This window comes from Massilia arenae (assembly GCF_008014745.1).
Lineage (GTDB): Bacteria > Pseudomonadota > Gammaproteobacteria > Burkholderiales > Burkholderiaceae_D > Telluria > Telluria arenae.
In genome coordinates, this window is sequence record NZ_VPFD01000014.1 from 57,672 (window position 1) to 139,301 (window position 81,630).

General features: G+C 62.7%; 67 protein-coding genes and 1 pseudogene (1 of these 68 cut by a window edge). 19 read left to right on the plus strand and 49 right to left on the minus strand.

The features are described 5' to 3' along the window. The 4 genes from FVD38_RS13555 to FVD38_RS13570 form a co-directional block, all read right to left on the minus strand. Positions 1 to 690, minus strand: partial view of a sensor histidine kinase gene (locus FVD38_RS13555; RefSeq protein WP_147935290.1) — the 5' portion only. 471 nt of this gene lie to the left of the window's left edge; the window shows 690 of its 1,161 coding nt (coding positions 1-690); its start codon is at positions 688 to 690; its stop codon lies off the left edge, out of view. A 382-nt stretch (positions 691 to 1,072) separates the two neighbouring features. Then, positions 1,073 to 2,554, minus strand: a complete 1,482-nt coding sequence (locus tag FVD38_RS13560; RefSeq protein WP_147935291.1) for a SulP family inorganic anion transporter — start codon at positions 2,552 to 2,554, stop codon at positions 1,073 to 1,075. Between the two features lie 426 nt (positions 2,555 to 2,980). After that, complete coding sequence (locus FVD38_RS13565; RefSeq protein WP_147935292.1) at positions 2,981 to 3,607, minus strand: tyrosine-type recombinase/integrase; 627 nt, start codon at positions 3,605 to 3,607, stop codon at positions 2,981 to 2,983. Positions 3,608 to 3,686: 79 nt separating this feature from the next. Continuing rightward, a complete protein-coding gene (locus FVD38_RS13570) occupies positions 3,687 to 4,712 on the minus strand; it encodes a LysR family transcriptional regulator (protein ID WP_229493645.1) in 1,026 nt (341 codons plus the stop codon). Between the two features lie 105 nt (positions 4,713 to 4,817). On the opposite strand from FVD38_RS13570, the gene FVD38_RS13575 reads away from it, so the two are divergent. The 5 genes from FVD38_RS13575 to FVD38_RS13595 all read left to right on the plus strand — a co-directional run bounded on the left by FVD38_RS13575 (position 4,818) and on the right by FVD38_RS13595 (position 8,364). Continuing rightward, positions 4,818 to 5,921, plus strand: coding sequence for an alkene reductase (locus tag FVD38_RS13575; RefSeq protein WP_147935349.1), 1,104 nt, complete (start codon positions 4,818 to 4,820; stop codon positions 5,919 to 5,921). A gap of 65 nt (positions 5,922 to 5,986) precedes the next feature. Beyond that, complete coding sequence (locus tag FVD38_RS13580; RefSeq protein ID WP_147935293.1) at positions 5,987 to 6,373, plus strand: nuclear transport factor 2 family protein; 387 nt, start codon at positions 5,987 to 5,989, stop codon at positions 6,371 to 6,373. A 123-nt stretch (positions 6,374 to 6,496) separates the two neighbouring features. Continuing rightward, positions 6,497 to 7,243, plus strand: a complete 747-nt coding sequence (locus tag FVD38_RS13585) for an SDR family oxidoreductase (RefSeq protein ID WP_229493646.1) — start codon at positions 6,497 to 6,499, stop codon at positions 7,241 to 7,243. Between the two features lie 31 nt (positions 7,244 to 7,274). Then, positions 7,275 to 7,724, plus strand: a complete 450-nt coding sequence (locus tag FVD38_RS13590; RefSeq protein ID WP_147935294.1) for an SRPBCC family protein — start codon at positions 7,275 to 7,277, stop codon at positions 7,722 to 7,724. A gap of 52 nt (positions 7,725 to 7,776) precedes the next feature. Next, entirely contained in the window at positions 7,777 to 8,364 is a 588-nt protein-coding gene (locus FVD38_RS13595) for a flavin reductase family protein (protein ID WP_147935295.1), read from the plus strand. Positions 8,365 to 8,716: 352 nt separating this feature from the next. On the opposite strand, the gene FVD38_RS13600 is transcribed toward FVD38_RS13595, so the two are convergent. From FVD38_RS13600 to FVD38_RS13610, 3 genes are all read right to left on the minus strand, one after another. After that, on the minus strand, positions 8,717 to 10,246 hold the full coding sequence (locus FVD38_RS13600) for a UvrD-helicase domain-containing protein (protein ID WP_147935296.1): 1,530 nt from the start codon (positions 10,244 to 10,246) through the stop codon (positions 8,717 to 8,719). Then, a complete protein-coding gene (locus tag FVD38_RS13605) occupies positions 10,243 to 12,003 on the minus strand; it encodes an ATP-dependent nuclease (RefSeq protein ID WP_147935297.1) in 1,761 nt (586 codons plus the stop codon). Before FVD38_RS13605 ends, FVD38_RS13600 begins: the two co-directional genes overlap by 4 nt. A 1,054-nt stretch (positions 12,004 to 13,057) precedes the next feature. Then, on the minus strand, positions 13,058 to 14,917 hold the full coding sequence (locus FVD38_RS13610; RefSeq protein ID WP_187271581.1) for a replication endonuclease: 1,860 nt from the start codon (positions 14,915 to 14,917) through the stop codon (positions 13,058 to 13,060). Between the two features lie 772 nt (positions 14,918 to 15,689). Here FVD38_RS13610 and FVD38_RS27090 point away from each other — a divergent pair. Further along, entirely contained in the window at positions 15,690 to 15,908 is a 219-nt protein-coding gene (locus FVD38_RS27090) for a helix-turn-helix transcriptional regulator (RefSeq protein ID WP_147935352.1), read from the plus strand. A gap of 138 nt (positions 15,909 to 16,046) precedes the next feature. Here FVD38_RS27090 and FVD38_RS13625 read toward each other — a convergent pair whose 3' ends face one another. From FVD38_RS13625 to FVD38_RS13655, 7 genes are all read right to left on the minus strand, one after another. Next, the gene (locus tag FVD38_RS13625) at positions 16,047 to 17,249 is read right to left on the minus strand and encodes a GIY-YIG nuclease family protein (RefSeq protein ID WP_147935299.1); all 1,203 of its coding nucleotides are present in this window, start codon (positions 17,247 to 17,249) and stop codon (positions 16,047 to 16,049) included. After that, positions 17,242 to 19,362 (minus strand): DEAD/DEAH box helicase, encoded by a 2,121-nt coding sequence (locus tag FVD38_RS13630; protein ID WP_147935300.1) that lies wholly within the window; start codon positions 19,360 to 19,362, stop codon positions 17,242 to 17,244. The genes FVD38_RS13625 and FVD38_RS13630 overlap by 8 nt, the downstream gene beginning before the upstream one ends. Continuing rightward, positions 19,359 to 22,157, minus strand: coding sequence for a class I SAM-dependent DNA methyltransferase (locus tag FVD38_RS13635; RefSeq protein ID WP_147935301.1), 2,799 nt, complete (start codon positions 22,155 to 22,157; stop codon positions 19,359 to 19,361). Before FVD38_RS13635 ends, FVD38_RS13630 begins: the two co-directional genes overlap by 4 nt. Positions 22,158 to 23,748: 1,591 nt before the next feature. Beyond that, a complete protein-coding gene (locus tag FVD38_RS13640) occupies positions 23,749 to 24,378 on the minus strand; it encodes a hypothetical protein (protein ID WP_147935302.1) in 630 nt (209 codons plus the stop codon). Positions 24,379 to 25,036: 658 nt separating this feature from the next. Beyond that, positions 25,037 to 25,840: a DUF4198 domain-containing protein gene (locus FVD38_RS13645; RefSeq protein ID WP_147935303.1), complete on the minus strand. Its 804-nt coding sequence runs from the start codon at positions 25,838 to 25,840 to the stop codon at positions 25,037 to 25,039. Further along, positions 25,837 to 26,331: an EF-hand domain-containing protein gene (locus FVD38_RS13650; RefSeq protein ID WP_147935304.1), complete on the minus strand. Its 495-nt coding sequence runs from the start codon at positions 26,329 to 26,331 to the stop codon at positions 25,837 to 25,839. Before FVD38_RS13650 ends, FVD38_RS13645 begins: the two co-directional genes overlap by 4 nt. 26 nt (positions 26,332 to 26,357) lie before the next feature. Beyond that, complete coding sequence (locus FVD38_RS13655; protein ID WP_147935305.1) at positions 26,358 to 28,721, minus strand: TonB-dependent hemoglobin/transferrin/lactoferrin family receptor; 2,364 nt, start codon at positions 28,719 to 28,721, stop codon at positions 26,358 to 26,360. A 289-nt stretch (positions 28,722 to 29,010) separates the two neighbouring features. Here FVD38_RS13655 and FVD38_RS13660 point away from each other — a divergent pair, with 289 nt between their 5' ends. After that, the gene (locus FVD38_RS13660) at positions 29,011 to 30,051 is read left to right on the plus strand and encodes a proline iminopeptidase-family hydrolase (RefSeq protein WP_147935306.1); all 1,041 of its coding nucleotides are present in this window, start codon (positions 29,011 to 29,013) and stop codon (positions 30,049 to 30,051) included. A gap of 83 nt (positions 30,052 to 30,134) precedes the next feature. On the opposite strand, the gene FVD38_RS13665 is transcribed toward FVD38_RS13660, so the two are convergent. The 4 genes from FVD38_RS13665 to FVD38_RS13680 form a co-directional block, all read right to left on the minus strand. After that, the gene (locus FVD38_RS13665) at positions 30,135 to 31,430 is read right to left on the minus strand and encodes a PQQ-dependent sugar dehydrogenase (RefSeq protein WP_147935307.1); all 1,296 of its coding nucleotides are present in this window, start codon (positions 31,428 to 31,430) and stop codon (positions 30,135 to 30,137) included. Next, complete coding sequence (locus tag FVD38_RS13670) at positions 31,427 to 31,858, minus strand: DUF2231 domain-containing protein (RefSeq protein WP_147935308.1); 432 nt, start codon at positions 31,856 to 31,858, stop codon at positions 31,427 to 31,429. The genes FVD38_RS13665 and FVD38_RS13670 overlap by 4 nt, the downstream gene beginning before the upstream one ends. A gap of 138 nt (positions 31,859 to 31,996) precedes the next feature. Then, entirely contained in the window at positions 31,997 to 33,610 is a 1,614-nt protein-coding gene (locus FVD38_RS13675; protein ID WP_147935309.1) for a GMC family oxidoreductase, read from the minus strand. 180 nt (positions 33,611 to 33,790) lie between these two features. Next, positions 33,791 to 34,246 carry a hypothetical protein gene (locus tag FVD38_RS13680; RefSeq protein WP_147935310.1) on the minus strand — a complete coding sequence of 152 codons (456 nt, stop codon included), beginning with the start codon at positions 34,244 to 34,246 and terminating at the stop codon, positions 33,791 to 33,793. A gap of 164 nt (positions 34,247 to 34,410) precedes the next feature. Here FVD38_RS13680 and FVD38_RS13685 point away from each other — a divergent pair, with 164 nt between their 5' ends. The 5 genes from FVD38_RS13685 to FVD38_RS13705 all read left to right on the plus strand — a co-directional run bounded on the left by FVD38_RS13685 (position 34,411) and on the right by FVD38_RS13705 (position 39,753). Next, positions 34,411 to 35,337 carry a hypothetical protein gene (locus tag FVD38_RS13685; protein ID WP_147935311.1) on the plus strand — a complete coding sequence of 309 codons (927 nt, stop codon included), beginning with the start codon at positions 34,411 to 34,413 and terminating at the stop codon, positions 35,335 to 35,337. 56 nt (positions 35,338 to 35,393) lie between these two features. Continuing rightward, positions 35,394 to 36,494, plus strand: a complete 1,101-nt coding sequence (locus FVD38_RS13690; RefSeq protein ID WP_187271582.1) for a GAF domain-containing protein — start codon at positions 35,394 to 35,396, stop codon at positions 36,492 to 36,494. 67 nt (positions 36,495 to 36,561) lie between these two features. Continuing rightward, on the plus strand, positions 36,562 to 37,464 hold the full coding sequence (locus FVD38_RS13695) for a FecR family protein (RefSeq protein WP_147935313.1): 903 nt from the start codon (positions 36,562 to 36,564) through the stop codon (positions 37,462 to 37,464). Positions 37,465 to 37,466: 2 nt separating this feature from the next. Continuing rightward, positions 37,467 to 38,348: a Tll0287-like domain-containing protein gene (locus FVD38_RS13700; protein WP_147935314.1), complete on the plus strand. Its 882-nt coding sequence runs from the start codon at positions 37,467 to 37,469 to the stop codon at positions 38,346 to 38,348. Then, positions 38,341 to 39,753 carry a serine/threonine-protein kinase gene (locus tag FVD38_RS13705; RefSeq protein ID WP_222706920.1) on the plus strand — a complete coding sequence of 471 codons (1,413 nt, stop codon included), beginning with the start codon at positions 38,341 to 38,343 and terminating at the stop codon, positions 39,751 to 39,753. The genes FVD38_RS13700 and FVD38_RS13705 overlap by 8 nt, the downstream gene beginning before the upstream one ends. Before the next feature lies 1 nt (position 39,754). On the opposite strand, the gene tagF is transcribed toward FVD38_RS13705, so the two are convergent. The 19 genes from tagF to FVD38_RS13800 all read right to left on the minus strand — a co-directional run bounded on the left by tagF (position 39,755) and on the right by FVD38_RS13800 (position 64,325). Further along, positions 39,755 to 40,360, minus strand: a complete 606-nt coding sequence (gene tagF, locus FVD38_RS13710) for a type VI secretion system-associated protein TagF (RefSeq protein WP_222706921.1) — start codon at positions 40,358 to 40,360, stop codon at positions 39,755 to 39,757. Further along, positions 40,357 to 43,863 carry a type VI secretion system membrane subunit TssM gene (gene tssM / locus FVD38_RS13715; RefSeq protein ID WP_147935315.1) on the minus strand — a complete coding sequence of 1,169 codons (3,507 nt, stop codon included), beginning with the start codon at positions 43,861 to 43,863 and terminating at the stop codon, positions 40,357 to 40,359. Before tssM ends, tagF begins: the two co-directional genes overlap by 4 nt. A 7-nt stretch (positions 43,864 to 43,870) precedes the next feature. Next, positions 43,871 to 45,220 (minus strand): type IVB secretion system protein IcmH/DotU, encoded by a 1,350-nt coding sequence (gene icmH, locus FVD38_RS13720; RefSeq protein ID WP_147935316.1) that lies wholly within the window; start codon positions 45,218 to 45,220, stop codon positions 43,871 to 43,873. A gap of 1 nt (position 45,221) precedes the next feature. Beyond that, the gene (gene tssK / locus FVD38_RS13725) at positions 45,222 to 46,562 is read right to left on the minus strand and encodes a type VI secretion system baseplate subunit TssK (RefSeq protein ID WP_147935317.1); all 1,341 of its coding nucleotides are present in this window, start codon (positions 46,560 to 46,562) and stop codon (positions 45,222 to 45,224) included. After that, positions 46,559 to 47,926: a type VI secretion system-associated FHA domain protein TagH gene (gene tagH, locus FVD38_RS13730; protein ID WP_147935318.1), complete on the minus strand. Its 1,368-nt coding sequence runs from the start codon at positions 47,924 to 47,926 to the stop codon at positions 46,559 to 46,561. The genes tssK and tagH overlap by 4 nt, the downstream gene beginning before the upstream one ends. 93 nt (positions 47,927 to 48,019) lie before the next feature. Continuing rightward, on the minus strand, positions 48,020 to 50,002 hold the full coding sequence (locus FVD38_RS13735; RefSeq protein ID WP_222706922.1) for a type VI secretion system Vgr family protein: 1,983 nt from the start codon (positions 50,000 to 50,002) through the stop codon (positions 48,020 to 48,022). A 147-nt stretch (positions 50,003 to 50,149) separates the two neighbouring features. Continuing rightward, positions 50,150 to 51,310, minus strand: coding sequence for a hypothetical protein (locus FVD38_RS13740; protein ID WP_147935319.1), 1,161 nt, complete (start codon positions 51,308 to 51,310; stop codon positions 50,150 to 50,152). A 160-nt stretch (positions 51,311 to 51,470) separates the two neighbouring features. After that, positions 51,471 to 52,166: a YopT-type cysteine protease domain-containing protein gene (locus FVD38_RS13745; RefSeq protein WP_187271583.1), complete on the minus strand. Its 696-nt coding sequence runs from the start codon at positions 52,164 to 52,166 to the stop codon at positions 51,471 to 51,473. Between the two features lie 107 nt (positions 52,167 to 52,273). After that, positions 52,274 to 54,949, minus strand: a complete 2,676-nt coding sequence (gene tssH, locus FVD38_RS13750) for a type VI secretion system ATPase TssH (RefSeq protein ID WP_147935321.1) — start codon at positions 54,947 to 54,949, stop codon at positions 52,274 to 52,276. Between the two features lie 19 nt (positions 54,950 to 54,968). Continuing rightward, positions 54,969 to 55,934, minus strand: a complete 966-nt coding sequence (tssG, locus tag FVD38_RS13755) for a type VI secretion system baseplate subunit TssG (protein ID WP_229493647.1) — start codon at positions 55,932 to 55,934, stop codon at positions 54,969 to 54,971. Positions 55,935 to 55,969: 35 nt separating this feature from the next. Beyond that, complete coding sequence (gene tssF / locus FVD38_RS13760; protein ID WP_147935323.1) at positions 55,970 to 57,868, minus strand: type VI secretion system baseplate subunit TssF; 1,899 nt, start codon at positions 57,866 to 57,868, stop codon at positions 55,970 to 55,972. Continuing rightward, positions 57,865 to 58,371 carry a type VI secretion system baseplate subunit TssE gene (gene tssE / locus FVD38_RS13765; protein ID WP_147935324.1) on the minus strand — a complete coding sequence of 169 codons (507 nt, stop codon included), beginning with the start codon at positions 58,369 to 58,371 and terminating at the stop codon, positions 57,865 to 57,867. The genes tssF and tssE overlap by 4 nt, the downstream gene beginning before the upstream one ends. Before the next feature lie 6 nt (positions 58,372 to 58,377). Further along, complete coding sequence (locus tag FVD38_RS13770; RefSeq protein WP_147935325.1) at positions 58,378 to 58,869, minus strand: Hcp family type VI secretion system effector; 492 nt, start codon at positions 58,867 to 58,869, stop codon at positions 58,378 to 58,380. Positions 58,870 to 58,977: 108 nt separating this feature from the next. Next, on the minus strand, positions 58,978 to 60,483 hold the full coding sequence (gene tssC, locus FVD38_RS13775; RefSeq protein ID WP_147935326.1) for a type VI secretion system contractile sheath large subunit: 1,506 nt from the start codon (positions 60,481 to 60,483) through the stop codon (positions 58,978 to 58,980). Positions 60,484 to 60,486: 3 nt separating this feature from the next. Beyond that, positions 60,487 to 61,011, minus strand: coding sequence for a type VI secretion system contractile sheath small subunit (tssB, locus tag FVD38_RS13780; RefSeq protein WP_147935327.1), 525 nt, complete (start codon positions 61,009 to 61,011; stop codon positions 60,487 to 60,489). A 29-nt stretch (positions 61,012 to 61,040) separates the two neighbouring features. After that, the gene (gene tssA / locus FVD38_RS13785; protein ID WP_147935328.1) at positions 61,041 to 62,069 is read right to left on the minus strand and encodes a type VI secretion system protein TssA; all 1,029 of its coding nucleotides are present in this window, start codon (positions 62,067 to 62,069) and stop codon (positions 61,041 to 61,043) included. Positions 62,070 to 62,137: 68 nt separating this feature from the next. Beyond that, a complete protein-coding gene (locus FVD38_RS13790) occupies positions 62,138 to 63,010 on the minus strand; it encodes a PP2C family protein-serine/threonine phosphatase (RefSeq protein WP_147935329.1) in 873 nt (290 codons plus the stop codon). Beyond that, the gene (locus FVD38_RS13795) at positions 62,992 to 63,711 is read right to left on the minus strand and encodes an anti-sigma factor (protein WP_187271584.1); all 720 of its coding nucleotides are present in this window, start codon (positions 63,709 to 63,711) and stop codon (positions 62,992 to 62,994) included. The genes FVD38_RS13790 and FVD38_RS13795 overlap by 19 nt, the downstream gene beginning before the upstream one ends. After that, a complete protein-coding gene (locus tag FVD38_RS13800) occupies positions 63,708 to 64,325 on the minus strand; it encodes a sigma-70 family RNA polymerase sigma factor (RefSeq protein WP_147935331.1) in 618 nt (205 codons plus the stop codon). The genes FVD38_RS13795 and FVD38_RS13800 overlap by 4 nt, the downstream gene beginning before the upstream one ends. Positions 64,326 to 64,607: 282 nt before the next feature. Here FVD38_RS13800 and FVD38_RS13805 point away from each other — a divergent pair, with 282 nt between their 5' ends. After that, complete coding sequence (locus FVD38_RS13805) at positions 64,608 to 65,366, plus strand: RNA polymerase sigma factor (RefSeq protein WP_147935332.1); 759 nt, start codon at positions 64,608 to 64,610, stop codon at positions 65,364 to 65,366. Here the strand turns inward: FVD38_RS13805 and FVD38_RS13810 are convergent. From FVD38_RS13810 to FVD38_RS13820, 3 genes are all read right to left on the minus strand, one after another. Continuing rightward, positions 65,323 to 66,294 (minus strand): LysR family transcriptional regulator, encoded by a 972-nt coding sequence (locus tag FVD38_RS13810; protein WP_147935333.1) that lies wholly within the window; start codon positions 66,292 to 66,294, stop codon positions 65,323 to 65,325. The two genes, FVD38_RS13805 and FVD38_RS13810, sit on opposite strands and share 44 nt — an antisense overlap. Before the next feature lie 86 nt (positions 66,295 to 66,380). Beyond that, positions 66,381 to 67,172: an SDR family oxidoreductase gene (locus tag FVD38_RS13815; protein WP_147935334.1), complete on the minus strand. Its 792-nt coding sequence runs from the start codon at positions 67,170 to 67,172 to the stop codon at positions 66,381 to 66,383. Continuing rightward, positions 67,169 to 67,504 carry a nuclear transport factor 2 family protein gene (locus FVD38_RS13820; RefSeq protein WP_187271585.1) on the minus strand — a complete coding sequence of 112 codons (336 nt, stop codon included), beginning with the start codon at positions 67,502 to 67,504 and terminating at the stop codon, positions 67,169 to 67,171. The genes FVD38_RS13815 and FVD38_RS13820 overlap by 4 nt, the downstream gene beginning before the upstream one ends. A 118-nt stretch (positions 67,505 to 67,622) precedes the next feature. Here FVD38_RS13820 and FVD38_RS13825 point away from each other — a divergent pair, with 118 nt between their 5' ends. Next, complete coding sequence (locus FVD38_RS13825; protein WP_229493648.1) at positions 67,623 to 68,546, plus strand: LysR family transcriptional regulator; 924 nt, start codon at positions 67,623 to 67,625, stop codon at positions 68,544 to 68,546. Between the two features lie 10 nt (positions 68,547 to 68,556). On the opposite strand, the gene FVD38_RS13830 is transcribed toward FVD38_RS13825, so the two are convergent. Together FVD38_RS13830 and FVD38_RS13835 are read right to left on the minus strand one after the other, a co-directional pair. Next, positions 68,557 to 69,351: an alpha/beta fold hydrolase gene (locus tag FVD38_RS13830; protein ID WP_147935336.1), complete on the minus strand. Its 795-nt coding sequence runs from the start codon at positions 69,349 to 69,351 to the stop codon at positions 68,557 to 68,559. A gap of 198 nt (positions 69,352 to 69,549) precedes the next feature. Then, the gene (locus tag FVD38_RS13835; RefSeq protein WP_229493649.1) at positions 69,550 to 70,653 is read right to left on the minus strand and encodes an NAD(P)/FAD-dependent oxidoreductase; all 1,104 of its coding nucleotides are present in this window, start codon (positions 70,651 to 70,653) and stop codon (positions 69,550 to 69,552) included. A gap of 220 nt (positions 70,654 to 70,873) precedes the next feature. Here FVD38_RS13835 and FVD38_RS27210 point away from each other — a divergent pair. The 3 genes and pseudogenes from FVD38_RS27210 to FVD38_RS13850 all read left to right on the plus strand — a co-directional run. Next, positions 70,874 to 71,290: pseudogene (locus FVD38_RS27210) on the plus strand (flagellin N-terminal helical domain-containing protein); the annotation flags it as partial. Between the two features lie 561 nt (positions 71,291 to 71,851). Next, positions 71,852 to 72,109: a flagellin gene (locus FVD38_RS27215; protein WP_370660639.1), complete on the plus strand. Its 258-nt coding sequence runs from the start codon at positions 71,852 to 71,854 to the stop codon at positions 72,107 to 72,109. Positions 72,110 to 72,194: 85 nt separating this feature from the next. After that, on the plus strand, positions 72,195 to 73,058 hold the full coding sequence (locus FVD38_RS13850) for a hypothetical protein (protein ID WP_147935337.1): 864 nt from the start codon (positions 72,195 to 72,197) through the stop codon (positions 73,056 to 73,058). Here the strand turns inward: FVD38_RS13850 and FVD38_RS13855 are convergent. Genes FVD38_RS13855 through FVD38_RS13885 form a run of 7 tightly spaced genes read right to left on the minus strand, consistent with a single transcriptional unit; the run spans position 73,055 to position 79,415 of the window. Beyond that, positions 73,055 to 75,148 (minus strand): flagellar biosynthesis protein FlhA, encoded by a 2,094-nt coding sequence (locus FVD38_RS13855; protein ID WP_187271586.1) that lies wholly within the window; start codon positions 75,146 to 75,148, stop codon positions 73,055 to 73,057. The genes FVD38_RS13850 and FVD38_RS13855 overlap by 4 nt on opposite strands. 5 nt (positions 75,149 to 75,153) lie before the next feature. Next, the gene (gene flhB, locus FVD38_RS13860) at positions 75,154 to 76,293 is read right to left on the minus strand and encodes a flagellar type III secretion system protein FlhB (RefSeq protein ID WP_147935339.1); all 1,140 of its coding nucleotides are present in this window, start codon (positions 76,291 to 76,293) and stop codon (positions 75,154 to 75,156) included. Continuing rightward, entirely contained in the window at positions 76,283 to 77,074 is a 792-nt protein-coding gene (gene fliR / locus FVD38_RS13865) for a flagellar biosynthetic protein FliR (protein ID WP_147935340.1), read from the minus strand. Before fliR ends, flhB begins: the two co-directional genes overlap by 11 nt. Further along, entirely contained in the window at positions 77,075 to 77,344 is a 270-nt protein-coding gene (gene fliQ / locus FVD38_RS13870) for a flagellar biosynthesis protein FliQ (RefSeq protein ID WP_147935341.1), read from the minus strand. It abuts the gene before it with no gap. A 30-nt stretch (positions 77,345 to 77,374) separates the two neighbouring features. Further along, the gene (gene fliP / locus FVD38_RS13875; RefSeq protein WP_147935342.1) at positions 77,375 to 78,139 is read right to left on the minus strand and encodes a flagellar type III secretion system pore protein FliP; all 765 of its coding nucleotides are present in this window, start codon (positions 78,137 to 78,139) and stop codon (positions 77,375 to 77,377) included. Then, positions 78,136 to 78,486 carry a FliM/FliN family flagellar motor switch protein gene (locus FVD38_RS13880; RefSeq protein WP_147935359.1) on the minus strand — a complete coding sequence of 117 codons (351 nt, stop codon included), beginning with the start codon at positions 78,484 to 78,486 and terminating at the stop codon, positions 78,136 to 78,138. Before FVD38_RS13880 ends, fliP begins: the two co-directional genes overlap by 4 nt. 5 nt (positions 78,487 to 78,491) lie before the next feature. Further along, positions 78,492 to 79,415, minus strand: coding sequence for a FliM/FliN family flagellar motor switch protein (locus tag FVD38_RS13885; protein ID WP_147935343.1), 924 nt, complete (start codon positions 79,413 to 79,415; stop codon positions 78,492 to 78,494). Positions 79,416 to 79,745: 330 nt separating this feature from the next. Between FVD38_RS13885 and fliE the strand changes: the two genes are divergently transcribed. Together fliE and fliF are read left to right on the plus strand one after the other, a co-directional pair. Further along, positions 79,746 to 80,099: a flagellar hook-basal body complex protein FliE gene (gene fliE, locus FVD38_RS13890; RefSeq protein ID WP_147935344.1), complete on the plus strand. Its 354-nt coding sequence runs from the start codon at positions 79,746 to 79,748 to the stop codon at positions 80,097 to 80,099. A gap of 24 nt (positions 80,100 to 80,123) precedes the next feature. Further along, on the plus strand, positions 80,124 to 81,630 hold a 1,507-nt coding region (fliF, locus tag FVD38_RS13895), incomplete at its 3' end, for a flagellar basal-body MS-ring/collar protein FliF (RefSeq protein ID WP_147935345.1).

Here is an 81,630-nt window from a genome sequence, read left to right on the forward strand (position 1 = left end):
GATCTCAAGCGCATCAAAGTGGTTGATCTCCAGTTGTTCAGTTTTGACGGGGGCGGCATTAATGGCGTCCAACTGTTCTTGGAGCATCGACTCAAGTCGTCGCGCCTGATCGACGATTTTTCCAGCGATTTTTATTACGTCGCTATGACTTGATTTAGATAGCAATTGCGCAGCAGTCATTATTACTGACAAAGGCGTACGCATGTCGTGGGTTAGGCTTGCAGCGATCCTTTCCCGGAACGCCGACTGAATCGCGGCAAATTCGGACACTGCTTCGCGGATGGCCTGGTCAAAGGAACGCGTGATGATTGTCAGCTCCTCCGATGTGAACAATACATGGCGAGATGCGCACACTTCGTGCAGGCAATCGCGCAGGATTTGGTACTCCTGCACTACTTCGGCCGTTTTATACTCAGTCGTACGAGCCCGCTCAGCACCATGTCCCGCTGCGGCCGACGTATTGCTGGCTGCATTTTCGCGCCCAATGGCAGGCGAGAGCGCTTCGACAAGGTTGCCATAAAACATAGGAAGCGTGTCGAGCAGAATGGGGTGGGCAACGGCGGCGGCACCGATCAATCTTGCGCGAACTCGGCCCTCCCATTCAGCAAACACATCCTCTCGCACGGCAAGAACCTGGCGGGCAGTGACGCTCAGTTGAATTTTGGCATTAGTGAGGTCTGTTGAGAGCATATATGGGAATAGAGTTGCTTAATTGGCATGCGCAAAGTGGGTAGGAACAGCAGCTCGGATACACCTGGCAGAGAGCAATAGCGGATTGTACAAGCAACTGAGGATGGCGCGGGTAGCTGCGCCCGGTAGTGGATGTGACGACGCTGGCCGACTGGCAGATTCTGACTACTCGAGGCGGTATCGTTTAAAACGACGTTGATCGGTTAGATTGAGGCCTACGTCCTACAAATAAAGCGGGAATTAAATCGCCTTACGAACGGCTGCTTTTGGCCGAATCCGGCTGTTCATCTGAGCATATCAGGCCACCAGGGCGGAAAAGTCGCGGACTGTCACGAAGGGCTGGAACCGACCCAAAGCAGCCCTTCACCAGCAGGTGTCAAGGCTAATGGCCGACTAGCACATCATGACCGTCATGCTTATTGTGGACACCGAATTTGTCGACCAAGGTGGCACTTGCTTCGTTGAGGCCCTGCACTTCTACTTGCGCACCGAGCCTGCGGAATTTGAACACAACCTTATCCAAAGCGCTGATTGCAGTGATGTCCCAGAAATGTGCACCGGTAAGATCGATGTGTACTTTCTCCAGGGCCTCGGTGTAGTCGAACGAATGAACAAGCTGATCCGAGGAAGCGAAGAAGACCTGTCCTGCCACGTGGTAGCGGCGAGTGCGACCAGTGTCGTCAATCTGGGAGCTAACATCCAAGAGTCGGCTGACCTTCTGAGCGAAGAAAATACCGGACAGCAGGACGCCAGTCAGGACGCCTTTCGCCAGGTCATGGGTTGCCACAGTAACGGTGACCGTAGCAAGCATCACGACGTTGGAGCTGAGCGGGTGCTCACGCAAATGGCTGATCGAGCCCCAGTTGAATGTTCCGATGGACACCATGATCATCACCGCGACTAGCGCTGCCATCGGTATTTGCCTGACCCACTCTCCAAGAAACACTACCAGGATGAGGAGCACGACGCCGGCCGTTAAGGTCGAAAGCCGACCACGCCCACCGGACTTCACGTTAATGACCGACTGACCGATCATCGCGCAACCCGCCATGCCTCCGATGAAACCGGTTGCAATGTTTGCTACGCCCTGGCCTACACATTCCCGGTTTTTGTCGCTTTTGGTGTCAGTGAGATCGTCGACGATCGTGGCTGTCATCAGTGACTCAAGCAGCCCTACGACCATTAAGGTCGCCGAGTATGGAAGGATGATCTGGAAGGTTTCGAGATTGAAGGGCACGTTCGGAATCAGGAAGGATGGCAGGCTATCCGGGAGCTGCCCCATGTCGCCGACGGTACGTATATCCAGGCCGAGTGCGATCGAAGCCCCCGTTAGTACGACGATTGCAACCAGCGGAGACGGGATAGCGCGCGTTACATACGGCAAGCCGTAGATGATGGCCAGACCGGCTGCAGTAACGGCGTACACGTGCCAGGAAACGTTCGTCAGCTCGGGCAACTGGGCCAGGAAGATCAGGATGGCGAGCGCATTCACGAAGCCGGTTACGACCGAGCGTGAGACGAAACGCATCAGCCGGCCAAGCTTAATCCATCCCGCAGCAATTTGAAGAGCCCCGGCAAGGATCGTCGCTGCGAGCAGGTAGTCGAGGCCATGGGCTTTTACCAGGGTAACCATGACGAGGGCCATTGCTCCAGTAGCGGCCGAAATCATGCCAGGACGGCCACCGAAGAAGGCGATCAGGGTCGCGATGGAGAATGAAGCGTACAGGCCAACTTTCGGGTCAACGCCGGCAATAATGGAAAAGGCAATCGCTTCTGGGATGAGTGCGAGTGCGACAACAAGACCTGCAAGTAGGTCATTGCGAATGTTAGAAAACCAGTCTTGGCGAATTGTTCGGACAGACATAAATTTACCTTCTTCTCAAGCGGATATCGCTGAGTACAGATGAATGAGCACGGTACGCGAATGCGTACGCACAGGGGATCTGGAACGAGCATTGAGAGCACGATGCCGAAGGCGGCATCGGTCAACCTGTCGGAGAGAAGGTGTCTTACGGAGGAGTAACGGAACAGAAATAACCGCGCGGCAGACCTACGCCTGGGTAGGAAGGCTCATCTCGACCGAGACATGGACCAGCGCAATCAGCGGCGTGTTTCGCGCGCGAGATCGTGTCGGATGTACGGAAGTGATTGGTCATAGTCCGCCATTTTGCACTGCAACATAGGCGTAGTCAAGGCAAGCCTAAATGCCCGCTAATGGCCGAAATCAGCCGGTGGTTGCCAAGCCGATTTCGCCGACAGTTGGCGGCCGACCAGGGCCAGCAGCAGCGCTCTACGCCTCGGTTTGCTCAGCTATCTCAAGTGCATCATCGACTTCGATGCCGAGGTATCGTACTGTACTTTCCAGCTTGGTATGTCCCAAAAGTAGCTGAACCGCACGAAGATTTTTGGTCCTTCGATAGATTAGTGTCGCTTTCGTTCGACGCATTGTATGTGTGCCATAAGCCATAGTATCGAGCCCGATCGACTCGACCCATCTCCTGACGATGCGCGCGTACTGTCGCGTGGACAAATGTGGCGATTCTGTCACCCTGCTTGGAAAGAGAAAAGAATTGTTGGAAAGCTTGGCTTGATCAATCCACGCCAGCAACGCCTGCCTTGTGATATCAGTGACCTCAAACTGCACTGGTCGATGCGTTTTACGTTGCATCACAATCGCACGGTGCATGATGCTGCGCCCCTGTGCGATATCGCTGACTTTTAAACTCAGTAAGTCGCAGCCTCGGAGCTTACTGTCAATGGCAAGGTTGAACAGGGCAAGGTCCCTGACTTTTCCGGTTAGCTGGAGGCGAATCCGGATCGCCCATATCTCCTTCAACTTCAACGGTGTCTTCTGGCCTACCAGTTTCCCCTTGTTCCAGGCCGCTTGATGAGACGGTGTTTGCGTGTTCGGTTTCATGAGGTCCTCCTGTGGGATCGGACCTCATTCTGGCGTACTCATACTGTAGTGAAGAACGGCAGCACCCGACCCAAAGCAATCATTCGACGGCAGTACCTGACGAACGAGCGCCCTTACCCGAGCCACGCTGTTCGAGGCTTGCAAGGTGGTTGGCATCCTTCATGAAATCGACAAACGCGCGTAGCTTCCCGGGCATATGAGAGCGATGCGGGTAATAGATATGGAACGCGTCGTCTGACGCGCTGTCTTCCATCAAAATGCGCTCCAACGATCCGGCAGCTATTTCCTGACGCACGAAATCTTCGTAAGCGAAGGCAATCCCGGCACCGCGAACCGCTGCATCAACTACCGAGTGCATGTCGTCGAATATTAAGCGGCCTTGCACGTCGATGTGAACCATCTGGCTGCCCACCTGGAATTTCCAATCGAACAGCCTGCCACCGAACGAATAGCGCTGCCGGATGCAGTCATGCTCGAGCAGATCCTCAATCCGCTCTGGGCACGAACGCTCCCGAAAATAGTTTGGTGCTACCAGCACGACACGTCGTTGCACCCCGCCGAGTTGCACAGCGACCATATCGTTTTGAACCTTCCGGCCCAATCGAATGCCGGCGTCGAACCCGGCGCTGACAATATCGCTGAGTTGATTGTCCAGCGATATCTCCAGATTGATCGCTGGGAATGCGGCGAAAAACGCATCGACATGCGGTTCGACCAGAATGCGATAAGCCACGTATGACAAATTAATTCGCAGCAAACCCGAAGGCCGATCCGCTCCGTGGCTCACCTGAGCTAGGGCGCCGCGAATGCTTGCAAGCGCCGGAGCAATGGACGCGTTTAATGCAGTCCCGGCCTCGGTCAAGCCGACGCTGCGTGTGGTGCGGTTGAACAACCGCACGCTGAGTTGTCCTTCAAGAATTTTGATCGTACGCGACATCGCTGTAGGCGTTACCCCCAGTTCCGCAGCGGCCTTGGCAAAGTTAAGCAGCCGGGCAGCCGCCTCGAACGCCATGAGACCTGGCAGGTGGATTGGTGTCAGTGCCAAGGCGTCACTACCTACCGCCGACATTCGAGCCGATTTTCTAATTATGTCGTTTATGGTCATTCGGTATCTCTATTTATGACGATTTACTTCATTATCAATCATCTCTAAAGTGGATGTATAGCGAACTTTACTGCGGCGCTTCACTACTAACGAGGAACCATGACGATGCTTGACAACAGCTTACTTACCGATCTCTTCACTCCCAGCAGTTTCGGTGCGATATCTACTGCAAACCGCATTGTCATGGCTCCTGTCACGCGCAGTCGTTACGGTGAAGACGGGGTACCTGGTGCCTTGCACGCGACGTACTACGCCCAGCGCGCCAGTGCTGGTTTGATCGTATCGGAAGCGACTAACATTTCGCCACAGGGGCGCGGCTATGCCGCAACCCCCGGCATCTGGAACGATGCGCAGGTCGCAGGATGGAAGCAGGTTACCGATGCGGTTCACGCTGCGGGCGGCAAGATTGTTTGCCAGTTGTGGCACGTGGGCCGTTTTTCCTCCGTGGAACTACAGCCTGATGGCGGCGCACCGGTGGCTCCGTCGGCGATCAAAGCCGAAGGCAGCACTTATACAACTGAAGGATTCGTGCCGGTTTCGATGCCGCGTGCGCTAGAAACCAAAGAAATCGCCGACATCATCGCGCAGTATGTACACGCTGCGAAAAATGCTCTGCGTGCAGGGTTTGACGGTGTTGAAGTGCACTCGGCCAATTGTTATTTACTCGACCAGTTCTTGCGCGACTCCACTAATCACCGCACCGACCAGTATGGAGGCGCCCGGGAAAACCGCGTGCGCTTGACGCTCGAAGTTACAGAAGCAGTCGTAGCCATTTGGGGTGGAAACCGTGTTGGCATCCGTTTGTCGCCTGTCACACCAGATGTTGGTAACACACCGCTCGACAGTAACGTCATGGACACCTATGGCCACCTGATCGGAGAACTCAACCGGTTCGAGCTGGCGTATCTGCATGTCGTCGAAGGTGCAACCGGTGGCTCCCGTGCAGTGCCGGAAAATGTCGACCTCGACCAACTGCGGGCTATGTTCACCGGTCCCTACATTGGCAATAACAATTACGACCTGAATCTCGCCATCGATCGACGTGCGCAAGGAAAGATTGACGCTGTGGCATTTGGCCGTCTGTTCATCGCCAATCCGGACTTGGTGGAGCGTCTGCGTCGCGGGAAGGACCTTACCATCGCACCACGCGAGTCTTACTACAACGGCGGTGCAAAAGGGTTCACGGACTGGCCCGTCGCCAGTTTGTGAGGATTTACGCCAAGGCGGGCGCACCGTCCATCAGCTTTCAAGTCAATCACTTACCGGAGTAACACATGAGCAAAAATATCAAAGCCGTACCAACAGCCGATTACAACAGCGTCATCGCCGTCGCCCAAAAATACGTGGACGGCCTGCGTGCCGGAAGCGTCGAGCAGGTTGCCGAGGCATTCCATGACGACGCCGTTATGTACGGTTTCACCAATGGTCAACTCTTGGGCGGGCCAATTGACAACCTGTACAAATTTGTCACGCAGAACGGGAAAGCGCCGAAGATCACTACGCGCCTGGACGTTTTGGCGATCACGCCTACTACTGCCGTCGTACGTGTGGACATGGAACAGGATGCCATCGGCGCAGACTACAACGACTACCTCACGTTGATCAACATCGCCGGCAACTGGAAGGTCATCGCGAAGGTGTACCACCAGTTTGAAGGCTGACGTTACTTGGGCGGGTTAGTTTGCCTGCCCCTTCATTCCAACGCCCGATAGTTTAAACGGCGGCATCGCCCACACTGCCGTGTGCGCCCTGGTGCCAGGCCTCTGCCAGCAATCAACAGGAACATGATGAATTATCTTAAAGACAAAACCGTAATTATTACTGGCGCCTCGTCCGGCATCGGTGCTGCGAGCGCGCGTGAGCTTGCGACGCACGGGGCGAGGATCGTCATTGCTGCACGTGATGCCGAAGGCGTCGAAGCGATGGTAGACGAATTGAGAGCGAGTGGTGCGCAAGCCCATGGTTATGTATGCGATGTCACCAGCCGCGCCGAGATGGCCGCGCTCGCGCAGTTCGCTCAAGACAGCTTCGGATCGGTCGACATCTTGATCAACAATGCCGGGTTGATGCTGTTTTCCAATTGGACCGATGTAGCGATCGACGATTGGGACAAAATGGTTGATGTCAATATCAAGGGTTACCTGAATGCTATCGCAGCGATTCTGCCGTGGATGATGAGGCAGGGCAGTGGCCAAATCCTCAACATGGATTCAGTGGCAGGGCATCAGGTTGGGCCGGCTGCGGGCGTCTACAGTGCGACCAAGTTCTTCGTACAAGCCATGACGGAATCAATGCGTAAGGAACTCGGTGTGCATCACGGCATCCGCGTGAACACCGTCAGTCCTGGAGTGATCAACACTGGTTGGGCAGATAAGGTCACCGATCCTGAAGGGCGGAAAGCGGCACAGGAGCTGAACAAAATCGCGATATCGCCCGAAGATATCGGCCGTGCTGTGGCCTATGCACTCAACCAGCCAGCCAACGTCACCGTGAATGACCTGATCATTTCGCCTACTCGCCAGGATTGGTGACCCGTTCAAAAAATCAGACAAGAAGAATTCTATGACTTCAATTTGCTACAACGCCGTGGTTGACGCCGACTCCGCTCAAACCTGGAGCGTGATTAAACAATTTGGCGGCATCAGCCTGTGGCATCCAGCCATCCAGGAAAGCGTAATCGAAAGCGGTGGACCGGACGGCCTGGTTGGATGTGTTCGCCGCCTGACACTGCAGGGAGGTGCACTGCTGCGCGAGCGCCTATTGGCGGTCGATGATAGTCAACTGAGCTTTACCTACTGCTTTGAAGAAGCACCGTTGCCGGTCGATAATTATGTGATGACGGTTAAATTGATTCCGCTCACTGATCAGACTAGCACCGTCATTCAGTGGATGGCTCGCTTCGACCTACGCGAACCAGACCCACAAGGCGAGCTGCTTGAGAGCATGCGCGCATTGATCGTTGGCGGTCATAACAGTTTAGGAGCCTATCTGGCCCAGTCGTCTGCAATCTGATAGACGGTTCCGGGCACTTTTTACCGGGCCAGAATAACTGGAGAAAATAATAATGAACTCCCATATTGTTGCCGTACCTCTGGACAAGGCTTTTCGCTTGATTAACCATGGCCCGACCGTTCTGGTGTCGGCGCGTTACGCCGGCATCGACAATGTGATGGCGGCATCGTGGGCGTGTGCACTGGACTATGCACCTCCCAAGCTAACCGTGGTTCTCGATAAGACCGCCAAGACGCGTGAACTTGTGGAAAACAGTGGTCACTTCGTGATCCAAGTGCCTACGGTGGCTCAACTCAATCTGACTTATCAGGTTGGGCATCGTAGCTTGTCTCAACAGCCTGAGAAGCTCGCGCGGAGTGGAGTCGAAGTGTTCGGCATTGACGGACACGACCAACCCTTTGTGGCCGGTTGCTCGGCCTGGCTCGCCTGTCGTCTGATACTTGAACCTCACAACCAGGATTGTTACGACTTGTTCATCGGCGAGATTGTCGGTGCATGGGCAGACAACCGGGTGTTCAGCGACGGACATTGGAATTTTGAAACCGCCGACCCTGCCTGGCGCAGCCTGCACTATATCGCTGGCGGTCACTTTTACGCTATTGGTGAGGCAACTGACGTCCGCGCGCAACTCGAAGATTGAAGCGTAGCGAACGGTAAGCGGCTAAGTACCTCACCCGTGCCTGTCAAATTCGTAATGACCGGTCACACGGCGAGGCGGAGCGAACCTAATCTCCGCTGGCCGATACCCTTGGCGCCATGGGCTACGTCCGCTTTTGGCCGAAAGCAGACGTATTGTAGCGTCCGCTAACGACCTATTGTGTTGAAAAACTCACGGCCAAGAGCGAGGCTCCTAGATTCATTCCTGAAATTATATACAAACTATACCTACTGGAACTGAGCCAATCGGAACATTTTTAATGACCTATTGAAACACTTGCGAGCGCAATATTCATCTTTTCGTCGCTGAAATAGGTATTAATACAATTCTGTACTCAACTTAATTTGAGGAGAGGGCTGGGGTTAGATGATGGGACTACTAGGGTCAGGCTCTTCTTGGCTCTGCTGAGCGCAACATACAGTTTGGACCTTGCGTACAAAGTTGAAGAGAACTGTGTTTTATCGCAGGCCATCAGCATGGCGTGGTCGCACTCCAGCCCTTTCGCCTTGTGGATACTGCTGAGTACCTTTTCCGGAGGAGATGGGCGAGAGTAGGAGCGCATACGCGACAACTCAGCAAAACCTTCATCGACTCCCGTGAACTGGCCGATTTGCGTAGCGTCACGGAGTTCAGAACGACGGTCGACCTTTACTGTGTCAAAGCCCGCAGCGCCTTCGTTCACCAAGGTGCGTATCATCAAAAGCGCTTCAGACACTCCGGTATGCGTTGGGTTCTTCAGAAGACAACGCGCGACCGTCTGTATGTTCGCGGGCTTCCCCATAGTGGGACGGGCTGCACCCGTGAGAATTTCTTGGATAAGCCTGTCACCGTGACTTGTTGGACTGAATCCAGCGGCGACGCTGCCCATGAAAGCAATCACGCCATGCGCCAGCTTTTCTGCATTCCCCTGACCCTCGCGCACCGCCTGCACAAGGTTACCTAATGCCTCCCGCGTGTGCCCTTCCCAGATTGGTATCGATCTCCACCAAAATGCCCGGAGGGCTGTCACCAACTCATTCTGCGAGGCCAGAATCATCAGTTGCGAGTTGGCTCGCAGAATTTCATCGATCGGGGCCCGGTGCTGCTTGGTTAGTTGGTAGCCAGTGCGTTTGAGGGATATGTTGTTCCCTTCTAGAATTTTGACCGATGAAGGCAGATCTCGCCTCAGGTCGATTGGCGCCCCGTCTTCCAAGTTCTCCCGTGCCTGGATAATCCACTTCCCAAGGCGAGAGCAGCCGCCGTCCCAGCGGTGAGGGATAACCAACTTTCCGCCTGCACCCAGCGCCTTCAACGCATCCCAACGTGTGCGATCTCTACGCGCAGCCTTGTCGCTCTTGGCTCCGTAAATCCGCTGCATGGGGTCACCAAAAATCCGGACTGCCGCACCAGCACACAACAGAGCCATAACCACATCGTGCTGATCAACACTGGAGTCCTGATATTCATCGCAGATGATGACCGGGTATCGTCGAGCAAGTGCACGAGCCACCATGGGCTGATGGCGAAGAAATCCGGCTACCTTTGCGGCCATGATCTCAAAACCCTTTCCACCGTCCTGCCAAGCCCATGAGGTTAAATTTCGGGGTAGTTCTAGCGGCCTGTGATATGCCAGTGCAATTTGCGCGATTAAAGCGTCGATGGTCTTAATTTCCACGCGAGAGCCGGCACTCTTAGTACGACTGGCAAACACAGAGCAAGCGGCGTGGGTATGCGTCAGAATCAGCAACCGTCCAGTGCCAAGGGTATTCACGACCTCATGGCCATAGGCGGCCCCTTGAAACGTCTTGCCGCAACCGGCAGCAGCCTCGATGATGACCAGTTGCTCGCGTGATCGAAGAAGCTTGGCGACGGCCTCGTCGCTCATAGATCCAGCTCTTCTAAAGCCGGCTTTCCCGCGAGCGTCAGCACCGCGTTGATCAATGGCAGCAATTTCGGCTCAATGTCATTCCACCCACCCAGTGCGACCATTCTCTCGGCTAGTTCCCGCCCTCCGTCGGTGGACTTGAACCATTGTTGCGAATGCTTCTTCCAAGCTTTATCTTGTCCATCGGGGGCGCCGTGCTTGCTCCCAGTCGCGGCTGCAATGATCAGGCTGCGCCAACTCCGGTCCGCCGCTCTCAGCGCCGTGTCTATCGCTTCTGGCGTCTTGTCTTGAAGCCCTAGTCGCTCGGCCAGTGTGCGGAGGCGGTAACTGTCCAGCTCGCCCTCAGAATCCTTGAGAAGTTCGATCAGATTTTCCTCGGGAACTGCCCGGATGACGTTATCTTCAGTGCAGCCTTTCGGCCATTGATACAGACGCTCTTTGAGCTTTTCCTTCAGCCTAGCCCAGCGTTGCGGAGCGGTCCCTTCGTCATCCACCAGGCCAGCAAACACAAGTCCGGAAGAAACGAGCGTCTCAAGTAGGTCCAAGGTTGCATCATTTCCTTGTCCGTCGCAGACCCGAACGCCGTGATCGAGCGGGTTGCCCTGGAAAGCCTTCTCCAACAGATACTGCAGGAAACCGACTTCGGTCGGCCCTTCTGCGATGACGGCAACGCGTGCTAAAAACGTCTCGGGGTCTCGCCGCTGCTGCGGACCGATTTTGTTGCGCGGTAGAGCACCGATAGTCCCAAGACTGTCCAGATACCAAAGATCCGCATTCTCGGCGCAGGTTATCGCGACAGGGCTGTGGGTCGTTAGGAAAATTTGTCCGTGCTGTTCGGCCAGGATGTTGATCAACTTTCGTAGACGATGAGGTTCTAAGCCACGCTCTATTTCGTCGATGAGCGTGACGCTTGATTCCTTCTCGGTTACAGAAGCAATTTCAAGTGCTGCCATGCGGCGTGTACCGGCTCCCCAAGTGCTCAGAGGCAATGCTACTCCATTCTTGTTCGCCAGCAAACCGATCAGCGCTCCGATAGAAAGTCCTTGGCTAGTCGTGAGTCCTAGCTTTAGATCACTAGGAAGCGCTGCACCTGCCATGCGCGTATCCAACGAACTAATTGACTCCCTGCCCTTGTCATTAAGCGCATTGTGCAAGTCGAGCTCTGACACCTGCTTTCCGATGCGTGCCCGCAGGGCGTTGTCGGCGAGCAATCGATCCAGAGCCGACCCGAAGACGAGACGCAAGTCCCGATCGTTACGTTCGTCTGCACCCATTCGGACCAGCCCAATATGACGTCGAACAGCGGTGGAAAAATAAGTGAACTCATCGTTAGGTTGGATAACCTCCCATGCAAGTTCCAATTCAGTAGTCCCTCGAACGCGGAGCCGGTACACCGCTTCAGCAAGTATCGGAACCCCGCTATCTCCGTCCGCAGATGGGGCCACAGCATCCCGCCCATCCCACGCCCATGGCCAGACGAAAGTATTCTGTGAACCGATCTCGCTTGCGTCAGGCAGCGACATAACAGCCTCGATGACAAATTCCTGCGTACTGTCCCGAAGCCAGTAATCAGCCTCCGAGATCACCGCAGTGTTCGATGGCTGAAGCAGTAAAGCGATTGCTTCAAGAATGGTCGTTTTCCCTACGTCACCTCCACCCAGGATGACGTTCATACCTTCAGCAGGAAGCCATGTCAGGGATTCGATACCTCTGAAGCGCTGGATAGTTAACTTGCGAATCCGTGCTGTCGATGCCATGTAGCTCCTTATTCCCAAAGCACTATCCAATTGACGCTGAGCTTATAGCTGTTTCGAGCCGGCGACAAGCCGTCAGTTGTCAACGGACTGTCGTAAACGACACCCTAAATCAACCTCTTACGTGCTTATACTCCGCGACCTTGGCGGTAAGCGGTTCAAGGGGTCGCGCGTTAAAAACAGCTTGAGTTTTTATTGTAAACCTTAAGATCTTGTTTACGCCCAGCCTAAGTCTTTGAATTTAATAAGAAAAGTGGTGTCAATTGTGCCGTTATTAGAGAGGTGATGTGCCTTCGTTAGAGAGGTACGGTGCCATCGGTAGAGAGGTAATGTGCCATCGTTAGTGAGATGTGCCATCGTTAGAGATTTCGGTGCCATGGTTAGAGAGAAATTGTGGATAACTTCAGCGCGCATCGAAACTCTATATAAATCCCTTAAAATTCATTGCCTTACGTTAGCATCTACCAGACTTATCCACAATTCGCATTCTCTAACAGTGGCACAATTCGCTCTAACGATGGCACTGAATTCTCTAACCATGGCACGCAAATTTGCTGACCGGACCCTCATTACTAGTATAAAATACAATAAATCGCCATTATTATGCATAACTTTTTACGCTGCCAAATTCACAATTGAGAGGTGAAATCACAGGATTTCAAAACGAAAGAAACTTTCTTTTTGTTGCTGCAACACAACAGGTTGGGCGCTTGGGACCTTTCGCTCATCATGTCGTCTTTGAGCGGCTAACAGAACCTCTTCTTGTTTTGAGAGCGTCAAGACTCTAAGCAGACGCCACGCCATGCAAACTTGGATAACTAGGAAAAGTTTTCCTTTTGAAACTTCTTTCGTTTTTTTATATTTACTCGAATTCGCCGTAAAATCATCGTTTTTTCGTGAGCACAAAAAAAGAATAGCCTATTTTTTTGAGATAACTTACCGCACCAAAGATAAAGCGCATTATTTACGTAATGAATTTCCAAACCTTTTTGCACCCGCACAACGACAAATAGCCGGCTAGGCCGGCAATATTTAAAATAACGATTTCTGGCCCTAGCTAAGTGACAAACTCTGTTGTTCTGCTTGAGATCGAAAAATCCCCGAATAAGCTGGGAATCTTCGTTTCGAAGGACCACTTGTCCAGCCTTGTCTTTATAGTCGCCACCACTCTCGCACAATTTCCCCGAACGCTCTTAGCAGATGCGCTATTAAGATTACTCTCGGGCTTTTTTTTATTCGCTTTTTTTAACAGCCTTATTCCGATGGTTTTTTTAATGACATCCCCGTATTTATTAACGCCCGCCTCTACTAAACGACTGATAACGTAATTTTTTCTATTTCTCTTTCCGTTCCGAGAAGCATCAAGCCCACCCAATGCCTCCAAGAATTTATACGCGTCGCCTCGTTGCTCACATCCTCTTGGAACCCGTCCTTCTGCGCTTCCACCACGCGCCATCAGCCACAATTCTTTTAAAAACCAGTGTGCTGGGGGCTGCTGCATACGCCTAAACTGATCCCAGACGGTCAGGCACTTTGCGACGCCAAAGAGTTGACCTTGGTTCATTCCCCAAATTGCCCGGTAGGCGTCGACGCGCATTATCCCATCATCTGGTTCGGAGTGACCTTCGCTTCTCCCGTCGATTACTTCAGCCTTCTCCTTCAGTTTTTTTGGTAGTGTACCCATTACGTATTTCATAACATAAGAAGCAGCTTTACTGCGCTCCGGATCAATCCTAGAAAGTTCAACCTGCGCTCCGACTCCTTCGGCCGCACATGCTCTCCACTTCCCTGCAGCAAAATCATCTCGATTTTCGTAAATAATATCTGTTGTGGTGATTGCGCCATCATTTGGCACTCGAACTTTTAATTTCAACGGAAAGTAACGCATTACCGTCAGCAATATTTTTTTTTCGTGCTCGGGACGGTATATAAGCCAGGTGTGATAATGTGGGCAGGCGTCACCATGCGGTTCAGTTGCTCGAAAACCGCTAAGTCGAATTCCGATCCTATGCAAATCTCGCATGACGGCTTGCCAACGCGTACAGAACGATTTATGTGCTGCCCTTGGTGATTTTCCGTTCCAGGTGTTTGTCCCGAATTGTGGGTTTGGATGCCATTCCGGCTCAAGCGTTATTGTCAACATGGCGGAGCTGAGTTTCGATTTCTCGGCAAGTTTCTCCATCGCTTTGACGAAGCTGTAAATTCTTGCGAACTTTTGCTCTGGCGTCTTTACGACATCTTCTAAACGAATTCGCTTCGTAACAGAGGTGCAAGGCGTCGCAGGATTACAGTCACGTACAAGCACAGTGTTCCTGATCCATATTTTCTGTTTATTCAGCTGTTGCTTCCGTGCGTCCACCCCGAGATCCGAGGCATAACATTCCGCTGACTTTCCAAGCTTGCCGAGTCGAAGGAAAAATTGTTCCCGGCTTCTGTCTACAGCGACTGTGATGCATCTACGCCAGAATGAAGCGCTGCATATTCGGGCGTACTGGGACTCGGGTGTAGAACCGGGGATGTCGTGGCCAAGAAATTTCCGGGCCTCCTGTAATCTGGCGTCGCGGTCGCCCCCCGCTAATTCGGCCATAGAGACGGCGAGCTGCTTAATCTGTGCTCGGCTTAGATCGATATACCTAGCAATCTTTCCTTCAGCACTAGTTATCGCTGCGACCCGCCTGGCAACCTCGCGGCGTATATCACTCAGTTCGCTCTCATCCTGCCTACGAATGGAATTTGGGATATCACTTTCTTTTTCGTAAGCAGATCCGTAACGCTTCTTTAGCAATGCGCGAATTTGCGCGGATTGGTACTGCTCTACTAGCTCAGCGACACCGATACGAGTGCTGTGACCTCGCACCTGGTGAAAATTTGCATTGGTAACGTGATCAACTGATGCTTCCAGCTCGAGCTTGTTCATTTTCTGCCCCATGTGATCACCTGACGACCATCTCAATGTCCGTAAAAACAAGTGGCAGTTGGCAAGGGTCAGCTTTTGATTGTTTTTCCCGTAATATGGCTGGCTTCCGGATAGGCAACGCGTTGAACTCAGGATCTTGGAAATGTTCTCGGGTTGAGGCAGCTTCTAAGCCCGGGATTTCCAACTGCGCCATTCGGTAGAACGCTAGCTGAATTGATTCATTAGCCAATTTCGCGCCCGGGAGCGCGCGGCGAATTGAACCTTCAAAGGTGGGTCTTTTGGCAACTAACGCATTTCTCATCGCAATTACTCCTAAATATCGAGCAATTACGATAGCAATTTTTTGAGCGTAGTTGGGCCCAAAATCGAGCAAACCCAGATTTTTCGTTGAATAACCTTGATTATTTAGCAGGCCGCTACTGGCCGGGAGGAAGTATGAAAATTATTTCAAATTAAAACGAAACATATTTCGTTTTATCGAAAACTCTTAATTGATGTTATTGAAACTCTGTTGGAAATTGGCGAAAAAACACGGGTGTTCATTAGAAACTCATTTCTGTTCAACCATTCCCGTTATTTTCCTTATAGAATTCGACCAGATTTACAGAACTGCTGTGACGCAGGTCTAGCGTTGTAAGCGTACCTGATCATCAAGTTCTTCCAGACTAAGATTACTTCAATAAGCAATGACAAATATTTATTTGTATTTCACTTCTATAATTAACGCTAAGCGTGCAATTACGATAAACGGGGGATCGTGATGGACTCGTTCATGCTGCTGTGTTGGAAGCATAACAAAATTTGTTTAACTCTACAGGAGACCTGTGATGAGATGGGGATTAAGCTCGGAACTGCATACAATATGATAAGTCGGGGAAACTTCCCTCTCCCCATTCGAAAACAGGGACGGCAAATTATTGTTGACGTACGTGATTTGGGGGAATATTTCGATCGCCAGCGAGATGTGGCACGGGAGACTTTTGGCAGTTAGCCAAATTGATCTATTTAGCATTCGACAGGACGCGTGAGGCGTCCTGAAGACGTGCAGATAAAGCCTGTCAGACAATCCCTATGGACCTAACCAGCTGAAGCGTGACCGATGGTGTGACGTCGGCGGCCGCGCACGCTTCTAAGTTCTCACTACCAAGCGAGCAGTTTGAGGATCATACGTTATATCGGTAATCGAACCATCCCGAATGTAGCGCACGGCTTCATCGATTACATGAAGTGGGACCAAGAACCATTCTTTCGGCTTCACAGGATGCCCAAAGCGGTCTTCAATGCTCAAGTCGAGCTGTGCCGCCCCGAACAAGCGGTGGAAAATATTTTCTAGTTTAGTACGGCTTACGTTGTGCAGTTTGAAGGTGGCGACTATTTCTACATCAGCTAATAAATAGGTTGCATCTTTTCCCGCACCTGCTATGCGAGTTTCAACTCGGCCACCAGTAACACCAATTTTGTGGATCAGCTCGCGATGCTCGACAACGAATGGATGGCTAGACAGACTACGTAAAACATAGATTGTTCCGGTCTCGATGTCGTCTGGCTCTGCAGCGCTACCAAACAGTGGGCCATCATCCTTAGGGATCAGGCGACGGCCTACACGTGTATTTCCGTCGGGGTAGAGTGAACGTGACAGTGAGCGCAGCAACAGGTTGCTCTCAGTTTGGTTGTCAAAAACCACTCGCAGTCGTGGGTTGTTGCGTCCATCCTTGGTCTTAATTCCTTCGTACATTTCGGCCACGTAGGCTGTCTGGCCCTCGATGACAAAGAAATCCCTTACTTCGATACTGGCATTCTTAATGAAGGGCTTGGTCATCCATGTGCCAGCCTTAAGGCCAGCTTGAGCTTCCTCGAATAAAGGCTTGAAGCGATCGAAATCCGCGCAGGGCGTGCGGTCGGCAATTTCTTCCGCCGCCTTTATTTCTACATAGGACCGCACGTGGCGCAGCACAGTGATGTCGCTCTGACTAGCAGGATCGGTGTCAATCCCCAACTCAGCCAGTAGCGCATCTTCGTCCAAGTCGTCTACGTTGATTATGGTCGTGCCCGCACCCGCACCGGAAAGCAAGCCGGCGCTATCTAATCCGGCCAGCAGAGCTTGCGCTTCCGGCAGCTTGCGTAGCTGATCCAAGCGGATGGCATACCTACGCTCGAAGATGTCACGGTCTTCGCCAGGGAGTGGGACGCGTCCATTTTCCCTATAGAAGTGCAGAACCTCCTCAAAACCCGCGATGATACGTTCCTCGCGCGGGGTGTGACTGGATGCTTTGAGTGGGGTGACTTCTACCCCCAGCGCGTTTAGCAAATCGTCATCATTCATATCAGCCATTATTAGATACTCCCTGCGCTTGAGCTGCCTTGGCCTGCGCACGGTAACGAGCCAGTGCAGCCACGCCCTCCGCCATGCGCTTTTCCCATGCGTCGGCAGAGTTGATGTCGGGCAGGCGCCCACGCTCGGTTTTGAACTGTAAGGCGCGTTTGGCCATCTCCCGGGCTTCATCTTCAGGGATATTTATCCTCTTGGAGGCAATGCTAGCTTGCACCTGGCGCAGCGATTTCTCATCCATCGCCTTCGCTAGCACCGCATACGCGGCATCGAAGGGATTGATGCGATCGATCAGGTCAATGTCCAGGTCGCGAACATTGATGAACTTTCGGACCCCGTCTAGCAATGCAGTAGTTCCCTGTGGCGTGACGCTACCGTTGGCATCAGCATGCGCCAACGCTAACTTGGCCTGCTGCGTGATGTTCATGGCGGCGACGGCGTGTTGTCGAATGGCCTCTTGATCGGTCTCGCTCAAGTCCGGATAACGCTCCCGCACGATCTTGCCCATGCGTAGCTGGGTAATCTCTTCGGGCAAAGTGTTATCCTTGTCGAACAGGCCACGTTCGAGCACAGTCTTATCTTGCAAGAAACTCGTTACGACTTCGTTCAAATCTTCCTTGCAGATGCGAGTAGCCTCAGTGCTTTGCGGGGTTGTCAGCCCATTAATCTCGACGTGATATTGGCCTGTCTCCTGGTTTACACCGATGTTGTGCGCGCCCTCTTTATAGCCATCTTCACCGTAATCGAAGCCTTCCTTTGGGCCAGTGCTTTTCGGGGTGAATTCGTAGCGAGGGGCCAGCACTTGTTCCATCAGCAGACTGGCAGAAATTGCTTTGAGCATGTCGTTAACCGCTTCGGCCACAGCGGATTGATCGGCCGCAGGTTCGGCGATCAGGTTAGTGAAGCGAGATCGTTCCTTGCCTTCAGCGTCACGGGTGGCGCGCCCAATGATTTGTACGATTTCGGTTAGGCTACTCCGGTAACCAACAGTCAGTGCATGTTCACACCAAATCCAGTCAAAGCCTTCCTTCGCCATGCCCAGCGCAATGATTACATCCACGCTGTCGCGATTGTCCTTCTGCGCCGGGTCTTTCAATGCGGTAAGGACTTTGGAACGCTTGGCTGGATCGCTGTCATCAACCAAGTCCGCTACTTTCAGAGTACGTCCATCAAGGGCTTGAACCAAATGGAAGCCAGTAGCTGGGTCAGTGCCTTTCCACTCTCCCAGGCCATGCATAATTTCATTCACCTCGCGTTCTTTATCTTTGAGGCTTTCACGGGCGTTCACGTTAGGAATATGAACAATGGTTTTTAGTGCTGGGTCTAATACTTTGCCGATGGCATTAACATACGGGCCAGTATAGAAGAAGTAGCCAATGTCCAGCGACTTGAGCCAGCGATAACCATTGAGCTGTTCGTAATAGGTGTATGTGATCGTCTCGAATTTGGCCTCATCAGCCGGACCCAACACCGCTTCGCTGTCTCCACGAAAGTAGGACCCGGTCATGGCCACCAAATGCACCTTGTCCCGTGAAATAAACGCGCCCAACTGACTGCCGAGCTTATTGTCCGGGTTGCTGGACACGTGGTGGAACTCGTCGATAGCGATCAGGCGGTTGTCGAACGCTTGGATGCCCAACTCTTCGACAGCAAAGCGGAACGTGGCATGAGTGCAGACCAGCACCTTGTCGGTGCTCTCAAGGAACTTCCTCACGGCATCGACCTTGGACTTTGCGACACGTGGCTCGTCCACGCCGGGAGCATTGCAAAGGTTCCACTGCGGGGATACCTGCCAGTCCCAATAGAATCCATGTTGACTCAGGGGCTCATCAGCAAAGCTGCCACCAATGGATCGCTCCGGCACCACGATGATGGCTTGCTGTAAGCCTTGGCTGTTGAGTTTGTCCAGTGCGATAAACATCAGTGCGCGGGACTTGCCTGATGCCGGTGGTGACTTGATCAGCAGATACTGCTCTCCGCGCTTTGCATAGGCGCGCTCTTGCATGGCTCGCATACCCAGCGCATTAGCTTTGCTGGAAGCCCCCGTACGCGCTGTGGTGATGGACACCGTTGGCACGGTATAGGTATTAGTCGGGTTCTGGGTTTGCTCGCTCACGCTGTTTTGCTCCTAGTCGCTTTCGTTGCGGGCTTGGCCGTCGCCAGTGCCGCCGTCATCTTTGAATACAGCTCAAACAGTTTTTCAAGTCGCTCGGTGTCGTTTTTGAAGCGACGGCCAATGTAAACACGTTCCATGACTTCGTCGTTGCGCTCATGCGCGCGGCGGAGGTTGTCAGGCATTTTGCCCGGTTCATAAAGGTCGCCAACCGTCGCTGGAAAATGCGTTTCACGGGCCAAAAGAATGTCCTCGGCACAAGCGCGTAGATCGATCTTGTTCTGCTCGGTAAGTATCGGAACAGGGAAAGTGTTCCAACCTAGAGTATTGGAATAACGATAGCGTGTTTCAAGCTTGCCACACACGGCTCCAATCCATACTAAGTGCAGGCGAGACGCGAGTAGTGCCAAGTTCCAAAGAGGGGCATCGTAGAGAGCAAGGGCCTGATCCTGAATGATTGCATTGGCGTTTAAAAGTCCGACAGGTAAGTATTCCCGATTTTCTGAACTTACACGCGGCATCACCAGGGTATGAAAGTCGCTCGTTATTTGGTCTCTGAATCGCCAAGGCTTCTCCGCAAGTTTCTGCGCAGCCTTGTCGTTCTTCGCAGCTTTTCGTGCTTCTGCTGATGCGACAAATTTCTCCTGAAGTATAGGAATCGACGCAGCGTCGCTCGCCTTGCAATCTTCGACCCAAAGACACGCCCGAGGCGATGAATTGATAAACTCTTGACCACCGAATAATGGACGGATGAACTGTTCCGCTTCAGGAGACTTTGCGATAATTTCTCGGGCTTCACCAATCGAGAATATTAAAGGACCGCCGTAATAGGGATGGTTTCCGAACTGCATTGTCGCGACGTCCGAAATTGGACGGCTTTGAGGTTCAATCCAGACAGTTGGCCCAGCGGCCAAGTAGGGATTGATGTTCTCAGCCTCCTTAACGACTGAATCGCCTGAACTGGCAACAGCGAACAAGCGACGAATCTTGTTTTGGGGCCTTGCGATGCCGACAATTACGACTGTCACGCCGGCATTATGGCTCGCTAGGTTTGCCCATTTAAAAGACACATGTGCAAAGATAATCTGGCTTCCTGTCTGAAACACATTCGGCCACAAAATCGGGACTTGCTGGCCTTGGCAAATCGAGTTTGTCGCAACGAATGCGGCCGTTGCCTCAGTCTTTGTACCGTAGTCAGCTGCCTTCATAAACCAGCCTGCCACATAGTCCAGTGACTTCCAATTAGTCACACGGCGATCGAAGATCGCGCCCAAGTCCCTTTTTTGCGCTTCCGATTGCCACTTACTCCCTAAGTACGGCGGATTTCCACAAAGGTAGGTCTCGCCACCTTCGTTCTCGAAGTCGATTTCCACTTGATTGAGAGGCGTGCCGAATAGGTCATCGGCGATCAGTTTCACACCCGTACCGGTCGGGGGGCAAACGCTTAACCAGTCGAGCCGGAGCGCATTGCCACAGACAATCCAATTCTGCGCATCCAACGGTAGGAATTCCGCGAGCGCATCTTTCTGCCCACGATACAGAACATCACATTGAAACTCGGCAATTATAAGGGCTAACCGCGCAATCTCTGCCGGAAAATCGCGTAGCTCAATGCCTCGGAAATTGGTCAGCGGGAGCTCGCTACCAAGATGTAATTCCCCCCTTCGGCGGTTAATTTCAGCTTCAATCTCACGCATTTGTTTATAGGCGATGACGAGGAAATTACCGGAACCGCAGGCCGGATCGAACACGCGGATGCGCGCCATGCGTTTGCGCAAATTTAATAGTTTGCGTTCGTTATCACCAGCTTCAGCCAGCTGCGCACGCAATCCATCTAGGAACAATGGGTTCAATACCTTCAGGATATTTGGCACGCTGGTATAGTGCATTCCTAATGCCCCGCGCTCGGCGTCGTCGGCGACAGCTTGGATCATGCTGCCGAAGATGTCTGGGTTGATCTCTCTCCAGTTAAGGCTACCTGCATGCAGTAAATAGGTACGCGCCATACGGGTAAAACAAGGCACTTCAGTGTTGCCGGAGAACAGGCCTCCATTTACATAGGGGAAGTTATTGGTCCAGTTCGGCAGCCGGGGCATGGCATTGGCCCGTTCGGTGACTTTAACGTTCATGGCGCGGAATATAGCTTCCAGCACCTCATGAGTATTGGAGCCATCACGCTCGCCCATCTGCTCGACGGTTTGGGTAAAAAGACTGATGCCGCTGAAGATTTCAGTATCTTCGGCAAAGAAACAGAAAATTAGACGTGCCATGAAATGGTTCATATCATGGCGGCGCTCGCTAGTAGCCCAGTCCGGGTTCTCACGCAGAAGTTCAACGTACAGTTTATTCAGGCGTCCGGTTGCCCGCACGTCGATGGGGTTGTCCTTGATCTCCTGGATGGTAGAGATACCCGCCAACGGCAGGAAGAAGCCGAAGTGATTGGGTAAGTCTGCGTAGTCGCAGTTCGTGGTTTCGCCGTTGGATAACTCCTCTGCCTCAACCGTTTGCCCATCTGTCGCGAGGATGAATTTCGCCTTGGCTTTCGCGGTGGTCGGGCTGTCACGCAACGCTCGCAGGGTATGGCCGACGGTACCGGTCTCGCAAGAGGCGATATGGATGTGGTTACGCAGAAGCACACCGCCGGTCACATTCGAGGTGTTGTTATTTCCTGAACGCAGACGCTTGAGTGTCGTGTCCTTATGGCCGAAAGCGCCCAGAAACTCAAATGGGAACTCTTTTTGGTCAAACGGTTGTTGTGCTAAGTCTGAAAGTGCGGCTTCGATTTCTACTGCATTCATGGAGCGTTCTGATTATTCGCCAGCGCACACCCGCATAGGATGTTGCCTAAAAGACATGGATTGGAGGGGGGGGGAATGCCTGTTATCTTAACATTCTGTTGCTGGGAAACGAACCTTTTCGACCCTCTACTCGCGGTAGTAGGATGTGAAGCTTGGCGCCAAGACAAGGCCGAGCCAACATCTTCGTGACTTGGAATTGGAAGTCGGACGTTAGCGAGGCGTTTCGCAGATCAGACAGACAAAGTGGTTGCTTGTTAGACAATTATTCAGTAACGGTAATTTTTATTTATCTACTAGTAGTATGAACATGCGGCTCTGCCATTGTCGCATTCGTTGCAATAGGCAATATCGTTGTCGCATCTCGTCCCTTGCGAATGGCATACAGTACCTGGCCCAGCACGGGGAGTAAGTCACTTGAATCAGGTGATGAGCATCTAAGCATTTCTTCGAGGAGGCGATCGACAAAATCACCCCAGAGGTTGCTGGGCTTTCGTTGAGCGAGGTGCCCCATTCCCGTGAACGACGATCGTCGGCTCACCACTCCAAGTCATGCAGCACCCTGCACGCGCTTGCTCTAGGGCCGGGTTCACATCACACTCCTCTTCTCTCCACTTTTGACTCACGTGTTCTCACAAGTTGTAAGCACGCCATGTTTCGAGCTCATTCCGGCTAACAACTTCAGAACGAAGGGCTGGGAGTCGAGTTGTACGGGCGTGTTAATTCAAGTCGAGCTGCCTAGGCTGTCCCGATTAACTACAAGCAGGCCATCACGCTGATTAAGGCATTGGCACAGAGGTATCAGTGCAAACTCCCCCCCTTGGCACAAAACTGGCACAAAAACAGGTAATTTATTGACTCGCGGGGCAAATTCGACTTAATTCGGTCCAGTCCATCATCGGGGCGACTGACAGGCGGCGCGATGGCTGGACGGGGGCTGGGGCGATGCCCGGAATGGTCGAGGTGGTGCTCATGCTGGGAGGGTGTGGTCGCCAGTAAGAAGGCGACAGATACTGTCGGGAACCCGCAATGATAAGCCAAAGCTGCACGGATCGCACACTTGGTGCCGAACTGTTTCGCGACCACCTGGTTAGCGGATCGTCCCCGCGAGTGTAGCCGGCCTGAGCGCCGACTGCCACACTGACTACCCTGTCAATCCAAACAACATGGATAGTTCAGCTTGTGTCCGAATGTCAGACCTGACACCGGTCCTGATGATAAGCCAAAGCTACAAGGACCGTACAGTTGGTGACGAACAGTTTTGCAAACTCCCCACTAACTGATCGCTCGCTGGAGTGCCTGGCCTAGGCGCCAACGCAAAAACTGACTGCCCGGTCAACCGGAGCAGCAAAGATTGTTGAGCCTGAGTCCGAATGTCAGACGCTGCCGTCTTGCTCGGCATGAGCACGGCAACAGGCCAAACGCACCGCTCGATCGGAAGTTTCCAGTGGAGATGGCGAGCAGCCCGTTGATAGAAGATATCCGCGATGTCGCCGAGGCGCTGGCCGAGCTGCGAAGCAGCACCAAGAGATAACAGACAAAGCTAAAGGAAGTGGCAAAGGACAGCGCAGCTCGCGCCATCCAAAAAGAGAACTTATTTGAGCGAAATAATATTGCCATTAGCCTTTGCTGACGAGTCGGACCCGGCCGTTCCACGATCAGCCAACATGCGATATTCGGCTGTGCCCTTGTCTGTTTTTATTGTGCCCGAGATTGTGTACAACTGCAAATCGCCTGACACACTATAATCATTATCAGTATTATCGATCTCGAAATTCAATTCAACAGTACTCATATTAATCGCAATATCCATCATCTTATTAACAATAATGGTTATCTGCTCGTCGGTAAGCCCCATTGAATGCATAGTGTCTTTAGTCTTGCTATAACTTGCTGATGCGCCTCCACCAAATATAGACCATACACTGATGTTAGCGCTTACGTTGGTTTCTTCGTGTTCCTTCACCTCGTTCCTCTGTGTTGCGCTAAGCATTGACATCACTAGTTCATTCAACGTAGCAACATCATTAGAGGTCATTGCTAAAGTCTGAATCTTTGCTGTCAGCGTGCCGCGTGTATGAGCAGGAACAGTATAGGAAAGTCCTGTAAACGACCCGACACCTTGCGCATCAACGTCAAAGGCTGTTTTAACGTCTTCAGGCAAATCTTTCAACAGACCGGTCTTATCCGGGAAACTAAAACTCACAACAGCAGACGTGTTCATGGCAATTCCTTCAGCTAGAAGTAACGGAAGCTACGCTTGAAATCTCCTCAGTTCATCTTATTTATAGTTGAAAAGTCGATTTCTTTAAGGATATTAGCATTGAAAACCATAAAAAAATAATTATAATTTAGTTGCCGCTAAAAAATTATAATTTAACAGGGAATTAAATTTATATCCAGCACTTATTTAATAATTACGAACTCGCGTCTGTTCTGATGAAAATCCAAGTTACGGAACGGAGATGCTCTTTGAAACCGCATTTATGCTGGTTTGTTTGTCCGCAGGGAAGAGGGCCAGGTCTGACATTCCGGACACGAGCTCTGCATAGATGCGCGATTGCTGAGGTTGTGTCTGAATGTCAGACCTGACACCTGTCCTGTGACACCTGTCCTGGACACCTGTCCTGACCCGGAGGGGCGTTTCAGGATTGCGCTCGAGTCTGCTTTTGGAGTCCGGAGACGATCTGGTTCTGGTCGCTGACGTAACTTCGTCAGCGACATCGGCGGGGGATGGGAGCCCTACTTCGGCCAGGCCTACACAGTCTTCGCGTGGCGCGCCGCGCACTCCGCATGGGTTAGGGTCGCAGGCTCCCGTGACACCGCACCTCTGCGTGCCCACCGCGAAAAGGCGAAGGGACGCAGAAAGCGCAGTCAGCCAATCATTGATCCAGCACGCGGAACGTCAATGTGTAATTGTGGCCGTAGCTCGGCGCAGCAGCACCGGCCGGTGCGGGCGCCCGGTGCCGGACCAGCGCGAGATAGATACCCGCTTTCGCCAACGGCAAGACGGCTTTCCCCTGGGAGTCGGTCGAGATGTTCTGCACGGTGCTCTGGCTTGCCAGGTCCATCGGAGAACGATAAATGCTGACCTTCTGGTCCACCAGTGGTTTGCCGTCGAACTGCACGACGAATTCGAATTTTTCGTTGACAACCAGGTCGCTCGGATGGGTGATGGCGACGATCTCCAGTCCCTTGCCCACCGGCGCCAGCGCTTTCTCCGATGGCTTGTCGGCAGTGACGTAGGCCTCGGAAATCGACAGCGACTGATAATGGGCCAGCAACTTCGCATCGGCAGGCATGACCTGCTTCGGATCCCTTGCAGACTCGGTCTTGCCGTTGCGCTCCCAAGTGCGAAACACGGCGCCCAGCCGCGGTCCTGTGCTCAGGCGATACGTCCCCTTTTCGTCGGGAAGTCCTTGCTCCGCCACCGTCCGCTGCTTGAACTGATGGATGTCGCCGAAGGGAATGCGCTCCCCCTGCGGCGTGACGATCGAAAACGCCGTGCTGCCGAACGCAACGTCTGAAACGAAGAACTTTTCAGTGAACCCCGCCTCGACACCGATCGAGCCCTTCGGCTGAACGTCGAAGTTATTTGGTAATAAGAAGGGCGTATGCGCCTGCGCTGCGCCGGCCACGAGCCACGCTGCCAACAGCAGCGTGCGCAGTGATGTTGCGGGCATCATGGCTTGGCTCCATCGGCCTGATCGACCTTGCCGTCGCCGTTCTTGTCGTTTTGCTTGAACGTCTTTTCGGCGATCGCGATGTCTTCTTCCACTGTCAATTTGCCGTCCTTGTCGGTGTCCAGGATCTTGAAGCGCACATGGGCCTGCTTGATCGAGCTGGCGTACCGTTCGTCCTGCGCCTTGCCGGCGTATTGCTGCTTCAGGCGGCCTTCGTATTCGGCCACGTATTCCTCTTCGCTCAGCCAGCCGTCGCGATTGACGTCGGCCGCCACAAAGCGCTGCTTGCGTACCGTGTCGTATTCTTCCCGTGTTACGACTCCGTCGCGGCTGGCGTCGTAGCTACCCATAAATGCCGCCAAACCGTGTCCGCCAGCGGGCGCCGTGGGACCCTCTGCTGCCCCCACTGGAGCGGACGCCGTCATTGCGACCACCATGACGGTCATGGCGAGACGAAAACCGTGTTTGCCGAGCTGGATATTCTGCTTTTTCATGCTTGCCTCGTTTGTGTTGAATAAAATTAGAACGCCATGCGCAAGGACATGGCCACCGTACGGCCCGGTTCGGTCAACAGCTCGATGTCGCGCCGGTCCCGTGCAACAGAAGGCTGCAGATTGCGGGAGCTCGAGTAATCCCAGTAACGCTTGTCGCCCAGGTTGTAGAAGCCGGCGTCGAGGCGCAGGTTCTTGTTGACCTGCCAATAACTGACCAGGTCGAAGGTGGCACGGCCCGGCACCCGGAACAGCGCCGTGGTGGAATCGCTCAAAGCCGGTCCGGCGTTGGTGTAGGCATCCCGGTTGGTCGCCACGGCCTGCTTGCCGGCGACGAAAGTGCCGACCAGATTCAGTCCCCATGCTTTCAGTGGTGCGTCGTAACCGGCGCCGATGACCGCCTTGCGCGGCAACACGGAATCGAGTGGGACGTCCTTGTCGCCGGCGTAGTTCGATTTAGCGGTGCCGCGACTCACCCCAATGGCCCAGGTCGTATAAAAACCCTTGGCGTATGGACTCCATTGCCCGTGTTCGAGCCGGGTGCTGAGTTCAAAACCATAGATCTTGGCGTCGTCGCGATTTTCCGCCTGGTAGATGGTGCCGATGTGCGCGGGCACATTCGTGAACATGCTTGGGAACGTGGAGCGGATATAGCGCGTGTAGGCGATGAAATCCTTGTACTTCGTGTAGAACACTGACGTCTGCAATGCCACGCCCGGCGTTGGCTTGCCCTTGATGCCGAGTTCGACCGCATCGCTGGTTTCCTCTTTCAGCGTGCGGTTGCCGACCAGCGCATACTGGTTGCCCGTGGCGTAATTGCTGGCAAGGTTCCAGGTGCCGAAGATCTCGCCGGCCGAGGGCGCACGTCCGCTGCGTTTGTATTGCGCATACGCCAGCACGTTCGGCATCATGGCGTAGCTCAGGCCGAGACTCGGACTCCAGATGGTATTGCTGGGGCTCCCGTACATCTTTTCCACGTCGGCTGGCGTCAGGATGCCCGTGGCAAAATTGCCCAGGTCACGCATCTTGATCCGGACATAGTCGCCACGCACGGCCGGCGTCACCACCAGGCGACGCCCTCCCAGGTCGAACTCGATGTCATCCTGTACAAACAATCCTGCCCGCACGGTCGTCGTGTCGGGCTGCGGCTTCATATAGCCGGCCACATTCCACGGCCGCTCGACATCCTGCGTCGATGCATTGATGCCATAGCTGAGATGGTGCCGATCCAGCCGCTTCGTGACGACGCTCGACACGCCCCAAGTCGCCGTCTCGTTCTCGGAAACATTACGCACACTGGCGTTGGTCGACAATGTCGTCGTGTCCGTCGTGTCTTCGGTATCGGTGCTCTGGAAGTACAGTCGCGAATCCGCCTCGTCGGCCCAGCTGTTGTTTGGCCTCCATTGATGCGTCAACTGCAGCGTGTTGCGAGCGGTCTTGCTGTGCTGCTGAGAATTTTCGGTGATGACGCTGCTGTTCGTATCCCAGCCATGGAACGATGTGTCGTTCCTGCGCCGGTACAAGTCGGCCGACAGCTCGAGTCGATTGGCGGCATCGATGCGCACTCCGCCCTTGAGCAGGAAGGCATCGGAATCCCAGTCGTTGGGCATGCTGTCGACGATATCGCTATTGTTCCGGGTCGCGTGCCCGTCGCGGCGCGAGTAACTGACCAGGCCGTCCAGGCTGCCGCTTCGGCCTGCCGCAGTCAGGCTCTCGTTCCAGGAGCGGTCGGCCGAGTCGTAGCCAACTTTACCACCGTAGTAATGAACCTTACTGCCGCGCAGATAGTCGTCGGCGGACTTGGTCTTGAAGCTTACCGCCCCGCCGATGCCGCCTGCCGACCGCTTGGCCGAGGTCGTGCCGAACAGGATGTCGGCCGAGGAAAACATTTCGGGATCGATGAAGTCGCGGCCGACACCGAAAGTATTGGCGCCCACGCGGCTGACGTACGGACGGCTGGTGGCGTCAGGCATTTCAATGCCATCGATGTCCATCCCGACACGATTGCCCTCGATGCCGCGGATGTTATAGCCAGTGGAACCGGACCGGTCGAAGGTGCTGCGATTGCGCGTCGTACCCGACGCAGTACCGGGAGCGGAAACCAGCGGCTGGTTGCGCACCACGTCTTTCAGATTGTTGGCTCGCTCGAGGTCGTCGCCACTGACCGTCGCGGTGGTCCCTGCGTCAGTCGATGCCTGCCCGACGATGTCGATCCGGGGCATCATTTCTGCGACGCCGGAGGGCATATGGGCATCCTCTTGGGCAAATGCGGACGTCATGAGCAAGGCGGAGATCGCGCAAGCCAGAACGGCGCGTTCCGGAAGCGGCGTCGGACGATGGGCCCCAACCAGGCCCCGCTCGGGGGTTGAACCCTTTACGGCATATCTATTCATGTCATCTCTCTCAGGCGAATAAGTAGCCAGCTACCTCCTCTCTTCTTGCAAGGCTTTCTAGCTGGAAAAACAATTATATGTTTAATGAGAATGATTTTCATTATCATTCGCATTATTATTCTCATTTGAGTTTTCGCATCCCCTGGCTGGTTGCATCGAAAAACGCCATGCCCAGCCATACGAAGATTCGATTTCACTACCCGCCCCGCATGCCTCACCATGCCTGATTCGAAATAACACCGCCGCCCCCGGGCGGCATGCCCTCCCGGCATCTTGACTAACTCCTGACATGAAAAACATCCTGATCGCCTGCCTCCTCGCAGGCCTGGGCCTGGCCAGCGCCAGCGCCGCCGAACCATCCCGGCAAGAACAGCAGCTCGCCAAGCAGGCCCTCCCCGGCGTGCGCATGATCCCGATCCACACGCCCAAAGGCGATTTCAAGGTCTGGACCCGCCGCATGGGCGACAACCCGACCGTCAAGGTGCTGCTTCTCCACGGCGGTCCCGGGTCTACGCACGAATACTTCGAAACCTTCGACAATTACTTCCCAGGCGCGTCGATCGAGTACTACTACTACGACCAACTGGGGTCATGGTTCAGCGACCAGCCCGACGACCCGTCGCTGTACACCGTCGAGCGCTTTACCGACGAAGTGGAGCAGGTGCGCAAGGCGCTTGGCCTGGACAAAGACAATTTCTACCTGCTGGGGCATTCCTGGGGCGGCATCCTGGCCATCGAATACGCCCTCGCCCACCCTGGCAAGCTGAAAGGCCTGGTGATCTCGAACATGATGGCCAGCGCGCCGGCCTATAACGCCTACGCGAAAAACGTGCTCGCGCCGCAGATCGACCCGGCCGTGCTGGCCGAGGTGCGCAAGCTCGAGGCCGAGGGCAAGACCGACGATCCGCGCTATATGGAACTCCTGATCCCGCATTTCTACGAACGCCACATCCTGCGCAGGCCGCTCGCGGAGTTGCCCGAACCGGTGCTGCGCAGCTTCGGGCATTTGAACCAGAAAATCTACAAGCCGATGCAGGGGCCGAGCGAGCTGGGCGTCTCGGGCCTGCTCGAGAGCTGGGACCGCTTCGACGACCTCGAACGGATCGACGTGCCCACACTGGTAATCGGCGCGCGCTACGACACCATGGACCCGGCCCACATGAAAAAGATGGCGCAGCGCCTGCCGCAGGGACAATTCCTGTACTGCGAGAACGGCAGCCACTCGACCATGTATGACGACGCCGGCTGCTACTTCGATGGCCTGCTCAAGTTCCTGCGCGGCGCGCCCGCACGCACAGCGGCCAAGCCGCGCTCCCTGCGCTCCTACTGAAGACTGCAGCGCGCGGGCGCACACAAAAAAAAACGGCGGCGTTGCTGGAGCAAGCCGCCGTTCTTTTGTTACCTACCGCCGCATCAACGGTTGCGCGTCACCCGCCACACGGTATTGGCCAGGTCGTCCGCAACGATCAAAGCCCCGCGCGGATCGACGGTCACGCCCACCGGCCGGCCGCGCGTCTTGCCTTCCTCGGTACGGAAGCCGGTAACGAAATCGATCGGCTCACCGGCCGGACGGCCATTAGCGAACGGCACGAAGATCACCTTGTAGCCCACCGGCGGATTGCGGTTCCAGCTGCCGTGCTCGCCGACGAAGGCGCCGTTGGCGAATTTTTCTCCCATCACCGGCGACGAGAAATGCAGGCCTAGCGCGGCGACGTGCGAGCCGAGGCTGTAGTCCGGCTTGATGGTGGCCTTGACCTTTTCCGGGTCGCTCGGCTTGACGCGCGGGTCGACGTTCGGGCCCCAGTAGGCGTAAGGCCAGCCATAGAAGCCGCCTTCGCGCACCGAGGTCAGGTAATCCGGCACCAGGTCCGGTCCCAGCTCGTCGCGCTCGTTGACCACCGACCACAGCTGGCCGGTTTCCGGGTTAATCGCCAGCGCCGTCGGATTGCGCAGGCCCGTCGCATACGGTTTATAGGTGCCGGCAGTGGCGTCGATCTGCCACACCATGGCGCGGTCGACCTCGGCCTCCATGCCGCGCTCGGTGATATTGCTGTTCGAGCCGATGCCGACATAGAGATAGCGCCCGTCGGGGCTGACGGTCATCGCCTTGGTCCAGTGGTGGTTGATCTCGGAAGGCAGCTTGGTGATCGTGGTTGGCGCGCCGCCGGCCTTGGTCTGGCCTTCCTGGTAATCGAAGCTCACCAGCTCGTCCTGGTTCGCCACATAGATCTTGTTGTTGGCAAACGCCAGCCCGTAAGGCGCGTTGAGGTCGGCCGCGAACACCGTCTTCAACTCGTACTGGCCGTCGCCGTCGGCATCGCGCAGCAAGGTCAGGCGGTTGCCGCTCTTGACCTGGGTATTGCCCTTGGCCTTGATATAGCCGGCGATCACGTCTTTCGGCTTCAGTTTCGCGGCATTGCCGCCGCGGCCTTCGGCCACCAGGATGTCACCGTTCGGCAAGACCAGCGTCTGGCGCGGGATTTGCAGGTCGGTCGCGATGGCCGTGACGCTGAAGCCTTCGGGCACGGTCGGCTTCTGGTCACCCCATGGCGACGGTTCGGCGATCTTCATGCTTGGCAGGATGCCGCGTTGTGGATCCGGCAGCTGCGGGTCGGCGCCGCGCGACAGCGTCTTGGCGCCCTCGCCTTCGGTACATGCCGCCAGCAGCAGGCTCACGCCCAGCACGATCAGTGTGTTCGATCGCTTCATGGCGCACCTCCCACGCGTGGATTCAGGCCAACCCAGGCCGCCAGGCAGGCCAGGACGAAGACGATGGCGGACAGTACCAGGCCGGCCGGCATGACGGCCCAGGCATCCTTGGCGTGCTGGAAGGCATTGAACAGCCCCAGCGCCCAGGTGGCCAGCAGCAGCAGGAAATAGGTCAGCACCTGGCCCTTCTTGTGCGGCGCCCGGATCAGGTTGACCAGCGCGAATACCAGCGCCAGCCCGCTGAACAGCTCGGCGCCAGCGATCAGCCAGGATGCAAAATTGCTCCACTGGATCTGGTAGGTGTTGTAGTAGGCGAGATCGCTCAGCAATGCGCCGAGGAAGAGCGAGACGCTGCCCGCAAGCAGGATGGTATGAAGCGTGCCCGGCGGGGTGCGATATGCCGGGTTCGCTGTAACGACAGTCGACATCGGATTGTCCTTGATAGTGATTGATGTTATTCAAATCATATCGAGTAGACCGATGTCCTGGCGCATGGTTGAGTCAGTATTTACTATTCACCACCTGCACGCCGGGCGCCGTTGCCCCGCGTGCAGGCAAATAATCCATCAGATGCGGTACTTGGCCTTGATCATCTCGGACGCACGCTCCCCGATCACGACGCATGGCGCCATCGTGTTACCGGTGGTAATGCGCGGCATGATCGAGGCGTCGGCGATGCGCAGGTTCTGCACGCCATAGACTTCGAGCTTGCTGTTCACCACCGACATCTCGTCGCGGCCCATCTTGGCGGTGCACGACTGGTGCCAGTAGGTGACGGCGCCGTTGCGGAGGAACCGTTCCAGCTCGTCGTCGCCCAGCGTGCCCGGCATGGCTTCGCGCTTGACGATGCGTTTGAATGAGGAGGCGTTGCCCAGTTCGCGGCACATGCGCACGCTGGCCTTGGCCGCTTCCAGGTCGTCGGGATCGGACAAGGTATTGGCGCGGATGATCATCGCATCGTTGACGTTGGGGCCGGACAGCAGCAGCTGGCCGCGGCTCTTCGGGTGCGCCAGGCCGGCGAACATGGTCCAGCCGTGCTCCGGCACACCGCGCGCGGCGTTCTCCGCGCTCGGCACCGGGAACTCGACCTGGCAGTGCAGCATGTCGGGCGCGTCCAGCGAACGATCGCTCTTCCAGTACAGCGTCGCTTCCGAGCCGCCATTGCCGACTTCCTGCGGCTCGCTGTATTCCCAGATGCAGCCGAAGGACACGTGGTCCTGGTGATTCTGGCCGACGCCCGGCAGGTGCTGGCGCACCGCGATGCCGTGGCGCGCCAGTTCGCTCGCGGGACCGAGGCCCGACTGCATCAGCACCTTGGGCGTGTTGACGGCGCCCAGCGACAGCACCACCTCGCGCTCGGCGCGGAACTGGCGCGGCTGGCCATCCAGGACGACATCGACACCGACCACCTTGTCGCCGTCGAACAGCAGCCTGGCCACCTGCGCATTGGTGAGCACCGTCAGGTTCGGCTGGGCCATGCGCGGATAGGTATAAGAACGGAACACCGATTGCCGCTTGCCGTCGCGGACGATCAGGTCGTTGATCGCGGCGCCGCCGTCGCCCTCCATCATCGCGCCGTTCGGGCTGTCGAAGGTCGGCACGCCGATCGAACGGGCGGCCTCCAGCATCAGGGTCGCGGTCGGCTTCGGATTGCGCGCCGGCCCGACATGCATCGGACCGCCCTGCCCGCGGCGGCTCGGGTCGGCCGCGCCATGCCAGTTTTCGATGCGGCGATAGATGGCCAGCACCGATTCGTAGTTCCACGCATCGTCGCCAGATTCCGCCGCAAAATAGTTCCAGTCGGCGCGGTGGCCGCGCGCCCACACCATCACATTGATGCTGGAGCCGCCGCCCAGTACCTTGCCCATGTTCATGGGGATCGAGCGACCGTTCAGGTAGGGGTTCGGTTCGGCCATGAAGGCCCAGTCACGCTCGGTGCCCAGGTTCAGCGGCCATTGCGCCGGCTCGATGACGCTGGCCACTTCGTCGCTGCCGCCCGCTTCCAGCAGCAGCACCTTCACGTCGGGGTTCTCGGCCAGGCGGGCCGCCACCACCGAGCCTGCGGAGCCGGCGCCGCACACGATGAAGTCGTAAGTCGTCCTCAAGGCCTCGCGCTGCGCGAGCTGGTTGCGCTGGACCGCTTCGGCGAATGCGCTTTCATTGGTAGTCGTATTGTTCATGATGGGATTCACTTTTCTGAGATGGCGCCCTGGCCCGGATCGGCGTTCACGGCGCGGTGGGTTGGCACCGTTCACATCCGATGCATCTTTCCGATTATATCGATTCTGACGATTCTATCGATTCAAAGTCGTGATGGCTGGCCATCGATTTTCCTGATGGCCGGTTGCGGGCCAGCCGATTCAGAAGTCGCGTTGTTGCGACTCGTCCAGCGGCAGCATGTAGGTCCTTGGCCCCATCCTGGTACCGTAGCCAGGATGGAGATAGGGCGTTCCGGCCGAGCCGACCGGTCCGCTGGAAGACGCACGGCAAACATCGCCGGCTCCGTTAGTGGACGGGATCTGGCATACGCTGCTACGGCCTCCCGCCACGTTCACGCCGGCCGGGCCTTGCTCGAGATCGGGCTTGATGCTGGCCGAGGTTTGCTTGCGCCGCTCTTCGGCCCGCAGCGCCGCATGCATGCTGGCGGTCTCGTTCTTGGCGACGATGGCGGCGCGGTCGTCCTCCGGCGATGGGGAGAGGTCATGCGGATCGATCGGAAGCATCGGGGCCGCCGCGATGCGGGGAGCGGCGCAGGACAGGGCGATGGCGACGATCATCGAGGCGAACAGGGTCGCGTGGCTGCTTGGTTTCATCATGGTTCAGGTTTCCTTTTGTTTAGCCTCCGGCTTCGGTGCCGGCGGTCCCACGAATTACGCGCATCCGCCGCGATCGGACGCAGCCCGCATCCGACAAGCCCACTCAAGGCGTAGGTAAGATTGGAATTCCATTAGAGAGACCACAGCGAGGAGAGAGGCAGGGCATGCGAACACATATATTTGTACGGACTATCGGCGCCGCACTGGCCATCGCAGGAGTCGCGCTCCCCCCGGCACACGGCGCACCGCCAACAGCCGCGCTGGCGAGCCGGATCGCGACGCCTGGCGCGGACATCCTCGGCCACTTTGAAGCGGCGGGCATGCGTTCGGTCCGTCCCTACGTGCTGACGCCGGCCGAGCTGGCGCAGGTGAAAGCTGCGCTGGCCAGGCTGCCGGCGCTCCACCGGCGCGTGCTGCAAACCAATCTGCGCCACCTGGGCTTCGTCGAGGGCGTGCCGGGACAGGGGACGGCGTTGACCTCGAAGGTCGGCGACACCAAACAGTTCGACATCACCGTGCGCGCCAGCGCGCTGCGCGAATCGCTGGCCGAATTCCTCACCACCAAGGAGCGCCGCCTGTTCGAAGCCGACGGCTCGGGGCAGTCGGTGAGCTTCGAGGCGGATGGCGCCGACGCCCTCACCTACCTGCTGCTGCACGAGGCGACGCACATCCTCGACATGTCGCGCCAGCTCACCGACAAGGCCGGCAATGCATTCGGCAGCGGCATCTGGCAAGCTTCCGGGAACGATGGCGTCACGCTGGCGCCGCACCTGGCCTCATCCCCCGCAGCCGCATCCAGGTTCCGCGGCGCCGGCCTGATCCCGGCGAGCCGCGCGCGCGCCACCTACGACGCGCTCGCCAATTCACCGTTCGTCAGCCTCTACGCCACCGCCGCGCCGGCGGAAGACCTGGCCGAACTGACGGCCTGGCACGTGGTCTCCCATTACTACGGCCACAGGATCCGGCTCACCGTGCGCGATGCCGGCGGCGCGCTGCTCGCGCACTACGAACCGATGCAATTCCCGGGTGTCCGGGCGCGCCTGCCGCTGCTCGACAAGCTGCTGGACGAAGCCGGGCCGGACGCCTCCTGATGGCGACGCCACCGGCCGTGCCACGCGCCGTCCCTGCATCCGATATAGTTACGGCGATGAATACACCAAGCACCAGTCCGATCCTGACGACGCCGCAGGCAGCCAAGATCCTCGGCGTCTCGTCGCGCACGGCGCAACTCTGGATCGAGAGCGGCGTGATTCCGTCCTGGAAGACGCCCGGGGGGCACCGCCGCATGTTCGAGTCCGACGTGCTGGCGGCCCTGGCGGCCAATGACGACGCCCGTCCCGGCAGCCGCCGGGTGCTGGTGCTGGCCCCCGGCCGCGACCATGCCGACTGGGAGCGCGCCCTGGCGGCGCTGGACGTGGCCGAGGTCACCTGCATCGACAATCCGGTCGCCGCCGCCGTCGCCCTGGGGGCCAACGTGCCCGACGTGTTCGCGGTGCAAGTGGACCAGCCCGCCGACCTGGCCCCCGAGTTCCTGTCCACGCTGCACGCGCTGCCGGCGCTGAACCGGCTGCAGATCGTGATCGCCACCCGCCTGTCTGCCGGCACCGTCGCCTCCATCGTCGGCCCGGCGCTGCCCTACAAGCACCTGCTGCTCGACGGCGCGCCCGGGCAACTCACGCGCGAACTGGTGCGCCACACGGCCATGGCGCCGCTGGCGCTGCGGCCCTTGCCGCCGGCCCTGCTGGACGCCCCGTTCCCGGTCGGCGCCGACGAAGGCAGGCGGTTGCTGGCGGTCCACCGCGCCGCCATCCTCGACAGCGCGCCGGAAGCGGCGCTGGACAATATCGCGCAGCTCGCCGCCCTGAGCCTGGCCGCGCCGGTGGCCCTGATCACGGTGCTCAGCGAAGACCGCCAATGGTTCAAGGCCAGGGTCGGCCTCGACCTGCCGCAAACGCCGCGCAGCTGGGCCTTCTGCAACTACACGCTGCTGGGCGCCGGCGTCTGCGAGCTGTCCAACCTCGACCGCGATCCGCGCTTCGCCGATAACCCGGCGGTCGCCGGCGCGCCGCATTTTCGCTATTACGCCGGCGCGCCGATCGTCGACGATCAGGGTTTCGCGCTCGGCTCCCTGTGCGTGATCGATACCCAGGCGCGCACGCTCGACCCGGTCCAGGCGCAGATCCTGACTCGGCTAGCAGAGCAAGCGTCGACCGAGATCGCGCGCCGGGGCCGCGCACGCCAGCGCTGAAAGACTGCATCCAAACGCGCATGGCGCGCGTAAGTCCGCGTAGGATCCCACTACCCGACCCACGCCCATGCACCCATTTCACCCATTACGCGGCCCGTCGCGCCGGCCGCGATGGGACCTCGTCCTGCTCGTGTCCGTGCTGGGCGCGCTGGCGCAGCTGCTTCCCATTGCGCCGGCCCTGGCCCAGAATGCCCTCGTCTCGCACGCCGAACAGCCGCCGCGCCTGATCCGCAAGACCACCGTCTACCAGGCGCCGGCAGGCGTGCGCCTGCAGGCCGGCGACATCGTCGAATCGAATGCGGGCACGGTCCAGATTGAATGGTCCAACGGCGCCCGCTTCGCGCTCGGCCCGGCCAGCAGCGTGCTCGTGCTTGACGCCGGCGCGGCGCCCGCGGCCAGCCTGCTGCGCGGCTGGGGCAAGTTCGCCACCGGCGCCCCGGCGGGCGGGCGCCTGGCGCTCGATGCCGGCCTGCTGTCGCTGCCGGCCGCCGGCGCCAGCGGCATCCTGCGCCTGGCGCCCGAGGGAACGGAATTATTCGTCGAGAGCGGCGCCGTCGCCGTCAACGACAATGGCCCCGGCGGCGCGCGCGCCGTCGCGGTCGGCCGCGAACAGTATGCTGCGCGGTTGTCCACACGCCCGCTCGCGCTCGCCCCGCGCGCGCCGCGCCTGTTCGTGCAGCAGCTGCCGCGCGCCTTCCTCGATCCCCTGGTCCAGGTCGCGGCGCGCGCGCGCGCCGCCGAACCGAAGGCGCAGCGCGAGATCGCCGCCTTTGATATCGCCGCCTGGCGCGACGCCAGCCCGCCATTGCGTCGCCGCCTGGCCGCGCAGTTCGCCGCGCGCCTGGAGGACGCCGTGTTCCGCAACGAGGTCGAAGACCTTCTCGCCGACCAGCCGGAGTGGCGCGACGCGCTGCGCCGCCAGCGCGCCGTCAAAGGCCGTGCCAACACCCCGCTCAACCACCTGTTCTGACCATGAAGATCCGTTCGCTCGCCGCCAAGTTCAACCTGGTCTTCCTGGCCGTGTCCGTGTTCGGCTTCTGCGCCGCCGGCGTCGTCACCGATGCGATGCTGGCCGAGAATGCCCGCGAAGAGACGCTGCAGCACGCGCGCCTGCTGATGCAGGCCTCCGATGCGGCCACCAGGTACACCAGCGCCCACGTCACACCGCTGCTGGAAAACCGGCTCAAGTTCGAGTTCCTGCCCGAAGCCGTGCCGACCTTCGCCGCCATCGAGCACCTGAACCAGCTGCTCAAGGCCTATCCCAACTACGGCTACAAACAGGCCACGCTCAACCCGACCAATCCGCGCAACCTCGCCGACGAATTCGAAAAGCCGCTGGTCGAGCGCCTGCGCGCCGAGCCGCAGACCGCCGAACTGGTGGGCGAGCACGTCGCCGCCGCCGGGCCGGCGCTGTATGTCGCGCGGCCGATCCGCATCCGTGACGCGGCCTGCCTGGCCTGCCACGGCAAGCCCGAGGATGCGCCGTCCACCATGCGCGACATCTACGGCAACGAGCGCGGTTTCGGCTGGAAGCTGGGCGAGACCGTCGGCGCCCACGTGGTGTCGGTGCCCATGGAAGTGCCGCTGGCACGGGCGCGCACGCTGCTGCAGACCTATATGCTGTCGCTGCTCGGGATCTTCGGCTTCCTGTTCGTCGCGCTCAACGTGATGGTGCACCTGTTCGTCACGCGCCGCATCGGCCAGCTGTCGCGCGTCGCCGACGACGTCAGCCTGGGGCGCGCCGACGCCGCCGCCATCGACACCCGGGGCGGCGACGAGCTGGCCGGCCTGGCGCGCTCCTTCGACCGCATGCGCACCAGCTTGAACAGCGCGATGAAAATGCTCGATGAGTGAAGTCGATGCGTTGCCGCGCCAGATCGGCAAGTACCGCCTCGACGCCATCCTCGGCCGCGGCGCGATGGGCGTGGTCTACCGCGCCTTCGATCCGCTGATCGAGCGCACGCTCGCGCTCAAGACCGTCCAGCACCGCCTGGGCGACGCCGACGGGGCGGAGGAACTGCTGCGGCGCTTTCGCACCGAGGCCCAGGCCGCCGGCCGCCTGATGCATCCGAACATCGTGGCGGTGCACGAATACGGCGAGGCGAACGACCTGGCCTGGATCGCGATGGAATTCGTCGACGGCCGCCCGCTGTCTGAAATATGCGGCGTGCAGGCGTGCGCCCTGCCCCAGGTGCTGGCCTGGATGCGCGACCTGCTGGCGGCGCTCGCCTATTCGCATGCCCACGGCGTGGTCCATCGCGACATCAAGCCCGCCAACCTGCTGGTCACGCGCGACGGCCGCATCAAGGTTGGCGACTTCGGCATCGCCCGCATCGAGTCGTCCACGCTGACCCAGACCGGCGCCATGCTCGGCACGCCCAGCTATATGTCGCCCGAACAGTTCCGCGGCGAAGCCATCGACAGCCGCAGCGACCTGTTCTCGGCCGGCGTGGTGCTGTATCAGCTGCTGACCGGCCAGCGCCCGTTTTCCGGGTCCACCGCCGCCGTGATGCAGCAGGTGCTGACCCACAGCCCGGCGCCGCCTTCACGCCTCAATCCCCTGCTGCCGGGCGCGCTCGATGCGGTGGTCATGCGCGCGCTGGCCAAGACGGCACAGGCGCGCTTCGCCGATGCCGCCGCCTTCCTGCAGGCGCTGGAGACGGCCGGCGCGGCAGCCGCGCCGGATGCCGACGCCACTGTGCTGCTGTCCGCGCCCCCGGTGCCACCCGCGACCGCGAACGCCGCCGACCCGTCACGGCATGGCCTGACGGCCGACCTCACGGCCTGGAAGCTGGCCGTGCTGCCGCAACTGGAAGCCTTGCTGACGGCGCAGATCGGTCCCGTCGCGCGGCTCCTGCTGCGCCGGATCGCGGTCGACGCGCCGGATTTTTCCACCCTGGGCGAGCGGCTGCTGGAGCAGATCCCCTCGCCCGCCGCGCGCGCCGATTTCGCCACTAGCCTGGCGGCGCTCGAGCGCGAGTTGGAGAACACGCCGGAGTCCGCTGCCGACGGCCCGGTACAGACGCCTCCAGAAACCGGGAACATCGCGCCTGCGCCCCTGGATCCCGCTTTCGGCAGCGCGCTGGCGCACCTGCTGGCGCTGGAGATCGGGCCGATCGCCGCGATCGTCGTCAAGCGCGCACTGCCCCGGGCCGCCGATCGCACGGCGCTGGTCGACCTGGTGGCGGGGCAGATCGAGGCGCTCGCCGCGCGCGCGCGTTTCCTCGATGCGGCGCGCGCCCTGGCCGACGCGCCCTGAGTCAGTCGCACGCCCGCGCGAGCATCGCGCCCAGGGTCGGCGCATCAGGCAAGGCATGGTGCAGCATCAGAAGCGGTTCCACCCCAGGCTCGCCCTCGGTCCAGAACACGGCCCGGCATGCACGGGCTTCGGGAAACGCCGATGCAGCCCCGGATGTCTGGCGCGGCGGCCCGCCCAGGCGCACCAGGGCCGGCTCGAGTTCCTCCAGCGCCAGGTCGCCCCACATCGCGCACACGGCCAGGTCGGCCAGCCGGTCGAACCAGTCCATGCCAGTTGTCGCCAGGTCGAGCAGGCAGGCCGCCGCGTGGTCGTGCGGCGCCGCCAGGGTCAGCGGAAAATGGCGCCCTACCCGGTCGAGGCTCGGCAGCAGCACGCCGGCCATCGCGGCTCGGCCGCACACGCCGGGGGCCAGCACGAAGCGCCATAGCGGCGCGTACAGGTAGCGCTCGTGCCAGGCCGCGCCAAGGCGCAGGCGGCCTTCGCGTATCCCCTGCTGCAGCCAGGTGTCCCAGGCCGCGACGAAGTCCGGCGGCAGGCGGCGCTGGACGAAGTCGCCATGGCTGGCCAGCTTGCCGAACAGGCCTGGCGCGGCCAGCTTGCCTTTCACAGCGCAGCTGGGCAGCCGAAGCCGGTGACCTCGCGCCGGAACGGATTGATCACGCTGCCCGCGGTCAGCTCCCAGCTCGTCTTGCGGCCGTCCAGGCTCAGGCCGAGGCGGTAGCGCTCGGGCTGCAGCGGCTCGAGCACGCCGCGGTCGACGGTGCGCAGCCAGGCCCAGGGACCGTCGCTGCGCAGGTCGGCCTGGGTTCCCGGCGCCGACAGCCGCACCTGGCCATTGCCTTTGCCGCTGGGGAGCAGCAGGGATACCGCCTGGCCCCCGGCGGCCACTTCCTGGCCGTCGATCTCGAGCCGGGCCCCAGACAGGGCAACATCCGCCGAGAGTGGCCGCAGCGTGAAGCGCAAGGTGGGCTGGCGCGCCCCGCCGGCGAAGAACATGTCGCGCAGGCGCGCGCCGCGCTGGAAGGCGTCGAGCGCCCCCTGCGAGCCGGCGGCCAGGCCGCCGGCCGCGCGCCAGCGCCAGCGCGCGCCGCCCATGTCGACGAAGGTGGCCAGGTGGCGCGTGAAGAAATCGTCCATCAGGCCGCCGGGCGCGAAGAACTTGCCGAAATCGTCGGCGGTGGCGTCGCGTGCGCTGGCGCGGTCGAGCGGATAGCGCCCGGCGATGGCGTCGCGGCAGAACTGCGCCGGTCCGGCATTCCACAGCGCGTTCAGGCGCGCGCGCTCGCCGCCCTGGGCCAGGCCGGCGCCGGCGTTGTGGATGCCCTTGAACATGGCCGGCAGCGGCGCCGACTGCCCTTCACCGGCGCGCTTCAGGCGCACCAGGGCGTCCTGGGCCGGCGCCGGCGCGCCGCTGCGGCGCGCGCCCTCAGCGGCATCGAAGTACAGCGCGGCATCCCTGACCAGGGCCAGCATCTGCTCGAGCTGGGTCGGCGCCGGGCCCTTGACGAGCCGGTGCAGCGGCGCGAAGTGGCTGTCGACCGGGTGCTGCTGCGATTGTTGCGGTGATTGCGACGCCGCGGGCTGGGCGCCGAACACCGCCTCCAGCTGGCGCCGCGCGCGGCCGAACTTGTCCTGCACCAGCTTGCCGACGCCGGGCGGCAGGCCGTCGGCCTTGACCGCGGCCAGCGCCGTCTCGCGCGCGGCGCCGGTCAGCAGCACCCGCAAGGCCGAATCGGCGCCACCCAGCGCATTGCTGACCCGGGCCGCGTCGTCGAGACTGGCCAGCGGCGCCAGCCGCAGGTCGCCCAGGTAGGCATCCCAGGCGCGGATGTAGTCGGCGAAGTACAGCTGCAGCACCGCCTCGCGCGCCGCCGCCACGTCGAGCGGGCCGCCATTGGCTTCGCTCCGCGCCAGCACCCAGTCGTCGCGCGCGATGTCGGCCACCGCCAGCCAGCTCAGTTGGGCGAAGCGGCGGTAGCCGGCCACGCTGTACAGGCCGTTCACGCCGCGCCCCAGCGGCTCGCCGCTGGCGCGCGCCAGCACGCCCGAGGCATCGCGCCCGAGCGCGCGGCTGACGCTGAACTCGGGCAGCGCCTCCTGCGCCACCTGGCGCTTCGTCACGCCATAAATGCGCTCGGACAGCGACATGCCGGCCAGTGCCTGGCGCGCCTGCGCCACCAGCGCCGCGTCCAGCTGCACCGGTTCGGGCGTGTCGCCCTGTTCCAGCAGCGCCTCCAGGTGCGCCGCCAGTTGCGCGCGCTCGCTTGCACCGGCTTGCGCCAGGCCGCGCTCCCACTCGAACTCGACCCAGGCCTGGACCGCGGCGGGATCGAAATGCTGGCGCTGGCCCAGCATCAGGTAGACCCGCAGGGTTTCGTACAGCAGGTCCTGGCCGCCGGCGTCGCCCCGGCGCAGCACGTTTTCCATGCGCGCCACGATGCGCGTCTCGAGGGTCGTGCGCAGCAGGCGCCGGTAGGCGGCCTGTGCGCCGTCGCCCAGCTTCTCGCCCTGGTACAGGCCCATGCGTTCGAGCAGCGCCACGTCGCGCTCGCGCTGGGCATAGCCGGCGGGCAGTGCGCGCGCCGCCTCCAGCAGCGGCAGCACGCCCAGCTCGTCGCCATCGGCCGCGGCATCGAATGCGGCGGCCTTGCGCGCCAGCGCGGCAACCGCCGCATCCGATCCCTCGACCAGGCGCGTGTTGCGCACGTAGCTGATGGAGAGGGCCGTGGCCAGCAGCAGCGCCAGCGCCGCGCCGCCGGCCAGCACGCCCCATTGCAGCAGGCGGCGCCGGCGCTCCGCGCGCGGATTGAGGCCGGCCAGCCCCGCCTCGCGGAAGATCACCTCGCGCATCAGGCGCGTCAGGAAATAACTGCGCCCGCTCTCCGGCCGGGGCGGCAGCGCGCGGTCACGCAGGCCGAACGACGCCGCCAGCGACGACATCACGCGGTCGATCGGATGTCCTTCTTGCGTGCCGCTGGTGAAGTAGACGCCGCGCAGCAGCGCCGGTTGCTCGAAGCGGTTGGCCGAGAACACCGCCTGCAGGAAGTTCTCCAGCGCGTCTTCCAGCGCCGCGAACTGGCGCGGGAAGCCATGGATCAGGGCGCGCCGCCCGAGGTTGCGTTCCTGCTGCATGCGTTCCAGCATGCGCAGCTGCAGCTGGGTTTCGAGCGCGCGGAATTCGGCCGGGAAGGCCGCCAGGGCCGGGGCCGGAGCAGCGCTGTCGGCCAGCGAGAACGTCATGCCCCAGACCTGGGTCCGCTCCTCGCGTCCGAGCGGCTCGAAGAATTCGGTGAAGCCGGCCAGCAGGTCGCTCTTGGTGACGATGACATACACCGGGAACGCCAGGCCCAGGCGTTCCTGCAGTTCCTGGATACGGGCGCGCACCGCGCGCGCTTGCGCTTCGCGCGCGGCGCGCGGCTGCAGCAGCAGGTCGGTCACGCTGATGGTGACGATGACGCCGTTGATCGGGCGCCGCGGACGGTGCTTGCGCAACAGGCCCAAAAAGCCGCTCCAGGCCGCGCGGTCGACCTCGAGCTGGCTGTCCTGGGTGGTGTAGCGTCCGGCGGTATCGAGCAGCACCGCTTCATCGGTGAACCACCAGTCGCAGTGGCGGGTGCCGCCGATGCCGCCGATGGCGTCCGGCCCGAGGGTCTCGGCCAGCGGGAATTCGAGTCCGGAACGGGTCAGCGCCGTGGTCTTGCCGCTGCCCGGCGCGCCGACGAACACATACCAGGGCAGCTCGTACAGGTAGCGGCCGCGCATGCGCCAGCCGGGGTTCGCGGTGCGCAGCACGGCCAGCGCGGCGCGCATGCGCTGGCCGAGTGCGGCCAGGTCGGCCGCCGCCGGGTCGGGCGGCGTGTCCGCAGGCGGCGCCGACGCCGGGGGCGCCATGCCGTCCATCAGCGCGCGGTGACGGCGCCACGCCAGCCACAGGCGCGCGGCGAACCAGGCCGCCGCCAGCAACGCCAGCAGCGCGATCAGCATCCAGCGCAGGCCGGAGCCGGCTTCCAGCAGCGGCGCCCAGAACCAGATCAGGAGGGCCAGCAAGGCCAGTGCAATCAAGGTGGGTATCCACGGCTTGCGCAGCCAGTGGGGGATGAAACGGTTCATGGATCTCTCAATCAAGGCCGGCCGGCTGGCGCGGTGAGGTGGATGCCGTCGGCGCCATCACGACGATGTCGACGCGCCGGTTGCGCGCACGGTTGGCGGGGCCGTCGTTGGGCGCCACCGGCTCGGTGTCGGCGCGGCCTTCGCTGGCGAAGCGTCCGGCGCCGCCGGCGCGTTTCTCCAGCAGCGCCGCGACGGTGCGCGCGCGCGCCTTCGACAGGTCGAAGTTGGACGGCAGCCGCGCCGACAGCGAGGGCCGGGTATCGTCGGTATGGCCGATCACCACCACCCTGCCCGGCTGGGTGCGCAGCACGTCGCCGATGCGCTCCAGCACCGGCAGCAGGCGTTTCGATACTTCGTCGCTGCCGGAGGCGAAACCGCCGTCGCCGCGCAGGGTCAGCACCGCGCGCTCGGCATTGCCGCTCACGCTGACCTGGCCGGCGGCGATCTCCAGCGCCAGCGCGGTTGCCAGCGACGTCGGGCCGGGCGCCGGCGCGGGCGCGGCCACCACCCGCGCCGGCGGCGCCGCGCGCAGCGCCGCCATGCGGGCGTAGACCGGATCGGACGCGCGGTTGAGCAGCGCGCCGTAGGTGAGCTGGAGCAGCAGCAGGACCACGCCGGCACATACCGCCATCACCCAAGGCGGCCAGATCAGCATGCGCGGCTGCGCCTTTTCGTGTCCGCGCCAGTGCGGCGACAGGTCTTGCTCGCGCTGGCCGCGCTGCTGGTCGATCAGCGCCAGCAGGCGCTCGCGCAGCAAGGCCAGCTGCTCATGGCCGCGCTCCAGCACCCGGTAGCGTCCCTCCAGGCCCAGCGCCAGGCACAGGTACATCAGTTCCAGCACGTCCAGGTGGCGCCGCGGGTCGGCGCTCAGGCGCTGCAGGACCAGGAAGAATTTCTCGCCGCCCCAGGCCTCGTTGTGGAACTCCACCAGCAGGCTGCGCCCGCCCCACACCCCGCCGCCCCAGGGCGTGCTGGAGATGGTCTCGTCGACCAGGGTGCACAGCGCATAGCGCGCGGCGGCGATGGTCTCGGCGTCGATGCGGGCGTCGCGGGCATCGTTTTCGAAACGGCGCACCGCATCGGTCAACTGCGCGCGAAGCGTTGCCAGGTCGGGCGCGGTGGCGAGCGTGCGCAGCGGCACCACGAGTTCCAGCAGCGGCGCGGCGGCGCGCGCCAGCGGGTTCAGGCCGACGCCGGGCGGCGCCGGGGCGGGCGTCCGGCCTGGCGGCGCGGAGGCGAAGGTGGATGCAGCGGGTGTGGACACGGCCGCCGGCTGCGGCGGCCGGCGGCCCGGCCGCGGGACCAGCAGGGTGCGGTCCGGGTCGTGCCCGGCGTCGTGGGATTCGTGTGGATTCATGTCAGGAAGCCTGGAGACGGATCGCCCAGAACTGCATCTGCAATCCCGGGAAGCTGCCCGCGATGTGCATGGCGAAGCCGGCGGAATTGGACAACTGCTGCCAGTAGTCGCTGGCGCGGTCGAGTTCGAAGTACGTATAGCCGGCCAGATAGGGCAGCTGGCGCGGCGCCACCGGCAGCGGGCGCAGCGCGATGCCGGGAAGCTGCAGGTTGACCAGGTCGCGGATCGTCTCCACCGAGCCGATCTTGACCTGCGGCGGGAAGCTGCCGCGCACCACGTCGGGCGCCAGCTGCGCCTGCACCGCGAGGACGAAGGTGGCCCCATGCAGCAGCGTGCGGTCGGGCAGCACCGCCACCCGGATGCCGAACTGGCGCTCTTCGAGCGGGATCGGCACCGCATGCGGATCCATCACCGACGACAGCGAGCGGCGCAGGTCGAGCGCCAGCGGCGCGAAGCTTTCGTCGAGCGCATCGTGGCGGTAGACCGGATACGGGCCTGGCCGCTTGTCGGCGCGGGTGAAGGTGGCCAGTTCTCCGGCCAGACGCACCAGTTCGCGGTACAGGGCTTCCGGGTGCAGGCCGCTCATGCCGGCCAGGTGCGCCACCAGCGGCTGGCTGCGATTGAGCAGCTGCAGCAGCAGGAAGTCGGCGATATCGGCGGCGCCGGCGCCGGCCGGCTGGGCCAGGCGCGCGGCCAGGGCTTCGCCGCGCTGGTGCAGCAGGCCAAGCAGCTCATCGAGGAAGCCCTTCAATGCGGGCGCCGCGCGCACGTCGAGCGCCGGCGGGCAATAGGCCGGATCGAGCACGACCCGATTGTCGGCGCGCCGTTCGATGACGCGCGCCACGCCCAGCGTGACCCAGGCGTCGGCCACCTCGCTCGCCAGCGCCAGGCGCAGGCGCAGTTTGCCGACGGTCATGAGCGCGCTGCTGTCCAGGCCATTGCTGTCCCAGGCTTCGTATTCGCGGCTCCCGTGGCGGGCGAAGTTGTCGAGACCGGGACGGTCGTCGACCTCGGGCATGCCATGGCGCCGCACCGGCAGCGCCAGCACCACCGTGACGTCGCGCGCATCGGGCGGGATGTCGATCGGCAGCGGCAACTCGTCCTCGCTCGGCGCGCCGACCGGCGTGCCGTCGGGCAGCACGGCGCTGAAGGCCTGCAAGGCCAGCTTGCCCAACGCCAGCTGCTGCTGGTCGATCTCGAGCCGCGACACGCCCCAGGCATAGGGCCGCAGCGCGCCGACGCGCGCCTCGAGCTGGGTCGCCAGGTAACGGTCGTGCTGCTGGAGGTGCTGGGGCTGCAACAGCATCCCCTCGGACCAGACTACTTTGCTTTGCCACGTCATGGAGTTTCTGAGGAATCAGGGGTTGAAGACGGTTGCCCGGCGCGCAGGCGCTCGACCTGCTGCGCATAGGCGCTGGAGAATTTTTCGCCGAACAGGCGCTGCAAGTCTTCGTCGGCGTCTCGCGCCAGCTCGCCGTAGAGCTCGACCAGGCGGTCCCACATGCGCGCCTTGCGGCTGGCCGGCAGCAGCCGGTCGAAGCGCCCCGGCTCGCTCAGGCGTCCCTCAATGCGCGCCGGGTCGAAACGCTGCACCACGGCGCCGAGCGCCGCGCGCATGCCGGCGATCACGGCCAGTTCATGCGCCTTGAGGTCGTCGAAGGCGCCCTGCACCGCCGCCTGCGGCGCCAGGTAGCCGGGCATCCCGGCGCCCAGCATCTGGCCCAGCGCGCTGCCGGCATCGGGGAAGAACTTGAGCGGATTGTTGGCGCGCGGGGCGATCATCGTCATGTCGATATGGCTCTCGCGCTTGGTCAGCGCGCGCGCCACCAGCACGTCCATCGTGCCGGCGGTGAGGCCGCGCAGCAGTTCGCCGGCCAGCCGCGCCAGATCTTCCGGCGCGTGGCTGGTGCGCAGCTGGGGCAGGCCCAGGCCGTCGAGCAGGGCGTGTAGCACGGCGCTCTCGGCGGCCGGCGCCGCGGCGGGCGGTGGCTCGATGGCCGCAGGTGGCGGCACGGGTGGTGGCGGCAGCGGCTGCGGCGGCGGTGGCGGCGCGGCCCGCTGCAGGTCCGCCAGCGGATCGTAGTCGGCCGGGATGGCGGCGAACACCGGCGGCGGCGCGAACGCCTGCCGCTCCGGCGGCACGTGGTCATGGTCGGCGGCGGGCCTGGCGCCATGCGCGGCCTTCGCTGCGATGCCGGACAGGCCCAGGCCCAGCGGATCGTCGCCGCCCGCAGCGGCGGCGCCATCGAGGATGCGGGCGCCGGCCAGGCTGTCCGGCGGCCCGGGCTCGAACGGCGCCGGGGGCCACGCCGGCGCAGAAACTGGAATAAAAGCGGGAGCAGAAGCGGCCTTGGGCGCGGGCGCCATCATCGTGGCATCCTCCGTGACCGGCCCTTCCAGCACCGCCTGCAACACATAGTCGCCGACCACGATGCGGTCGCCGTCGTCCAGCGCGACCTCGGAGCCGGCGCCCAGGGGACGGTCGTTAACGATGCTCGGGTTGCTCCCCGCATCGGTCAGGTAGTAGCGGCCGTCACGCAGGGTCACGCTGGCGTGGCTGCGCGACACGTACTTGTCCGGATCTTCCAGCACCAGCCGGTTGCCGGGGGCGCGCCCGACCATGCCACCCTCGGCGTCGAACTCGGCCTGGAGCGGCTCTGGCGGCGGCTGGTCGCGGTAGCTCAGCACGTGCAGTCGCAGTTTCATGTCATTTCCTTGGGTTCGGGGCCGGGTGCAAGAGACTTACGCGAGGAACGGTGTGTTGGACGCAAGTCGCGCCGTCATGTCACCGGGCGCTGCTCAGCTTTTGCCGTCGTCCGCCTCGCGCGGCGCGACCGGCGGCGGCCCTGGCCGGATGGTGGCGGCCAGCACCGCCGCGTTGACCGCGGTGGACGCCGACGGCATCGGCAGCGGCATGGTCGAGCCGACGATCACCGCCGGCCCCACGCTGAGGAAGGCGGCGCCGGCCTTCAGCGTGATGTTGGCGCCGGCCTCGATGACCACATTCATGCCGGCCTTGATATGCACGGTCTGGCCGGCATACAGCGCCGACTTCATGCCGCCCTCGACCACCATGTTCAGGGCCGCCTCCTGGGTCGCCGAGCCGCCGGTCTCTTCGCGGCGGTCGCCGCCGATCTTGTAATGGCGGTCGCCGTCGACCTGCTCGATGCTGTCCTTGCCCACCCTGGTGTGGTGGTCGCCGCCGACCCAGGCCAGGGCGTCGCCCTTGATGCGTTGCTCCAGGTCGCGCGCCGCGTGCATATAAAACTGCTCGGCGCCCTTCTTGTCGTCGAAGCGCAATTCATTGAAGTTAGCGCCGCCCTTCGAGCTGTTCGACTTGATGGTCGACCTGGTCTGTTTTGCAGGCAGCGCGTGCGGCGGCATGGCGTCGCCGTTGTAGACGCAGCCCGTCACCAGCGGCCGGTCGGGGTCGCCCTCGAGGAAGCTGACCACGACTTCCATGCCGACGCGCGGCACGAACATCATGCCCCAGCCCTTGCCGGCCCAGCCCTGCTGCACGCGCACCCAGCACGAGCTGGTCTCGTCCGACGCGCCGTCGCGGTCCCAGTGGAACTGCACCTTGATGCGGCCATACTGGTCGGTCCAGATCTCTTCGCCGCTCTTCCCCACCACCATGGCGGTCTGCGGCCCCTGCACCACGGGCTTCCTGGCGCCGGCCGGGGCGCGGTAGGCGTGCTCCTTGCCGATCGCCTCGAACACGCAGCGAAAATCCATGCCTTCGTTCGACCCATCGGTGCGGTAGTTGGTGCCGGTAACTTCGGTTTGCGTCCCCGTGATCAGGAAGGCGCGGTTCTGGTCGCTGCGCGGATGCTCGGCCAGCGTGAACAGCGCACCGGCCGTCAGTCCGCGCGCATTGCCGGCCGCCTCGATGCGCTCGCCCTGGCCGTGCAGCGCCTCGATGCGTGCGCGTGCAAAGCCATTGCCGGTGCCGGCGGCGACGTAGCGACCGGGATAATCGTAGTGCTCGTAGCGCCGCTGGTCGAACGGCGCCGGAATGGTCGCCTTGACCATCAGGGCGCCGCTGGTGCTGGCCGAGGCTTTTTCGAAATCGAAGTCGTTGAGGGTCACGACGCTGGCCTGGATCTCGCCGCCGGGCGCGAAGCGGGTCACGGTCTCCTTGAGCGGATCGCGCCCCTCTTCCTCATCGCGGAACAGGATGGTTTCGTAACCAGCCACGGTCTGGTGCGCGCCATAGCCGTCGGCCAGCACCAGCGTATGCGCGCCGTCGCGGTGCGCGAAGTAGTAATAGATGCCTTCTTCTTCCAGCAGGCGGCAGACGAAATTGAAGTCGCTTTCACGGTACTGCACGCAGTAGGTGCGCGGGGCCGGCGTGGATGACAGCAACCCGTCTTTCAGCGAGACCAGGCCGCCGTACTCGGCCACCACCGCCTTGACGATCTCGAGCGCACTCTTGTCCTGGAAGATGCGGCAATTGGTGGCCCGCGTGAGCAACCACAGGGCCGGATGCACGACCGCCTGGTAGGACGGCTTGTCGTCGCGCCAGCCCTGATAGGAGAATTGGGTGACGATGCCGTGGAAGTGGCGCTGCCCCCCTTCGGCCAGGTCGATGCTGACCGTCAGGCCGGTGCCGAGGACGTCGGCAATCCGGATGTCGCCGCGCTCGGAGGCTAATTCGATGCGGAACTCGGACAGGCGGCCCAGCGCTTCGCTGCAGTGCATGCGCTTGAACAGGAGGACGTCGGCGCCGAGGACGGTCTTGACGGAGACCTCACGTTGGGATTGGGTGGGCAGGATGGACATTGGTCGAAAGCTGGGTGTCACGGTTGCTGGATCAAAGTGCGGGCATCGCCGAACGCATGCGCGATACGAGGTGCCTGCAAAGAGATACGCAGGATGCCTGGGCCTGGATGCACGTTCGCGCCGGGAAGCATGGCGGCCTTGCGCCGCTCAGAATCTCGGGAATTCCCTGGCTACGTTACGCAGTTCGCCTGCCAGTCCGTAGCGAAGCCAGGCTTCCTGGTTCGAGACGACCGGATTCCCGCTATAGTCGTTGATGCGCCAGTCTCCTTCCCAGGGCGCGATAACCCGGTCGCCGTTCACATAAAACTTGACGACCAGCGATAAGGCGTACACCGGATCATTCCAGTAGCGGTAGCAGAACAACAGCTCCGACGCGGTAATCGCGACATAGGGAGAACTATCGGTAAGCGGCTTTTTTATCGCTACGCGGCCGAGATCCCCAAGCGCGTCGAGCACGAAATGAATCTTGGCGTTCACACGAATATATGCGGGCGACGACGCCACCATGGCGATCCCTCCCTTGCAGGCACGCCGTACCCCCTTCACCATACGGGCATGCGCCCATAAATGGCGAGCGATGCGCATGTCTTTCGGATTGCTGTAGCCATTCGCCAGCTGGATCCGGAAAGGTGTCTTCTGCAGGTCTTTCCTGAGTTTTTCCCTGTCCATCTCCAGCGCAGTTGCAGGATTCATGCGGGACGCCATCAAGCCAGTAACGTGCGCTCTCCGGGTCAGCTGGCTGATGCCTTCCCGAGGTCCCGTAATATCGGCGGTGCCGACGATCGACGCCGTCGCTGCCGACGCCTTGACTCCCCATCCCCCGGTGCCGTCCCAGGTACGGCCGAAAGCCAGGCCGTTGCCGATATTTGCCGCGTTGTTGAAGTTGTCGCAGATGCGCGCGCCGACGCCCGTATATGGCGGCAGGCCACGCCCCGAACGGGCGCCATAGATCAAGTCGACGTTATCGCCGGGCAGCATCAACGCATATTCCTGGGCAAAAGTGGTTCCAATCCTCGGATCGGCCACGGCGATGATGGCGCCGTTATCGATCATGTCCGCATAATGGAAAGCGATGTAGCGGATGACTTCCTTGTACTTCTCGCGCTTCTGCAACGGTATCTGGCTGATCGCGCCAAGAACGTCCGCTGCCGCGACCGGTGGGGAGCGGCGCGTCAGCAGGTCGCGCAAGGCCTGCAGTTCGCTCTTGTGGACCCGGTTGCCGAATACCGCGCCCGCCTTACGTGCCAACCGGTCGAACTCTTCCTGCGAGAACGTCAATCTTTCTCCGTAGATCTGCATCGTTGCCATCGTATCCGTATCCTGTGGTTGGTGTCGGCGACCATCACCTGATCGCTCGCTTGCGCGGCATGCGGCGCCTGTGGAGAGATACGCGCGAAGTCAGGACATGGACGCATGCCCAGGAGCGTGCCGGCACCCGTTGCGAACGCGTCATGACGGTGGCGCCGCATCAGGCCTTGAATTTTTTGGCCGTCAACCATCCGGCGCTGGTGCCGTGGTAACGAGGCTTGATCCTCGCATCGCTGAAATAGCGGTGCAGGCAGGTGGCCAGGGTACGCGGCGACAATGACGAAACGATGCCGCAGTTGGGATCGAAAACGCTGTACCTGCCCGAGCGCGATCCGATCGCGGTCATCGCGTGCCCCGGGATCGACAGCATGAAATAGCGCTTGTTGACCGATGCGCCGAGCCAGGCGCAGAGCGCTTCCATGCCGCCTTGCGACAGCCCGAAGGAGCGCTCCTTGCCTGCGTCGACGAGCCGGCTGTTCTGGGTCATCGCCGCGGTGCCGAAGAACGGGTCGGCAGCGCTCCAGTCGTTCCCGTGCGCTCCATCGTCGTACCAGATTCCGGACGTGCTGATCCGGCCATAGGTCTGCTGGTGGCGGTGCGCGACGTAGGCCCGGTAGAACATTGGCGAGGACTCCAGGTCAGCCACCTGGGTGATGAAATCGCCCCCCTTGCGTTCCGCCGTCTCGAGCCAGGCGACCGCAAGTCCATAGCATATGCCGCCCGCGCCGTGCTGCAGTTGCCCCACCGGTGCGTCCTTGCCTTCCAGTCGCACCACTTTTGCCTGCACGCCCCCCAGCAGTACCATTTGCGCAAACGGCTGGTAATGACACCCAACCTCGGCGGCGATCGGGGTCATGACCCTGACCCCTGTCGCATTCGAATAATCCATATCCTGTCCCTTTATTCCCCTGTCCCGCAGCATCCGCGCCACGTCGGCGCGTCGTAATGCCGCGCGGCGAACGCTCAAAACACGTAACTGAAGCTACCGTCGCTCACGCCCACGCGCACGCCGTCGATCGGCGCACCTTCCATCGTCCGCGCCAGGAATATGCGCGAGACGTCCGGCAACATCGTATTGGTCAGGATCGCGTCGATCATGCGTCCACCGGACTCGCTCTCGGTACAGCGCGACACCACCAGCTCGACCACATCGTCGCCATATGCGAACGGAATCCTGTAGCGGGCCTCGATTCGCCCCTTGATACGCTCCAGTTGCAGCCGCACGATTTGCCCCAGCATCGCATCCGTCAGCGGGTAATACGGAATCGTCACCAGCCGCCCCAGCAGCGCCGGTGGGAACACCTCCAGCAGCGGCTTGCGCAGGGCGTTGGCCATGCTGTCGGGATCCGGCACCTGCTCCGGCTTGCTGCACAGGCGCGAGATCACTTCGGTGCCGGCATTGGTGGTCAGGATGATGAGCGTGTTCTTGAAGTCGATGAACCGCCCTTCCCCATCTTCCATATAACCCTTGTCGAACACCTGGAAGAACATCTCGTGCACGTCGGGATGCGCTTTCTCCACTTCGTCGAGCAGCACCACCGAATAGGGACGGCGGCGCACGGCCTCGGTCAGCACCCCGCCTTCGCCGTAGCCGACATAACCCGGCGGCGCACCTTTCAGGGTCGACACCGTGTGCGCTTCCTGGAATTCGCTCATATTGATGGTGATGAGGTTCTGCTCGCCGCCATACAGCGCTTCGGCCAGCGCCAGCGCGGTCTCGGTCTTGCCCACGCCCGAGGTGCCGGCCAGCAGGAACACGCCCACCGGCTTGTTCGGGTTGTCCAGGCCCGCGCGCGAGGTCTGGATGCGGCGCGCGATCATCTCCATCGCATGGTCCTGGCCGATCACGCGCCGGGCCAGGATGGGGCCGATGTTCAGGATCGTTTCCATCTCGTTGCGCGCCATGCGGCCCACCGGGATGCCGGTCCAGTCGCCGACCACCGCCGCCACCGCCTGGTAGTCGACCGTCGGCAGGATGAGCGGAGTCTCGCCCTGGAGTTCGGCCAACTGCGCCTGCACCACCCTCAGCCGCTCTTTCAACAGGCCGCGCCGCTCCTCGTCCTGCGCCGCGCCGCTGCCTTCGACCGGCAAGGCGCCATCGCGCAGCCGGGCACGCAGCGCCAGCAGCTCGTCGACCAGTTCGCGTTCCCCGGCCCAGCGCCGCTCCAGCGCCGCCAGTCGCTCATGCTCCTGGCCCAGCGCTTCCTCGGCTTCGCGGGCACGCGCGCCGACCTCGATGCCGATCGCGCCCTCGCGCCGGATGATGCCCATCTCGACCTCCAGCGCCTCGATGCGCTTGCGGCTGTCGTCGACCTCGGCCGGAGTGGCGTGCAGGCTCACGGCCACGCGCGCGCAGGCGGTGTCGAGCAGGCTGACCGATTTGTCGGGCAACTGGCGCGCCGGGATATAGCGGTGCGACAGCTTCACCGCCGCCGCCAAAGCCTCGTCCAGGATCTGCACCCGGTGGTGCTGTTCCATGGTCGAGGCCACGCCGCGCATCATGCTGATCGCTCGTTCCTCGCTCGGCTCGTCGACCTGGATGCTCTGGAAGCGCCGGGTCAGCGCCGGGTCTTTCTCGATGTGCTTCTTGTACTCGGCGAAGGTGGTGGCGCCGATGGTGCGCAGGGTGCCGCGCGCCAGCGCGGGTTTTAGCAGGTTGGCGGCGTCGCCGGTGCCGGCCGCGCCGCCAGCGCCGACCAGGGTATGGGTCTCGTCGATGAACAGGATCACCGGCTTCTCGCTGGCCTGGACGTCGTCGATCACCGACCGCAGGCGCTGCTCGAATTCGCCCTTCATGCTGGCGCCGGCCTGAAACAGGCCGACGTCCAGCGCCAGCAGGCGCACCTCCTTCAGGCTCGGGGGCACGTCGCCGCGCGCGATGCGCTGGGCGAAGCCCTCGACCACCGCGGTCTTGCCCACGCCCGCCTCGCCGATCATGATCGGATTGTTCTGGCGGCGCCGCATCAGGATGTCGACCATCTGCCGGATCTCGTCGTCGCGGCCGACGATCGGGTCCATCGTACCGCTCCTGGCCTGCTCGGTCAGGTCGAGGGTGAATCGCTTCAGGGCTTCCTGCCTGCCCATCTGGGCCGGGGCGAGCGCGCCCGATGCTTCGCCCGGTGCGGCGGATGCCTCGAAACCGTCGCTGGCGCCCAGATTCGCTTCGGGCGACTCCTTCAACAGCGACGCGAAGCGCTCGGACAGGTCGTCGGCCTTGATGCGCTCGAACTGGCGGCTGACCGCATACAGCGCATTGCGCAGGTTCGCGGTCTTGAGCATGCCGAACAGCAGGTGGCCGCTGCGCACCTGCGACTCGCCGAACATCAGGGTGGCGTACACCCAGGCCCGCTCGACGGTTTCTTCCAGTTGCGACGACAGGTCGGTGACCGAGGTGGCGCCGCGCGGCAGCCGGTCCAGCGCGGCCGTCAGGTCGCGCGCCAGCACGGCGGCGTCGAGTTCATAGTGGCGCACCAGGCGGTGCACGTCGGAATCCTGCAACTGCAGGATCTGGTGCAGCCAGTGCACCATCTCGACATAGGGATTGGCGCGCAGTTTGCAGAACACCGTGCTGCCTTCGATCGCGCGGTAGCACAGGGCATTGAGTTTTCCAAACAGCGCGACACGGCTGATTTCGGCCATATTCGTTTCTTTCGCAAGGTCAGCCCGCGTGGGCCGGATTGATCAATAGCTGGCGGGCGTCGCGCGCGGCCGGGCCGCTGGCGAGCCAGGTGCTCCAGCCGAGCCGCCTGGCGCCCAGCGCAAGCCGCGGTACTTCTTCGCGCCTGAGCGCCAGGCGCAGGTCCCAGTCGAGCGCCAGGCCGGCATAGCTGTGCACCCAGTCGACCAGGCGGCGCAGGCTGGCGCCTCCCGGCAGCATGCGCTGGTAGCCGGCGTAATCGAGCGGCCCGATCACCAGGCGGAACTTGTGCTGGCGGTCCCAGACCCGGGTGCCGAGCACCGTGGACGCGCCGAGGCGGTTGCCGCGCTCGCGCGCGCCCATGCGGCTCTGGACCTCGGGCGGGATCGGCATCCAGTGGCCGACGAACTGCTCGAGTTCGACCGGCGCCCCGAAGTAGGCACGCAGGATCGCCACCAGCCCCGAGGCCGGACGGCGTCCGTTGGCCATCAGGCCGGCGAAGTGCAGCTTGGCGAAGTCGCCGATGTCGTCGCGCCCGCGCAGCGCCGGCGTACCGATGCCGAACAGGCTGCCGACGTAGTCGCCGAAACGGTCGCCGTCTGGCCGGTCCAGGCTGATTGCCGGATCGGCGCTGGCGCGGGCGCGGTAGAACAGCGACACCATCCGGTGGTGGAACACGTCCAGGAACGCGACCAGGGTGGGGTCGCCGTGGTTGCGCATGCGCTCGCGGGCATATTCCGTAATGTGCAGCGGCAGCGGTCCGTTGGCGCCGAGCAGGCCCGTGAAGTTCACCGTCAGGCGCGGGCGCGCGCCGGCATTGCGCCCTTCCCCGGCCGGCGTCACGCCGGCCAGCGCGCCCGGCTCGAAGCCGAGCGACGGATCCTGGCCGAAGCGCACGGCGTCGTCACGTGGCCGCAGCGATGCCCCGATGCGCGGCTGGTCCGGGTGGGCGTTCTCCAGCAGGCGCAAGGCTTGGTAGAAGTCCATGCCGGCCCCGCGTCGCCCGATACGTTGTTGTGTCTCTACAGGATCGCGCATGCGCCTCCCCGCGCCGGCCAGCGCATGATTTCACCGCGCCCATGGGTGCGCACCACGGTCTCGGTGAAGGCATTGATCGACACATACTGGGCAAAGAAATGGCTCAGCACCGCACCCAGCACGAAGGCGCCCGCGCCCTCGAACGCGGCGTCGTCCATCGTGACCGTGATCTCCAGGCCGCGGCCAAAGGCGATCGGTCCGGATCCGGGCAGGCGCCGGGTCACCCTGCGCGCCGCCACCGAGCGCACGCCCTCGACCTGGCGCAGGCTGCCCAGGTCGAGCGGATGGCAATACAGGGCCAGCAGCTCACGCAGCGCGCGCGCACCCTGTTCCGGGTCGGTGTCGACCAGCGACAGGTAGTTGAGCGACAGCTGGTTGATCAGGCGCCAGGCCGCGCCGCCTTCCGCGAACGAGGGAAACGGCTGGCTCGGCCCGCCCAGCACCCGCACCGCCCGCACCGGACCGCCCTGCTCCAGGATGAAGTCGGTCTTGCCCACGCCCAGCGGCATCGACAGCGGCAGGTCGCGATTGGTGCACCACAGGGTCAGGCCGAGCTGGCGCAGGTCGTGGCGGTACGGCGCTTCGCGCGCATCGACCAGGGAAATATAGGTCTCGCTGCCGACGTAGGACGAGCGCGGCCCGCGCCGACGCTGGCCCGGCGACAGCACGCGCGGCTCGCGCCGGACCTGGAAATAGGCCTGCTCCGAGGCTTGGCCCGCGCCGCCCGCCCCGTGTGCGCCGAGGTCATGCGCGCTATACAGCGGCCGGAACTCCTGCTCGGCCTGCGCGCCACTGCCATGGCCCGTCACGCGCTCGACCCGGTGCACCTCGAAGTCGAGCGGGCGGGTGCGATCGGGCAGCACGTGGTATTCAGCGCGTTCCTGCGCCAGGTCGATGCGGTCGGCACGGCGCAGGAACAGGTTCACGACCGGGGTGCAGTTCAAGGCGATATGGCTGGCGTCGAGCACCTGCTCCAGGCGCGTGTCGCCGTGCGCGAGCAGCACGACGATCTCGAGTTCCGCTTCGGCGCAGGCCGCAATGGCCGGGGCCAGGCCGGACAGCTCGACGAACAGGAAGCGCTGGGCGAACGCAAAATACTCCTGCAGCAGCCGGTAGCCCTGGAAGTTGCGCTGGCCGCTGGGCAGCAGCGCATCGCCTTCGTCGAAGCCGCGTGGCTGCAACGCCGTCTTCGGCAGCCGCAGGTGGCCGCCGCGGCGGCTGCCCGGCATCACCAGCACGCCCTCGGTCGCGCCCAACAGTTTTTCATAGATCCGGCCCGGCAGGTCGTCGCCGCCGCGCAGGTGCAGCGCCAGGCGATCCAGGCCGAGCGCGCTGAATGGAGCGTCATTGGTGGTGCGCAGGCGCAGGCGCAGGCAGGCGCGCACATTCGGCGGCAGGCGCGCCTCGACGCCTTCCAGGGCGCCGGCAAGGGGAAACAGGCGCGCCTCGACCAGCTCGATCGGCCACAGCGTGACCGGGTGCGCGCTGCGGTATTCGCAGGCGGTGGCGTCGTCCTTGCCCAGCACGCTGCGCATGGCCGCGCCGCGCGGCAGGTGAAAGCCCGCATCGAGCGCGGGGTCGCCCGGGTCGGGCTGCAACTGCACGATCGCCATCGACGGCGTCGGGGCCAGGAAATGCGGGTAGACCAGCTCCGACAGGTGCTGGGTAAAGCGCGGGTACTCGGCGTCGATCTTCATCTGCACCCGCGCCGCCATGAAGGCAAAGCCTTCGAGCAGGCGCTCGACGTAGGGATCGGCGCACTCGAAACCCTCCAGGCCCAGGCGACCGGCGATCTTCGGATACTGGGCCGCGAACTCGCCGCCCATCTCGCGCAGGTGCTGCAGCTCCTGGCTGTAGTAGCGCAGCAGACGTGGATTGCTCATGGTCGAAACGCGCCGCGGTCGAGCAGGGTGAGCTGGCGCAGGTCCAGATCGAGCTCGGTCTTGAGGTACAGGTGCTCCGGATACGGCTGGGCCCACAGATCGGCTTCGATCTCGAACGTGATCTTGCTGATCGCCTCCGGCGCGGCCACGGCCTTGACCGACACCGACGCGCGGATCAGGCGCGGCTCGAAGTCCCAGATGGCCTGGCGGATCGCGCGCTCCAGGTCGGCCGTGCTCATGCCCGCCTGCGACACGCCGGCGATGTCCGGCAAGCCGTAGTTGAGCACCGAGCCGGCCAGGTGCGGCAGGCGCGGCAAGGCGCCGCCCGCCTCCAGGTTGGTGGTGTTGAGCAGCCAGGCCAGGTCGCGCAGCACGCCCGCGCGCAAGCCGCGCTCGGACAGCACGCGGCGTTCGCGCGCCTCCACCGCCTGGTCCGGCTCGTGGTCGGTCAGGCGGTCCAGCAGCGACGGTTGCAGCCGCTCGCGCGGCGCCAGTTCGGCCATGGCGGATCAGCCTTCGGCTTTATTGCCCGCGATGTTGTACGAGAAGGTCTTGTCGCCGGCCACCGTGCCCTTGTCATCCTGCGGAGTGTAGGCGACTTCGACCTTGGCGAAGTTGAGCGTGACGTTCTCGGTCAGGCGGTCCTCGCCGCCGCTGCCGCCGGTGGAGATCGAGGTCACCAGCACCTGTGTCATCGTAATGGTCAGATAGGTCTGCTGGCCCTTGCCGGCCTTGCGCACCGTCAGCACGGCCTTGGGGATATGCTCGCCCGTGGCCAGCGTTTTCATGAGCGCATTGGTGGCGCTGTCGATGTACTTGGTAAACGACAGGTCCTGGAAACTGGCTTTGCCGCCGCCACCGCCGCCGCCCATGTGGGTGGTGCCCGACTGGGTCATGCCCCAGCTCCAGGCCAGCACGTCCATATCGCCTTTCGCCTTGCGCTCATCGTCGATCGTTTCGCCCTTGATCGGGTCCAAATTCATGAACATATCTACAGCCATGTCGCTTCTCCTGTAATGCCGGGGCGCCTGGCCCTGGCGGGTTTGTATTGCCTGGATAGGCGCGGACTGTCGGTCCGCGCATTTGAATCAACGAAATCAGTCAACAAATCAGCCGACAGACGACGGCAGCTTGGAGACCAGGCGCAGCGACACGGTCAGGCCTTCGAGCTGGTAATGCGGGCGCAGGAAGAACTGGGCGTTGTAGTAGCCCGGGTTGCCCTCGACTTCCTGCAGCATCACCTGGGCCGCGGCCAGCGGCTTCTTGGCCTTGGTCGTCTCGCTCGAGCTGGCCGGATCGCCGTCCACGTACTGCATGATCCAGCGCGTCAGCCAGCGCTCCATATCGTCGCGCTCCTTGAACGAACCGATCTTGTCGCGCACGATGCACTTGAGGTAGTGGGCGAAGCGGCAGGTTGCGAACAGGTAAGGCAGGCGCGCGGCGAGGTTGGCGTTGGCGGTGGCGTCGGGGTCGTCGTACTCGGCCGGCTTGTGCATCGACTGGGCGCCGATGAAGGCCGCCAGGTCGCTGTTCTTCTTGTGCACCAGCGGCATGAAGCCGTTCTTGGCCAGCTCGGCCTCGCGCCGGTCGCTGATCGCGATCTCGGTCGGACAGATCATGTCGACCCCGCCGTCGTCGGTCGGGAAGGTGTACACCGGCAGGTTCTCGACCGCGCCGCCCGATTCGATGCCGCGGATCCGCGAGCACCAGCCGTATTGCTTGAACGAGCGGTTGATGTTCACCGCCATCGCGTAGGCCGCATTGGCCCAGGTGAAGTCGCGCGCACCCGCAGCATCGGTGGTCTCTTCGAAATCGAATTCCTCGACCGGGTTGGTCTTGGCGCCGTACGGCGCGCGCGCCAGGAAGCGCGGCATCGCCAGGCCGACGTAGCGCGAATCCTCGGATTCGCGGAACGAGCGCCAGGCGGCGTGCTCCGGGGTCTGGAACAGTTTGGTCAGATCGCGCGGATTGGCCAGCTCCTGCCACGAGTCCATCAGCATCACGCTCGGATCGGCGGCGCTGATCAGCGGTGCATGGGCGGCGGCCGATACCTGCGCCATCTGGGTGAGCAGCTCGACGTCGGGCGCGCTGTTGCTGAAGTAGTAGTCGGCCACGAAGGCGCCATACGGCTCGCCGCCGAACTGGCCGTATTCTTCCTCGTACAGCTTCTTGAACACCGGGCTCTGGTCCCAGGCCACGCCCTTGTACTTGCGCAGCGTCCTGTGCAATTCATGCTTCGAGATGTTCATCACACGGATCTTGAGCATCTCGTCGGTTTCGGTATTGCTGACCAGGTGGTGCAGGCCGCGCCAGGCGCTTTCCACCGCCTGGAATTTACTGTCATGCAGGATGTGGTTGATCTGTTCGGTGAGCTTGCGATCGATCCCGGCGATCAGGCCCTCGATCGTGGCCAGCACGTCGCCGCCGACGACCGTGGCGTCCTGCAAGGCCTGCTGGGCCAAGGTGCGCACGGCGTTTTCGACCGCATCGCGCGCCTTGTCGGTGCGTGGCTTGAACTCCTGCTGCAGCAGGCTCGCGAAGTCGTTCGCGGCGAGCGTGCTCTCCAGCGCGGGTTGATTCACGGGCTGACTAAGTTCTTCGGTTGCATTGGCCATCGTCTATCCTTGTGGCGGTTGGTCGGCGGCGTCGTCCGGCTTGGGCGCAGCAGCCAGCGCCTGCATGAGGGCCGGATCGCCCATCAGTTTCGCCATCAGCTCTTCGGCGCCGGTCTTGCCGTCCATATAGGTCATCAGGTTGACCAGCTGGCTGCGCGCTTCCAGCATGGTGCGCAGCGAATCGACCTTGCGCGCGATCGCGCCGGGCGTGAAGTCGTCCAGGCTCTCGAAGGTCATCTCGATCGCCATATTGCCCTCGCCGGTGAGGGTGTTGGGCACCGTCGTCACCACGCGCGGCTTCATCGACTTGAGGCGGTCGTCGAAGTTGTCGACGTCGATCTCCAGGAATTTGCGCTCGGCCACCGGCGGCAGCGCTTCGGCCGGCGTGCCCGACAGGTCGGAGAACACGCCCATCACGAAGGGCAGCTGCACCTTCTTCTCGGCGCCGTAGACTTCGACGTCGTATTCGATCTGCACCCGCGGCGCACGGTTGCGCGCGATGAACTTCTGACTGCTTTCTTTAGCCACGATAAGACTCCGTTAAGTGTGGTACGGGTTCATGAATCGCCCCGGATACCGCTGATCTGCGCCAGCTGGTTCAATCCATCGGGGGCGAGCTCCTCCATCAATTCGGTGAAATTCATCTCGACCAGGCCCCTGGCCCGCTGCAGCAGCAGCGGCACGGGACTGGACGGTTCGGCGCGCGCATACCAGGCGCAGATGCGCTCAAGCAGCCGCACCACGTCGGCGCGGCCCGCGATCTCGCCATCGGCGCGTACGGCGGGCGCAACGCCGCCGGAAGCCGCCAGCTGGGCCGCTTCGTCCAGGGTCGTGATGGCCGCCGCAGCCAGGTGCGGGCGCACCTGGCCCGCTGCGCGTTGCAACAGGCTGGCAAGCGGCGCGAGGTCGATGCCCATGCCGGCGCCCAGGTGGCGGGCCAGCGTCGCTTCAATCTCTCCCACGCTGGCGCCGGCGGCATCGAGGGCCGCGCACGTTGCGGCAAGGTCGTCCTGCGACGCCGCCCCGAAAGCGGCGGCGATCGTTGCCGGTGCAATCCTGGATGCATCGCCCATTTCTTCCCCTTCGCCGGCCTCGATATCGCGCAGGCCGAAGGCGCCGATGGCGCGCACCTCGACCAGCGGCATGTCGCGCAGCTGGCGCAGCATGCCGCCCGCCTCCACCAGCGCCGCCAGTGTGTTCAGGCGCAGGGTCGGGTCGTTGTCGTCGTCCGCGTCGAGCTGCGGATGCAGCTGCTCCCATTGCGCGGACAGCAGCGCCGCCAGCAGCGCCAGTCCTGCCGCGAGCCCGGGCGCGCCTTCCTGCCCGAGCAGCGCGCGCGTCAGGCCGACGGCCACGCGCAGGTCGCGCGTGCGCCCCATCAGCTCAAGCGCCAGCATGCGTACCGTCTTCCAGTCCGGGCCCGTGGCCGGCGTGATCGTGCTGCCGTATTGCACTTCGGGCTTGCCGTTCAGCGCCGCTTCGAGCGCCAGGAATTGCGGGTCGTATTCCAGGTTCTCGCCGCAAGGCAGCAGCTCGTCGAGCGGCGCGGCGAAGTTCGAGAGTGAGGTCGATTGCAGGTCGTTCATGGCGCTTCCATTGATTGGAACGAGGCGGGAGCTGTCATCACGCTCCCGCGCTCGTCGTTCAGGAAGACTTACGCCAGGCCGGTCCGGCTGGACGCGGGCGCCGCCATATTTTTTGCCTCGTCGTGCGCGCCGGCCGTGTCGAAGCGCGCCAGCAGCACCGTGACGTTGTCGCGGCTGGCGTGGCGCCGGCTCAGGCCCAGCAGGCCCTCGCATGCCGCGTGCAGTGCATCTTCCCGGCGCAGCAAGGCCGCGATCTCGGCGTGCGGCACCCAGCCATGCAGGCCGTCGCTGCACAGCAGCAGCAGGTCGCCTGCGCGCACCTCGTGGTAATCGAAGTCGGGCGCGACGGCGGGCGCCGGGCCGATCGCCTGCAGCAGCAAATTCCGTGGCGGCAGCTCGCCGGGCGCGCCCGATTCCAGCGCCAGCTGATAGGCCGTATGGTCGCGCGTCAGCTGGACCAGCGTGCCGTCGCGATAGCGGTACAGGCGGCTGTCGCCGACATGGAACGAGAGCGCCGCGCCCAGCGCCGGCAGGAACTGCAGGCCGGTCAGGGTGCTGCCCATGCCGTCGCCGTCGGCATGGCCGCGCGCGCGGTTCTCTTCGTACAGCAGCGCATTGGCGCAATCGACCGCGCGCCGCAGGCGCACGGTGCCGTTCCAGCGCAGGTCGAGGTCGGTGGCGTCGGGGTCGCCCTGCTCTCCACCATCGCCCATCTTCGGCAAGCGCGCCTGCCCCCCGGCGAGGCTGGCGACCAGCGCCGCCAGCGCGCCGCTGCTGGCGACCTCGCCCGCCATGTGGCCACCCATGCCGTCGGCCACGGCGACCAGGCCGAGGGCGTCGTCGACCACGAAGCGGTCTTCGTTGCGCGTGCGTACCTCACCGGCCTCGCTCATGCCGCAGGCCTGCATCGCCAGGCGCGCGTTCACCAGAACCTGACGCATGGGCCGCTCAACACATAAGGGCCGGTGGGCTGCGCCGCCGCAGGATCTTCCTCGAAGCTCACCGCCAGCCGCGCGATGCCGGCAAACACCTCCTCGGCCGGCGCGCCGAGCCGGATCGGCGCGCTCGCGCCGGCGGCGACGTTCGCGACCGGCACCGGCGCCCCGTGCGCGGGCAGGGCCCACAGGCGCGCCACCCGACCAGGCGGGATCGCGAGCGGCGCCAGCAGCCGGATGGTCATCGTCTCGCCGTGCCGGTGCGAGCCCACGGTCAGCCGGCTCTTGCCGCCCTCGTCCTGCAGGATGCCGACGTAGCTGGCGGGCAGCGCCGCCGACATATGGTGCATGCCGAACAGGTGAGCGTTGTGCGAGACGAAGGCGGTGGCCACCACCGCGCCGAGGGCGAATCCGAACACTGGCTTGAGCCATATCCTCAGCCGGTCCAGCATCCGCGGCGCCGGCTGTGCATCGGCGGCGGGCTGGATGCGTCCCGCGATTCGCGTCCACAAGGCCGGCGGCGGCGCGACGGCAGGGATGGCGCCATACAGCGGCGCCAGGCGGTTGTGCCAGTCGGCCACCGCGCGCTGGACCGCGATCGACCCGACCTGCAGGCGTGTGAAGCGGCGCCGTGCGCCCGCGCCCATCGTTCCCAGCACATAGGCGCCAGCCAGCTTGTCCAGCAATTCGGGCCGTTCGTAGTTCACGACGCCCTCCCGGTCGCGGGCTGCTGCTGCGCTTCGATGCATTTCCTGAGCCGCTCGAGTCCGCGCCGCACCCAGGCCTTGGCCGTCCCCAGCGGCACCCGCAGGTGCGCGGCCAGCTCGGAGTGCGACAGGCCGTCGTAGAAGGCCAGCGCCAGCGACTGGCGCTGCGGCGCGTCCAGAAGCGCCACGCAGCGCTTCAGGACCATCGCCTCGGTGGCGGCGCTGAACAGTTCATGCGGATCGGCGTGGTCGGCGATCGCCTCGACCTGCCCTTCCGCGCCCGCATCGACAGCATCGATAGACTGCGCGGTACTCTCCGTCTCGCGCTTGAACTTGCGCAGGTGGTCGAGCGCCTTGTTGCGCACCACGCTGATCAGCCAGGTCATGGGAGCCGACAGGGTGGCCGCGTAGGTGCCGGACTGCTGCCAGACGTTGATATAGGCTTCCTGCAGGATTTCCTCGGCGGTGGACGCGGTACGCAGGTAGCGCAAGGCCACCCCGTACAGGTGAGAGCTGGTCAGGTCGTAGAGTTCCTTGAACGCCTGCTGGTCGCGCAGCGCGACGCGGGCGAGCAGGTTGACCAGGCGCTGGTGTTCCGGTGTGTGGTTGAGCATGTGCTTGCTTGGGTAAGGGATCGGTTGGCGGTCGCCTCCAGCGCGCCGGGCCATCGGCCCGGCGGTTTGACGTCGGCATGCGTCTAGCTACGTAGGAATCGCGCGCCTGGATGCGCAGTTCGACCCGTCCCTCCACGTTCGTGCACCAGGCAATTTGTATTGACGAATTGTAACGACACTTGTGCTTTTATTAGCCTGTCCCTATCGAATAACTAAACACGATAGCTTGGCATAAGGAGATACGATTGGCCGTGACTTTTGGTTTCCTGCACGATCCTGTCCATGAACCTTGCACACGATCGACACAGTCACCTGGCGGGCCTGATCACCGCCGCGGCAACCGGAGACCACACGGCCTTCGGGGAATTGCACGCCCTGACCCATGACTACCTGTATCACACGGCCCTGCGCCTGTTACGGCTGCCAAGCCTGGCGGAAGACGTGCTGCAGGACGCCTACCTCAGCATCTGGCTGCATGCGAAATCCTTCCGTCCCGGCCAGGCCAGCCCGATGACCTGGCTGATCGCGATCGTCAGGAATCGTGCCTTCAGCATCCTGCGCAGCAACCGCAACGGCATCGCCTCGCTGATGTCGGAAGAAGATCCGGCGCTGCTGGCCGAAGTGGAGCAAAGGGATGGTCTTGACCTCGACCCCGGGGCCCAGGTGTTCGACGCGGTGGCGCGCATGCGCCTGGAACAGGCGATGGCGCGGCTGGAGCCGGCCCAGCGCCAGAGCATCGCGCTGGCCTTCGGGCAGGAATTGACGCATGCCGAGATCGCATGCCATCTTGGGGTGCCGCTGGGAACGGCGAAAAGCTGGTTGCGGCGCGGCCTGGAACGGCTGCGCGTATGCATGGAGGAAACCGGGGATGTCCAGCCGAACGTACAGACGGCGACGCGCCGGCGCGCGATGGTCGATCTGCGGTCGGACCCGCGTCCGGCGCCGCGCCGGCGTGGCGTCAAGGCGCCGCCGGCCAAGGGGCGGCCTGGGGCGGAGCTCAGGCGCCCCGCTGGTCCCACGCTCGCGGGCTGCCTTCCATGACTTCCTGCATCTGGGTGCGCAGCCACAGCAAGCCCGGATCGCCGTCGCTGCTTGGATGCCATGCCATGCACAGCGTATAGGTCAGGAAGGGAAATGCCAGGTCGACCACGTCGACGCAGGAATCGTTATAGGGCGCGATGAAGGCCGGCACGGTGCACACCAGGTCGCTCTGGCCGACGATCGCCGCGACGGCGCTGAAATCGCGCACCGCCATCATCGTATGGCGCGAATGGCCCAGCCGGTACAGCTGTTCATCCATGAAGCCGTGCAGATTGCTGTCGCGCGCCACGTTCACGTGGTCCAGCTTGCAGTATTCACCCAGGGGCACCGGGATCCTGCCGCGCGGATGTCCCTTGCGCTGCACCATCACATAGGGCGTCGTCATCAGCTCGCGGCTCAGGAGGCCCGACGGCAACAGGCAGGCCGTGCTGAAGCACAGGTCCACATCCCCTTTTTCGAGCTTGCTCGCCAGGTCGCTCTCGGCCGGCGCGGCCAAGGTCAGGCGCAAGCCCTTGTTGCCGACCGCCTGCATGCGTTGCGCCAGGCCCGGCAGGATCACGGCGGCGCCCGTGTTGTTGGCGACGATATTGAAGGTGCGCGCCGCGGTCTCGGGATCGAATTCGTCGGTATCGAAACGCACCGCCGCGTTCAGTCCCGCCAGCGCGGGCTGCAGCCGGCGGTGCAGCTTGAGCGCGAACGGCGACGGCGCCAGGCCGCGCCCGCTCTCGGCCGGCACCAGCAGCGGATCGTTGAACAGCTGGCGCAGGCGCGACAGCTGCGCCGACAGCGCCGGCTGGCTCACGTGCAGGCGCGCCGCGGCGCGGGTGACGTTGCACTCTTCGAGCAACACGTTCAGGGACAGCAGCAGGGGCAGGTCGGCGCCGCGCAAGGACGGCGCGACGCGCGAAAGGAATAGTGGCTTGTTCATGGCGTTGATCTTTCTGGAAGTCCGCAGGAGGCCCTCGCGCCTCCTGCAAACGTTTTCATTAGGTTGACGTCATAGGGTCACGACGCTCATACGGTGGGAATGGTGCCGCCGTCGATGACGAATTCGGCGCCGTGGACCGAGGCAGCCAGCGGCGACAATAAAAAGGCGACCAGCTCGGCGACTTCTTCGGGTTTGCCGGGGCGTCCGATCGGGATGCCGCCGAGCGACTCCATCACCCGTTGGCGGGCGGCCTCGATGCCGCCGCCGCCGTGCTCCGCCAGTCGCTCGAGGAACGCATGGCTAGCCTTGGTTTCGATGAAGCCGGGGGCGACGGCGTTGACGCGAATGCCGCGCGGCCCGAATTCATTGGCCAGCGATTTGCTGTAGCTGGCCAGGGCGGCCTTCGCCGCGGCGTAGGCGACGGTCGATTCGTACAGCGGCAGGCGGCGCTGGATCGAGGTGATGTGCACGATGGCGCCCGCGCCCCGCTCCACCATCGCCGGCAGGAAGGCGCGGTCGACCCGCACCGCGCTCATCAGGTTGAGCTGGAGCGCCTCGTCCCATATGGCATCGGTCAGGGCCAGCGCGCCCCCGCCCGGCGCCGACGAGCCGCCGACGTTATTGACCAGCAAGTCGAGGTGGCCGAACTCACCCTGGACGGTGTCCACCAGGCGGCGCACGCCGTCGACGCTGGCCAGGTCGGCTTCCACGTAGCGCACCGACGCCACCGGATCCTCCGGCTGCTTGCGCGCCGGGGCGATCACGGTCGCGCCGCGCGCGGCCAGCACACGCACGATGGCTTCGCCCATGCCCTTGGTGCCGCCGGTGACGAGCGCCCGTTTGCCTTCGAAAGCGTAGTTGTTCATGACGTTACTCATGGCTTGATCTCCAGCGAAGCGATGCTGTTGGACTGCAGGGCGAAGTGGAAGGCGAGCGTGATCGGGCTGCCGGGAAAGTTGCCGCTCACTTCGGCGCGCAGGGCGTAGCCATCGTCCTTGCCGTCGATGCGGTCGAGGCCGATGGGGACCATGGTGGAGCCATACTGGCGCGCGGTGTCCTCGGCCCAGGCGGCGATGTCCGCGCGGCCGCGGCGCAGGTGGCCTTCGTCATGCACGGTGGCGTCGGGCAGGAAGGCGGCGGCCACGCGCTGGGCATCCTGCGCGTTGGTGGCCTCGACATAGGTCGAAATGGCGGAAGGCAGATTGATCATTTGGTTTCTCCTTGAAAGTAAGTACTTCCAGTGTAGAGTCCACCACTATGGTGAAAAAGATCCAAAAAGGATATGCTCAATAAACCTAAAGTTCGTAATCAATTGTCCAAATACTCCCGTGAGTTCTCTTGAACTGATCCGCCTCTTCCTTGCCGTCGCCGAGCACCGCAGCTTCACGCTGGCCGCAAGGCGCCTCAACGTCAGTCCCACGGCGGTCAGCAAGGGCGTGCGTGCGCTGGAAGCCAGGCACGGGGTGCCGCTGTTTACCCGCACCACCCGCAGCGTGTCCCTCACCGACGCCGGCGCCGGCCTGCTCGCCGTCCTGAAACCGGCGGTAAGCCAGATCGAAGACGCTTTCTCGGAACTGGAACAATTCCAGCGCCGCCCTGCCGGCCGCATCCGCATGACCGCCCCGTGCGCCCTCGGGCGCCTGGTGGCGGGAGTGCTGGTGCCGCGCATGCGCGCCAGCCACCCCGACATCAGCTTCGACCTGTCGCTCGACGACGGCCTGGTCGACCTGGTGGCCGCCGGCTTCGACGCCGGCATCCGCCTCGGCCAGGCGATCGCCCAGGACATGGTGGCCATCCGCCTCAGCCGCCCGCTGTCCTGGTCGATCGTCGCGGCGCCCGCCTACTTCGAGCGGCATGGCGTGCCCTTTCACCCGCGCGAACTGCTGCAGCACCGCACCATCCGCTACCGCTTCACGACCTCCGGCGTCTTGCCGCCGTGGAACTTTCGCGACCACGAGGGTGATGCCGACTATCAGCTCGACACCGAGGCTGCCCTGTGCGCCAACGACACCGGCATGATCGCCGAGCTGGCGCGCCAGGGTCTGGGCATCGCCCGCCTGCCCGACATCGAGATCGCCGATGACCTGCGCCATGGCCGCCTGGTGCGGGTGCTCGCTCCCTACGTGCCGGTGACGTCCGGCCTCTACCTCTACTTCCCGATGCGCAGCCAGCACCAGTCCAAGATGCGGGCCCTGGTCGACGAGGCGTCGCGGGTGGCCGGCGAAGGCCTGCTCGACGTCTCGTTCGGCTAGCGGCCTGCGTTCAGTTGGCGCCGGTCGCGGCCACCGCATCCAGGATCACCTTGGCGACGTCGGCCGGACGCGACTGCTGCGGCACGTGGCTGGCCGGCAGCTCGGTGACCTTGGCGCCGATCTTCTTGGCCATCGCGCGCTGCAGGCCGGGATCGATCATGCGGTCGCGGGCGCTGACGATGAACCACGACGGCTTGCCGCTCCAGGCCGCATTGGTGACCTTGTCGCTGAAGGCCTTGGCCTGGATCGGGCCCTGGGTCGCGGTCATCACGGCGGCCTGCGCGGCCGGCACGTCCTGGGCGAAGTCTTCGCGCATCGCGGCTTCAGGCAGGCTCAGGAAACCTTCTTTGTCGGCCACGAAACGCTTGCTGCCAGGGGCGGCCGGGTAGCCTTCGCCGGTTTCGGCGGTCGACTTGCCGGCTTCCGGCGCGAACGCCGCCACATACACCAGGCTGCCCACCTTGTCGTGCTGGCCGGCCTCGGTGATCACGGTGCCGCCCCAGGAGTGGCCGACCAGCACCACCTTGCCCGGCTGGGTCTCGATCGCGCGCTTGGCGGCGGCGACGTCGTCGGCCAGCGAGGTCAGCGGGTTCTGGACCGCGGTGACCTTCACGCCCTTGGCTTGCAGCAACGGGATGACCTTGGCCCAGTCCGAGCCGTCGGCGAAGGCGCCGTGCACGATCACGACGGAGGGTTTGGCGCTTGCCTTGGCGGCGGCGGCGTGGACGTTGGCGCCGATGGCGGCGAAGGCGGTAGTGACGGCAGCGGCGATGGCCAGGGTGCGCAGGTGGCGTTTGACGGTCATGATGTTCTCCTAAAGGTGTTGTTGGGTAAGTGAATCCAGTATAGGGATGGCCAAATCGTCACGGTATCGGTCGATTGACCGAGGCGACCGATGTTCCAGGAGGCCATCTGCACCGCCCACTGCGCACCCATTTCGGCTCGTCAATTTTCAACATACGGCGCCACGACCGAACTGGATGCACCAACAAACACTTTTTTCTCAGTCGAACACTGGCGTCTCCACGCCCAGCAATTTGTGGATCTTGGGCGACGTCGTCGTATACAACATATGCACTTTCTTGTCGGGGAAGACATAGGCCGCGGCGCCGAAGGCCGCCAGCGCCGCCTCGTGGAAGCCCGACAGGATCAGCTTCTTCTTGCCCGGATAGGTGTTGATGTCGCCCACGGCGAAGATGCCCGCCTCGCTGGTCTCGAATTTCCCGGTATCGCGCACCCGCAACTGGCGCATTTCCATGTCCAGGCCCCAGTCCACGATCGGCCCCAGCATCGGCAGCAGGCCGAAGAACGCCATCACGCTGTCGGCCGGCACACGGCGCGTCACACCGTCGGGGCCCGCCACCTTGACTTCGGACAGCCGGCCGCCGCGCACGTCGAAACCCGTGACCTGGCCCGGGATGAACTGCATCTGCTGCGCCTCGCACAGCGCCTTCATCCTGGCGATCGAGGCTGGGGCGGCGCGAAAGCTGTCGCTGCGGTGCACCAGCACCACCGATTCGGCCTTGCCCACGAAATCGAGCGCCCAGTCCAGCGCCGAATCGCCGCCTCCGCAGATCACCAGTTGCCGGCCATGGAAGCGCGCGGGATGCTTGACCCGGTAGAACAACTGGCTGCCCTCGAAGCGCTCGATGCCGGCGACCTTCAGCTTGCGCGGCTGGAAGGCGCCCACGCCAGCCGCGATGATGACCGTCTTGGCGATGAAGCGGGTGCCGCTGGACGTCTCGACGTCGAAACGGCGGTCGGCCCGCCGCTGCAGGGTCGTCACCTCTTGCCCCAGGTGGAACACCGGCTCGAACGGCGCGATCTGGCGCAGCAGGTTGTCGGTCAGTTCGCGCCCGGTGAGGACCGGCGCGGCCGGGATATCGTAGATCGGCTTGTCCGGGTACAGTTCCATGCACTGCCCGCCCACCGCCGCCAGCGAATCGATCACGTGGGCCCGGATGTCGAGCAGGCCCAGTTCGAACACCTGGAACAGGCCGACCGGGCCGGCGCCGACGATGACGGCGTCGGCCTCGATGGCGCCGCGGTCGCCAGCGCCGGGTATGCCTGCAAAGCCGGGCAAGGCCGGGATATCGTTGGGTTTCATGTTTGTCTTTTCTTTGAATGCCGCGGCTCCCCGGTCGGGAAGGCGCGCATGGGGACAATGTATAAACCCTCAAGTTCACTTGAGGTCAACAGGATGAGCGTGCCAAAAAATATTTCTAAAGAGAACTTAATGCCGTACGGAAATCTGTCGCCCTGTACTCATGAGAGCGAGTGACGCACTCGAAACACAGGATTTTCCCCGATACCCTTAGGAGTTCACCATGCTGAGCCTTCACACCAATAACGCTGCGCTGTCCGCACAGAACGCGATCTCGCGTACCCAGAACAATCTGTCGACCTCGATGACCCGCCTGTCGACCGGCTACCGCATCAACTCGGCAATGGACGACGCGGCCGGCCTGCAGATCGCGACCCGCCTGAAAGCCCAGAGCAGCGGCATGGCCGTTGCAATGCGCAACACCCAGAACGCCACCTCGATGATGCAGACCGCCGAAGGCGCGCTGGGCGAAGCAAGCAACATCCTGGTCCGCATGAAGGATCTGGCGACCCAGGCCGCCGATGCCTCGTCGAATGCTTCGGACAAGACTGCGATGCAGTCGGAATACGATGCGCTGGCCAGCGAACTGACCAACATCATTGGCAATACCTCGTTTGGTGGTGCCAAGCTGTTGAATGGCCTTGCCACTGACGCGGATGTAACCGCCGCTGGAACTAGGCTTGCTAACGCAACCACGGATCGGAATGATCTCGGTGCTGCTATCGGCAATGTGCCTACGACGGGAGGTATTCCTGGTACGCCGCCCGATGGCGGCGATGGCTTGGAACGGGATTACGCAATGGCGCGTTGGGACTACGACGAGGTCGACGGCGTAGCTGACCCGGACGGGAAAGCAGCAGCATATGGCGCTATGATCGACAAAAAGAATGAGCTGGCAGCAGCGAAGGATGCCTATGCTAAAGCTGAGACTGCAGTAACCGCAGCGACCAAGTATAACAATGCCGTTACAGCTGCCGCTGACCCTGACGGCGAGGGCGGTAAGCTTACCGCCGAGCTGAGCTTCCAAATTGGTGCATCGAGCAGCGAGACCATGAAGCTGGATTTGTCGACGCAAGTGACTGGCATGCACAATGCACTGAAAGATATCAGCGGCAAGTATAATGCGTTCGGCGCCGCCGATGCGACTGGAGTCCCAGGCACCGAACTCACCGACGCGGATGTGACCAATGGCATGGTCGATATGCTGCAAAACGCAATCGACTCGCTCGGTTCCGTCCGCTCCTCGCTGGGTGCAGCTGCGAATCGTCTCGATCACGCCAACACCAACCTCGCTAACATCAGCGCCAATACCCAGGCTGCATCGGGCCGCATCATGGACGTCGACTTCGCGACCGAAAGCGCCAGCATGACTTCGAGCCAGATGCTGCTGCAAGCCGGCACCGCGATGCTGAAGCAGTCGAACAGCATGTCGTCGATGGTCATGTCGCTCCTGCAGTAATGGCCACACACCCGGACATCACTCCGGGTTGAGCTACAAAGGCCAGCCTGCGGTTGGCCTTTTTTTATTCCTGATCGGGTTCCTAATGGCCAGCATCACCTTCCCAGCCCTTCCCCCGCCGCCGGCGATGCCACTACAGGTCGGCGCAGTGGCGGCCGCCACGCCCGCCGCCCTGCTCGGTGGCGGCGGCAATGCGCCTGCGCTGCCGTTTTCCCAGCCGCTGACGAGCCCCGCGGTACCGCCCCAAGCCGCGGCGGAAGCCGGCGCCGACGGCGCGGCCATGCGTCCCGACCAGGTGCTGATGGCGCGCCAGCTCGTCTATCCGCAACAGGACGCCGCCAGCCTGGCGCGCGGCTGGCGCAATCAGGTACGCTCCCACGGCAGCCAGCTGACCAGCCAGGCGCTGGCGGCCAGCGCCGGCCAGTTGTCGCCGGCGCAGCTGGCGGCGGCCCAGCAAGGACAGGCGGTGCGCCAGCCCGAGCTGCTGGCCGCGCACCAGGATGCCTGGCGCTTCACCGTGCACGCGGGAGGCCAGCCAGCCCAGCACCTGGAAGTCATTGCAGAAGATGCCGACAAGCCGCCCGGACGCCGCCGGCGACCGCGCGCCGCGCTGCGCCTCGAACTCACGCTGGCCGATGGCACGGCGGTGGTGATCCAGGTCGAACCGCTGCCGCAAGGGGTATCCATCGAGATTTGCGCGCCCGACAGCCGCGCACTTGCGCGGCTGCGCTGGCTGCAGCCGGAACTGGACACCGTACTGGAAAAGGCAGGGGTCAAGGTGTTGCGCTGGCAGTTCCGCGACCGCCTGCCGGCCGGGGCCAGCCATGCCATGATCGCCAATGCCGAAGCGGCGGCGCAGGCGCTGACGCCCGCAGTGTTTCGCACGGTGGCGGAACTGGCGCTGCTGCTGCCGGCGCAGCCGGCGCCCGAACACGCAGCAGAAGCCTAGCCTACTGTCCCAACGATCGACACATCCCGGTTCTCGGGAATCTCGTTATACGACAGCACGTGCAAACCCGGCGCGAACAGGCGCGCATAGCGCGCCAGCAGCGGGCGCACCTGCGGCAGCACCAGCAGCAGCGGCGGCGTATGCTGCCCCTTCATCTGCTCGCGCGCCACCGGCATATTGATCTGCAGTTGCGACAGCAGTTGCGGATCGATCGGGTAATTATCCAGCACCACCTTGCCGCCGCCGTTCTGGCGCGCCTGGTTCAGGGAGCCGAGCAGCATGTTCTCGAGTTCGGCCGACAGGTTAAAGGCCGGCATGTCCTTCTTCTTGCCGAACAGGCCCGAGACGATCTGGCGCCGCAGCGCGCAGCGCACCTCGGCCGCCAGCAGGATCGGATCCTTGGTGGTCTCGCTGCTGTCGAGCAGCGTGGTAGCGATCACCACGATGTCCTTGAGCGACACGCCCTCGAGCAGCAGCACGCGGAACACGCGCAGCAGCTGGGTGTGGGTCAACGCCTTGTCCAGTGCCGCCGCCAGCTTGGGCGACAGGGCCGTCAGGCGCTCCATGATGGCCGGCACGTCCTCGTGGCGGAACAGCTCGTGCAGGTACTCGCGCACCACCTTCGTGACGTGGGTCGCGATCGCGCTCGGCACCTCGACCACCTGGTAGCCCAGGCCCAGCGCGTGCGCCTTCTGGCCTGGCTCGATCCAGGTGATGGCCATGCCGTAGGCTGGCTCGATGCCGGGAATGCCATCGAGTTCGCCGTACACGTTCGGCGACGGGATCGCCAGCAGGTGGTCGGGCATCACCTCGGCCTCCGCCACCACCGTGCCCGACAGGCTGATCGCATACTGGGTCGGGCGCAGCGCCAGGTCGTCGCGCACCGCGATCACCGGCAGCAGCATGCCCATCTGTTCGGACAGGCTCTGGCGTACGCCCTTGATGCGCTTGGCCAGTGGCTCGCCATGGGCGCGGTCCACCATGCCGACCAGTTTGTAGCCGACCGCCACGGTCACCGGCTGCACTACCGGCAAGGCTTGCCAATCGAGGTCCGGCACCCGCTCGTCGCGTAGCGCGGCCTCGATCTTGGCCACCCCGGCATTGTCGGGCGCCATGACCCGCTGGCCGACCTTGTAGCCGGCGAAGCCCAGCACCAGGGCCGCCACCGTGAAGAACAGCCACGGCATGCCCGGCACCACCGCCAGCAGCAGCATGATGCCGGCCGCCGAGTACAGCACTCCCGGCTGGGCCAGCACCTGGTTGCCGACCTGCTGCTCCAGGTCACCCGACTCGCCGATGCGGGTCACCAGGATCGCGGCCGCTGCCGACAGCATCAGGGCCGGGATCTGGGCCACCAGGCCGTCGCCGATGGTCAGCAGCGCGAACACGCGGAAGGCTTCGCCCAGCGCCAGGTCGTACATCAGGGAGCCGATCGCGACGCCGCCCACCAGGTTGATGATCAGGATCAGGATCGAGGCGACCGCGTCGCCGCGCACGAACTTCGAGGCGCCATCCATCGCGCCATAGAAGTCGGCTTCGGCGGCGACATCCTTGCGCCGGATGGTAGCCTGCTCCTGGTTGATCAGGCCCGCGTTCAGGTCGGCGTCGATCGCCATCTGCTTGCCGGGCAGCGCATCGAGCGTGAAGCGCGCCGAGACCTCAGAGATGCGCTCGGCGCCCTTGGTCACCACGATGAAGTTGACGATCATCAGGATGATGAAGATCACCAGGCCGACCACGAAGTTGCCGCCGATGACCACGTTACCGAAGGCTTCGATCACCTGGCCGGCGGCGTGCGTGCCCTCGTGGCCGTGCAGCAGCACGACCCGGGTGGAAGCGACACTGAGCGCCAGGCGCATCAGCGTGGCGCCCAGAATCACGGTCGGGAACACCGCGAAGTCGAGCGGCCGCTTGGCCGTCACCGCGACCAGGATCACGATCAGCGACAGCACGATATTGAAGGTAAACAGCACGTCCAGCAGCACCGGCGGCAGCGGCAGCATGATCATCCCCAGCAGCGCGATCAGGAATACCGGGGCGGCGAATTTGTGCCGTCGCAGCTCGCCAACGAACGCGTTAAAGGAATTCATGAAGTTCATGCTGTGGCCTCGGAGAGATGAGATGGCACGTCCATCTCGTGGGGGAACCGCGGGGGCGCCTGGCGCCGGCCCGAACGGAACGCGTTCAGTTGTAAAACGTAGTTCAGCACCTGCGATACCGCCTGGTACAGCTGGGCCGGAATCTGTTGCTGCACCTGGCTGGTGTTGTAGATGGCGCGCGCCAGCGGCGGCAGCGCCAGGGTCTCGATATTGTTTTCTCTTGCCACCTGGCGGATATACAGCGCCATCTCGTCAACGCCCTTGGCCACCACGAACGGCGCCTCGGCGCGCCCGGTGTCATACTTGAGCGCCACCGCATAGTGCTCCGGATTGACGATCACGACGTCGGCGGTCGGCACCGTGCTGCGTACGCTGCGGCGGGCCATCTGCTGCTGCAACTGGCGGATGCGCTGCTTGACTTCGGGACGGCCTTCGTTGCTCTTGTGTTCTTCCTTTACTTCCTGCTTGCTCATGCGCTGGTTGCGCGTGTACAGGTACTGCTGTACCGGAACATCGATCAGGGCGAACACCACGAACACCGCTACCATTGCCATCAGACCGTCAAAGGCCAGCGACGCAGCCGCGGGCAGCGCCTGGACCAGGGGCATTTTCTGCACCTCGATGAAGCCCTTCAGGCCTCCGGTGGAAACATTCCACAGCACGAGGCCCAGCACGATTGCCTTGGCGGTCGAGGTAAGGAAACCGATCCAGTGCTTCTGGCTGAATAGATTGCCCAGGTTGGTAATCGGGCTGAAGCGGCTGAACTTGGGCCGCAGGTTCTTGCCGCTGGCGGCAATGCCGCCCGGCACTGCACCGGCCACCACGATCGCGAACGGCACCACGGCCAGCGGAAGCACCATGTGCACGAACAGCTGCAGCGCCGCGCCGAACACGGTCGACATGGCGTTTTCGATCGTCCCGGCCTCGCCCAGCGGCACGAATACCAGCCTGAACAGGTGGCGCATATCTTCCATATATGTCGGCATCATCAGCGCGAACACCTTCAAGCCTGCCAGGATGCCAATCGCAGTGGCCAGGTCGCGTGAACGCACCACCTGCCCTTCCTGGCGCGCCTTCTTGAGCTTCTGGGCCGAGGGCTTTTCGGTCTTGTCGCCACCGCTGCTGTTATCCGCCATGGGCCAATCTCATCTGCTCGGTGAGCATTTCCAGCACCTGGTTGGTCATCGAGATATAGTGTTCGGGAATGAAACGCACCAGTTGAACCAGCATCATCAGGCCGAACACCGTCACCAGCGAGAAGCCCAGCGAGAACAGGTTCAGGCTGGGCGCGACCCGGTTCAGGAAACCAAAACCGATCTGCACCACGAAGGTCGAGAACACGATCGGCAGCGCCAGCAGGATCGCGGCCGAGAACACCCAGCCAACGTTCAGCGCCACGGCTTCAAGCAGCAGCGGCTGGAAGCCCGCGCCCACTGGCCAGGCATGGAAGCTCTGCCCCAGCACCGCGACCAGCACCAGGTGGCCGTCGATGCCGAAGAACACCAGCATCGCCACCAGCGACATCAGGCCCGAGATCACGTCCGATACCTGGCCGTTGATCGGGTCGTTCATCTGGGCCATCGAGAAGCCGATCTGGCTCGAGGTCAGGAAGCCGAGCATGGTGACGGCCGCCATCGCGAACTGCAGGGCCAGGCCCAGCACGCCGCCAATGACGGCCTGTTCGAGCATGGCGACCACGCCGGACAGCGAGAAGGGATCGGGCATGGCCGCCCCGGCGCGCGTGGTCAGCGGCAGCATCAGGAACGACAGCACGATCGCCAACAGTGCGCGCACCGGCATCGGGATCGCGCCGTCGCCCATCACCGGGGCGGTGACCATCATCGCCATGATGCGGCAGAACGGCCACCACAGGGCGCCGATCAGCGGCAGCAGGAAGCCGAACAGCTCGATGCCCATTCAACCCACCAGGGTCGCAGCGCGCTGGAATACAGAAACGCAGTAGTCCATCAGCTTTGAAGTCATCCAGTGGCCGGCGACAATCACCGCGAGCAGGGTCACCAGGAGGCGCGGCAGGAAGCTCAGGGTCTGCTCGTTTATCTGGGTGGCGGCCTGGAACAGCGCCACCACCAGACCCATCACCAGGCCAGGGACGACCAATACCATCACCAGCAGCATCACGATCTGCAGGGCTTCGACTACCAGGTCGACGGCGATATCGGGGCTCATGTTCGTCGTTTTCTCGTGTTGAATGCCTGGCTAGAAGCCGTGGATGCTGCCCACCAGGGTGCTCACCGTCAGGGTCCAGCCGTCGACCAGCACGAATAGCAGCAGCTTGAACGGCAGCGAGATCACGAGCGGCGACAACATCATCATGCCCATCGCCATCAGCACCGAGGCCACCACCAGGTCGATGATCAGGAACGGGATGAACAGCATGGCCCCGATCTGGAACGCGGTTTTCAGTTCGGACAGCACGAAGGCAGCCATCTTGACCGGGAAGCTGTGCTGCTGCGGTTGTGCGTACAGGGGTTCGCCCGCCAAGCGCGCGACCTGGGCCAGAGATGCCTTGCTGGTCTGGGCCAGCATGAAGCGCGACACCGGTCCTTCGGCGATGCGCAACGCCTGCTCCAGGCCGATCTGGTCCCGGTCGTACGGCAGAAAGGCTTGTGTCCACACCTGCTCGCCGATCGGACGCATCACCAGGATGGTCAGGATCAGGGCGATGCCGGTGACGATCCGGCTGGGCAGCCCCTGCTGCAGGCCGAGGGCCTGGCGCAGCAGCGACAGCACGATCACGAAGCGGGTGAAGCAGGTCATCATCATGATCATCACGGGCAGCAGCCCGAGCAGGGTCATGATGACCAGGATCTGCGACTTGACGCTCATGCCGGAGCTGGTCGCATCGGCGCCCGGAATGACGCCGGCCAGCAGGTCCTGGTTCTGGGCCGCCGCCGGCAGCGACAGCAGCAGGCCGCCCAGCAGCAGCGCGGCAATGGCCGCGCCGCGGGTGCCGCGCATCATGGCGCGAGCATGTCCAGGTTCAGGCCGTCCAGGTCGATCACCTTCAGGCCGTACTGCTCGCCCGCGACCACCACTTCGGCGCGCCCGATCGGGGTGCCGTTGACCTTGATCACCAGCGGCTCGCCGGCCAGCGAATCGAGCGGCAGCACCGACGACGGCTGGATATCCATCAGTTCCTGCAGCGAGACGCGGGCCGACCCGACCTCGAGGGTCAGGGTCACCGGAATGCGCCGCATCATCTGCGGCAGCTGGCGCGCGGCATTGCGGCCGGCCGTGGCGGTCGCCTGTTCGACGCCGTCGAGATCATCGATGATCACGTCGCCGGCCAGTTGCTCGTTGAGGTTCATGTCCATTATTCGGCATCTTCAAATGAGGTTAAACACAGCTTGCCCTTGTGCTCGGCCACCGCGGCCGTGAACAGTCGGGAATCGTCCAGCAGCACGTCGGCGCGGCCGACCGAGACCGGGATCACGTCGCCGACCTTCAGGCCGAACAGCGCGGCCAGGGTCACTTCCTTGCTGACCAGGCGCCCTTCGAGCTTCACTTGCAGGTGAGACGCCAGCGGCTCGCGCGCCATGCGCGCACCGGCGCCGCGCGCGCCATTGCGTTCGGCCATCAGGCCCTGCAGTACATGGGCCATCAACCCATGGTCCAGGCCGATCCACAGGCGGCCTTCGGGCGCCACCAGGCCCGGTTCGTCGGACTCGCGCCGGCCGTACTGGGCGCGCAGCACGGCGCGGATCACCCAGCCGGCCTTGCCCGGTGCGCTGGCCGGCACGATCGAAGCGCCCGCCTTGGCCAGCTGCGGCGCAGCCGGCGAGGCGGCGCCAGCCGCCGTCAGGCCTTCAGCGATCCGTTCGTCGACCAGGGTCGCCACCTGCTGGGCCAGGGTCGCGGCCAGCCGCTCCTCGGTCGCGGTCACCCGTTCGACGCCGGGGTCACGCTGCGGCGCGGCATTCGGGCCCTGGGTGCGGCGCGCGTAGCGTCCTTCCAGCAAGCCCAGCAGCAGGCTGCGCTCGAAGGCGACGGCGGCCAGGCCGTAGGGACCGCCCAAGCCCAGCCAGCGCAGGCTGCGGTCATCGGGGGCGCGCTCGAACGCCAGGCTCTCAAGGCGGTAGACGCCCCAATAGCGGCGACCTCCGGGCGACGCCATGGCGGCGCCCAGCGCCTCGGCCAGGCGGGTCGCGAAGGCCGGCAGCAAGTGCACCGGGCGACCCAGCAGGCAGGGATCGAGCACCTGGAAGTCACGCGAGCGATCGGATTGGTTAATCGACATGTTTGTTGACTGAAAATTACGTTTCGATGACAGCTTTTCATTCCCCACGGCAACAATTATACAGGGAAGTCACTCGCGGGAACTTTGACATTCTCCTTTGATTTCCAACTTGCCCTACGGTAATATCGTGCTGTCGCACCGCAACAACTCGGGCCTTCTGCTCTGGGGTAAGAGGGGAAAACAGTAGCATGACGGAAGTCAGACGACAAAAACAAACGTTCGTTCGTTGATCGGTTTTCAAGTTTTTCATACTCGAAACCGTTGTATTAAAACGAAAAACGGTCACTATATGTCGCTCTCAAACAACAATGTTTTTAGATGGGAACCACGATGGCAACTGAACTTGCCGGCCTGATCCGGGCCGACCTGGCGCAACTGACCAACGACGCTAACCGCCTGGCGATCGCCCCCGCCGCCAGTTCCTTCGCCGAACTCGGCGCCCACGGCGCCCAGGCCGATAACGCCTTTTCGTTTACCCAGGTCATGAAGACCGCCCTGGATAACGTCAATGCCCACGACCAGGCCGCCGGCGCCAAGGTGGCCGCGGTCGAAGCCGGCAAGAGCGACGACCTGGTCGGCGCGATGCTGGCCAGCCAGCAGGCCAGCCTCTCGTTCTCGATGCTGATGCAGGTTCGCAACAAAGTCATGACGGCGGTCGACGAGCTGATCAAGCTCCCGGTCTGATTTCCCTAGATAAGCGATTCATCCGTGATCTCCTCCCTCAAATCCGCCGTCGGCGGCAAGTTGGCCCTGCCCTCGCTGCCGCCGCTGCTGCGCAATAACCTGCCGCTCATGCTCGGCCTGGCCGTGGCGCTCACCGCCGCCATCATGATGTACCTGTGGCAGGACCAGTCCAGCTACAAGCCGGTGTTCGGCGCGCGCGAGAAAGTCGTCGCCGCCGACATGATGACGGTGCTCGAGGCCGAACAGATTCCGTATCGGGTGCACCCCGAGAGCGGCCAGGTGATGGTGCCTGCTTCGAGCCTGGGCAAGGTGCGCATGCTGCTGGCCGCCAAGGGCGTGACCGCCCAGCTGCCGGCAGGTCTGGAACTGATGGATCGCAACGACCCGCTGGGCGTCTCGCAGTTCGTCCAGGACGTGCGCTTCCGGCGCGGCCTGGAAGGCGAGCTGGCCCAGAGCATCCTCACCATGGACGCGATCGCGAGCGCCCGGGTTCACCTGGCGATCGCCAAGACCAGCTCCTTCGTGACCGCCAATACCGACGGCAATTCGGCCTCGGTGGCGGTCACCGTCAAGCCGGGCCGCGCGCTGTCCAACGAGCAGGTGGCGGCAGTCGTCAACCTGGTCTCGGGCAGTGTTGCCGGCCTCAAGCCGCAACGGGTGTCGCTGGTCGACCAGGCCGGCAACCTGCTGTCGGCGCGCGTCGACCTCGAGGGCGGCTTCGATGGCGCGACCCAGGGCGACGCCGCTTCCAAACGCTTCACCGACGAGGTGCGCGCCAACGTCAACGACCTGCTGGCCCCGATCCTGGGCGTGGACAACTACAAGGTCAGCGTCACCGCCGCGGTCGACAACGACCGCATCGAAGAGACCCAGGAAAAATACGGCGAAGCGCCGAAGGTCACCAGCGAAGCGATGCGCGAGGAGATGGAAAAGAACCGCATGGCGCTGGGCGTGCCCGGCACCCTGTCGAACCGCCCGCCGGCGCAGGCCGATCCCGACGCCGCCGACGGCGAAGCGCCGCAGGACAACGCCGACGACGGCAGCGCGCGCAAGAACGCCACCACCCGCCAGTACGCCTATGACCGCGCGATCACCCAGATCAAGCGCGAGCGCGGCCGCCTCAAGAAGCTGTCGGTGGCGGTGGTGCTGAACAATGCCAGCGCCGCCGACGGCCAGGCCTGGACCTCGGCCGAACTGGCGAACATCAGGACCATCCTGGCCGGCGGCCTGGGCATCGACGCCGCGCGCGGCGACGTGCTGGCCGTCTCGAGCCTGAAATTCCCGGCCGCCCCGGTGGCCCAGGAATGGTGGCAGGAACGCGACAACGTGGTCGACATGACCAGCTACGCCCTGTGGGCGCTGGGTGCGATCCTGGCCTACTTCCTGCTGGCCCGCCCGCTGCTGCGCGCGGTCACCACCCGCCTGGCCCCGCAAGCGCCGCTGGCGCCGGCGGTCCCGGCCCTGCCGGGCGGCCCGGGCGCGGCTGCGGGCGCGACCGACGGCGACGCCCTGCCTGGCGGCGTGGCCGCCC

Excerpts from the sequence above, each read along its gene's own strand:
- FVD38_RS13560 (WP_147935291.1), bottom strand. The coding sequence starts at position 2,554 with ATGTCTGTCCGAACAATTCGCCAAGACTGGTTTTCTAACATTCGCAAT.
- FVD38_RS13565 (WP_147935292.1), bottom strand. The coding sequence starts at position 3,607 with ATGAAACCGAACACGCAAACACCGTCTCATCAAGCGGCCTGGAACAAG.
- FVD38_RS13570 (WP_229493645.1), bottom strand. The coding sequence starts at position 4,712 with ATGACCATAAACGACATAATTAGAAAATCGGCTCGAATGTCGGCGGTA.
- FVD38_RS13575 (WP_147935349.1), top strand. The coding sequence starts at position 4,818 with ATGCTTGACAACAGCTTACTTACCGATCTCTTCACTCCCAGCAGTTTC.
- FVD38_RS13580 (WP_147935293.1), top strand. The coding sequence starts at position 5,987 with ATGAGCAAAAATATCAAAGCCGTACCAACAGCCGATTACAACAGCGTC.
- FVD38_RS13585 (WP_229493646.1), top strand. The coding sequence starts at position 6,497 with ATGATGAATTATCTTAAAGACAAAACCGTAATTATTACTGGCGCCTCG.
- FVD38_RS13590 (WP_147935294.1), top strand. The coding sequence starts at position 7,275 with ATGACTTCAATTTGCTACAACGCCGTGGTTGACGCCGACTCCGCTCAA.
- FVD38_RS13595 (WP_147935295.1), top strand. The coding sequence starts at position 7,777 with ATGAACTCCCATATTGTTGCCGTACCTCTGGACAAGGCTTTTCGCTTG.
- FVD38_RS13600 (WP_147935296.1), bottom strand. The coding sequence starts at position 10,246 with ATGAGCGACGAGGCCGTCGCCAAGCTTCTTCGATCACGCGAGCAACTG.
- FVD38_RS13605 (WP_147935297.1), bottom strand. The coding sequence starts at position 12,003 with ATGGCATCGACAGCACGGATTCGCAAGTTAACTATCCAGCGCTTCAGA.
- FVD38_RS13610 (WP_187271581.1), bottom strand. The coding sequence starts at position 14,917 with ATGAACAAGCTCGAGCTGGAAGCATCAGTTGATCACGTTACCAATGCA.
- FVD38_RS27090 (WP_147935352.1), top strand. The coding sequence starts at position 15,690 with ATGCTGCTGTGTTGGAAGCATAACAAAATTTGTTTAACTCTACAGGAG.
- FVD38_RS13625 (WP_147935299.1), bottom strand. The coding sequence starts at position 17,249 with ATGGCTGATATGAATGATGACGATTTGCTAAACGCGCTGGGGGTAGAA.
- FVD38_RS13635 (WP_147935301.1), bottom strand. The coding sequence starts at position 22,157 with ATGAATGCAGTAGAAATCGAAGCCGCACTTTCAGACTTAGCACAACAA.
- FVD38_RS13640 (WP_147935302.1), bottom strand. The coding sequence starts at position 24,378 with ATGAACACGTCTGCTGTTGTGAGTTTTAGTTTCCCGGATAAGACCGGT.
- FVD38_RS13645 (WP_147935303.1), bottom strand. The coding sequence starts at position 25,840 with ATGATGCCCGCAACATCACTGCGCACGCTGCTGTTGGCAGCGTGGCTC.
- FVD38_RS13650 (WP_147935304.1), bottom strand. The coding sequence starts at position 26,331 with ATGAAAAAGCAGAATATCCAGCTCGGCAAACACGGTTTTCGTCTCGCC.
- FVD38_RS13655 (WP_147935305.1), bottom strand. The coding sequence starts at position 28,721 with ATGAATAGATATGCCGTAAAGGGTTCAACCCCCGAGCGGGGCCTGGTT.
- FVD38_RS13660 (WP_147935306.1), top strand. The coding sequence starts at position 29,011 with ATGAAAAACATCCTGATCGCCTGCCTCCTCGCAGGCCTGGGCCTGGCC.
- FVD38_RS13665 (WP_147935307.1), bottom strand. The coding sequence starts at position 31,430 with ATGAAGCGATCGAACACACTGATCGTGCTGGGCGTGAGCCTGCTGCTG.
- FVD38_RS13670 (WP_147935308.1), bottom strand. The coding sequence starts at position 31,858 with ATGTCGACTGTCGTTACAGCGAACCCGGCATATCGCACCCCGCCGGGC.
- FVD38_RS13675 (WP_147935309.1), bottom strand. The coding sequence starts at position 33,610 with ATGAACAATACGACTACCAATGAAAGCGCATTCGCCGAAGCGGTCCAG.
- FVD38_RS13680 (WP_147935310.1), bottom strand. The coding sequence starts at position 34,246 with ATGATGAAACCAAGCAGCCACGCGACCCTGTTCGCCTCGATGATCGTC.
- FVD38_RS13685 (WP_147935311.1), top strand. The coding sequence starts at position 34,411 with ATGCGAACACATATATTTGTACGGACTATCGGCGCCGCACTGGCCATC.
- FVD38_RS13690 (WP_187271582.1), top strand. The coding sequence starts at position 35,394 with ATGAATACACCAAGCACCAGTCCGATCCTGACGACGCCGCAGGCAGCC.
- FVD38_RS13695 (WP_147935313.1), top strand. The coding sequence starts at position 36,562 with ATGCACCCATTTCACCCATTACGCGGCCCGTCGCGCCGGCCGCGATGG.
- FVD38_RS13700 (WP_147935314.1), top strand. The coding sequence starts at position 37,467 with ATGAAGATCCGTTCGCTCGCCGCCAAGTTCAACCTGGTCTTCCTGGCC.
- FVD38_RS13705 (WP_222706920.1), top strand. The coding sequence starts at position 38,341 with ATGAGTGAAGTCGATGCGTTGCCGCGCCAGATCGGCAAGTACCGCCTC.
- tssM (WP_147935315.1), bottom strand. The coding sequence starts at position 43,863 with ATGAACCGTTTCATCCCCCACTGGCTGCGCAAGCCGTGGATACCCACC.
- icmH (WP_147935316.1), bottom strand. The coding sequence starts at position 45,220 with ATGAATCCACACGAATCCCACGACGCCGGGCACGACCCGGACCGCACC.
- tssK (WP_147935317.1), bottom strand. The coding sequence starts at position 46,562 with ATGACGTGGCAAAGCAAAGTAGTCTGGTCCGAGGGGATGCTGTTGCAG.
- tagH (WP_147935318.1), bottom strand. The coding sequence starts at position 47,926 with ATGAAACTGCGACTGCACGTGCTGAGCTACCGCGACCAGCCGCCGCCA.
- FVD38_RS13735 (WP_222706922.1), bottom strand. The coding sequence starts at position 50,002 with ATGTCCATCCTGCCCACCCAATCCCAACGTGAGGTCTCCGTCAAGACC.
- FVD38_RS13740 (WP_147935319.1), bottom strand. The coding sequence starts at position 51,310 with ATGGCAACGATGCAGATCTACGGAGAAAGATTGACGTTCTCGCAGGAA.
- FVD38_RS13745 (WP_187271583.1), bottom strand. The coding sequence starts at position 52,166 with ATGACCCCGATCGCCGCCGAGGTTGGGTGTCATTACCAGCCGTTTGCG.
- tssH (WP_147935321.1), bottom strand. The coding sequence starts at position 54,949 with ATGGCCGAAATCAGCCGTGTCGCGCTGTTTGGAAAACTCAATGCCCTG.
- tssG (WP_229493647.1), bottom strand. The coding sequence starts at position 55,934 with ATGGACTTCTACCAAGCCTTGCGCCTGCTGGAGAACGCCCACCCGGAC.
- tssF (WP_147935323.1), bottom strand. The coding sequence starts at position 57,868 with ATGAGCAATCCACGTCTGCTGCGCTACTACAGCCAGGAGCTGCAGCAC.
- tssE (WP_147935324.1), bottom strand. The coding sequence starts at position 58,371 with ATGGCCGAACTGGCGCCGCGCGAGCGGCTGCAACCGTCGCTGCTGGAC.
- FVD38_RS13770 (WP_147935325.1), bottom strand. The coding sequence starts at position 58,869 with ATGGCTGTAGATATGTTCATGAATTTGGACCCGATCAAGGGCGAAACG.
- tssC (WP_147935326.1), bottom strand. The coding sequence starts at position 60,483 with ATGGCCAATGCAACCGAAGAACTTAGTCAGCCCGTGAATCAACCCGCG.
- tssA (WP_147935328.1), bottom strand. The coding sequence starts at position 62,069 with ATGAACGACCTGCAATCGACCTCACTCTCGAACTTCGCCGCGCCGCTC.
- FVD38_RS13790 (WP_147935329.1), bottom strand. The coding sequence starts at position 63,010 with ATGCGTCAGGTTCTGGTGAACGCGCGCCTGGCGATGCAGGCCTGCGGC.
- FVD38_RS13800 (WP_147935331.1), bottom strand. The coding sequence starts at position 64,325 with ATGCTCAACCACACACCGGAACACCAGCGCCTGGTCAACCTGCTCGCC.
- FVD38_RS13805 (WP_147935332.1), top strand. The coding sequence starts at position 64,608 with ATGAACCTTGCACACGATCGACACAGTCACCTGGCGGGCCTGATCACC.
- FVD38_RS13810 (WP_147935333.1), bottom strand. The coding sequence starts at position 66,294 with ATGAACAAGCCACTATTCCTTTCGCGCGTCGCGCCGTCCTTGCGCGGC.
- FVD38_RS13815 (WP_147935334.1), bottom strand. The coding sequence starts at position 67,172 with ATGAGTAACGTCATGAACAACTACGCTTTCGAAGGCAAACGGGCGCTC.
- FVD38_RS13820 (WP_187271585.1), bottom strand. The coding sequence starts at position 67,504 with ATGATCAATCTGCCTTCCGCCATTTCGACCTATGTCGAGGCCACCAAC.
- FVD38_RS13830 (WP_147935336.1), bottom strand. The coding sequence starts at position 69,351 with ATGACCGTCAAACGCCACCTGCGCACCCTGGCCATCGCCGCTGCCGTC.
- FVD38_RS13835 (WP_229493649.1), bottom strand. The coding sequence starts at position 70,653 with ATGAAACCCAACGATATCCCGGCCTTGCCCGGCTTTGCAGGCATACCC.
- FVD38_RS27215 (WP_370660639.1), top strand. The coding sequence starts at position 71,852 with ATGCTGCAAAACGCAATCGACTCGCTCGGTTCCGTCCGCTCCTCGCTG.
- FVD38_RS13850 (WP_147935337.1), top strand. The coding sequence starts at position 72,195 with ATGGCCAGCATCACCTTCCCAGCCCTTCCCCCGCCGCCGGCGATGCCA.
- FVD38_RS13855 (WP_187271586.1), bottom strand. The coding sequence starts at position 75,148 with ATGAATTCCTTTAACGCGTTCGTTGGCGAGCTGCGACGGCACAAATTC.
- flhB (WP_147935339.1), bottom strand. The coding sequence starts at position 76,293 with ATGGCGGATAACAGCAGCGGTGGCGACAAGACCGAAAAGCCCTCGGCC.
- fliR (WP_147935340.1), bottom strand. The coding sequence starts at position 77,074 with ATGGGCATCGAGCTGTTCGGCTTCCTGCTGCCGCTGATCGGCGCCCTG.
- fliQ (WP_147935341.1), bottom strand. The coding sequence starts at position 77,344 with ATGAGCCCCGATATCGCCGTCGACCTGGTAGTCGAAGCCCTGCAGATC.
- fliP (WP_147935342.1), bottom strand. The coding sequence starts at position 78,139 with ATGATGCGCGGCACCCGCGGCGCGGCCATTGCCGCGCTGCTGCTGGGC.
- FVD38_RS13880 (WP_147935359.1), bottom strand. The coding sequence starts at position 78,486 with ATGAACCTCAACGAGCAACTGGCCGGCGACGTGATCATCGATGATCTC.
- FVD38_RS13885 (WP_147935343.1), bottom strand. The coding sequence starts at position 79,415 with ATGTCGATTAACCAATCCGATCGCTCGCGTGACTTCCAGGTGCTCGAT.
- fliE (WP_147935344.1), top strand. The coding sequence starts at position 79,746 with ATGGCAACTGAACTTGCCGGCCTGATCCGGGCCGACCTGGCGCAACTG.